We start from the raw sequence: 115343 nt of genomic DNA on the forward strand, positions 1-115343 counted from the left end.
CGACGACTCTTCCTACAGCAGGGAACACGACAAGGAGAGCAAGCACGACAAGCCGAACGGCGGGGTGCACACGGGTGGCGGAGCCCTTACCACCGTGCGCGGCGAGGACTCGAGCGGCAACGACTCGGGCTCCGACCAGGGCAAGAGCGACTCGTCGGACTCCGGACAGGGCAAGAAGGGCGACTCGTCCGACTCCGGACAGGGCAAGAAGGGCGACTCGTCCGACTCCGGACAGGGCAAGAAGGGCGGCGGCTCCGACCACGGCAAGGGCAACTCCGACTCCGACTCCGATTCTGACTCCGACTCCGACTCCGATTCTGGCTCCGGCTACGGCTCCGACTCCGGCTCCGACTCCGGCTCCGGCTCCAAGCACGGGCACGGCAGGCCCCACGGCGGCGTGCACACCGGCGGCGGCGCCCTCAGTGTCGTGCGCGGCGAGGACTCGAGCGGCAACGACTCGGGATCCGACCAGGGCAAGAAGGGCGACTCGTCGGACTCCGGACAGGGCAAGAAGGGCGGCGGCTCCGACCACGGCAAGGGCAACTCCGACTCCGATTCTGACTCCGGCTACGGCTCCGACTCCGGCTCCGACTCCGACTCCGACTCCGGCTCCAAGCACGGGCACGGCAGGCCCCACGGCGGCGTGCACACCGGCGGCGGCGCCCTCAGCGCCGTGCGCAGCGACGACTGGAACAAGGACGACGAGAAGTTCGACCCGGAGACCTACAAGGACAAGAACAAGGACGACTCGGGTTCCGACCGCGGCAGGGACGACTCGGACTCGGAGCGCGACAAGCCCCGCGGCGGTCTGCACACGGGTGGCGGTGCGCTCGCCACGCCGGGTACGAAGGCCGGTGGGCTGGCGGTCCTGGGCCTCGCCGGTGCGGGTGCCTACTTCCTGCTGCGCCGCAAGCGCGCGGCGGACGGCCTGTCCTGATCCATGCCTGACGACATAGCAGCCCGGGCCGCCTCCTGCGCACAGTGTGGCGGCCCGGCTGGTTGCCCCCGTGCCGCGCCGGCTCCGCCGCCGTAGTCCAGTGAGTTGTCCCGTACGTGTTCCAGTGAGGTGGTGCCCGATGGCATCCCGGTTGTCCTCCCCTGTCGAGCCCCAGTCCGTGACGCCGCTCCAGGGCGCCCGGCCCGGCATGCCGTTGTACGTGTGGTGCGCCGGAATCATGCTGCTGGCGCTGAGCCTGTTCGGCGGCCATGGCAAGCCCTCCGGCGCCTCCGACTTCTCGGCCAAGCCCCATGCCGAGGCGGGGCTCTCACCGTCGTCCTCGGCCGGCCCGCCGACGGGCAAGCATCTGCCGCGGTCCGAGCCGACGCGGCTGCTCATCCCGAAGATCGGCGTGGACGCCCCGTTCACCGAACTGGCCGTCGACGCCACGGGCAAGCTCCAGCCGCCGCCCGCCGACGACACGAACATGGTCGGCTGGTACGCCAAGGGCGTGTCCCCCGGTGAGCCGGGGGCCGCGATCGTCGCCGGTCACGTCGACACGACCACCTCCGCCGCCGTCTTCGCCGACCTCAGGGAGTTGGAGCCGGGCGACCAATTCACCGTGAACAGGGCCGACGGGCGCAACGCCACCTTCGTGGTCGACAGCGCCGACACCTTCGCGAAGGACGACTTCCCCGACAAGCGCGTGTACGCCGACACCCGCGACGCCGAGGTCCGGCTGATCACCTGCGCCGGCGACTACGACCACTCCGCGAGGGACTACACCGAGAACCTGGTGGTCTTCGCCCACCTCGTCTGAACCCCGTGCTCGCGCAGGGGACCGATCTGCCAGCCGTGTGCCTCGCACGTGTCGAGGACGCCGGGCAGGGCGGCGAGGGTGATGCGCCAGGAGTCGGGGGCCGAGGTGCAGTCGGAGTCGTGGAGCAGGATGGTGCCGCCGCCGGACAGGTCGCGGGTCACGGTGCGGTGGACGGAGTCCGGGGTGGCCCGTGCGCGCCAGTCCTCGCCCCAGGCCGTCCACAGCGTCGGGGTCAGCCCGAGGCGGCGGCAGGTGAGGTGGGCGGCGGTGTTCATCACTCCGTACGGCGGCCGGAACAGCGTGGGCGGGCGGCCGGTGACGTCGGCGACGGCGTCGCGGGCCCGGGCGAGGTCGTCATACGTGGCGCGCGGACCGCGCAGCAGCAGGGGGCGGTGGTGCCAGCCGTGGATGCCGATCTCGTGCCCGGCGGCGGCCATCTCCTTGGCCAGACCGGGCGAGCGGGCGAGCATCGAACCCAACAGGAAGAAGGTCGCCCGGATGCCCCGGGCGTCCAGCAGTCGCAGGAAGTGCGGGGTGGAGAGGTGGTCGGGCCCGTCGTCGAAGGTGAGCGCGACATGGTCGGGGCGGCCGCGGCCGGCGAGGCGGGGCATGGCCCGGTTGCGCAACGGGCCGAAGGTGGAGACCACCGGCGCGGCGTGCGCGGCGGCGAGCGCGGGCAGGACGATCGCCCCGGCCCGCCGAACGGTACGGGCCAACTGGCCCGGGCCTGACCTCATCGGTCGTCGTCCTCCAGGTAGTGGGTGAGCGCGCCGAAGTGGTGGCCGGGGGACTCCCCGTAGGCGTAGGCGAGCGGGGCGCCGATGCCGAGGGAGACGGTGGCCGCGATGGCGGCCATCATGAGGGCCGTTCGGCGCCGGGCCCGCCGTGATTCGGCGCCGGACCGCGCGGCACCCGGACGTCCCGGCATCACCGGCCGGTCGGCGTCGGCCCGGCGGCCCGGTGCCGTCTGCCGTGCGGCGACCCGGCGCCGCCGCTGTGCCGGGACGACGCCGGCCGTCGGCGACTCGACCGGCGTCACGGTGCTCGACGGGCGTGCGGCCGGCAGCGGACGGCGGACCATCGCCGTAACGGCCGGTACGGGCCCGGGAGCGGAGGCGTGCAGGGCCAGGCCCGCCTCGCGCTGCGCCCGGCCGCGCGGGCCGTGGAGGAGTTCGGTCAGGGTCGGCGCCAACTCGTCGGGCTCGCGGATCCAGGGGGCGAGGCCCGCCTCGTCGAGCGCGGCGGCGTTGGTCCGGCCGTGCCCGGGTATGCAGCGGTAGCTGACGACCGGGAGTCCGCCGGCGAGCGCCTCCAGCGAGGTGAGCCCGCCCGCGTTCTGGACGAGCGCGTCGCACGCGTGCATCAGGCCGGGCATGTCGTCCACCCAGCCGTGGACGTGGGCGACGCCGTCCGCGCGCAGCCGTTCGGCGAGCGCGTGATTGCGTCCGCAGACCACGACCGGCAGCGCGACCCCGGTGTCGAAGATCTCGGCGGCGGCCTCCCGGACGGGCCCGACTCCCCACGAACCCGCGACCAGCAGGACGAGCGGTGTGTCCTGGGGAAGGCCGAAGCGGGTGCGCGCGGCGCGCCGTTCGTCCTCGTCGGCGGGGGTGAAGCGGGGGTCGGTCATCGGACCGGTCACGGTGACGCCCGCCCCGCCCCGCTCGTGCGCCTGGGCCGCGGGTATCGCGTGAGCGGCGAGGTGGGCGTCGATGCCGGGCGCCACCCACAGGGAGTGGACGGAGAAGTCGGTGAGGTAGGTCAGCGCCGGTATCGCGAGCCGGCCACGCAGCCGCAGCGCGCCGAGGACCTGGCTGGCTCCGGGGTAGGTCGAGACGACCGCGCGGGTGTCGGGGGTGACGGTGGCGAGGGTGCGGCGTTCGGCGCCGCGCAGCAGGGCCCGTACGGCGGGGTTGGGGCGTCGTTCGTGCTCGGTGGCCGCGTAGATGCGCTGGTAGCCCGCGGGGGCCCAGGTCAGGAGCCGGAGGTAGGCGCCGGAGAGCAGCTTTCCGGCGCGGGCGGGCAGCAGGTCGAGGAAGTCGTGGCGGTCGACGAGAAAGCCGGCCGCCGTGAGATGGCGGGTGAGTTCGGTGGCGGCGCCGTCGTGCCCGGCCCCCATGCTCGCGGAGATGACGGTGACACGGGTGGGACTGTCGGGGTGGGGCACAGCGGATCAGCCTCCAGAGTGGTGAGGGCATGACGGGGGACGTCACCGACTCGCCGGAACAAAGGCGAAGGGCACAGACACGGGGGCCACCGAGGCCGCCGCCACCGGTGTCGGCGACGCCGACCGGCTCGGCGGTCGGCGTTGAGCGCTCCGGCGCGCAGGCGCGTGTCCCCCGGGGTACGGGGGCACGGCAACCCATGGCAGACTCGGACCACGGCAGCATTTACACCGCCGTAGAAGTTCAAGTTTTACACGACTGTAGAAGATGGACGGGTGAACGACAAACCCATGGGCCGCGATTCAGGCGATTCACAGGCTCGGGGCTCCAAGCGGGCCAACGGCGAGCGGGAGTCCGAGATCCTCGGCGTACTCCAGCGGGCCGAGGGCGCGCTGACGCCGGGTGAGGTCGCCGAACGGCTCGGGGGCGAGCTGACGTACAGCAGCGTGGTCACGATCCTCACCCGGATGCACACCAAGCAGCTGCTCACCCGCACCCGGCGCGGAAGGGCGTACGCCTACGCGCCCGTCACCGACGACCCCGGGTTCGCCGCCCGCCGGATGCGCACCGTCCTGGAGGAACGCCCCGACCGCGAGGCGGTGCTCGCACGCTTCGCCGACAGCCTGTCCGACACCGACGCGGACCTGCTGCGCCAGCTGCTGGGACCCGACACGGACCCCGACCGGTAGGACAAGGAGCCCGCCCGGATGCGTATCGCCGTCTATCTGCCGCTGCTGCTGTCCGTGATCGCGCCCCTCGGCGCCCGCCCGCTCTCCGAACGCTGCGAACCGCGTCTGGCCACCTGGCTGCTCACCGCCTCCGCGCTGATCCTGGGTGTCGCGACCACCATCTCGCTGGGACTACTGGCGATCACCGGCCTGATAGGCGTCCCGTTCCTCGCCGGCCTCGGCCACTGGTCGGCCCGCACCGCGCAGATCAACGACCCCGCCGAACCGCCGGTCGCGCTCCTCGCGGGCCTCCTGCTCGGCGCCGCACTGCTCACCGCGGCCAGGATGCTGTGGCGTCGGGCCCGTTCCCTCGCCTCCGCCATCTGGGACGCCGCGTGCATGCCCACGCGGGACGGGCTCGTCATCGTCGAGGACGAGGCGCCGGACGCGTACGCGCTGCCCGGGCTGCCCGGCCGGGTCGTCGTGTCCACCGGCATGCTGCGCACCCTGGACAAGGCCGAGCACGACATCCTGCTCGCCCACGAGCGCGCCCATCTCGCCGCCCACCACTACCTGTTCGTGGCCCTGGCAGGCCTGGGCGCCGCCGCCAACCCCCTCCTGCGGCCCTTCGCGACCGCCGTCACCTACACCGTGGAACGCTGGGCCGACGAACAGGCGGCCCGCGCCACCGGCGACCGCCGCCGAGTCGCCCACGCGGTCGGCAAGGCGGCCCTGGCCGCCCACGGCGCCCCCGCTCCTCGCCTCTCCACCCTCGGCTTCCGCGGCGTCCTCGGCCGACGCGGACCACTCGCCGGCGCGGGCCCGGTCCCCCGCCGGGTCGCCGCCCTCCTCGCCCCGCCGCTCACCCGCCATCCGGGGCTCGCCCTCGTCACGACGGCGTGCCTGGCCCTCACCATGGCGTCGACCGTCGCCGCCACCCACGACCTGCACGACCTCCTCGAGGTGGTCGGCATCGCCCACCACCACGGGCCGCATCACCTCGACCCGGACAGGTCGAACCACACCGCCTTGCCCTTCGGCTGAACCGGTCGTCGTCGGGTCTTCGCGCACGGACGATGGAGGCGACGAGGTCGCGGGCGAAGCGCCGAGGCGTAGCCTGAGGAAGAAAACGGGGGAAAGGGGCGGGCCATGACCAGTCGTTTGCTGATGCCGTGCCGACGTACGGGAGGCGACCCGGTCGCCCCGGAGGCCGAACCCGTACGCGGGTCCACGCACCCCACCCCGGGAGGCCGGGCCGCCCGGCCCGCGTAACGGCGGCCCACGCTTCTTGTGGCACCCCCGGGTCCTGGTCGCCGATCGGGGTTGGAGTTGAGCGACAGCGACTGACCGACCAAGCCCGGGAAACAGTGCGGGCGACGAACGGGTGAGGACGGCACACCTTGCCGCCCCACCCGTGGAGTGGTCCGGTCAGCGGACCGTTTCCGCCGCCTTCTCGATGACGCGGGTGACGGCGTCCGGCTGGGACACGGTCACAGCGTGGGAGGAACGGACCTCCTCGACGTGGGCGTTGGCGCGCTCGGCCATGTAGATCTGAAGCTCCCGGGGGATGTTCAGGTCGTCGGTGGCCACCACGGACCAGGACGGGATGGTCCTCCAGGCGGGTTCGGAAGCACCTTCGTTGAGAGCGGTGCCGGTCGCGGGGCGCTGGGTGACCGCCATGGTGTCAGCGATGCTCTCGGGGACATCGGCGGCGAACTGGTGGTGGAACACGGTCTGGTCGATGTAGAGGTCGACGTCCTGGGAGCCGTCGGGCCTGGTGATCGGAACCGGGCGCAGAGCCTGGCCGAGCGTGCTGCCCTCGAACTTGCTCGCCAGCTCATTGGCGTTCTCGCCCTTGTCGGGGAGGAAGGCGGCGGCGTACACGAGTGCCTTGACGTTGTCGCAGCCGTGGGCGGCGTTGCTGATCACCGCTCCGCCGTAGGAGTGCCCGACAAGGACCACCGGTCCGTCGATGCCGGCCAGGAGGTCCTTGACGTAGGCGGCGTCGCCGCTCAGCGAGCGCAGCGGATTCGCCACGGCCACCACCGGGTACCCGTCCTCCTTCAGCTTCTTGATGACGCCGTTCCAGCTGGAGGAGTCGGCGAACGCGCCGTGGACGAGTACGACGGTGGGCTTGCGGTCCTGCATGAGAGGGGTGCCTTTCGAGGTAGGGGTTCGAGGTGCTGCGGTTGAGCCGCGGAGAACTCTCAGTTGCCGTGCAGTGCGGTGCGCAGGGTGTGAATGGCCAGCTCCATCGCGACTGTCGTGGCCTGGGTGGGCCGCAGGGGGTTGAGCATCATGAAGTCGTGCAGGATGCCGTTGACGCGGATGCTGGTGGTGGGAACACCGGCCTGGGTCAGCTTGCGGGCGTAGGCCTCGCCCTCGTCCCGCAGCACGTCGTTCTCGTCGACGATGACGAGCGCGGGCGGCAGGCCCCGCAGCTCCTCCAGGCTCGCCCGCAGCGGCGAGGCGGTGATCTCCGCCCGTTGGGCGGGGTCGGTGGTGTAGCAGTCCCAGAACCAGGCCATGCCCTTGGCCGAGAGGAAGGGGCCGTCCGCGAACTCCCGGTAGCTGTCGGTGTCCTGGCCCGCGTCCGTGACGGGGTAGTACAGCGACTGGTGCACGAAGGTCACGTCTCCGCGCCGCTTGGCCATGAGGGTCAGTGCCGCGGTCATGTTGCCGCCGACGGAGTCACCGGCCACCGCCAGCCGGGAGGCGTCCAGGCCTTCCTCGGCCCCCTTCTCGGTGATCCACCGGGCCGTCGCGTACGCCTGCTCGATGGCGACCGGGTATCTGGCCTCCGGTGAACGGTCGTACTCGACGAACACCACGGCGACATTCGCCCCGACGGCCAGCTCACGCACCAGACGGTCATGGGTGCCGGCGTTGCCGAGGACCCAGCCCCCGCCGTGCACGTAGAGGACGGCAGGCAGCGTGTCCTGGCTGCCGACGGGCTTGACGACGCGTACCCGCACATCACCCACCTCGGCGGGCACCGTGATCCACTTCTCCTCCACGTCCAGCTTCGCCACCGGCGCCGCCTGCAGGTCGTCCAGGACCTTCCGGGCACCCTCCGGGCCGAGCTCGTACAGGAACGGCGGGTTGGCCGTCGCCTCCGCGAGCTCCTGCGCCGCGGGCTCAAGAACGGGCTTGGTCATGACTTCACTCCTTGGGTAAGCAGGCTTTTGTCCGCTTTTCCGCTTTCACCCTTATGACAAAATGACCCGTGAAGGTGTGACACGAACCGCAGGACAGGGGAGACAAAGGTTCAGCGTGGCGGCCCGCCGTCCGGGGCGGAGTGAGTGTCGGGCCCCCTCCTTGCCCCTTCCCCGGCTTACCCTCCGCCCGTGTTCAACGTCACGGGGATCCTCAAGCGGCTGGTGATCGGCCGGGCCATGCGCAGCGAAGAGCTGCACGAGACGCTGCTGCCCAAACGGCTCGCCCTGCCGATCTTCGCCTCGGACCCGCTGTCCTCGGTGGCGTACGCGACCCAGGAGATCCTGCTGGTCCTCACCCTGGGCGGCCTCGCCTACCTGCACTTCACCCCGTGGATCGCGGCCGCGGTCGTGGCGCTGATGACGGTCGTGGTGCTGTCGTACCGCCAGGTGGTGCACGCCTACCCGAGCGGCGGCGGCTCGTACGAGGTGGTGTCGACGAACCTCGGCCCGACCGCCGGACTGGTCGTCGCCGCCTCGCTCCTCGTCGACTACGTCATGACGGTGGCCGTCTCGGTCGCCTCCGGCGTCGACAACATCATCTCCGCCGTCCCACGCCTCGCCGACCACCGTGTCCTGATGGCGATCGGCTTCGTGGCGGTCCTGACGGCGATGAACCTGCGGGGCGTCCGGGAGTCGGGACGCGCCTTCGCCGCACCGACGTACCTCTTCATCAGCGGCGTGCTCATCATGGTGGTCACGGGCCTGATCCGGTACGCCCTGGGGGACGCGCCGGTCGCCGAGAGCGCCGGGTACGGCGTCACGCCGGACCCTTCCGACGCGAACCTGACGGGCCTCGCCCTGCTGATGCTGGTCCTGCGCGGGTTCTCCTCCGGCTGTACGGCGCTGACGGGGGTGGAGGCCATCTCCAACGGCGTACCGGCCTTCCGCAAGCCCAAGTCGAGGAACGCGGCCGAGACACTGACCGCGATGGGAGCCCTCGCGATCGTCATGTTCGTGGGCGTCACCGCGCTGGCGCTGATCACCAAGGTGCACATCACGGACGACGCGTGCCGGCTGACGGGGCTCACCGACAGCTGCGGCTCGTACACCCAGCGCACGGTCATCGCGCAGATCGCGGCGGCGGTCTTCGGCGGCGAGCACAGCGTCGGCTTCTACGTCATCCAGGCGGCGACCGCGCTGGTCCTGATCCTGGCGGCGAACACGGCCTTCAACGGCTTCCCGCTGCTCGCATCCATCCTCGCCCAACACCGTTATCTTCCGCACCAGTTGCACAACCGGGGCGACCGGCTCGCCTTCTCCAACGGCATCCTGGCGCTCGCGATCGTCGCGGCTTCGCTGCTGTGGGGCTTCAAGGCGAACGTCACCAGCCTCATCCACCTCTACATCCTGGGCGTGTTCACCGCCTTCACGCTCTCCCAGCTGGGCATGGTCCGGCACTGGAACGGACAGCTGCGCGTCGAACGCGACCCGCAACTGCGGCGCCGCCATCACACGGCCCGCGTGATCAACGCACTCGGCTCGGTCGTCACCGGCCTGGTGCTGGCGATCGTGCTGGCCACCAAGTTCACGGAGGGCGCGTGGCTCGCCGTGCTCGCGGCGATCGTGCTGTGGGTGATGATGCGCGGTGTCCGACGCCACTACGACGCCACGTCGGCGGAGCTGGCGGTGACCGACCCGAAGAGTGAACTCACCCGGCCCTCACGGGTGTTGGGAATCGTGCTGGTCTCCACCCTGCACAAGCCGACCCTCCGCGCCCTCGCCTACGCGCGCGCCTTCCGCCCCGACCTGCTGGAGGCCCTGACGGTCTCCGTCGACCGTGACGAGGCCGCGGCGCTGCTCAGGAGCTGGGAGGAGTACGGCATCGAGATCCCCCTGAAGATCATCGACTCGCCGTACCGCGAGGTGACCCGGCCGGTCGTGGAGTACGTCCGCTCGATCCGCCGCGAGAGCCCACGGGACATCGTCGCCGTCTTCATCCCCGAGTACGTCGTCGGACACTGGTGGGAGAACCTCCTGCACAACCAGTCGGCGCTGTGGCTGAAGAACCGGCTCCTGTTCACCCCCGGGGTCATGGTCACGAGCGTGCCATGGCAGCTGACGTCCTCGGCCCACGCCGACCGGCCCGCGGCCAGGGCGCCGGGGTCCTTCCGACGGGGGGAGCCACAGGGGCCCGGGCCCCGGGCAGGCACCCCCCAGCGGTAGCGCGCCCGCGGCCGACCCCGGCCCGGCAGGCCCCGGCTCAGCGGAACTCGGCGAGCCTCGGACGCAGCCCCAGCAGGATCAGCGCGGCCGCGCCGAGCAGCAGACCGCACGTCCACGGGAGCGGTCCGCTCGCCTCGAAGCGGCCCGCGCCGACCGCCGCCGTGAAGTGCCGCCGGTTGATGTCCGTCACCTTGTCCAGTGCCGTCATCCAGGCCCCGAAGTGGGCGTTGGACGTGCCCGGCTCCCAGCCCATGCAGAACGCGACGGCCTCGCGCTCCCTGCCCTGCGCGACCAGTGCCCGGATCCTCCGGTCGTCGCCCTGGTAGACGGCGTACGCGTCCACCGTCCGCTCCGCCGCGGTCCGTTCGCCGGGGAAGGTGAGGTTGGCGAGCTCGCGCGCGAACTCACCGCCGAAGTCGAGGGTGTGGTGATCCGCGCGGTACTCCTTCCAGGTCGCGCCGAGCCCGGAGTCGTACGAGTCGAGGGTCGCGCCCTTCATCCCGTACAACTGCTGCGACTTGGCGAGGAACGCCTGCGCGTACTGGTCGCGGCGCTCGGGGTCCAGCAGGTAGCGGCTCTCGTCGGCGTTCGCGTCGTAGGCGATGGCGCGGGCGCGGGAGAGCGCGACGACGGAGTCGAAGGCGTCGCGGCGGGCACCGTGCAGCCGGTCGGCGGAGGCGGAGAGCGCCTGGCTGCCCAGGAGCACGGCGAGCAGCGCGCAGACGGTGGCGGCCAGCACGCCGGGGTTGAGGATCCGGTGGAAGCGGCGGGCCAGGTACCACTGGAGGACGCCGAGGGCCGCGAGCAGCAACGCGCCGAGCGCGAGGACGGCGGTCAGCTGGGCCGCGAGGGCCGAACGGGCCTGGTCGTACTGCCGGTCGAAGGCACTGTCGTTGGAGTCCACCAGCCTCCTCGCGCTCGGCAGGAGGTGGGCCTGGAGGAGATCGGTGGCCTCGCGGTAGTCGACGAGCGCGGCCGGTCTGCCGCCGGCGCGGTCGTCGTTCTCGAGGGCCCGGCCGATCAGCTCCTGATACTCGGCGAAGTCGTCGGTGAGCGACTCGACGGTGCGTTCGTCGGTGCGGTCGCCCTGGGCCGCGACGGCGAGGGCGCGCAGGTCGTGGCCGATGGCGCGACGCGCGTCACCGTAGAAGCCGACCGCCTTCTCGTACGGTGTCGTCAGGCGCCCCTTGCCCCCGTCACCGCCGGCCAGCAGGAGGTTGGCGGCCTGCGCGTCCATGTCGTTGAGGGCGAGGTTCAGGTCGGCGGCGCTGGTGGTGCGGGGTGCGTCGCGCCCCGCGACGGTGTCCCAGGTGCCGGTGGCGGCGAGCCCGGCCAGCGCGAGCAGCAGGGCGAGGGCGACGGTCGGCAGGACGGTGGCGGTGCGCAGCAGCCGCAGCCGCGCGGGCAGGGTCGCCCAGAAGCGGCGGTGCAGGGCCGCGCCAACTCTTCGGTGTGCGAGGCGAAGGGGGCGCCGGGGACTTCGGGGCCGCCTGGGGCGTCGGGGTCGCCTCGGCCGCGTACCCGCACGCCGTGGCCGAGGTGCGCGGCCGGCCCCGGAGGGGGCGGTCGCCGCGCACGGTGGCGCTCCGGTGGTCCCGGCTCCCGCCGCGGGACTGAGCGTGGTCCCGGCTCGCGCCGCAGGACTGTGCGTGGTACCGGCCGTGACAGCCACGAGCCCCTCCATCGGCACGCCACGGACGCTCGTCCGTGTCCCCCGTGCCGCGCCCAGTCTGCGACCGCTTCACGTCACGCACACCGGCCCTTGATGGGCCCCTGATGTCGCCCCGGACGACTTTGACGCGTCCTTGATGCCGTCGGCCGACCACGTGTGCGAAAAGCACGGCATTCTCATCGACGGGGGCCGGACCGGGGGTTGCCACCCCTGTGACCACATCACCGTGCCTCCACCGTCCCCCGTTCGCCGCAATGTCCACCCGCCCTGCCGTTTCCTCCCCCATTGCCCACAATCGGATCACAATGGGCACCACGCCGGGCAGCACGTCAGGAGCACCCGATGGCCACCACCGACCACTCTCGTACCGGAGGTACGACGGGTACGAGCCGGCTGCGTGCGTGGATGCTCGAGGGACTGTCCGACATGGGCAAGACCCCGCAACGCCCGCACGCCCAGCCGGAGCCCGTGCACCAGGGGCAGCGGTGGTGGCGGGTGATGTGCCTGACCGGCGTCGACTACTTCTCGACCCTGGGCTACCAGCCCGGCATCGCGGCCCTGGCCGCCGGACTCCTGTCGCCCATCGCGACCATCGTGCTCGTCATCGTCACCCTGGCGGGCGCACTGCCCGTCTACCGGCGGGTGGCCGAGGAGAGCCCGCGCGGCGAGGGCTCGATCGCGATGCTGGAGCGACTGCTGTCGTTCTGGCAGGGCAAGCTGTTCGTCCTGACCCTGCTGGGCTTCGCCGCCACCGACTTCCTGATCACCATCACCCTGTCGGCGGCCGACGCCTCCACCCACCTGGTCGAGAACCCCCATCTCACCAGCACCCTGCACGACCAGCAGATGCTGATCACGCTCATCCTGGTGGCGCTGCTCGGCGCGGTGTTCCTCAAGGGATTCCTGGAGGCGATCGGCGTAGCCGTCGTCCTGGTGGGGATCTATCTCGCGCTCAACGTCGTGGTCGTGGTCGTGGGCCTGTGGCACGTGGCGACGGCCGAGCATGTGATCACCGACTGGACCAGCGCCCTGACCACCGAACACGGAAACGTTCTCGCGATGGTCGGGGTCGCCCTCCTGGTCTTCCCCAAACTGGCCCTCGGCCTCTCCGGCTTCGAGACCGGCGTGGCCGTCATGCCGCACGTCCAGGGCGACGCCACCGACACCGACGAGAAGCCGGCCGGCCGCATCCGGGACACCAAGAAGCTGCTGACCACCGCCGCCGTGATCATGAGCGTCTTCCTCATCTTCACCAGCTTCATCACCACGCTCCTCATCCCGGAGCAGGAGTTCAAGTCCGGCGGCCAGGCCAACGGCCGCGCCCTCGCCTATCTCGCCCACGAGTACCTCGGCGGCGCCTTCGGCACGGTCTACGACGTGTCGACCATCGCCATCCTGTGGTTCGCCGGCGCCTCCGCCATGGCCGGACTGCTCAACCTCATGCCCCGCTACCTCCCCCGCTACGGCATGGCCCCGCACTGGGCACGCGCCGTCCGTCCCATGGTGATCGTCTTCACCCTGGTGGCGTTCCTGGTCACCTGGATCTTCAACGCCGACGTCGACGCACAGGGCGGCGCCTACGCCACCGGTGTCCTCGTCCTCATCAGCTCCGCCGCGATCGCCGTGACCATCGCCGCGCGCAAGGCCGGCCAGCGCAACTGGACCATCGCCTTCGCCGTCATCTCCGCGGTCTTCCTCTACACGACCGTCGTGAACGTCATCGAACGCCCCGACGGCGTCAAGATCGGCGCCTGCTTCATCGCCGGCATCATCCTCGTCTCGCTCCTCTCCCGGCTGGCCCGCGCCTTCGAACTGCGGGTCACCAGCGTGAGCCTGGACGACATGGCGGACCGGTTCGTACGCGACATAGCCAGCCGCCGGATCCGGTTCATCGCCAACGAACCCGACAACCGCGACAAGGCCGAGTACCGCGACAAGATCGAGCAGATCCGCGCCGACAACGACCTCCCCGCCCAGGAGGACTTCGTCTTCGTCGAGGTCACCGTCCTGGACCCCTCGGAGTTCGAGTCGGGCCTGACCGTACGCGGCGAGGTGCTCCACGGCCGCTACCGCGTCCTGACCCTGGAGTCCTCCTCCATCCCCAACGCCCTGGCCGCCCTGCTCCTGTACGTCCGCGACCGCACCGGCTGCACCCCGCACATCTACTTCGAGTGGACCGAGGGCAACCCCTTCACCAACTTCCTGCGCTTCTTCCTCTTCGGCCAGGGCGAGGTCGCCCCCGTCACCCGAGAGGTCCTGCGCGAGGCCGAACCCGACCGCTCCCGCCGACCGCGCGTGCACGTCGGCTAGGGCCTGTCCGGCGGATCAAGTCGCAGGAAACAGGCGGCGCCTCATCGACGCTGGTGAGCGGGGCTTGGTGCGTGCAGCTGCAAGGCGGAGGAGGGCGTCGACGCGGAGCGTCGGCAACCGACGACAACGCCGCTGGGGGTACCCCCTCTGGGGGAGGGCGTGCCAAGCCCCGCGTCTGCGGCATGATCCGCCGGACAGGCCCTAGGGCCTGGTCAGTCCTCTTCCGCCGGGTAGTCCGCGCTCACCGTGAACCCGATGACCGTGCCTCCCCCGTCCCGCCGGAAGGCGAACGGCGCTCCGCCGTGGCCGGTGGCCACCTCGCGGACGATGGACAGGCCGAGCCCGGAACCGGGCAGGCTACGGGCGTCGGCGGCACGGTAGAAGCGGTCGAAGACCCGGACGAGATCGCCCTCGGCCACGCCCGGACCCCGGTCGAGGACCTCGATCCGGACGCTGCCCGGGAGGCCGCCGCCCGCCCCGACGCCGGGGCGTACCGGACCGGTGACCGCGATCTCGATCGGCGCCTTGCCCTCGCGGTCGAACTTGGCCGCGTTCTCCACCAGGTTGGACACCGCCCGCTGCAGTGCCGTGGGACGACCGTCGACCGTCGTGTCACCGCTCACCCGCACGATGATGTCCCGCCCGGTGCGGCGCCGCGAGGCGATCGCCACGTCCTCGGCGAGATCGGCCAGGTCGATCCGCTGCACGGGCTCGGTGTCGGACCGCCCGGCCGCGAGCGCCACCAGCTCGTTGACGAGGTCGGTCAGCTCACGGGACTCCTGCGCCAGGTCGGCGACCAGCTCCTCGCGGGCGTCGGGCGGCAGCTCGTCGATGCGACGCAGCATGGAGATGTTCGTACGCAACGAGGTCAGCGGCGTACGGAGTTCGTGACCCGCGTCCTGGACCAGCCGACGCTGGTCCTCCTCGGACTGGGCGAGCCGGCCGAGCATCCGGTCGAAGGAGCGGCCGAGGCGGGCCACCTCGTCGTATCCGGCCACCGGCACCTGGATGCCGAGCCGCCCGGTGCGCGCCACGTCCTCCGCGGCCCCGGCCAGCCGCACCAGCCGCCGGGTGATGCGCCGGGCCAGCCACCAGCCGAACAGCCCCGACGCGAGCACCACCGCCCCCACCAGCAGCACGGTCCGCTGCTGCAGCTCCTGCAGCAGATCCTCCGTGTCGCTGAACTGCTGGGCCACCTGCACCGCGCCCCGCCCGCCGCCGAGCGCGACGGTCGCCACCCGGTAGCGGTCGCCTGCGACGTCGACCTCCTTGTGCTCCACCCACTTGCCCGCGGTCGCGGTCGCGGCTGTCCGCCGGTCGGTGGCGGTGACGGGCAGCACGGGCCGCCCGCGGTCGGATATCACCCCGCCGCGCCCGAGCACCTGCACATCCGTACGGCTGGGCCGGATGATGTCGTCCAGCGGTCCGTCGTGGTCGGGATCGGACGACGAGAAGTCACCCGGGTCGAGCGGTGTCTCGCGCACCTGGCTGCGCAGGTCCTGCACGACCTCGGTGAAGACGGTCTGCTGGTCCACCCGCACCAGCCGGGCGGCGGCGTCGTAACTCAGGAACCCGACGAGCACGGTGACCGCGGCCGCCACGGCGGCGAAGGACAGGGTGAAGGTGGCCCGCAGGGAGGACACCCGCCGGGGCCGCAGCCCCGTGAGCCATCCGGGGGGCACTCAGTCCTCCCTCAGCACATACCCCACGCCCCGGACGGTGTGGATCAGCGCCGGTGCCCCCGGCTCGTCGAGCTTGCGCCGCAGATACCCCACGTACACGGCGAGGTTCTTGGAACCGGGACCGAAGTCGTAGCCCCAGATGCGGTCGTAGATCGTGGCGTGGTCGAGGACGATGCCCGTGTTGCGGACGAGCAGTTCGAGCAGCTCGAACTCGGTACGGGTGAGCTCCAGCTCGCGCTGCCCGCGCCAGGCGCGGCGCGCCTGGATGTCCATGCGCAGCCCGGCCGCGACGACCTGTCCCGACGCCTCCTTCGACGCGGACGCCGATGCCGACGGCACCGCCGGTACGTCGGCGGGCGTGCCGTTCACCGGACCGGTGCGGCGGAGCAGCGCCCGCAGCCGGGCGAAGACCTCCTCCACGTCGAACGGCTTGACCACGTAGTCGTCGGCCCCGGCGTCCAGGCCCGCGATGCGGTCGGCGGTCTCGACCAGCGCGGTGAGCATCAGGATCGGCGTACGATCCCCCTCCGCGCGCAGCACGCGGCACACCTGCAACCCGTCGATACCAGGCATCATCACGTCCAGGACGAGGACGTCCGGTGGAGTGCGGTGGGCCTGGGCCAGCGCCTCCACGCCGTCGGCGACGGCCGTCACCGCGTAGCCCTCCAGCGTCAGCGCCCTTTCCAGGGCATGGCGGATGGCACGGTCGTCCTCGGCGAGCAGCACATTTTGGGGCACCCCACCAGTCTGCCAAGCCCCTGGCCGGGTACCACCTGGTGAGCGGTGGTGAGGGTGGGCTTCTTACCCGCCTCTCACCCCTCCTCGCCCGCGCCCCTTACCTCGCCCGGTCAGTGTGTCCCGTATGTCAGGACGGGCCGCGAACCCCCAGGCAGGGGTCCGGCCGGTGCGGAGGGGGTGGGCCGGAAGCGCACGACGGTGGCGGCCCACCCCCTCTTCCGGCCTTCTCGCCCCACGGCCTCTTCCGGCCTCCTCGTCCCACGCCCTCTTCCGGCCTTGTCGCGCTACGGCCGCAGCGCGGCGAGCTGCTGCTCGAAGGGCACGACGGTGAACCTGTCGGCCGAGTTGACGACCCCGTCGACAAGGCGCGGCGCGATGGCGGCAGCGGTGTCGGTGTCCACGGCCGCCGACGCGTCCCGCGTCGCGTCCGCCGCGGCAGCCCTCCGCACGGACCCCATGCCTTCCATGAGCCTCCCCAGTTCTCCCGCCGCGCGGTCGATCCGCTCGGCCAGGCCTTCCGCGCCCCAGTCCTCCGAGGCCGCGTAGACCCCGGTCGGGACGACCACGGCACGCAGGTAGGCGAAGAGGGGACGCAGGGCGTGTTCGAGGACGAGGGAGTGGCGGGCGGAGCCGCCGGTCGCGGCGATCAGCACCGGCTTTCCGGTGAGCGCGTCCTGGTCCAGTACGTCGAAGAAGGACTTGAACAGGCCGCTGTAGGAGGCGGAGAACACCGGTGTGACCACAATCAGCCCGTCCGCGCCCGCCACCGCTTCCAGGGCCGCCGACAACGCCCGCCCGGGAAAGCCGCTGGTGAAGTTGTGGGCGATCTCGACGGCCAGGTCGCGCAGTTCGACGATCTGGACGTCGACGGGCGTGTGCCGGTCCGTGGCGGCGGCCAGCCGGTCGGCCAGCAGCCGCGTGGACGAGGGGACACTCAGCCCCGCCGAGACGACGACGAGCTTCATGCGACGCTCACCTCCTGAGCCTTGAGCAGGGACTGGTGGGTCGGCGCGTCCGGCACATCGGCCGGGCGGCCCTTGGCGAACTCCTCACGCAGGACGGGTACGACCTCCTCGCCCAGCATGTCGATCTGCTCCAGCACGGTCTTCAGCGGCAGCCCGGCGTGGTCCACCAGGAACAGCTGGCGCTGGTAGTCACCGGCGTACTCGCGGAAGGACAGGGTCTTCTCGATGACCTCCTGCGGGGAGCCGACGGTCAGCGGGGTCTGGTCGGTGAACTCCTCCAGGGACGGCCCGTGCCCGTAGACCGGCGCGTTGTCGAAGTACGGCCGGAACTCGCGCACCGCGTCCTGCGAGTTCTTCCGCATGAAGATCTGGCCGCCGAGCCCGACGATCGCCTGCTCGGGCGTGCCGTGCCCGTAGTGCGCGTACCGCTCCCGGTACAGCTCGACCATCTGCTTGGTGTGGTCGGCCGGCCAGAAGATGTTGTTGTGGAAGAACCCGTCACCGTAGTACGCGGCCTGCTCGGCTATCTCGGGCGACCGGATCGACCCGTGCCACACGAACGGCGGCACTCCGTCCAGCGGACGCGGCGTCGAGGTGAACGACTGCAGCGGTGTGCGGAACTTGCCCTCCCACGTCACCACGTCCTCACGCCACAGCCGGCGCAGCAGCGCGTAGTTCTCCACGGCCAGGTTGATGCCCTGGCGGATGTCCTGCCCGAACCACGGATAGACCGGCCCGGTGTTCCCGCGCCCCATCATCAGATCCACCCGTCCGTCCGCCAGGTGCTGCAGCATCGCGAAGTCCTCGGCGATCTTCACCGGGTCGTTCGTCGTGATCAGCGTGGTGGACGTGGACAGGATCAGCCGCTCGGTCCGCGCGGCGACATAACCGAGCATCGTGGTCGGCGACGACGGCACGAACGGCGGGTTGTGGTGCTCACCCGTCGCGAACACATCCAGCCCGACCTCCTCCGCCTTCTGCGCGATGGCGACCATCGCCTTGATCCGCTCGGCCTCGCTCGGCGTACGGCCGGTCGTCGGGTCCGGCGTCACATCGCCGACGCTGAAGATTCCGAACTGCATGGTCGCTCACCCTCCAGGTTGTTTACGATTCAACTATACCCGCAAACGAACCACCCCGCCCCGCTATTCCGCACCCCGTCCGCCCCCACTCCTTGCCCCCGACTCCTCACTCCCGGCTCCCGGCTCCCGGCTCCCGACGCCCGACGCCCGACGCCCGACGCCCGACTGTCAGTGCCCCGCCCTACGATCCCGTCATGGCCGCCCCACGCCGTGACACCCGAGGCATCGTCGACGCCGCGGAGCTCTTCGCGCGCGTGCGCTTCCGCCGCCGCGAACCCGCCGAGCCGCTCCGCCCCTACCTCGAGCACTACTGGCTGATCGACTGGGACCTGCCCGAGCCGTACGCCTCCCAGGTGGTCCCGCACCCGTCCGTGAACATCGTCTTCCAGAGGTACGCGGGTCAGGACCCCCTCGGCTTCGGCGAGGTGGCCGGCATCGGCCTCGACCTGTTCACGCAGAAACTGGAGGGCCGGGGACGGGTGTGCGGGATCCAGTTCCGCCCGGGGGGCTTCCGGCCCTTCGCGCCGGAACGCGCCCTGACGTCACTCACGGGCGAGCGGATCCCCCTCCACACCGTGTTCCCCACGGTGGACACCTCCACGATCCCCTCCGTCCTCGACCCCGCCGACGAGGACGCCCGCGTAGCCGCGCTCGACGCGTTCCTCCTGAGTCTCGGCCCGCGCCCGGATCCCCAGGCCGACCTCGCCATGGCCCTGGTGGACCGGATCCGGGGTGACCGCGCCATCCGCCACGTCGGCGACTTCGCCCGCGCCGAGGGAATGACCGTACGAGCGCTGCAACGGCTCTTCGCCGCGTACGTCGGCGTCGGCCCGAAGTGGATCATCCTGCGCTACCGGATGCACGAGGCCCTGTCCCGCGCGGAGGCCTCCGGCCCGGTCGACTGGGCGGCCCTCGCCGCCGACCTCGGCTACGCCGACCAGGCCCACCTGATCCGCGACTTCACCGCGACGGTAGGAGTACCCCCCACCACCTACGCGACCACCACCCACTGACCGACTCCCTCGCCCCGTCCCGCGCGGCCGAACAAGTCCTAGAACACATACGAGTCCCCGGTTTCCAGCGCCAGCACCCGCTGCCGGTCGTTGCCGTGATTGCGGTCGACCGCGCCGCCGCCCCACACCGTGTCGATCTCCAGCATCACCTCCGACGGCGCCCCCCGCAGCCGTACCTTCAGCCGGATCCGGTCCCCCAGCCCGTCCGCCGCCAGCGGCCCCGTCCGGCACACCACCACTTGTTCGCCCGAACGCGCGCAGTCGCCCGGCAGCCGCTGCGCGTCCGCGAGCGGGGCGGACCAGCGCAGCCGGACCGTCGCGTCCTCGACGGCGCTCGGGCCGTGGTTCTGCGGGGTCAGCCGCAGATCGACGAGCCCGGCCGCCACGGTCACCGAGCCGTGATAGGCGAGATCGGCCTCAGGAACGAGGGCACCGACAGCCGGCGCCCCACCCACCGTCAGAACCGCCCCCGCACCCACCACACCCACCACCCGGCCCCAGGCCCTCATCTCCCGCCGCATCCGCATCCGCATGACGTCGCTTCCTTCGCTCGGGGCCCGCACGCACTCACGCTCACGTGATCACCCGATGTATGCCACCCCTGACCGTCGACAGGCGCCGTCCAACAGGTGACGGAAGCGGCGGACGCGGCCCGTGCGAGAGTGACGGGATGCTGATCGTCCGTTCCGCCGCGCTCTTCCTCGTCGCCGCGCTCTTCGAGATCGGCGGCGCCTGGCTGGTCTGGCAGGGCGCGCGCGAGCATCGCGGCTGGCTCTGGATCGGCGCGGGCGTCATGGCGCTCGGCGTCTACGGCTTCGTGGCGACGCTCCAGCCGGACGCCGAGTTCGGCCGCATCCTCGCCGCGTACGGCGGGGTGTTCGTGGCCGGCTCCCTCGTCTGGGGCATGGTCGCGGACGGCTACCGCCCCGACCGCTGGGACGTGACCGGCGCCCTGATCTGCCTCGCCGGAATGGCCGTGATCATGTACGCGCCGCGCGGCGGCAACTGAGCCCGCGGCCCCGTCGGCGCCGGCCACCTGCCTATCCTGACGAGGACCGACCACACCACGTACGCCAGTCAGCCACGTCCTAGGAGCAGCCCATGACGTCCGCCGCGCCCTCCGCCCCCTCCCGCATCGCCGTCGTCACCGGCGCGAGCAGCGGCATCGGAGCGGCGACGGCCCGGCAGCTCGCCGCGGCCGGCTACCGCGTCGTACTGACCGCCCGCCGCAAGGACCGCATCGAGGCGCTGGCCGAGGAGATCAACGCGACGGGCCACCAGGCCACCGCGTACGCGCTGGACGTCACGGACCGCGCGGCGGTCGACGAGTTCGCCGGCGCCTTCAAGACGATCGGCGTCCTGGTCAACAACGCGGGCGGCGCGCTGGGCGCCGACCCGGTCGCGACCGGCGACCCCGCCGAGTGGCGTCAGATGTACGAGACGAACGTCATCGGCACACTGAACATCACCCAGGCCCTGCTCCCCGCCCTCACCGCGAGCGGCGACGGAACGGTCGTCGTCCTCTCCTCCACCGCGGGCCACGGCACGTACGAGGGCGGCGCCGGCTATGTCGCCGCCAAGCACGCCGAACACGTCCTCGCCGAGACCCTCCGCCTGGAGATCGTCGGGACGCCGGTCCGGGTCATCGAGGTCGCGCCGGGCATGGTCAAGACGGACGAGTTCGCGCTGACCCGCTTCGGCGGCGACACGGAGAAGGCGGCCAAGGTCTACGCGGGCGTGGCCGAGCCGCTGACCGCCGACGACGTCGCCGACACCATCACCTGGGCCGTCACCCGCCCCAGCCACGTCAACATCGACCTCCTCGTCGTACGCCCCCGCGCCCAGGCGTCGAACACCAAGGTCCACCGCGAACTGTGATGCCGAACGGGATGCCGGACGGGATGCCGGACGGGATGCCGAGCGAGACGTCGGACGAGGCGCTGATCGAGCCCTCCGCGGAGCGACGCCACCTGGCCGCGGAGAAGAAGAACCAGCGCTACGTCTGGTGGTACCTCGCCTACTTCCTCTTCGGCATCCACATCGTGGCCTTCGTCATGATCTACGCGGTGACTCACGCGAAGTGATCGCGGCAGCCGTACGTCCGCCGTACGCTGCCACGATGTGAACGGACACGACGCGAACAGATCCATACCCTTCGCCCGCCTGCACAATTTCCGCGACCTGGGCGGATACACCACCGCGGACGGCCGTACGGTCCGCCGGTCCCGCCTGTACCGCGCGGACTCGCTCGGCAAACTGGCCCCCGGGACGCAGGACTGGGATCTCTTCCTCACCCTCGGCATCCGCACGGTCGTGGACCTCCGCTACCCCTGGGAGATCGAGGCGAAGGGGCGAGTCCCCCAGCACCCCTCCCTCACGTACCACAACCAGAGCATCGAGCACCGCCCGTACGACCAGGCGGCACTGCCCCCTTCCGTCGCCCCCGGCCCCTACCTGGCGGCGCGCTACGCGGAGGTCGCCGAGGACGGCACGAAGGAAATCCGCGAGACGCTGAGCCTGATCGCGGAGGCGGCCGAGTCGGACACGCCTCTGGTCTTCCACTGCGCCTCGGGCAAGGACCGCACGGGCCTCGTGGCAGCCCTCGTCCTGTCCCTCCTGGGCGTCCCGGACCGGACGATCACCGAGGACTTCACCCTCACGGAACGGGCCACCCCCCGCCTGGTGGCGGACTGGCGCACCGACCACCCCGACCGCGAACTGGTGTGGCCGGCCTACGGCACGGCCCCCGCCGAGGTGATGACCGGATTCCTGTCGGACCTGAAGTCCCGCTACGGCTCGGTCGAGTCCTACGTGACCGAGACCCTGGGCCTGCCTCCCACCTTCGCGCAGGCCCTGCGCACACACCTCCTCGAACCCTCCTCCCCCCTCACCTTCCACCGGGCGACCGAGACGGACATCCCCACCCTGGTCCGTCTGCGCGACGATGCGGCCCGCTGGCAGATCGCCCACGGCATCGACCAGTGGAAGCCGGGCCAGCTCACCGAACCCCACTTCCGCGCCCGCCTCGCGGAGGGCGAGGTCTGGCTGGCCCTCCTGGACGACCAGGTGGCGGGCGCCTGGGAACTCTGGTGGGACGACCCGGCGGCCTGGGGCCCCCAACCGCCCACCGCCGCCTACATCCACCGCCTGATGACCGACCGCCGGGTGGCCCCGCCCGGCACCGGCCGACACCTGCTCGCGGAAGCGGAACGCCGCATCGCCGCCACGGGCCGCCTTCTCTCCCGCCTGGACTGCCTCTCCACCAACCCCCGCCTGCGGGAGTACTACCAGGCAGCGGGCTACACGGTCATGGGCGAACAGACCGCCAAGGACGGCGGCCTGGGCACCCCTTACGCGGTGACCCTCCTGGAGAAGCACCTCCGCTGACTCACAAGGGTGTCCATGGTCTGCGACCGAGTGTCACCCCTTGACGCAAACGACCTGCTTCAGCTTGGCAACCACCTGCACGAGGTCGCTCTGCTGCTCGATGACCTGCTCGATCGGCTTGTACGCGCCCGGGATCTCGTCGACGACGCCGGAGTCCTTGCGACATTCGACGCCCTGCGTCTGCTCCTCCAGATCCCGGGTCGAGAAGCGGCGCTTCGCCGCGTTGCGGCTCATGCGTCGGCCCGCGCCGTGCGACGCCGAGTTGAAGGACTTCTCGTTGCCGAGTCCCTTCACGATGTACGAACCCGTGCCCATCGAGCCCGGAATGATCCCGTACTCGCCGGAGCCCGCGCGGATCGCGCCCTTGCGGGTGACCAGCAGGTCCATTCCGTCGTACCGCTCTTCGGCTACGTAGTTGTGATGCGCGCTGATCTCCTGCTCGAATGTCGGCTTCGCCTTCTTGAATTCCTTTCGGATCACGTCCTTCAGGAGCGCCATCATCAGGGTTCGGTTGTACTTCGCGTACTCCTGTGCCCAGAAAAGGTCATTGCGGTAAGCGGCCATCTGCGGAGTGTCCGCCACGAAGACGGCGAGGTCGCGGTCGACCAGCCCCTGGTTGTGCGGGAGTTTCTGGGCCACGCCGATGTGGTATTCGGCCAGCTCCTTGCCAATGTTCCGCGAACCGGAGTGCAGCATCAGCCAGATGGAGCCGGTCGCATCTGTGCATACTTCGATAAAATGATTACCCGATCCAAGCGTCCCTATCTGCTTGGTTGCACGTTCCTGCCGGAACTTCACCGCATCAGCGATCCCGTCGAACCGCCCCCAGAAGTCGTCCCACCCCCCGGTGGCCAGCCCATGGAACCGCCCCGGCTCGACCGGAGAGTCATGCATCCCCCGCCCCACCGGAATCGCCTCCTCGATCTTCGATCGCAGCCGCGAAAGATCCCCCGGCAGGTCGTTGGCAGTGAGCGAGGTCTTGACCGCAGACATCCCGCAGCCAATATCGACCCCCACCGCCGCCGGACACACCGCACCCTGCATCGCGATGACCGACCCGACCGTCGCGCCCTTGCCGTAGTGGACGTCGGGCATGACGGCGAGCCCCTTGATCCACGGGAGCGTGGCCACGTTCTGGAGCTGGCGCAGGGCCACGTCCTCGACCGACGCCGGGTCCGTCCACATGCGGATGGGCACCTTCGCGCCCGGTATCTCTACGTACGACATAACATCCTCATTCCCCCGAAAGGCGACAAAAGTCATAGAGCGCAAAAACGGCGCCAAGGTCGACGTATGGGACAACGGACCGGCGTTCACGGCTGTGCGTGCGATACACATTGTCTCCAGGGGCCGCCCCCACGCGGCAACCGAATAACCAGGAACAATCACAGGACAGCACCACAGGGCATCCCGGCCGCAGGCCTCGGGAACCGTCGAGAGGAGCCTGACCGTGCAGCGGAAGGCATACGTCCCCGGCATCGCCGTGCTCCTCGCGGCGGGGCTGGCCGCCTGCACCGGAGGTTCGGGAAGCGACGGCACGGCGGCCGACCCCAAGCCGGGCGACCTCAGCGTGAGCACCCCGGCCGCCCAGCCGGGCAAGTACCGCACGCTCCCGGAGGCCTGCGCCGCCGTGAGCCACGACAGCCTCGACTCCCTGCTGCCCGGCATCAAGCAGATCACCGACCAGGACCAGCGCGACAAGGCGTACGAGGGCCAGGCCACCCTCACCTACGACACCGACCGCCGCGTCGGCTGCGGCTGGAAGGTGGATTCCACGGACGCCACCGACCACCTCCTCGTCGACTTCGAGCGCGTGGTCTCGTACGACAACGCGGTGAGCGACGACTCCCGCGCCCAGGACGTCTACGCGACCGAGGAGACCGCGGCGAACCTCCCCGCGCCCTCCGATTCGGCCACGCCGTCCGACACCGGCACCCCCACCGCCACCTCCTCGGCCACCCCCTCCACGTCCGCGTCCTCCTCGGCCTCGGCCTCCGCCGGCGCGAGCGAGACCCCCGCCGACCTCCAGCCCCGCAAGCTCAGCGACCTGGGCGACGAGGCGTTCCTCAACGACAAGCTCAACTCCGCCTCCTCGACGGCCCAGCAACGCACGGTGACTGTGGTCTTCCGCACGTCCAACGTGATCGTGAGGATCGAGTACGCCGAGCAGCCGACCGCTTCCAGCGGCACCCCGGACAGCAAAGAAATGCAGGACAGGGCCCGGAATCTGGCGCAGAAGCTCGTCGACCGGCTCAACGACTGACGGGGCCGCCGGGGCGCGGGGGCACCCCACGCGAACCCCTCGAACCGGAAACGCATCGCTGCCTCACCGCGTACCGTGGCCCCTCGGACCCGACCGGTCGCACCTGCCATGTGCGGTCGCACCACGAGCGCCACGAGTGAAGGAACCATGCACCGACCAGCACAGCGAGTAGGCCGAGCCCCCCGACTCACCCGCATCCTTGTCAGCGCAGCCGCCGTCCCGGTGGTGCTCGCCGCCGCCGGCTGTTCCTCGGACTCCGGCTCCGGCTCCGGATCGGGTTCGAGCGCCGACAACGCCGCTCAGAAAAGCTCCGCCGCGACCTCGTCCGCGTCCCCGGACACCTCCGCGGGCACCGTCAAGCCCGCCGCGTACACGACGCTGCCGACCCCCTGCTCGATGTTCTCGAAGAAGACACTGGGCGAACTCGTCCCGAAGGGCCTGAAGTCGGCCAAGTCGGGCAAGTCGGACGAGGCGAAGGACCGCAGCAGCTGCTCCTGGAACAGCCTCGACAACAAGGGCGTCAAGGGCTCCCAGTTCCGCTGGCTGAACGTCTCCCTGCTGCGGTTCGACTCGGACGCGACCCGCGGCGAGGGCAATCAGCTCGCGCAGACCTACTACGACAAGCAGGTCAAGGAGGCGCAGACGGTGGCCGGCGCGACGGGCGCCCGGTCGGAGCCGGTCTCCGGGATCGGCGACGCGTCGACGGCGGTGCGCTACGACCTGAAGAAGAAGGAAGGCTCCTTCAAGCAGCAGACGGTCGTGACACGCGTCGAGAACGTCGTCATCACGCTCGACTACAACGGCGCCGGTCTCGCGGGGGACAAGGCCCCGAGCGCGGACGATCTGACGAAGGCCGCGGAGAAGGCCTCCAAGGAGGCGGTGGCCGCGGTGGCTTCCGCGAACCAGGACGGCGGCCGCGCGACCACCGCCCCGTCGCAGTCGGCCTCCCCCTCCAAGTCCGCCTCCAAGTCCGCGAGCCCCTCCAAGTCGGCTTCCCCGTCGACGTCGGCCAGCTCCAAGCCCTCGGCTTCGGCGTCGGCCACCAAGAAGAACTGACATTCGAGAAGTACTGACATTCATCGGGCATCGGCGCGCAACTCGCCTGCCCAGCAGGGCATTTGACGGAGCCCGGTCGCCTCGCGGGCCGGGCTCCTGCCATACCGGCCGCCCGTGCGCCGTACACATGTGCCACCCTGTTGCGCGCAACAACACGCAAGAAGAGGGGAGTACGGGTGTCCGCGCCAATCCAGCTCACACGAATGCACCGGATTCTCATCGGTGTGGTCGTCGCCGGTGCGCTCGTCATCGCGGGAATCGGCTTCGCGGGTTCCTACGCGGCTGTACGCGAGCTGGCTCTCAAGAAGGGCTTCGGGAACTTCGCGTACGTCTTCCCGATCGGTATCGACGCGGGCATCTGTGTGCTGCTCGCCCTCGACCTGCTGCTGACGTGGATCCGCATCCCCTTCCCGCTGCTGCGCCAGACGGCGTGGCTGCTGACGGTCGCGACGATCGCGTTCAACGGCGCGGCGGCCTGGCCGGACCCGCTGGGCGTCGGCATGCACGCCGTCATCCCGATCCTGTTCGTGGTCTCCGTCGAGGCGGCCCGGCACGCGATCGGCCGGATCGCGGACATCACCGCCGACAAGCACATGGAAGGCGTCCGCCTCACCCGCTGGATGCTCTCCCCGCTCCCCACCTTCCTCCTGTGGCGCCGTATGAAGCTGTGGGAGCTGCGCTCCTACGAGCAGGTCATCAAGCTGGAGCAGGAACGTCTCGTCTACCAGGCCCGCCTGCGCTCCCGCTTCGGCCGCGCCTGGCGCCGCAAGGCCCCGGTGGAGTCGTTGATGCCGCTGCGCCTGGCCCGCTACGGCGTCCCGCTCGCCGAGACCGCCCCCTCCGGCCTGGCGGCGGCAGGCATCGAGCCGGCCCTCCTGCCCCCGGCGCCGGTACAGGTGGCGGCGCCCGCCCCGGTCCCGGCGGCCCCCGAGCACCGGGAGCTGGAGTCCTCCCCGGCTCCCGCGCGGCAGCCCCAGCCGCCGTACGTGCAGGAGGCACAGGCTCCGGAGCCGGACTCCAGCCCCTGGTTCGCCTCCCCCGCTCCGCAGGAGATCGTCTACGAGGGCGGCTACGACCCGGAGTACGTCCCCGAGGAGCAGTACCAGCAGTGGTACGAGGAGCAGCAGGCGCAGGCGTACGAGCCCGGCCCTGAGGAGACGGGCACCTTCCCGATCCCGGCGGGCCCCGGCCGCACGCGCCAGCTCGGTGAGGGCGTCGCCCAGGAGCAGCAGGAGTACCAGGAGCAGCTGCCCATCCCCGCCCCGCGGGAGGAGCAGTCGCCGCTCTCCGACGAGAAGGCCCGCGAGGAGAGCCTCTACCAGGTGTTCCGCCAGTCGATCATGCCCGGCCAGGGCCTGCCCACGAAGGGTGAGTTCGGCGGCAACGTCGAGGCCACGTACGGCGTCACACTCACCGACAGCGAGCTGAGGCGCTATATGAGCCGCTTCCAGAACCGTTTCAACACGGAACTGGAGGAGGACCACATCGCGTAGGCACAGACGCGCGTACGAGGAGGGGGCGCCCGGTGATCACCGGGCGCCCCCTCCTCGTACCGCCGAAGGCCCTACACGCCGAGCAGCTTGCGCACCCGGTCCTGTCCGACCGCGAGCAGCAGCGTGGGCAGGCGCGGACCGGTGTCACGCCCGACCAGCAGGTGGTACAGCAGCGCGAAGAACGTGCGCTGGGCGACCTTGATCTCCGGCGGGAGCTCCTTGGCGGTGGCGTCGGCGGGGAAGCCGGCCTGGACCTTGGGGACGCCGTAGACGAGGTGGGTGAGGCCGTCGAGGGACCAGTTGCGCTCCAGCCCGTCGAGGAGCAGTCGCAGCGACTCGCGGCCCTGGTCGTCGAGCGACTTGAGCAGCTCGACGTCGGGCTCGTCGCGCACGACGGTGCGCTCCTCGGCCGGCACCTGGGTGTTGATCCAGGTCTCGGCCTTGCCGAGGCGGGGCCGGACCTCGTCCAGGGAGGCGAGCGGGTTCTCGGGGTCGAGTTCGCTCAGGATCCGCAGGGTCTGGTCCTCGGCGCCGGCGGTGATGTCGGCGACGGAGGCGAGGGTGCGGTACGGCATCGGGCGGGGGGTCTTGGGCAGCTCCCCGGCGGCGGTGCCCACCGCGCGCGCGTACGCGGCGGCGTCGGCCGGGAGGACCGGGCCTTCGGCGACCTTGCCCGCGAGCTTGTCCCACTCGTCGTACAGCCGCTGGATCTCCTGGTCGAAGGCGATCTTGAAGGACTGGTTGGGGCGGCGGCGGGCGTACAGCCAGCGCAGCAGCTGGGGCTCCATGATCTGGAGCGCGTCGGCCGGGGTGGGCACCCCGCCCTTGCTGCTGGACATCTTGGCCATGCCGGAGATGCCGACGAACGCGTACATGGGCCCGATCGGCTGCTTGCCGCCGAAGATGCCCACGATCTGGCCGCCCACCTGGAAGGAGGACCCCGGAGAGGAGTGGTCGACCCCGCTCGGCTCGAAGACGACACCCTCGTAGGCCCAGCGCATGGGCCAGTCGACCTTCCAGACCAGCTTGCCGCGGTTGAACTCGCTCAGCCGGACGGTCTCGGAGAAGCCGCAGGCGGAGCAGGTGTACGCCAGCTCGGTGGTCTCGTCGTCGTACGAGGTGACGGTGGTGAGGTCCTTCTCGCACTGCCCGCAGTAGGGCTTGTACGGGTAGTACCCGGCGGCCGAGCTGCCGTCCTCCTCGGCCGCGGCCCCGGACCCCTCGGCGGCTTCGAGCTCGGCCTCGTCGACCGGCTTCTGGCCCTGCTGCTTCTTCGCGGGGCCCTTCTTGGTCCGGTACTGCTCGAGGATCGCGTCGATGTCACCGCGGTGCTTCATCGCGAACAGCACCTGGTCGCGGTAGACACCGGAGGTGTACTGCTCGGTCTGGCTGATCCCGTCGTACTCGACGCCGAGCTCGGCCAGCGCCTCGACCATCGCGGCCTTGAAGTGCTCGGCCCAGTTCGGGTACTCCGAGCCCTTGGGCGCCGGGACGGAGGTCAGCGGCTTGCCGATGTGCTCGGCCCAGGACCCGTCGATGCCGGGGATGCCGACCGGGACCTTGCGGTAGCGGTCGTAGTCGTCCCAGGAGAGCAGATGGCGCACCGTGTACCCGCGGCGGCGGATCTCGTCGGCGACCAGGTGCGGGGTCATGACCTCGCGGAGGTTGCCGAGGTGGATCGGACCCGAGGGGGAGAGCCCGGACGCGACGACCACAGGTTTGCCCGGGGCCCGACGCTCCGATTCCTCGATGACCTCATCCGCGAAACGGGAGACCCAGTCGGTGGTCTCGGTGCTCTGAGCCACGATCGGCACGTCCTTCTTTCTCATACGCCAGTACGGCTGACGGGACCATTCTCCCAGCTAGGACGTGAACCGCGAAAACGGCTTTTCAGTGCATGGGATACTGGGGTTTCGTAGCTGTCACAGCTGTCGAAACTCCGGAACCCGAGCAGAAACGGCACCCACTCCATGGCCTCGGTCACGTCCCTCACCGCCTCCGTCCACCAGCGCCTCGCGGACGCCCTCTCGGCAGCCCTGCCGGAGGCCGGTTCCGCGGACCCGCTGCTGCGACGAAGCGACCGGGCCGACTTCCAGGCCAACGGGATCCTGGCCCTCGCCAAGAAGGCGAAGGCGAACCCGAGAGAGCTGGCGACGCAGGTCGTGGCGCGGGTCGAGTCGGGTGACGTGATCAAGGACGTCGAGGTCTCCGGGCCCGGCTTCCTGAACATCACGATCACCGACAAGGCCATCACCGAGAACCTGGCGGCGCGCTACGAGGACGGCGAGCGCCTCGGCGTGCCGCTGGCGAAGAACCCGGGCACCACGGTCATCGACTACGCGCAGCCGAACGTGGCGAAGGAGATGCACGTCGGTCACCTGCGCTCGGCGGTCATCGGCGACGCGGTGGTCCAGATCCTGGAGTTCACCGGCGAGAGCGTGGTCCGGCGCCATCACATCGGCGACTGGGGCACCCAGTTCGGCATGCTCATCCAGTACCTGATCGAGCACCCGCACGAGCTGGACCACAAGGGCGCGGCGGAGGTCTCCGGCGAGGAGGCCATGTCGAACCTGAACCGGCTCTACAAGGCGGCGCGGACGCTCTTCGACTCCGACGAGGAGTTCAAGACGCGGGCGCGGCGCCGGGTGGTCGACCTCCAGGCGGGCGAGCCCGAGACCCTCGCCATGTGGCAGAAGTTCGTGGACGAGTCGAAGATCTACTTCTACTCGGTCTTCGACAAGCTGGACATGGAGATCCGGGACCCGGACGTGGTCGGCGAGTCGGGCTACAACGACATGCTGGACGAGACCTGCCGCCTCCTGGAGGAGTCGGGTGTGGCGGTCCGCTCCGACGGCGCGCTGTGTGTGTTCTTCGACGACGTGAAGGGCCCGGACGGCAACCCGGTCCCGCTGATCGTGAAGAAGTCGGACGGCGGCTACGGCTACGCGGCGACCGACCTCTCGGCGATCAGGGACCGCGTCTTCAACCTGAAGGCGAACAACCTCGTCTACGTGGTGGACGCCCGCCAGTCCCTGCACTTCAAGATGGTCTTCGAGACCGCGCGCAGGGCGGGCTGGCTGGGCGAGGACGTGCAGGCGCAGCAGCTGGCCTTCGGCACGGTGCTGGGCAAGGACGGCAAGCCGTTCAAGACGCGTGAGGGCGAGACGGTCCGGCTGGTCGACCTCCTGGACGAGGCGATCGACCGCGCCACCGCCGTCGTGCGGGAGAAGGCCGAGAAGGTGGGCCTGAGCGAGCAGGAGATCGTGGAGAACGGCCGGTACGTGGGTATCGGCGCCGTGAAGTACGCGGACCTCTCCACCTCCGCCGTCCGGGACTACAAGTTCGACCTGGACCAGATGGTGTCGCTGAACGGCGACACGTCCGTGTACCTCCAGTACGCGTACGCCCGTATCCGGTCGATCTTCGGCAAGGCCGGCGACCGTACGCCGCTGGCCCACCCGGAGCTCGAACTGGCCCCGTCTGAGCGGGCGTTGGGTCTGCACCTGGACCGGTTCGGGGAGACGCTGGACGAGGTCGCCGACGAGTACGCCCCGCACAAGCTGGCGGCGTACCTGTACCAGCTGGCGTCGCTCTACACGACGTTCTACGACCAGTGCCCGGTCATCAAGCCGGCGCCGGCGCAGGAGGTCGCGGAGAACCGCCTCTTCCTGTGCGACCTCACCGCCCGCACGCTGCACCAGGGCATGGCCCTGCTGGGCATCAGGACGCCCGAGCGTCTCTGATCTCCCGCAGGTCGCCGATCCCGTAGTACCCGCTCCGTACCCGTAGTACCTGCTCTTGGTACCCGTAGTACCTGATCCCGTGGGCCGCTGATGCCGCCTACGGGATCAGTCGTTTCCGCACCCGAACGCGCGTACACACGGCCACCCGAGCGGGTGCCCTTGCCCGCTCGGATCTGTTACTCACTTTCGGGTGACGGCGGGGGTCGCGGACGGGTGGCGCGGCATGGCGAACAAGCGCGGCAGACCAGCACTGATGGGGCCACACCCGCTGAAGGGGCGTCAACCCGACACACCTTCACAAACAGTGCACAGTACAGCCGACCATCACAACAATGTCGTTGATCGGCAACGCCATCCGATTCCCGGGCGTAGCGGAGCACTTCAGTCGGCAAGCTATGCGGTGTCCGGCCAGCAGGCCGGGTGCACGAACAGCGGGTCGACGGCACGATCCTGTCGCCGCGACCCGCCAGTACCCCAAGGGGGCACCCATGACCGCTTCGCAGACCTTCACGGCCCGTCGCCTGGCCGCCGCCGCTCTGTCCGCCGCCGCGCTGGTGGGGGCAGCCGCCCTGCCGGCGGCGGCCGACGGATCCGGGCCGCGCGATTCGCGGGTGGAGATCAGCAAGGTCCAGTACGACGCCCCGGGACACGGCTCCAGGTCCAACCGCTCGCTGAACGAGGAGTGGGTGCAGATCACCAACAGCGGGCGCGAGAGCGTGAACCTGGACGACTGGACGCTGTCCAACCGTCAGGGCCGCGTCTACACGTTCCGCCACCTGCGCCTGAACGGCCACTCCAGCGTCCGCGTCCACACCGGTATCGGGCGTGACACCTACCGCGACGTCTACCAGGACCGCCGCAACTTCGTCTGGGACGACCGCCAGGACACCGCCACGCTCCGCAACGACCACCGTCGCGTGGTCGACACCATCACGTGGGACGCCAGGCACCACGGTAACGACGGTCGCCGCAACGGTGACGACGGTCGCGGTCGCGGCAACGACGGTCGTGGCCACGGCGACGACCACGGCCGCGGTCCGGGCCACGGCCAGCGCTGACCCGGTGCGGGTCGAGGCCGGCGCACGGACCGCACCGCCCTCGACCCGCGGCTGATCCCCCCTCTTCGCGCGGCGTGCCACGAACCATCCGTGGCACGCCGCGTCTGTGTGCCCCGGCCCTCCAGGACCTCGTGGGCGGACCCCGGGACCCGTTGTCAGTGGCGGGCCCTAAAGTCACCGGCATGGCGACACTTCCGAACCCGCTGCCCTCGCTGGCGGCAGATCCGAGCGGGCGCGCGCTCGGCCTCCAACTCCCGCCCGGGAGACTGATCGACGCTGGGGGTACCTCCCACGCCCTTAAGGCAGTGGGGGAAGACGAGGGCCCCTGGCACGAGCCGCTGCTGTGGCACGCCGAGGCACCGGCGGCCCCCGGCGACTGGGCCACGCTGGGTGCCGCCCCTCGCACGGCCGGACTGCTCCCCCTCCTCATAGACGTCGGCGGCAGCCAGGGCGGCCCGGAGGAATGGGAGTTGATGCCCGAGGAGGTGTCGTATCCCGGGGATCACGACGCCGACGAGGTACTGGCGGGGTACTGGGAGGAGTACGCGGAGGACGAGCTCGAGCTCGACGCCGACGCGGACCACCCCGGCAACGAGACCATCGGCGAACTCCTCGGCGAGGCCGAGGAGTTCGCCGAGACGATCGCCCCGCACGGCGTGCAGTGGCCCGGCCTGGCACCGGCCACCCCGTCCGGGACGGACCCGGACGACCGGGCCACCGAGGTCGCCGACTCCCTCGCGGGCGGCGGCTCCTGGCTGAAGGACCCGCGCCTCGCGCTGGTCCCGGCGCGCCGCAGCGCCGACATCCCGGCGGCGATCGGCTGGTCCGGTCCGGTGAACTACGAGGGTGACGTGGCCCGCCTCTGCGCGGTCCTGCGCTCCTGGGAGGACCGCTTCGGGATACGGGTCGTGGCCCTCACCTTCGACCAGCTGGTGCTGTCGGTGGCGGCCCCGCCCACGACGGCGGCCGAGGCCGAGGCGGTGGCCGCCGAGCACTTCGCCTTCTGCCCGGACAACATCACGCAGGGCGAGGGGGAGACGCTGCGCGCGTACGCGGCGGACGAGGTGCTCGGCAAGCGGGTGTGGTCCTTCTGGTGGGACTGACCGCCGGCTGACCGACTCCCGTGTCGGGGGCGGAGCCCCCAGGTCGAGGAGGGGGCGGGTGGGGGGTGGCGGGGGCGGGAGTCAGGGCTTGACGCCCGTCACCCCGTACACATTGATGTCCGCGTCCGTCACGTCATTGATGTCGAGATAGCGGACCTTCTCGATGTCGTCGAGGGTGGCGAGGTACGCGGGATCCACCTGCTCGGGCAACGGCGCCGCACCGTCGGGCCGCCAGCGGTGCGCGGGCACGACACCCGGCTCGTCCAGTTCCAGCCCGTTCTCGGTGAAGAACCGCTCCACCTCGGCCCTGCTCCGCAGCACGAACGTGAACCCCCGCTCGGTGAAAGTCCGTTGCACGGCCCGAATGCTCTCCGCGTGGAGGTCCTCGGTCAGGTGACTGAGGACGAGCCGACTGCCGGAAGGCAACGCCTCCACCAGCTCACGCACGATCGGACGGGCCTCCTCGTCCTCGATGAAGTGCAGAACCGCCACCAGTACGAGCGCGACCGGCTGCTCGAAGTCGAGGGTTTTCGCGGCCTCTTCGAGGATCCGCGCGGGCTGCTTGAGGTCCGCGTCGATGTAGTCCGTCCGCCCCTCGGGCCCACTGGCGAGCAGCACACGTGCGTGATCGAGCACCACGGGGTCGTTGTCGACGTACACGACCCGCGAGTCCGGGGTGATCCGCTGCGCGATCTGGTGGACGTTCTCCTGCGTCGGCAGCCCCGTACCGATGTCCAGGAACTGCCGGATCCCCACTTCCCGGGTCAGCGTGGTGATCGCCCGCCGCAGGAAGTCCCGGTTGTGCCGGACATCGAGGTAACCCCGCGGATTGACCGCGAGCGCCGCGGCGGCCGCGGCCCGGTCGACCGGGTAGTTGTCCTTGCCCCCGAGGAGGACGTCGTAGACGCGCGCCGGGTGCGCCTTGGTGGTGTCGATCCCCCTTCCCGGCTCGGCGCGGTCCTGGCCAAGAGCATCACCGGGCATAAAGCCTCTCCCTGAAGAGTCGCGTTATTCAGCGGGCAACAACCCAACTCCCAGGGGCACTTGATAGTGCCCGTCCCTGACTGGCCCCTGTCCGGCGGGCAGGCCCTAACCCGTCGCGGCCGTCTGCCACTCGCTGCCGCCCAGCGGATAGTCGTACGCGGGCCGCCCCACATTCCCGCTCGTCCGGAACGGCTTCCCGTTGTCGTCGATACGCACCGTGCCACTGCGCGCCCCGCTGGACCAGTCGAGCTCCAGATACCAGCTCACGTCGTGCGCCCGCGCGTCCGCGAACACATAGAAGACCTCGGGGTCGGACTCGCTGACCTTGTACGGAAAGTCCCGCTGCCCGCCCTTGGTCGTGGTCACGGGCCGCCCCGCGTCGAGGTCCACGGCGAAGGACTTCGTCTCCACGCCGCCGCCGCAGCCGACGCCCATCGCGTAGTCGTTCCAGGCGAGCGGCGCGTCCTTCCCCACCACCCGCACATGCAGCCCGTCCAGGACCACGGTGGCCTTCCCGGTCCCCTGCACGGTCAGCGCGAGCATCTGCTCCTGACCGGCGACCCCGCCGAGCGCCCTGACCCACCCGCGCGCGTCCGACTCGTTCGGCGGCGGGGGCACCTGCGCGGCCTTCCGGTTCACCAGGTAGTGCTGGCTGCACGGCCCGTCCCACTTGTACGGGTTGGTGGCCACGACGGGCGCGGTGGCGCCGTCGGCGACCGCTTGGCCCGCACTCCCACCCGAGGCCGCCACCGAGACGGACGCCTCGGGCCCGCCACCGCGCGTGGCGGAGGCGGAGGCGGAGGTGCTGACCGAGGCGGAAGGCTTCCGGTGCTTGTCATCGGGCGACGCCGTCCCCCGCGCGTCCTCCCGGGGGCCGGCCGACGCGGCGGCCCCCACCTCCTCCCGCCCTCCGTTGCGCCCGCCGTTCCCGTCCGGCACGAACCGCACCGCGAGCGCGGCCGACGCCAGCACCGCGGCGACGGCGACCGAGGCGAACAGGACCGTACGCCGCCGCCGGCCCCCTGCCGAGGCCTCGCCCGAGGGACCGACCGAGGGACCGACCGAGGGCTCGCCCACAACCTCCGAAGCCAGACCCTCGGCGCCTGAAGCCACCTCCGGAGCCTCAGGAGCCGTGGGCGCCGCGGGTGGTGCCCCCTTCTGCCCCCGCAGCGCATCCGCCCGTATCCACCGCCGATGCAGCTCCACCAGTTCCTCGGGAGTCGCCCCGCACACCCGCGCGAGCCGCTCCACGGGCGCGTAGTCCGTCGGTATGGCGTCCCCGTTGACGTACCGATGCAGCGTGGACGTACTCATGTGCAGCCGCTTCGCGAGTACCCCGTAACTGAGTCCGGACCGCTCCTTCAGCTCCCGCAGCAGCCCCGCGAACTCGTCCCCGTCCACCGTTCCTCCATCCCCCGTGTCCCGGGCCGCGTTCCAGGGGGACGGTGTTCCCCCTGGTCAGACCCCATACGAACGTTCCGGCGTCCCGTATCCCCCGGCAACCGTGGCGGCCGGGACGGATCACCCGACAAGCTGTGGTCATCCAAGCACGCCGCTCCCCTCGACCGGTCGAGCGGCTGCCGACCCAGGCACACCCACAGGGGGATCACCCATGTCCGCACGCACCGCCCGCACCCGTCTCCTCGCCGCCACGACGGTCGCGCTCGCCGCGCTCGCCCTCTCGGCCTGCGACAACGGAAAGGGCGTACGTGACGAGGGCCCGTCCGCCGCGTCCGGTTCCTCCTCGCAGACGAGCGGATCCGCGGCCGCCGGCGGTACGACGGCGAAGCCGGCGGGCGGGACGGGGGGCTCGACCGCCGCCCCGAAGGGCAACAGCACGGGGGGTACCACCACGTCGGGCAGCGGCACGAGGGGCACCAGCGGCGGCTCCGGCTCCACCGGAAAGAACGGCGCGGGCACCACGACCACCCGGAACCCCGCCTGCAACGGCGCCAACGTCAAGACCACCGCGACCGAGGTGTCCCGCCCCCTCAACCACCTGCTCCTCACCGTCACCAACACCGGCGCGAAGAACTGCGACCTGACCGGCTACCCGATCGCCCGCTTCGGCGAGGCCCAGTCGGTCCCGCCAGTCGCCGAGTCGACCCACCCGCAGGCGGTCGTCACGCTGGCCCCGGGCGAGTCCGGCTACGCGGGCGTCCTGCTCTCGGCCGCCGACGGCAGCGGCGGCAACGGCTACACGGCCAAGACCCTCGTCGTCAGCTTCGCCAAGGGCGGCAGCGCGACCCCGGCACTGCCGTCCAAGGGCGTCTACGTGGACGACAAGCTCACGGTGACCTACTGGCAGCAGAGCCTGGACGACGCGCTGGCCTACTGAGCGGCTGTCAGGTCCTGGCACGTGTTCGTTGGACGGGCCCTAGCGCAGCTTCCGCGCGACCTCGGTGGCCCAGTAGGTGAGGATGTTCTGGGCGCCGGCCCGCTTGATGCCGGTCAGCGTCTCCAGAATCGCCTTGTCGCGGTCGATCCAGCCCTTCTCGGCCGCCGCCTCGATCATCGAGTACTCGCCGGAGATCTGGTACGCGGCGACGGGCACGTCGACGGAGTCCGCGACCCGCGCGAGGACGTCCAGATACGGTCCCGCCGGCTTCACCATCACCATGTCGGCCCCCTCCTCCAGATCGAGGGCCAACTCCCGCATGGACTCCCGCACATTGGCGGGGTCCTGCTGGTACGTCTTGCGGTCGCCCTTCAGCGAGGAACCGACGGCCTCCCGGAAGGGCCCGTAGAAGGCGGAGGAGTACTTCGCGGTGTAGGCGAGGATCGCGACGTCCTCGCGCCCGATCTGGTCCAGGGCGTCCCGGACGACCCCGATCTGCCCGTCCATCATCCCGCTGGGCCCCACCACATGGGCCCCGGCGTCGGCCTGGACCTGGGCCATCTCGGCGTACCGCTCCAGGGTCGCGTCGTTGTCGACGCGGCCTTCCGCGTCGAGCACCCCGCAGTGTCCGTGGTCGGTGGTCTCGTCGAGACACAGATCGGACATGACGAGCAGTTCGTCGCCGACCTCGGCGCGCACGTCGCGGAGTGCGACCTGCAGAATCCCGTCCGGATCGGTCCCGGGAGTTCCGACGGCGTCCTTCTTCGAGTCCTCCGGCACGCCGAAGAGCATGATCCCGGAGATCCCGGCCTCCACGGCCTCCAGAGCGGCCTTCTTCAGGCTGTCGCGCGTGTGCTGCACGACGCCGGGCATCGCCGCGATGGGGACCGGCTCGCTCACGCCCTCCCGCACGAACGCGGGGAGGATGAAGTCGGCGGGGTGCAGCCGGGTCTCGGCAACCATGCGCCGCATGACCGGCGTCGTACGCAGCCGCCGCGGCCGCGCACCGGGAAAGGATCCGTACTTCGTCATGTCCTCTACGCTACGCCCGCCCCTCGACCCCCCTTGCCGACACCGTGCCGGTACCCGCGGGGGCCTGGGGCGCAGCCCCGGCCCCCAGGGGGGCGGGGAACTGCGCGCCCCGCCCCCACCCACCCGCAGCCGAAAAGACAGCGGGGGTATGAGGGGCGAAGCCCCCATACCCCCGACGCACACCCATGTCGTACGACTACGTCGTACGACGCCTCCGCGCTCCCGGCCGCCGCTCACTCGGCCGAGTAACCGGATCCCCCGCCTCCGCGGCGGCAGCCCGGCGCCGGAGACCGAAGTCCGCCAACGCCTCAGCCAGCTTGTGCACGGACGGCTCCGGAGCCATGACGTCGACCCGCAGTCCGTGCTCCTCCGCCGTCTTGGCGGTGGCCGGACCGATACAGGCGATCACCGTCACGTTGTGCGGCTTGCCCGCGATGCCCACCAGATTCCGTACCGTCGAGGACGACGTGAAGAGCACGGCGTCGAAGCCGCCCCCCTTGATCGCCTCCCGCGTCTCCGCCGGCGGCGGCGAGGCGCGCACGGTCCGGTAGGCCGTGACGTCGTCGACCTCCCAGCCCAGCTCGATGAGCCCCGCGACCAGCGTCTCGGTGGCGATGTCGGCACGCGGCAGGAACACCCGGTCGATCGGGTCGAACACCGGGTCGTACGGCGGCCAGTCCTCCAGAAGCCCCGCGGCCGACTGCTCACCGCTCGGCACCAGATCCGGCTTCACGCCGAAGGCGACCAGCGCCTTCGCCGTCTCCGCCCCCACCGCGGCGACCTTGATCCCGGCGAAGGCCCGCGCATCGAGCCCGTACTCCTCGAACTTCTCCCGCACGGCCTTGACCGCGTTCACCGAAGTGAAGGCGATCCACTCGTAGCGGCCCGTGACCAGGCCCTTGACCGCGCGCTCCATCTGCTGCGGCGTCCGCGGCGGCTCGACGGCGATCGTCGGCACCTCGTGCGGCACAGCACCGTAGGAACGCAGTTGGTCGGAGAGCGAGACCGCCTGCTCCTTCGTCCGCGGCACGAGCACCTTCCAGCCGAACAGAGGCTTGGACTCGAACCACGAGAGCTGCTCGCGCTGAGCCGCGGCGGAACGCTCACCGACCACGGCTATCACCGGGCGCCCACCGTCCGGGGACGGCAGCACCTTCGCCTGCTTCAGGGTCTGGGCGATCGTCCCGAGCGTGGCCGACCAGGTCCGCTGACGCGTCGTCGTACCGGCGATCGTCACCGTCATCGGCGTGTCCGGCTTGCGGCCCGCCGCGACCAGCTCACCCGCGGCGGCGGCCACGGAGTCCAGCGTCGACGAGACGACGACCGTCCCGTCCGACGCGCCGACCTCGGTCCAGCACCGGTCGGAGGCCGTGCGCGCGTCGACGATCCGCACGTCGGCGCCCTGCGCGTCACGCAGCGGCACACCGGCGTACGCGGGCACGCCCACGGCCGCGGCGACACCCGGCACGACTTCGAACGGCACGCCGGCGGCGGCGCAGGCCAGCATCTCCTCGGCGGCGTACGTGTCGAGCCCGGGGTCACCGGAGACCGCACGCACGACCCGCTTGCCGCCCCGCGCGGCCTCCATGACAAGATTGGCAGCGTCCCTCAACGCGGGGTCACCAGCGGTCGTTGACACGACGTCAACAACCGCTAGTTGAGGCGTGCCTGTGCTCGGATACGTACTGGAAGACGTGCCCAAAGGCGTCCCCCCGTCCGTATCCGTACTCATTACGGCGACGCCTTGTCTGGCGTGGACGCGGACCATGTCGAGTACCTCGTACTCGGCGACGAGAACGTCCGCGTTCGCCAGCGCCTCGACGGCGCGCAGTGTCAGTAGTCCCGGATCTCCGGGTCCGGCACCGAGGAAGGTGACGTGCCCGTGTTCGGGACCGGCGGGAAGGTTGGTGGGGCTCAATGTGCTCGCTCCCCCATCAGACCGGCCGCGCCCTTGGCAAGCATCTCGGCGGCGAGTTCACGGCCGAGCGCCATTGCTTGGTCATGTGTCTCGGGCACGGGACCGGTGGTGGACAGCTGCACCAGCGTCGTGCCGTCGGTCGTACCGACGACGCCGCGCAGGCGCATCTCCTTGACAATCTGCCCGTCGGCCAAAAGGTCGGCGAGAGCACCCACGGGTGCGCTGCAGCCGGCCTCCAGGGCGGCGAGCAGGGACCGCTCGGCGGTCACGGCGGCCCGGGTGAACGGGTCGTCGAGTTCGCCGAGCATGGCGACGAGATCCGCGTTGTCCGCGGCACACTCGATCGCCAGGGCCCCCTGGCCGGGGGCGGGCAAAACGGTGTCGACGGACAGGAAGTCCGTCACGTCCTCTATCCGCCCCAGGCGGCCGAGGCCGGCGGCGGCGAGCACGACGGCGTCGAGTTCCCCGCTGCGCACGTATCCGATCCGCGTATCGACGTTCCCACGGATCGGGACCGTCTCGATCGTCATCCCGTGGTCGCGGGCGTACGCGTTCAGCTGGGCCATCCGGCGCGGCGAACCGGTGCCGACGCGCGCGCCGTCCGGAAGCTCCTCGAAGCGCAGCCCGTCGCGGGCGACGAGGACGTCACGCGGGTCCTCGCGCAGCGGCACGGCGGCCAGCACGAGCTCGTCGGGCTGCCCGGTCGGCAGGTCCTTGAGCGAGTGCACGGCGAAGTCGATCTCGCCGAGCAGCAGCGCCTCGCGCAGCGCGGTGACGAAGACGCCCGTGCCGCCGATCTGGGCGAGGTGCTCACGGGAGGTGTCACCGTACGTCGTGATCTCCACGAGCTCGACGGGCCTGCCGGTCACCTGGCTCACGGCCTTCGCCACCAGCCCGGACTGGGCCATGGCGAGCTTGCTGCGCCTGGTCCCCAGCCTCAGTGCCGCCTTCTCATCTGGTCGCCCCTGGGGCGCTCCAGCCTGCCCCTGCGGCGCACGTGGCTCACGTGGCTCACTCATGCTCGCCCTCGGTTCTTGGCGTTCTCGTTGTTGTTCTCGGCCCGCGAGACGGAGGCGACCGTCTCGGGGTCCAGGTCGAACAGGGTTCGCAGCGCGTCCGCGTACCCGGCGCCGCCGGGTTCGGCGGCCAGTTGCTTGACCCGTACGGTCGGCGCGTGCAGCAGCTTGTCGACGACGCGCCGCACGGTCTGTGTGATCTCGCCCCGCTGCTTGTCGTCGAGGTCCGGCAGCCGCCCGTCCAGCCGCGCGATCTCGCTCGCGACGAGGTCGGCGGCCATGGTGCGAAGCGCCACGACGGTGGGGGTGATGTGGGCCGCCCGCTGGGCGGCGCTGAACGCGGCCACCTCGTCGGAAACGATCCTTCGTACCTGGTCCACGTCCGCCGCCATCGGCGCGTCCGCGGACGCCTCGGCCAGCGACTCGATGTCGACGAGCCGCACGCCGAGCAGCCGGTGCACGGCCGCGTCGATGTCACGGGGCATGGCGAGGTCCAGCAGCGCGAGGACGGGCGCGGGCCGGGGGGCCTCGGCGACCGGTTCGGGCCTGCGGCGCTCGGGCACCCGGCCGACGGTGGCGACGGCCAGGACGAGTGCGGCGATGGCGTCGGCGTCGGCCTCCGGGTCGAGTACGGCCGCCCCGCGCGGGGCACGGGCCGCGACATCGCCCTTGTCCACCCAGGCCGCGTGCTGCTCCAGCTCGGCGGCGCCCATCCCGGCCACGGCGGCCTCGCCGAGCACAGAGAAGCCGGCCGTGCCCTGCACGGCGGACAGGTCGAGCGGGCAGTCGTCGTCGGTGCCGACGCTCGTGGGAGCGAGCTGCGCCGGGTCGGCCACGGCCGCGGACGACGCCGTACGGCCGAAGTCGGCACCCCGCGCGGCGGGCTTCGCCGTGCCCACGGGCTCTCCCGTACGTCCTTCCACGGCCGCCGCGACCGACTCGGCCGTCAGGACGAGGCCGGTGGCGCCGGTGCAGGAGACGGCGATGTCGGCACGTGTCAGCTCGACCGGCACCGACTCCATCGGTACCGCGCGGGCCAGCACGTCCGTGCCGCCGCCCTCGTTCTCGTTGAGGATCTGGGCGAGCCGCTCCGCACGGTCCGGCGTGCGGTTGGCGATGACGATCTCGGACACTCCGGCGCGCGCGAGTGTCGCCGCGGCCAGCGAGGACATCGAGCCCGCGCCGATGACGAGGGCCTTCTTGCCCTTGGCCCAGACGTCGACGGCGGCGCCGCCCGACAGCTGCTGGAGGCCGAAGGTGACGAGGGACTGCCCGGCCCGGTCGATGCCGGTCTCGGAGTGCGCACGCTTGCCGACCCGCAGCGACTTCTGGAACAGGTCGTTCAGCAGCCGGCCCGCGGTGTGCTGCTCCTGCGCGGTGGCGAGCGTGTCCTTGATCTGGCCGAGGATCTGGCCCTCGCCCACGACCATCGAGTCGAGGCCGCAGGCCACCGAGAAGAGGTGGTGGACGGCCCGGTCCTCGTAGTGCACGTAGAGGTGGGGGGTGAGCTCGTCGAGGCCGACCCCGCTGTGCTGGGCGAGCAGCGTGGACAGCTCGGCGACGCCCGCGTGGAACTTGTCCACGTCGGCGTACAGCTCGATGCGGTTGCAGGTGGCGAGCAGCGTGGCCTCGGCGGCCGGCTCGGCGGCGACCGTGTCCTGCAGCAGCTTGACCTGGGCGTCCGCATTCAGCGTGGCCCGCTCCAGGACGCTGACCGGGGCGCTGCGGTGGCTCAGCCCGACGACGAGGAGACTCATGCCGGCATCACGGCGGGGACGTCCCCGTCAGGCCCTTTGCCGTTGTTCTCCTGGGCGGCCTGGGCCACGGCGGCGGCACCGGCCTGGGCCTCGGCCTCCTCGCCGGCCTTGCGCTGCTCGTGGAAGGCGAGGATCTGCAGCTCGATGGAGAGATCGACCTTGCGTACGTCGACGCCGTCCGGGACGGACAGGACGGTCGGCGCGAAGTTGAGGATGGAGGTGACTCCGGCCGCGACCAGGCGGTCGCAGACCTGCTGGGCCACGCCCGGCGGGGTGGTGATGACGCCGATGGAGACGCCGTTCTCGTCGATGATCTTCTCGAGGCCGTCGCTGTGCTGCACGGCGATCCCGGCGACCTGCTTTCCGGCCATCTCGGGATCGGCGTCGATCAGCGCGGCGACCCGGAAACCACGGGAGGCGAACCCGCCGTAGTTGGCCAGTGCGGCGCCGAGGTTACCGATACCGACGATCACTACCGGCCAGTCCTGGGTCAGGCCCAGCTCACGGGAGATCTGGTACACGAGATACTCGACGTCGTATCCCACACCACGCGTCCCGTAGGAGCCGAGGTAGGAGAAGTCCTTGCGCAGCTTCGCGGAGTTGACCCCCGCCGCGGCCGCGAGCTCCTCGGAGGAGACCGTGGGTACCGAGCGCTCCGACAGTGCGGTGAGGGCTCGGAGGTACAACGGAAGACGGGCGACGGTGGCCTCGGGAATCCCTCGGCTGCGGGTCGCCGGTCGGTGAGTTCGGCCAGTTGCCACGGTGCTCCTGCGGGTAGCGCGGGGCTGCAGGCGGTCACACGTACCTAGACCGCCCCGTCGAATGCAGGCTATGTCTTTGTGAACGCGTGCACAAAGATGGTGTCCGATTTGCCCGGGCAACGTGACGGGGGTCACGCGCTCTCGGCGCGCCAGTGTGGAACCGGCGCGCGCACGACTTCGTTCCGCACCTGAAGGGGGCAAAACCGTACACTCTCCTCAACGAATCCCGCCCCCGAGACCAATCGCCGTCGATCCTAGGCGACTTTCCGGACCCGTTGGACTCACCGGTCAGGACGGGGTCCGGACCCGATCACGGCACAATCCGGGCGAAGCACCCGCACCTCGCCGCGCCGGGCGGCGCCGCTACGGAGCGAGGGCTTTGCGCAGTCGCGCCTCGTCCACACGCCAGAAGGTGTGCTGCGCCCCGTCCACCAGCACCACGGGGATCTGCTCCCAGTAGGCACGGTGCAGCTCTTCATCCTCGGTGATGTCCTTGTGCTCCCAGGGGACCCCGAGATCCCCACACACCTTCTCCACCACTTCTTGTGCGTCATCACACAGATGACAACCAGGCTTCCTGATGAGCGTGACCAGCCGCTCCGAGGGTGCCTTCTGCGTCGTACGGCGCTCACCGCGCCGGAACATGGAACTCATACGGGTCATTCTCCCGCCACCCGCGCGACGCCGACGTGCCGGTCGGACGACTTCTTTAACGGCTCGGTCGCGGAGAGTTCACAGCATCGAATCCTCTCGACTCCGGAAGCTCCGAACAAACTGGCTATGCTCACGACATGGCCGCTCTCGGATGGCTCACTCCCCGTAGGCGCTCCGCAACCGCGCGGAGCGTGTTGGCAGGCGAGGCCTCGGCGGAGGCAGCGCGCAAGTCCTCCCAGGAACTGGAGGAACTAGCCCACGTCGCCGCGCCCGGCGCCGACGCGCCCGACCGTGAACCGGAGTTCCCGGTCCTCGGCGACGAGAAGGCCGCGGCCTTCTTCGACCTCGACAACACCGTGATGCAAGGCGCCGCCCTCTTCCACTTCGGCCGGGGCCTGTACAAACGGAAGTTCTTCGAGACCCGTGACCTCGCCCGATTCGCCTGGCAACAGGCGTGGTTCAGGCTGGCCGGTATCGAGGACCCGGAACACATGCAGGACGCCCGTGACTCGGCGCTCTCGATCGTCAAAGGCCACCGTGTCGCGGAGCTGATGTCGATCGGCGAGGAGATCTACGACGAGTACATGGCCGAACGCATCTGGCCCGGTACCCGCGCCCTCGCCCAGGCCCACCTGGACGCGGGCCAGAAGGTTTGGCTGGTCACGGCGGCTCCCGTGGAGATCGCCACGGTGATCGCCCGTCGGCTGGGCCTGACCGGGGCGCTGGGCACGGTCGCGGAGTCGGTGGACGGCGTCTACACGGGCAAGCTGGTGGGCGAGCCGCTGCACGGCCCGGCGAAGGCGGAAGCCGTCCGCGCGCTGGCCGCCGCCGAGGGCCTGGACCTCTCGCGCTGCGCCGCCTACAGCGACTCCCACAACGACATCCCCATGCTGTCCCTGGTCGGCCACCCCTACGCGATCAACCCGGACGCGAAACTCCGCAAGCACGCCCGTACGTTCGAGTGGCGTCTGCGTGACTACCGCACGGCCCGCAAGGCCGCGAAGGTCGGCATCCCCGCCGCGGCCGGCGTCGGCGCGGTGGCCGGCGGCACGGCGGCCGCCATCGCCCTCCACCGCCGCCGCCGCTGACCATCCCCGGGGTCCGCACCCCGGCCGGCGGGGCTTCGCCCCCCATCCCCACCCACCCCGATCCGCCCGACTGACGGCCGGTGGGAGCTGATCGCACAGTTCCCCGCACCCCTGAAGCGGGGGCTTCGCCCCGCATCTCCCCGCGCCTCCTCAGAAGCGCTGGCGCGCGTCTTCAGCCCGTCCGGCGTTTGAGGACGAGGCCGTTCAGGCCGATGCGGGGGTCTGGGGGCGCAGCCCCCAGTGGGGTCGAAGGGGCGGAGCCCCTGGGGATGGGACGGGTAGGGGCGGCGGCGGCGAGGGACATGGCCCAGGGCACCGCCCCGGACGTCGGCCAATCCCCTGTCCTACCCCCCTGACCCCCCACCCAGTCACCTCACCCCCACACGGCCACAACACGCCCCGCACCCAGACGGAACCCGAACCCATCCGATCAACAACCGGTCACTGTCTGGCACTTGAACAGGCGTCAATCGGTTACAGAAGCGACGTAATCGACGATTTGAGCAACTCGGTGTAGCGCTGCCTGTACGAAGCGTTATTCTCCTCAGACGCAAACCGGTACCCCTCCGTCGCTACGACGGGTGAACGGTCCCGCACTGCACGTGATGGAAGCTCTGCCTCTGGGAGTCCCGTGTACTCACACGTCGGGGTTGACGCCTCGGGCCTGGCTACGCTGCGCGCAACGGTCCTGGACCGCTTGCGCGGCTTCGTCCCCACCGCGTACGCCGTCCCCGCCCTCGCCGCCGTCCCCGCGCCCCTCGGCCCTTGCTACGCCCTGGCCGAGGGCAGCGCGGCGGTCGGCAGACGAGGCCGCTCGGGCTCGGCCGCCACGCCCACCGCACGCCGCCCGGCCGCAGACAGCGACAGCGCCCGGATGATGGACCTCGTGGAGCGCGCCCAGGCCGGCGAGGCCGACGCCTTCGGCCGTCTCTACGACCAGTACAGCGACACCGTGTACCGCTACATCTACTACCGCGTCGGCGGCAAGGCGACCGCCGAGGACCTCACCAGCGAGACGTTCCTGCGCGCCCTGCGCCGCATCGGAACGTTCACCTGGCAGGGCCGAGACTTCGGCGCCTGGCTGGTCACCATCGCCCGCAACCTGGTCGCGGACCACTTCAAATCGAGCCGATTCCGACTCGAAGTGACCACCGGCGAAATGCTCGACGCGAACGAGGTCGAGCGCAGCCCCGAGGACTCCGTCCTGGAGTCACTGTCGAACGCGGCCCTGCTCGACGCCGTACGACGGCTCAATCCTCAGCAGCAGGAGTGCGTCACCCTGCGCTTCCTGCAAGGGCTCTCGGTCGCCGAGACCGCCCGGGTGATGGGCAAGAACGAGGGAGCGATCAAGACCCTCCAGTACCGAGCCGTCCGCACCCTGGCGCGACTCCTCCCGGACGACGCCCGCTGAGACCCGTACGAACGCCATAGCGATCCCGCACGCTCAGCGACGTCCAACTCACCTTCCGTAAAGGTGTGTTGACTTCGCGGCCCGATCATCCATCGTCCGTAACCCAAGTGCCGCGACGCTCGTTGTGCGGGATACAGGCTCCCTGTGGTCACGACCCGGCCATCGCCGATCACTCGATCGTGTGGATGCGCTCGGGGCGTGCAACCCTCAGGACCCCCTGGGGAGTCGACCGTCTTGACGAGAGGAGGTGCCGCCAGTGATCGCGAACGTATCGGCACACCGGCGGGCGAACGCCTTCGCCCAGGCCCTGGAGGAGCATTCCGACCAGGGCACGGCGGCCGAGCAGCCCGATGGATCGGCACCGTCCCAGGCTGCGTCGGAACAGACCGAGCAGGGCCTTCTGCTGGCCCTCGCCACCGGTCTCGGCGAGCTGCCCAAACCGGAGCTGGACCCCGAGGTCAAAATCGTGCAGCGAGCGCAGCTCGTGGCCGCGATGGAGGCCATGCTGCTGGAAGGCACCGCCGCGGGGGGCGAAGGCCCGGACCGTTCCGTGCCCGAGCAGCGCTCGCACCGGGCACGGGGCGCGCACCGGGCGACCGGACTGGGGAAGCTGCGACCGCGTTCGCGTTTGTCCAAGGGCCTGGCCGCGGGCGGGCTCACCGTGGGCGTGGCCGCGGGAGCCTTCGGCGGCGTGGCCGCCGCCAGCTCCGACGCCCTGCCCGGTGACTCGCTCTACGGGCTGAAGCGAGGCATGGAGGACATCAAGCTGGGCCTGGCCCACGGCGACAGCGACCGCGGCGAGCTCTACCTCGACCAGGCGTCCACACGCCTGAGCGAGGCACGCCGGCTGATGGAGCGCGGCCGCTCCGGCCACCTCGACCACGAGTCACTGGGCGAGATCCGCCGCGCGCTGTCGGGCATGCAGCACGACGCCTCCGAGGGCCACCGCCTGCTGTACGAGGCATACGAGCGGGACGGCTCGCTGGGCCCCCTCCAGACCCTGTCCGCCTTCGCACAGTCGCACCGCCAGGCCTGGGGCGCGCTGCGCGACCGGCTGCCCGTCCAGCTCGGCGACGTCAGTCAGCAGGTCTCGTCGGTGTTCGCCGCCATAGACGAGGAGGTCGACCCGCTGCTCCCGGGAACCCCGGCGAAGGAAGGCACGGGCCGTCACCGGGGTGCCAGTTCGGACGCCCCCGGCTCGTCGTCCGGCACGGACCGTCCGGCGCCCAGCGCCAGCAGCGGCTCCACCGCCGGCAGCCACAGCAGCACCGGCAACCCGAAGCCGTCCAGCTCGAGCAGCACCGGCGAGGGCCTGCTCGGCGGCACCACGGGCGGCCTCCTGGACCCGCCCAAGGACACCACCAGCTCATCCCCGTCGGCCGGCAAGTCCAGCCCGACAAGCGGCGCGCCGGACGTCACCCTGCCCCCGCTGCTGCCCGGTCTCCTGCCGGGCCTGGGCATCGACAGCGAGGACAACAGGTAACTCCGTTACGAGGCTGGGGGCGCCCTTCTCTGAAAGGGCGCCCCCAGCCTCGTACATCTGCCCGAAGGAAACGACCGCCGGGCGAACCCACCTGCCGGGCGGAACCCACCTGCCGGGCGGAACCCACCTGCCGGAAGCAGACCAGCCGTCAGAAGAAGACCGACCGGCGCTGCACCAGCAACTTGTACAGCGTGTGCTGGATCTGCTCCCTGACCTGGTCCGTCAGGTTGAACATCAGCATCGGGTCCTCGGCGGCCTCCGGCGGATAGCCGTCCGTGGGGATCGGCTCGCCGAACTGGATCGTCCACTTCGTGGGGAGCGGCACGGCACCCAGCGGACCCAGCCACGGGAAGGTCGGCGTGATCGGGAAGTACGGGAAGCCCAGCAGCCGCGCCAACGTCTTCGCGTTGCCGATCATCGGGTAGATCTCCTCCGCGCCGACGATCGAGCACGGAATGATCGGGACGCCCTGCCGCAGAGCCGTCGACACGAAACCGCCCCTGCCGAAACGTTGCAGCTTGTAGCGCTCGCTGAACGGCTTCCCGATGCCCTTGAAGCCCTCCGGCATCACGCCCACCAGTTCGCCGCGCTCCAGGAGCCGTTCGGCGTCCTCGGCGCAGGCGAGGGTGTGACCGGCCTTGCGGGCCAGCTCGTTGACCACCGGCAGCATGAAGACCAGGTCGGCCGCGAGGAGACGCAGATGGCGGCTCTCGGGGTGGTTGTCGTGGACGGCGACCTGCATCATCAGGCCGTCCAGCGGGAGGGTGCCGGAGTGGTTGGCGACGATCAGGGCGCCGCCGTCGGTCGGGATGTTCTCGATGCCCTTCACCTCGACCCGGAAGTACTTCTCGTACAGCGGGCGGATCAGGGACATCAGGACCTGCTCGGTGAGCTCCTGGTCGTACCCGAAGTCATCGATCTCGTAGTCCCCGGTGAGGCGCCGGCGCAGAAAGGCGAGGCCACCGGCGACGCGCCGTTCCAGTCCGCCGCCCTCCCGCGCCTGCGACGTCGACGGCGCGTTCTTCGGCGTCGACGGCTGAGGCGGCTGTTCCTCACACGTCACAGGAACATCATCCTGCGGGAAGGGCCGGCCGGGCAGGGGCTGGACCTCACGTACCACCACGGGATCGCCCTTGCGCCGGCTCCCCGCGGCCCGCCGCCGCGGCGGGCGCTGCACAGCACCCCCGCGCGACCGGTCGTCGTCGAACGGAATGACCTTGGCGTCCGCCATCGTCGATGCGCTCCTCAGTTGGCGCTCAGTGTCGGGGGGTGGCCGCCGCCCACATGACGCAGCGCGGCGATCCGGTCGACGGCCCCCGCGAGGGCCTCGGGGGGCAGGAGTCCGGGCCCCCGGCTGCGTGCGAAGTCCGCGAACGTCTCCGCGGTCGAGTATCTCGGTTTGTAGCCCAGCGTCTCGCGCATCTGGTTCGTCGACACGACCCTGCCGTGGGTGAGCAGCCGCAGCTGCTCGGGGGAGAAGTCCGTCACGCCCAGGGTACGCACCGCCGTGCCCGCCCAGCTGAGCGCCGGCAGCAGCAGGGGCACCGTGGGACGCCCCAGCCGTCGGGCGCACTGCGAGAGCAACAGGACGCCGTCTCCGGCGATGTTGAAGGTTCCGCTGTTGAGAGTGCCGCGCTCCGGATCGTCCGAGGCGATCCGCAGCACCTCGATCACGTCGTCCTCGTGCACGAACTGCAGCCGCGGGTCGTAGCCGAAGACGGTCGGCAGCACCGGCAGCGCGAAGTACGAGGCGAGCGGCGAGTCGGCGCTCGGCCCGAGGATGTTCGCGAACCGCAGCACACACACGGCGACGTCGGGCCGCCGCCGCGCGAAGCCACGCACATACCCCTCGACCTCCACCGTGTCCTTCGCGAAGCCGCCGCTGGGCAGCGACTTGGGCGGGGTGGTCTCGGTGAACACGGCCGGATCCCGCGGCGCGGACCCGTAGACGTTCGTACTGGACTTCACGACCAGCCGCTTGACCGACGGGGACTTCTGGCAGGCGCCCAGCAGCTGCATGGTGCCGATGACGTTGGTCTCCTTGACCGTCGTCCGGCTGCCACCGCCCAGCGCGATGCCCGTCACGTCCATGTGGACGACCGTGTCGACGGAGTGCTCGGCGAGCACGCGGGCGATCGTGGGCTGGCGGATGTCGGCCTGGACGAACTCGGCCCCGCCCAGATGGTGCTCGGGCAGCACCGCGTCCACGGCGATCACCCGGTCAACCTGGGGGTCACGCTGGATCCGTCGTACGAACCGGCCTCCCAGTTGACGGGCCACTCCGGTGACGAGCACGACCTTCCCCAAGATCAGCGCCTCTCTTCCCGTTCTGCGCGTAAGCGGACGTAGCTCTGCTCGTACCCTGCCGTGTTCCCCGTGTGCCGCCAACCTAGCGGGTTGATGTTGCGCTGTGATGACCGCCCGATGCACGAAGTGACGACAGCCACAGACATACGATCAGACCAAGCCACACGGCACATGGGCGTACGCACAGCATCGCCCTCTGGAGCCCTCGCGCAGGAGACGCGCGCCGCTCCCCGCGGAAAGTACCCGCTCTGGGCGAAAGCCGCCGCGACGGAGGAACCCAGTCCGGAGGAACCCGGTGCGGCGGGAGAGCGGGCCCCGCCCCAGGGCCCCGGTCGGGCCCGGGCCGGAAAACGGCTGTGGCCCCCCACCGGCTGGTGGGGGGCCACAGAGCGCGCCGTTCGCAGCGCTCGCACAAGCGCAAGGACGAGCCCCGGCGATGCGGGGCACGGCCCTACTTCTTGTTGCGACGCTGAACGCGAGTGCGCTTGAGCAGCTTGCGGTGCTTCTTCTTGGCCATCCGCTTGCGCCGCTTCTTGATAACAGAGCCCACGACTACCCTCGCTCACTTCTCTTTACTCGGTGCTGGGCTGCATGGGCCCACACGACCTATGAGGGGCCAGCCTACCCGTCCGAGCGCCGAGGTCGTAATCGAGGGGATCCGAGTGGATTCCCGAGGCGGCCACAAGGGCCTCTCGGGAACCCCTCGGAGCAACCGTCAGGCTGTCTCCACCCCCACATAGCTCTCGCGGAGGTACTCGTGAACCGCTTGCTCCGGCACCCGGAAGGACCTCCCCACCCGGATCGCCGGCAGATGACCGCTGTGCACCAAGCGGTACACGGTCATCTTCGACACTCGCATCACCGAGGCGACTTCCGCCACGGTAAGGAACTGAACCTCGTTCAGAGGCCTCTCGCCAGCTGCAGCCATGACACACCTGAACCTTCCGCACTCGACGGCCACCGGCTTCCCCTTCCGGTGACTCTTCGTCGTTGCGTGCTCACTCCCCAATGTAGGGGCGGGTGATGCGAGTGGGGAAGAGGGGATGCCATCGGCCGCCTACTGTGACAGACACGCTCGATTGAGTACATAGCGAGTAAGCGGTCGGTAGTAATCAGACCGCACAGCGTCATCAAGCGGAACGACGACGGACACCCGCCCCTCTGCCTCTCCGACGAAGAGCGCCGGATCGTCCGTATCGGCCAGCCCCATGGCCTCGAACCCCAGCTGACCTGCTCCGCAGACCCAACCGTGGTCCCCGATGACGAGCTCCGGGAGCGGTCCGCCGGCCTCCGCGGCGGCCGCCAGAACGGTCCGAACCGGGAGCGGTGAGTGGGTGTGTGCGCCGGTCGCACCACCGGGGGCTTGCGCGCCGGGTTCGCGTACCAACGCGACACCTTGTACGTAGTCAAGGTTGTACGTGCGTAGACCGAACCGGGTCGTTATGTCGACAGAGCTACCCTGCGCGGGGGTGAGGACGGTACATCCCGCCGCCGACAGGGCGTCCGCGAGGGAGGCGTAGAAACCGAGCAGACGGTGCGGATGACCGGTCCCGAGGAGCACCGCCTCACGCCTTCGGGCCGCCGTTCCGAGCCGCGCCGCGAAGGAATCGAGCGCGGCCAAAGTCCGCTCAGGGTCGATCACATCATGCCCGCTCGTGTGCGTCGGATCGGCCGAAACTCCACACTTGTCCGCCATCAACTCGATCAGGTCCCGGGGTCCCCATGTCCACTCGGGATCGAGCCCGATCAACACACGGGGGTCACGGGCCACGAAGAGCCGATAACTCCGCAGGCTCTCCTCACGCGAGGTGGCGACGGGCCCGGCCAACCGGGCCGCCAGCAGGTGCGCACGTAATGCTCCGGTGCTCAACACGACAGCGATGCTGACGCACCCGAGCCCTCTTCACCCGAATTTCCCGAAAACGCCCCACAGTTGGCGTAATGCACACTCTGCCCCGGCTGTCCCCGCCGGGAGCCGGGGCGCAGGTGGGGACGGGTGGGTGTCAGGGGAGGAGGCCCCGCAGGGGGAACGCCGCGCGGCGCGTCGCGACGATCGCCTGGTCGAGGCGGTCCGCCGGGTCGTACCCGGACTCCCACCCCTTCCAGGACACGGGCCACCGCCCGTCCGTCATCCGCATGGGCGCCAACTGCCGCGTACGAGCGAAGACTTCCTGCCGCCAGCTCTCGGGAATCACCGTCTCGGGGTCGATGGGCCGCCCCGCCGCGACGGCGACCAGATGCGTCCACGACCGCGGTACGACCTCCACGACCGCGTACCCGCCGCCGCCCAACGCGACCCACCGCCCGTCGGCGTACTCGTGCGCCAGGTCGTGACAGGCGACCTGCACGGCCCGCTGCGCGTCGAGCGAGACGGCGAGATGAGCGAGCGGATCCTCGAAGTGGGTGTCGGCACCGTGCTGGGTGACAAGCACCTGCGGCTGAAAGTCGGCGATGAGCTCGGGCACCACGGAGTGGAAGGCCCGCAGCCACCCCGCGTCCCCCGTCCCGGCCGGCAGCGCGACATTGACGGCGGCGCCCTCCGCCGAGGCGGCTCCCGTCTCCTCCGGCCACCCGGTCTGCGGGAACAGCGTCCGAGGGTGCTCGTGCAGCGAGATCGTCAGAACCCGGGGGTCCTCCCAGAACGCCGCCTGCACCCCGTCCCCGTGGTGCACATCGACATCCACGTACGCGACCCGTTCGGCCCCCAGTTCCAGCAGCCGGGCGATTGCGAGCGAGGCGTCGTTGTAGATACAGAACCCGGACGCCCCGCCCGGCATCGCATGGTGCAGCCCGCCCGCGAAGTTCACCGCGTGCAGCGCGTCCCCGCGCCACACCGCCTCCGCCGCCCCGACCGACTGCCCCGCGATCAGCGCGGAGACCTCGTGCATTCCCGCGAAGGCGGGATCGTCCATGGTCCCGAGCCCGTACGAGGCGTCCGCGGCCCCCGGATCCACCGACGCGGCCTTGACCGCCTCCACATAGTCCTCGCGATGCACGAGCCGCAACGTCGACTCCCCGGCCGGCTTCGCCGCGACGACGTCCATCTCCCGATCGAGCCCGAAGGCATCGACCAGTCGCCGGGTCAGCGCCAGCCGGACCGGATCCATCGGATGGTCCGGGCCGAAGTCATAGCCCGTTACTGCCTCGTCCCACATCAGCTGTGCGCGGCCGCTCATGTCCGTCACCGTATCGGTCCGGTTCGGGCGCGAACGAGCGGGCGTACCCCAAGGTCGCCAGGACCAACACCATCGGCACAAGCATGGCGCCCCGGTAGTTCCAGGCGTCGCCCAACGCCCCCACCAACGGCGAACCGATCAAGAACCCCACGTAATTGAAGATGTTCAGCCGCGCGATGGCCGTATCCGAAGCCCCGGGGAACAACCGCCCGGCCGCCGCGAACGTCTGCGGCACCAGCACGCACAGTCCGAGCCCCAGCAGGGTGAACCCGAGCATCCCGACCCACGCCCCGGGCGCCCCCGCGACCACCGCGAATCCCAGCGCCGCCACAACCGCTCCCAGCCGTACGACGGCCACCGCCCCGAACCGCCGCACCCCGAAGTCCCCGACGGCCCGCCCCACCAGCGTCATGACCATGTAGACGTTGTACGGAACGGTCGCCAACTGCTCCGAACTGCCCAGCACGTCCTGCAGATACTTCGCGCTCCAGTTGGAGACCGTCGAGTCCCCGATGTACGCGAACGTCATCACCAGACACAGCGGCAACAGCAGCCTGAAGACCAGGGCTCCGCTCTCCCCCTGCGCCTTCCCGGCCCCGGCAGCGGCATCGGTATCGGTATCGGGACCAGAAGCGGCGCCCCCGTCGACGTACCACCGACTCCCCACGAACGCCGCCGGCAGCAGCACGAGCACCACCGGCAGATAGGACACGAAGAGCGAGAGATGCCAGTGCGCCCCCGCCCACGCGAGCGAGGCGCCCAGGATCCCGCCCAGGCTGTACGTGGCGTGGAAACCGAGCATGATGCTGCGCCCGTACGTCCGCTGGAGGCTCACCCCGAGCATGTTCATGGAGGCGTCCAGCGCGCCGACCGCGAGCCCGAAGGCGCCCAGAGCGACCGCCAGTTCGACCAGCCGGTCCCCCGACCCGACCCCGAGCAGCGCCAGGAGCACAACGGGCTGGGACCAGCGCAGCAGCCGGCTGGGCCGTATTCGCTTCACCAGCTGCTCGGTCGTCACGCTCCCGACCCCGGCGAGGATCGGCACGGCGGCCAGGAACGCGGGCAACAGCCCGTCGGAGACGCCGTAGCGGTCCTGGATGGCCGGAATGCGCGTCACGAGCAGAGCGAAGGTGGCGCCCTGAGCGAAGAAGCTGAACGCCAAAGAGGCCCTACCGCGCCGCAGCACATCTGTCATGGCGGCGAGCGTAGGGCCCCGGCTTACCGGTGGGTAGATCCAACCGAAGATGAATTCTGCTCAACTCTTCGGCTGAGAGGTCCTGGCGCCCTCGTTCTCCAGCATCTTCTCCATCGGACCGACCGCCAGCCGCCCAGCGACCAGGATCGCCACCGCGATCGAGCTGATCATCACGACCGTGCCCAGCCAGACCATCGTGTCGACCGGCAGGGTGTACGCCCCCACGACCCGCGCGACGCACTCCCCGAGCAGCACCACGCCCCAGACCAGGGAGAAGGTCCGCTCGGCCTTCCGGAACCCCGGGGAGCCGGCCGCCAGCCGGTCCCATGCGGCGTTCCTGGCCGCGTCGCCCTTGATGAGGAACGGCTTCATGCCCGCCGTCATCATCGGCCGGCCGAGCTTCACGGACACCAGGATGCCGATGCCGATCGCGCTGCTGACCCCGCTGTCCTTGGCCAGCATCAGCCGCGGGTCACCGGCGACGAGGCTGAGGGCCAGCCCGACGACGTTGACGAACAGGATCAGCCCGGCCAGGGCGTTGGCCCTGCGCTCCTTCACCGCGCTCCAGACGGTCCGCACGGCCGGCACCACGCTGCTCCAGCCAAGGGCCGCCATGGTGCTCATGCCGAACCCGCTCTTGAGGAGGTAGTACGACCCGACGGGCACCGCCACGTCGAGGATCAGCGGCAGGAAGCTGGGCCGGGCGGCGAGGTCGGCGCTCGTGGCGTCCGATGCCTCGACGGTGGTCGCTCCGGTGCTGGTCTCGATGGCCGTGATGCTCATGATCGGGTCCCTCCGTCGTCGCTGTGTACGTCCCGTTCGATGTACTCAGCTTCGCGGTCGGACCCCACTCGCCAACAGAAACGATCGTCCGGAGCTCGGCGTGACAAATGTCAGTGCCGTGCCATGGGTGCCGTCATACGAGCAGGTCAGCCAACTCGCCCAGGTCGGAGAAGAGTTGAGTGGCACCGGTGAGCTTGGCGGCCGGTGTCATGGCGGTGAACCCGTACACGTCCATCCCGGCCGCGTTCGCCGCCCGCACCCCGAGCGGACTGTCCTCGACGACGACACACCGCTCCGGCGCCACGCCCATCCGTTCGGCCGCGTAGAGAAACAGATCGGGTGCCGGCTTGCCCCGCCCCACATCCTGCGAACTGAAGACACGCCCCTCGTCGAACCACCGGTCGAGCCCGGTCTTGCGATGCCCCACCCGGATCCGCTCATGGCTCCCGGAGGAGGCCACGCAGTACGGGACCTCGTCCGCGGCCAGCTTCTCCAGCAGCTCTACAGCACCCTGAACGGGTTGCAGCTCCCGCTCGAAGGCGGCGAACACGCGCCCGTGAAAGACGTCGTCGAACTCCTCCGGCAGCCGCCGCCCGCTCCGCTCCTGGATGAGCTCATGGATGCGGTGCATGGCGGACCCCATGTAGTCCCTGATGGACTCCTCGTACGAGGTCGGGTGCCCGAGTTCGGTCAGATAGGCGGCGAGGATCGTGTTGGAGATCGGCTCACTGTCCACGAGGACACCGTCATTGTCGAAGATCACCAAGTCATAGCGCATGACAAAACCCTAGACCCCCGAACGCAGAAAACCCCCGTACCGATATCCCGGTACGGGGGTTCCCCATAAAATTTGTTCGGCGGCGTCCTACTCTCCCACAGGGTCCCCCCTGCAGTACCATCGGCGCTGTGAGGCTTAGCTTCCGGGTTCGGAATGTAACCGGGCGTTTCCCTCACGCTATGACCACCGAAACACTATGAAACTGTAACTACCGCACCATTGCCGTGGCCCGACAACGGGGTTGTTCGTGGTTTCAGAACCAACACAGTGGACGCGAGCAACTGAGGACAAGCCCTCGGCCTATTAGTACCGGTCACCTCCAGCGGTTACCCGCCTTCCAGATCCGGCCTATCAACCCAGTCGTCTACTGGGAGCCTTAACCCCTCAAGGGGGTGGGAATACTCATCTCGAAGCAGGCTTCCCGCTTAGATGCTTTCAGCGGTTATCCCTCCCGAACGTAGCCAACCAGCCATGCCCTTGGCAGGACAACTGGCACACCAGAGGTTCGTCCGTCCCGGTCCTCTCGTACTAGGGACAGCCCTTCTCAATATTCCTACGCGCACAGCGGATAGGGACCGAACTGTCTCACGACGTTCTAAACCCAGCTCGCGTACCGCTTTAATGGGCGAACAGCCCAACCCTTGGGACCGACTCCAGCCCCAGGATGCGACGAGCCGACATCGAGGTGCCAAACCATCCCGTCGATATGGACTCTTGGGGAAGATCAGCCTGTTATCCCCGGGGTACCTTTTATCCGTTGAGCGACGGCGCTTCCACAAGCCACCGCCGGATCACTAGTCCCGACTTTCGTCCCTGCTCGACCCGTCGGTCTCACAGTCAAGCTCCCTTGTGCACTTACACTCAACACCTGATTACCAACCAGGCTGAGGGAACCTTTGGGCGCCTCCGTTACTCTTTAGGAGGCAACCGCCCCAGTTAAACTACCCATCAGACACTGTCCCTGATCCGGATCACGGACCCAGGTTAGACATCCAGCACGACCAGAGTGGTATTTCAACGACGACTCCACACGGGCTGGCGCCCGCACTTCACAGTCTCCCACCTATCCTACACAAGCCGAACCGAACACCAATATCAAACTGTAGTAAAGGTCCCGGGGTCTTTCCGTCCTGCTGCGCGAAACGAGCATCTTTACTCGTAGTGCAATTTCACCGGGCCTATGGTTGAGACAGTCGAGAAGTCGTTACGCCATTCGTGCAGGTCGGAACTTACCCGACAAGGAATTTCGCTACCTTAGGATGGTTATAGTTACCACCGCCGTTTACTGGCGCTTAAGTTCTCAGCTTCGCCACCCCGAAGAGTGACTAACCGGTCCCCTTAACGTTCCAGCACCGGGCAGGCGTCAGTCCGTATACATCGCCTTACGGCTTCGCACGGACCTGTGTTTTTAGTAAACAGTCGCTTCTCGCTGGTCTCTGCGGCCACCCCCAGCTCAGAGTGCAAGACTCATCACCGGTGATGGCCCCCCTTCTCCCGAAGTTACGGGGGCATTTTGCCGAGTTCCTTAACCATAGTTCACCCGAACGCCTCGGTATTCTCTACCTGACCACCTGAGTCGGTTTAGGGTACGGGCCGCCATGAAACTCGCTAGAGGCTTTTCTCGACAGCATAGGATCATCCACTTCACCACAATCGGCTCGGCATCAGGTCTCAGACTATGTGCCAGGCGGATTTACCTACCTGACGTCCTACACCCTTACCCCGGGACAACCACCGCCCGGGATGGACTACCTTCCTGCGTCACCCCATCACTCACCTACTACAGGTCTGGTCCGTCGGCTCCACCACTCCCCTTTGCCCGAAGGCTCCGGGGCGGCTTCACGGACTTAGCATCGCCTGGTTCGATGTTTGACGCTTCACAGCGGGTACCGGAATATCAACCGGTTATCCATCGACTACGCCTGTCGGCCTCGCCTTAGGTCCCGACTTACCCTGGGCAGATCAGCTTGACCCAGGAACCCTTAGTCAATCGGCGCACACGTTTCTCACGTGTGTATCGCTACTCATGCCTGCATTCTCACTCGTGAACCGTCCACCACTGCCTTCCGGCGCGGCTTCACCCGGCACACGACGCTCCCCTACCCATCACAGCCTCCGTTGGGAGTATTGCTGCAATGACACGACTTCGGCGGTACGCTTGAGCCCCGCTACATTGTCGGCGCGGAATCACTAGACCAGTGAGCTATTACGCACTCTTTCAAGGGTGGCTGCTTCTAAGCCAACCTCCTGGTTGTCTCTGCGACTCCACATCCTTTCCCACTTAGCGTACGCTTAGGGGCCTTAGTCGATGCTCTGGGCTGTTTCCCTCTCGACCATGGAGCTTATCCCCCACAGTCTCACTGCCGCGCTCTCACTTACCGGCATTCGGAGTTTGGCTAAGGTCAGTAACCCGGTAGGGCCCATCGCCTATCCAGTGCTCTACCTCCGGCAAGAAACACACGACGCTGCACCTAAATGCATTTCGGGGAGAACCAGCTATCACGGAGTTTGATTGGCCTTTCACCCCTAACCACAGGTCATCCCCCAGGTTTTCAACCCTGGTGGGTTCGGTCCTCCACGACCTCTTACAGCCGCTTCAACCTGCCCATGGCTAGATCACTCCGCTTCGGGTCTTGAGCGCGCTACTAAACCGCCCTATTCGGACTCGCTTTCGCTACGGCTTCCCCACACGGGTTAACCTCGCAACACACCGCAAACTCGCAGGCTCATTCTTCAAAAGGCACGCAGTCACGAGGCAAGCACAAGTGCTTGCCCGACGCTCCCACGGCTTGTAGGCACACGGTTTCAGGTACTATTTCACTCCGCTCCCGCGGTACTTTTCACCATTCCCTCACGGTACTATCCGCTATCGGTCACCAGGGAATATTTAGGCTTAGCGGGTGGTCCCGCCAGATTCACACGGGATTTCTCGGGCCCCGTGCTACTTGGGTGTTTCTCAAACGAGCCGTTGACGTTTCGACTACGGGGGTCTTACCCTCTACGCCGGACCTTTCGCATGTCCTTCGCCTACATCAACGGTTTCTGACTCGTCTCACGGCCGGCAGACCGTGAAAGAGAAATCCCACAACCCCACATACGCAACCCCTGCCGGGTCTCACACGCATATGGTTTGGCCTCATCCAGTTTCGCTCGCCACTACTCCCGGAATCACGGTTGTTTTCTCTTCCTGCGGGTACTGAGATGTTTCACTTCCCCGCGTTCCCTCCACTTGCCCTATGTGTTCAGGCAAGGGTGACAGCCCATGACGACTGCCGGGTTTCCCCATTCGGAAACCCCCGGATCAAAGCCTGGTTGACGACTCCCCGGGGACTATCGTGGCCTCCCACGTCCTTCATCGGTTCCTGGTGCCAAGGCATCCACCGTGCGCCCTTAAAAACTTGGCCACAGATGCTCGCGTCCACTGTGCAGTTCTCAAACAACGACCAACCACCCATCACCCCGAACCTTCCGGTTCGAGTGCACTGGGGCCGGCACTGAAGGCAGCCAACAATCGGCCGTACCTTCAGACACCCAACAGCGTGCCCGGCATCCCCGCCACCCATGATCAGCTTTCCACGCCCCGAAGAGCAGTACTCACAGCCTGAGATGACCGAAAATGCCGAATAATCAACGTTCCACCCATGAGCAACCACCGTCGAACATTTGCCGACGTAATGGCCCTGGACCACCGGGCAAGCCCGGCAGCCTAGATGCTCCTTAGAAAGGAGGTGATCCAGCCGCACCTTCCGGTACGGCTACCTTGTTACGACTTCGTCCCAATCGCCAGTCCCACCTTCGACAGCTCCCTCCCACAAGGGGTTGGGCCACCGGCTTCGGGTGTTACCGACTTTCGTGACGTGACGGGCGGTGTGTACAAGGCCCGGGAACGTATTCACCGCAGCAATGCTGATCTGCGATTACTAGCAACTCCGACTTCATGGGGTCGAGTTGCAGACCCCAATCCGAACTGAGACAGGCTTTTTGAGATTCGCTCCGCCTCACGGCTTCGCAGCTCATTGTACCTGCCATTGTAGCACGTGTGCAGCCCAAGACATAAGGGGCATGATGACTTGACGTCGTCCCCACCTTCCTCCGAGTTGACCCCGGCAGTCTCCTGTGAGTCCCCATCACCCCGAAGGGCATGCTGGCAACACAGAACAAGGGTTGCGCTCGTTGCGGGACTTAACCCAACATCTCACGACACGAGCTGACGACAGCCATGCACCACCTGTACACCGACCACAAGGGGGCGACCATCTCTGGCCGTTTCCGGTGTATGTCAAGCCTTGGTAAGGTTCTTCGCGTTGCGTCGAATTAAGCCACATGCTCCGCTGCTTGTGCGGGCCCCCGTCAATTCCTTTGAGTTTTAGCCTTGCGGCCGTACTCCCCAGGCGGGGAACTTAATGCGTTAGCTGCGGCACCGACGACGTGGAATGTCGCCAACACCTAGTTCCCACCGTTTACGGCGTGGACTACCAGGGTATCTAATCCTGTTCGCTCCCCACGCTTTCGCTCCTCAGCGTCAGTAATGGCCCAGAGATCCGCCTTCGCCACCGGTGTTCCTCCTGATATCTGCGCATTTCACCGCTACACCAGGAATTCCGATCTCCCCTACCACACTCTAGCTAGCCCGTATCGAATGCAGACCCGGGGTTAAGCCCCGGGCTTTCACACCCGACGTGACAAGCCGCCTACGAGCTCTTTACGCCCAATAATTCCGGACAACGCTTGCGCCCTACGTATTACCGCGGCTGCTGGCACGTAGTTAGCCGGCGCTTCTTCTGCAGGTACCGTCACTCTCGCTTCTTCCCTGCTGAAAGAGGTTTACAACCCGAAGGCCGTCATCCCTCACGCGGCGTCGCTGCATCAGGCTTTCGCCCATTGTGCAATATTCCCCACTGCTGCCTCCCGTAGGAGTCTGGGCCGTGTCTCAGTCCCAGTGTGGCCGGTCGCCCTCTCAGGCCGGCTACCCGTCGTCGCCTTGGTGAGCCACTACCTCACCAACAAGCTGATAGGCCGCGGGCTCATCCTTCACCGCCGGAGCTTTTAACCCACCCAGATGCCCAGGCAGGTGTTATCCGGTATTAGACCCCGTTTCCAGGGCTTGTCCCAGAGTGAAGGGCAGATTGCCCACGTGTTACTCACCCGTTCGCCACTAATCCACCCCGAAGGGCTTCATCGTTCGACTTGCATGTGTTAAGCACGCCGCCAGCGTTCGTCCTGAGCCAGGATCAAACTCTCCGTGAATGTTTTCCCGTAATCGGGACGACACCACGAGAGCGGAACCAGGAAGAGGAATAATCCTCCCGGTTCACAGCGTCCTCGCTGTGCGCCTACCAGGCAGTGCCCGGCAGGACTTTTTCAAAGGAACCTCGCCCCAGCCGATCGGCCGGAGACGGGGTATCAACATATCTGGCGTTGATTTTTGGCACGCTGTTGAGTTCTCAAGGAACGGACGCTTCCTTTGTACTCACCCTCTCGGGCTTTCCTCCGGGCGCTTCCCTTCGGTCTTGCGTTTCCGACTCTATCAGACCGTTTCCCGATCCGATTTCCTCGGTGCTTTCCAGGTTTCCGCTTCCGCGTTTCCCTTTCCGGCGGTTCCGACTCTATCAGATCCTTTCGGGCCTGATTCCCAGTCAGCGGGGCTTGTCTTCCCGGCCCTTCGGCCGTTCCGACGAGTGAGACTTTAGCGGATTCCTGACTCCCGAGCTAATCGGGGTGGCGCCCTTTCGAACGCGGATTCCTCATTTCGCAAACACGCAGGAAAACGAGCTGACGACGAGTCGTCGTTCGTTGAGTGCTTGTTGCGGAATGGCTGTCCGGGGACCGACCGGAGTCGGCGCTCACGTCGGACAACTCGGAGAACACTACGTACCGGGCAGGGGCGTGTCAACTCGGCCCCGGGACGCCCTCCGGAGGCGTACTGTCTGAGCCATGACTACACATACGTGCACCCAGCAGTGGTGGGCCGCCTGACGGCGGCCGTACTCACGTATGTACACAACGGCCGCCGCCTCGGCGGCCGTTTTTGTGTCTCCCTCCTGAGGAGCCGGCCGGCGGGTGCGGCGGCCTCGACCAGGAGGTGGAGAGATGACACGGGTCTTCAGTGGGGTCAAGCCGACCGGGCATCTGACGCTGGGGAACTATCTGGGAGCCATCCAACGGTGGGCCGATGTCGACCAGCACCGGGCCGACGCCCTGTTCTGCATCGTCGACCTGCACGCGCTGACCGTGGACCACGATCCGGCGCGGGTGCGCAGGCTCAGTAGGCAGGCGGCGACGTTGTTGCTGGCCTCGGGGCTCGATCCGGAGCTGTGCACCGTCTTCGTACAGAGTCATGTGGACGAACACGCCCGGCTGTCCTATCTGCTGGAGTGCGTCGCGACCGACGGGGAGATGCGGCGGATGATCCAGTACAAGGAGAAGGCCGTGCGGGAGCGGGAGCGGGGCGGGAGTGTGCGGCTGTCCCTGCTGACGTATCCCGTACTGATGGCGGCGGACATCCTGGCGTACGGGAGCGACGAGGTGCCGGTCGGGGACGACCAGACGCAGCATGTGGAGCTGACCCGGGATCTCGCGGTGCGGTTCAACCAGCGCTACGGCCACACCTTCGTGATGCCCCGGGCCACGCGGCCCCAGATCGCGGCGCGGGTCATGAATCTGCAGGAGCCGACATCGAAGATGGGCAAGAGCGATGACGTGGGGCCCGGCGTCGTCTACCTGCTCGACGAGCCGGACGCCGTACGGAAGAAGATCATGCGGGCCGTGACCGACAGCGGACAGGATGTCGTGTACGACCCCGAGGCGCGGCCGGGGGTCTCGAATCTGCTGGAGATTCTCGCCGCTTGTGAAGGTGGGGATCCGGAAACCCTGGGCGGCGCGTATGAGTCGTACGGCGCTTTGAAGAAGGACACCGCCGAGGCCGTGATCGAACTCCTCAGGCCCGTGCAGGAGAGGCACAAGCGGCTGTGCGCGGATCCCTCGTATGTGGAGGCGGTTCTGCGCGACGGTGCCGGGAAGGCCAGGGAGATGGCGCGTCCTCGGGTGGACGCGGCGTATCGGGCGATCGGGCTGCTGGCCGCCGGCTGAAGTCCCTGAGGGGAGAGCGGTTGTCGGCGGCGGGCCGGGGCGGTGGCCCCGGCCCCGCTGTCTCTAGTGCCGCGGCAGGCAACGTTTGCCCGTCAAGGAGCGGCGTCCAGTGCGTGCTCTCGGCGTGCCGGCCGGAAGGCCCCGTCGACGGACCGGACGTACTTGGGCTTTCGGCCGGTGCGGCGAGAGTGCGTGCCGGGCGTCGCGACGGGGCGAACGTTGCCTGCCGCGGCACTAGCTGTTGCCGGAGGCCAGTTCGCGGCTGCGGTCGCGGGCTGCCTCCAGTGCGGCGATGAGGGCGGCGCGGACGCCGTGGTTCTCGAGTTCGCGGATCGCGTTGATCGTGGTGCCCGCGGGAGAGGTGACGGCCTCGCGGAGTTTCACGGGGTGCTCCCCGCTGTCGCGGAGCATCACGGCGGCGCCGATCGCGGACTGGACGATCAGGTCGTGGGCCTTGTCGCGGGGCAGGCCGAGCAGGATGCCCGCGTCCGTCATGGCCTCGACCAGGTAGAAGAAGTACGCCGGTCCCGAGCCGGAGAGCGCGGTGCAGGCGTCCTGCTGGGACTCGGGGACGCGGAGCGTCTTGCCGACGGCGCCGAAGATCTCCTCGGTGTGGGCGAGATGCGCTTCGGTGGCGTGGCTCCCGGCGGAGATGACGGACATGGCCTCGTCGACGAGAGCGGGGGTGTTCGTCATGACCCGGACCACCGGGGTGCCCGCGGCCAGGCGCTCCTCGAAGAAGGAGGTGGGGATGCCGGCCGCGCCGCTGATGACCAGACGGTCGGCGGGTACGTGGGGGGCTAGTTCGTCGAGGAGGGTGCCCATGTCCTGCGGCTTGACCGTGAGGATCAGGGTGTCGGCGTTCTTGGCGGCCTCGGCGTTGGTGACGGCGGTGACGCCGTAGCGCTCCTGGAGTTCCCTGGCGCGCTCGGGGCGGCGGGCCGTGACCAGCAGGTCGGTGGGGGCCCAGCCGGATCGGATCACTCCGCTGAGCAGGGCTTCGCCGATCTTGCCGGTGCCGAGGACTGCGACTTTCTGGGTCATGGTGCGGGTGCCCTCCGGGGGTGCGTCGTCCTGGGGTCATCCTCGCACTTGGGGGGTTGGGCGGGGTGGGGTGTCCGTTGGGCGGACGTGGGGGCCCAGACCCCCGAGGGGGTTCCTTCGGCTGCGGGACGGTGGGGGCTTGGCGCGCAGTTCCCCGCGCCCCTGCCCTCCATCGGCGTGGATTCGTCATTCAGTGCGGCGCCTCAGGGTTGCCGCGCCCAGGGTCAGTACCAGGACGGCGCAGCCCGCCACGATGAACGCGTCGCGGACGAAGTTGGTCGTCATGTCGGTGTGCTTGAGGACTTCGTTCATGCCGTCGACGGCGTAGGACATGGGCAGGACGTCGGAGAGGGCTTCGAGGATCGGGTGCATGGAGGAGCGGGCCGTGAAGAGGCCGCAGAGGAGGAGTTGGGGGAAGATCACCGCCGGCATGAACTGGACCGCCTGGAATTCCGAGGCCGCGAAGGCCGAGACGAAGAGGCCGAGGGCCGTGCCGAGCAGGGCGTCGAGCAGGGCCACCAGCAGCAGGAGCCAGGGGGAGCCCGTGACGTCGAGGCCGAGGAACCAGACCGCGAGGCCCGTGGCCAGGGCCGACTGGACTACGGCGACGGCACCGAAGGCCAGGGCGTAGCCGGCGATCAGGTCGCCCTTGCCGAGGGGCATGGCGAGGAGGCGTTCCAGGGTGCCCGAGGTGCGTTCGCGCAGGGTGGCGATGGAGGTGACCAGGAACATCGTGATCAGCGGGAAGATCCCGAGGAGGGAGGCCCCGATGGAGTCGAAGGTGCGCGCGCTGCCGTCGAAGACGTAGCGGAGCAGGACGAGCATCAGGCACGGGATGAGGATCATCAGCGCGATGGTGCGCGGGTCGTGGCGGAGCTGGCGCAGCACGCGGGTCGCGGTGGCGGTCGTACGGGAGTAGCTGATCGCGCTCGGGCGGGCGGGGGCCGTCGTACCCGTGTGCGTGGGGGTGGTCGTGGTCATCGGACGGTCTCCTTGCGGGCGTCGCCGGTCGCGGCCGCCTCGTCGACGAGGTGGAGGAAGGCGGCCTCGACGGTGTCGCGGCCGGTGCGTTCGCGCAGGGCGTCGGGGGTGTCGTCGGCGAGGATCTCGCCCTCGCGCATCAGGAGCAGGCGGTGGCAGCGCTCGGCCTCGTCCATGACGTGGGAGGAGACCAGCAGCGTCGCCTTCCGTTCCGTGGCGATGGCGTGGAAGAGGTTCCACAGGTCGCGGCGCAGGACCGGGTCGAGGCCGACGGTGGGCTCGTCGAGGACCAGGAGTTCGGGGGTGCCGAGCAGGGCGACCGCGAGGGAGACGCGGTTGCGCTGGCCGCCGGAGAGGTTGCCGGCGAGGGAGTCGGCGTGGGTGGTGAGGTCGACATCGGCGATGGCCTGGGTGACATGGGCGTCACGGCGGTCGGCGGCGGCGCGGCCCGGGTCGAGGATCGCGGCGAAGTAGTCGAGGTTCTGGCGGATGGTCAGGTCGTCGTAGACCGAGGGGGCCTGGGTGACGTATCCGATGCGGGAGCGCAGTGCGGCGTCGCCGGCGGGGCGGCCGAGGACTTCGAGGGTGCCGGTGACTTTGGCCTGGGTGCCGACGACGGTGCGCATGAGGGTGGACTTGCCGCAGCCGGAGGGGCCGAGGAGGCCGGTGATCTGGCCACGGGGTACGGCGAAGTCGAGGCCGCGCAGGACGGTGCGGGGGCCGCGTACGACGGTGAGGCCGGTGGCGCGGATGGCGGTGGCCGTGGGGCGGTCGGGGGGCTGCGGCGCAATATTCATCACGTGATGAATATTGCGTGGGAGGGGTGGCTGCGTCAAGCCCGGTCGCATTCGACGGCGCAGGCGCGCGGCGGCGTGATCGGAAGGGTGCGTTCCGGCGCGCGGTGGGGTGGTGCGCTTCCGCCTTCACTCGGCGGCCACACGGAAGGGCTGCGCGATCAACTTCCGTTACCGACAATGGATTTCAGTGCGCGGTCATATGCCTACCGGCCTTGGTGCCGCGCCGTTGGATCCGCCGTGCCCTCCCCCGGCTCGGCACCCACGCATCTTCCGTTCTCAACCGGAGGTGCCGTTGCCATGCGCAAAGTCGATCTGCGTCGAGCCGATCTGTTCGCGTCCATCGTCGTTTTTCTCGTCGCGTTGCCGTTGTGTGTAGGGGTCGCCATCGCCTCGGGCGTGCCGGCCGAGTTGGGGCTGGTGACCGGAATCGTCGGCGGGCTGGTCGCCGGGGTGCTGCCCGGGAGCAGCCTGCAGGTGAGCGGGCCCGCGGCCGGGCTGACCGTGCTGGTGTACGAGGCGGTGCAGACGTACGGACTGCGGGCCCTGGGCGTGCTGGTGCTCGGCGCCGGGCTGGTGCAGCTCGCACTCGGGGCGTTGCGGCTCGGGCGGTGGTTCCGGGCCGTGTCCGTCGCGGTGGTGCAGGGGATGCTCGCCGGGATCGGGCTCGTGCTGATCGCGGGCCAGGTCTACGCGATGGGTGACGCGTCCGCGCCCGCGAGCGGGCTCGGGAAGATCGCCGGGGTGGTCTCGTTGCCCTGGGACGCGGACCCGGTGGCCCTCGCGGTCGGGGGCGCCACCGTGGTCGTACTGCTGCTGTGGCCGCGTTGGCGGCATGGGGCGCGGGTGGTGCCGGCGCCGCTGCTGGCGGTGGCGCTCGCCGCGGGTGTGACCGGGGTGTTCGATCTGCCCGTGCGGCGGGTCGAGGTGCGCGGGCTGCTCGATGCCGTACAGCCGCCGTCTTTGGCGGACCTGGGACGGCTCACGGAAGTGGGCATGCTCGGGACGGTGGTCGCCTTCGCGCTGATCGCCTCCGCCGAGTCGCTGTTCAGCGCCGCGGCGGTGGACCGCCTGCACCGGGGGCCGCGGACCGACTACGACCGTGAGCTCATCGCGCAGGGTGCGGGGAACACCGTGTGCGGGGTGCTCGGGGCGCTGCCGATGACCGCGGTGATCGTGCGGAGCGCGGCGAATGTGCAGGCCGGGGCCAAGACCAAGGTCTCGCGTGTATTGCACGGGGTATGGCTGCTGGTCTTCACGGTGGTGGTGCCCGGGGTCCTCGGGATCATTCCGGTGGCGGCGCTGGCGGGGCTGCTCGTGCACGCGGGCTGCAAGTTGGTGCCGGTGCGGGAGGTGCGGGTGTTGTGGCGCGGGCATCGCGGGGAGGTGGTCGTGCTGGGGGTGACCGCGGTGGCGATCGTGGTGGGGAACCTGTTCGAAGGGGTGCTGGTCGGGCTTGCGCTCGCCGTCGCCAAGACCGCGTGGGACATCAGCCATGTGCATGTGGAGACGGAGGACCGGGGGGCCGCGGGGATGGTCGTACGGGTGATCGGGAATGCCACGTTCCTGCGGCTGCCGAAACTGTTGGACGCCCTGGAGGCGTTGCCGCACGACCGTGACGTACGGCTGGAGTTGGGCGGCCTGCGACATGTGGACCACGCGTGTGCGGCGGCCCTGGAGCGGTGGGCCGCCGCGCGGGATCACGAGCGGGTCGCCACGATCACCAGTACGTCGTAGACCTCCTCGACCTGACCGTCCGGGAACGCCTCGAGGAGGCGGGCGCGCTCCTCGGCGAGGAAGGCCTCGGTGCCCTCCTTGCCGAGGACCAGGAAGATCGAGTGGCTGCCGATGTTCGCGAGGTGGGTGTCCACGGGGACGCGGCGGCTCCAGCGGACGGTGCGGTGGGTGTGGAACGGGGGCTCGGGAACGCCTTGGAAGGCGCGTTCGGTGCGGAGCTCCGCGGCTGACTGTTTGGTGGCGGCGCCTTGCTCGGTGGCGGCGCCTTGCTCGGTGGCGGCGCCTTGCTCGGTGGCGATGCCTTGTTTGGTGGCGATGCCTTGTTTGGTGAGGTGGGCGCCCTCGAAGTACCGCTCGATGCGTTGGGCCTGGGCGGCGATCCAGGGAATGTCCAGGGCGTCCGTGTTCCACCAGAGCGCGAGGGCGCCGCCGGGGCGCAGGACGCGGAAGGCCTCCGGGAGGGAGTGGGCCGGAGTCGTCCAGTGCCAGGACTGGGCGTAGGTGAGGAAGTCGGCGGAGGCGGTGGCGAGGGGGAGGGCGTCGCCGGTGCCCCGGACGAGGGGGATGTCGGGGAGGGTGCGGCGGAACTCCGCGGCCATGCCCTCGCCGGGTTCCACGGCGATGACGTCCGCGCCTCGGGCGTGCAGGAGGGTGGTGGCGATGCCCGTACCCGCGCCCACGTCGACGACCTTCGCGCCCTTGAGGGGGCGGTCGGCCAGGTCTTCGAGGGTGGTGAAGAGGGCGGGTGGGTAGGAGGGGCGGTTCGCGGCGTACTGGGCTGCGGCGGTGTTGAAGGAGTGGGCTCGGGTGGTGTGGGAGGAGGAGGGCGGAGGGGTCGTCATAAGGCCATGGTGATGGTGGGGGGTAGGGGTGGGGAACAGTTTTTTGGCTGCGGGCCGGTGGGGGCTGGGCGCGCAGTTCCCCGCGCCCCTGGGGCACGGGCTGCGCCCCAGTGCCGTTAAGGGCGGCGGCGCTTCTTTGAAGGGTTGCGGGAGCGGCGCTCGTACTGGCGGCGTGCCTCCTCGTACTCCTCGCGGGCGAGCTTCTCGCCCGGGGCCTCGGTGAGGGTGCGGAAGGCGTAGGCGAGGAGGGAGCCGATGAAGCCGATGGCCAGGAGGCCGCGGAGGGAGGCCTGGCGGTCGGGGTCCGGGCGCTTGGAGAAGGCGTCCCAGGTATGGCGGAACGCGAGCGCGCTACACACCGCGAACATCAGCACGACCAGGAGGGTCACGGGTTTGCCGACGTCCGCGATCGCCAGGCCCTGGTAGGCGAAGCGGAGCACGAAGCAGGCGGCGACCGCGGCGGCGAGAGAGCCTACGGCGACGGCGATGCGGCGGGCCGTGTAGCCGCCGTCCTGGGCCACCCAGGTCGTCCCGAAGAAGCGGAGGGGCTCGGGCTGGGGTCCCGCGGGGGTACCGGATCGGTTCTCGTCACTCACTCGACGATTATCGCTCCGGTCGGCCGCGGGGCCCCTGGGCCTCGTTCGGTCAGGAGCAGCGCGGCGCGACGTAGCCGTCACTGCCGGTCTTCACATAGGCGTCCGAGATGTACTCACCGTTGGCGATGTTGTCCCAGATGCTGGTGGTGCCGTAGGGGCCGCTCACGGATTCGCCCGGGCGCTGGCAGAGGATCGACACGCGTGAACCCTCAGGCAGGACCCGCACAATGCGGTAGCTGGTGCCGGGGCCGCTGCGGACGTTCACCGCGGAGCCGGGTGCGATGGGGTAGGTGACCGCTTGCACTGCGGTCACGCTCGCGGTCGCCGTCGTCGACGCCACCCCCTCGTCACCGCTCTCCATGTTTTGAATACGCTCAACAGCCATTGAGGCCTCCCCCGTTGAATCAGATGGAACAGATGGAACAGACGGAATCAGGCAATGTGCATGCGTACGCCTGTCGCACGCGGAGGCTAGCAAGCCGCCTCGGTCTCGTACGAGGAATCGACTAGGCTCCGTGCGTCGCGCGCGCGGACGAACAGCACGGGGGTGGGTCCATGGCGCCACAGCGGAACTCCGGAGCGGATCCGGAAGCGGAACTTCCCGAGTACGCGGGGCAGTACCGCCTTGACGAGCGCCTCGGGTCCGGTGGCATGGGCGTGGTCCATCTGGCCCGCAGCGGCTCGGGGCTGCGGCTCGCGGTGAAGGTCGTGCATGCCGCGTTCGCCATGGATCCCGAGTTCAGAGGGCGTTTCCGGCAGGAGATCGCTGCGGCGCGGCGGGTGAGCGGGGCGTTCACCGCGCCCGTGGTCGACGCCGACCCGGAGGCCGGGCGCCCCTGGATGGCGACCCTGTTCATACCGGGCCCGACCCTCGCCGAACAGGTGAAACAGAACGGTCCCATGCCCGCCTCCCAGCTGCGCCGGCTGATGGCCGGGCTGGCCGAGGCACTGCGCGACATCCATCGGGTGGGAGTCGTACACCGGGATCTCAAGCCCAGCAACGTCCTGCTCGCCGAGGACGGCCCCAAGGTCATCGACTTCGGTATCTCGCGGCCGTCGGACAGTGAACTGCGCACCGAAACGGGCAAGTTGATCGGGACGCCGCCCTTCATGGCACCTGAGCAGTTCCGCCGTCCGCGGGAGGTGGGACCGGCCGCCGACATCTTCGCCCTGGGCTCGGTGATGGTGCACGCGGCGACGGGCCGTGGCCCCTTCGACTCCGACAGCCCCTACGTCGTCGCCTACCAAGTCGTGCACGACGAACCGGACCTGACCGATGTGCCCGGGAATCTCGCACCGCTCATCACCCGTTGCCTCGCCAAAGAGCCCGAGGACCGGCCGACGCCCGACGAGCTGATGCGGGAGCTGCGCTCGGTGGCGGCCTCGTACGACACGCAGGCATTCATTCCGGCTCAGCGCACCGAGCAGGCCGATGCCCCGGCCGCTCCTGACGCCCCTGACGCCCTGGCCGCCCCTGAGGCCCCGGCCGCTCCCGCCGGCGCGGAGACTTCGCCGCCCGTGCGACGGCCCAAGGGCCAAGCGCTCAGGCGCGTCGCCGTCGCCGTCGGCGCTCTCGTCCTCGTCGCGGGCGGGGCACTGGCCGCGCCCCGGTTGCTCGGGCAGGACGACAGCGGCGCCGCTCCGCGGGACCATCGGCAGCGGTCCGCACCGGCCGCCTTCAGCGGGTGGGACACAAAGCCCGCGGCCCGAGCCGGCGGGGCGCCCCAATGCTCGTACGGCGGCCGGAAGTTGTTCTGTGCCCAGCCGGGACTGGTCTCCGCGCTCGACCCGGTCGACGGCAAGGTGCTGTGGCGTCACGCCTCGACCGAGCGGAGCCTCCCGGACGGGGCGCCCGCCATGTCGGGCGGCCTCGTGCATGCCGTGACTCACGCCGGCCGGCTCCTGGAGGCGCTCGATCCCGCCTCGGGCAAGGTGCGCTGGAAGATGGACCTCACGGCATACGGCCGGTGGCAGCACGTGGGGGGCATGGTGCTCCTCACCCGTGCCGACGGGACGGTCAGCGGGGTGGACGGCGCCACGGGTGAGAACCGGTGGAGCCGCCGGCTGCCGGGACAGACCGCGCCGAACTTCGCCGCGTTCGCCGGGGACGAACTCGGCTACGCCACGAGCACGGCGGACGACGGAAGCCATACGCAGGTGACCGCGGTGGATCCGGAGACCGGCGACGTGCGGTGGAACACCGGTCTGAAGGGGACGCTGTATCCGGTCGGCGCATGGCGGGGCACCGTGTTCTTCACGTCGGTCGACAAGTACACCCGGACCGTCGCCCTGGTCCAGTACGACCCGAAGAGCAAGACGTCGCACCGGGTGGGGCTCGAGGTGGCGCTGCCGCAGGCTCAGGCCACCGTCCGCGGGAGCACCGTCTACATGATGAGCACCCTCGGCGCGCTGGTGGCCGTCGACATGGACGCCCGGAAGCAGCGCTGGCGCCTCGAGACCGCCGTGAGCCAGGGCTCGGCACCGGCCACCGACGCCAAGCACGTGTACTTCACCGCCGCCGACGGGCGGCTGCTCGCCGTGGACGCCGTCCGGGGCAAGCTCGTCGGCCAGACCCGGACACGGCTCGCAACGGAGTCGGACCGGGTCCCGGCCGTACTGCAGACGCCGATGATCGCCGATGGCAACGTCTACTCGAGTGCGCCCGACGGGACCGTGTTCGGCGTGGCGGGGGACGATCCGGCGGCCTGGTGAGCCAAAAGGGCGGAGCAAAGGGGCCGCTTCCGAAGAAGCGGCCCCTTGAAGAGCACTCTTGAAGAGGTTCTGGGGTCGGATCAGCCCAGCTTCGAGACGTCTCGCACCGCGCCCTTGTCCGCGCTCGTCGCCATCGCGGCGTAGGCGCGGAGGGCGGCGGAGACCTTGCGCTCGCGGGCCGCGGGGGCGTAGACGCCGCCCAGGGCGTTGCGGCGGGCGGTGAGCTCCTCGTCGGAGACCAGGAGTTCGACGGAGCGGTTCGGGATGTCGATGCGGATGCGGTCGCCGTCCTGGACCAGGGCGATGGTGCCCCCGGACGCCGCCTCGGGGGAGGCGTGGCCGATGGACAGGCCCGAGGTGCCGCCGGAGAAGCGGCCGTCGGTGATCAACGCGCAGGTCTTGCCGAGGCCGCGGCCCTTGAGGAAGGACGTCGGGTAGAGCATCTCCTGCATACCGGGGCCGCCCTTGGGACCCTCGTAGCGGATGACGACGACGTCGCCGTGGGTGATCTCCTTGCGGAGGATCTTGTCGACGGCCTCGTCCTGCGACTCGCAGACGACCGCGGGGCCCTCGAAGGTCCAGATGGACTCGTCGACGCCCGCCGTCTTCACGACGCAGCCGTCGACCGCCAGGTTGCCCTTGAGGACCGCCAGGCCGCCGTCCTTGGAGTAGGCGTGCTCGGAGGAGCGGATGCAGCCGTTCTCGGCGTCCTCGTCGAGTGCCTCCCAGCGCTCGGACTGGGAGAACGCCTCGGAGGAGCGGACGCAGCCGGGGGCCGCGTGCCACAGTTCGATCGCCTCGGGGGACGGGGAGCCGGCGCGCACGTCCCACGTCTTCAGCCAGTCGGAGAGGGACGGGCTGTGGACCGAGTGGACGTCCTCGTTCAGGAGGCCCGCGCGGTGCAGTTCGCCCAGCAGGGCGGGGATGCCGCCTGCGCGGTGCACGTCCTCCATGTAGTACGTGCGGTCCTTCGCGACGTTCGGGGCGACCTTGGCGAGGCAGGGCACGCGGCGCGAGACCTCGTTGATCTCGTCCAGGCCGAAGGGGACGCCCGCTTCCTGGGCCGCGGCCAGCAGGTGCAGGATCGTGTTGGTGGAGCCGCCCATGGCGATGTCGAGGGCCATGGCGTTCTCGAACGCCGCGTGTGTGGCGATGTTGCGGGGCAGGACCGACTCGTCGTCCTGGTCGTAGTAGCGGCGCGTGATGTCGACCACCGTGCGCGCCGCGTCCTCGTACAGACCCTTGCGGGCCGTGTGGGTGGCGAGCACCGAGCCGTTGCCGGGGAGGGACAGGCCGATGGCCTCGGTCAGGCAGTTCATCGAGTTGGCCGTGAACATGCCCGAACAGGAGCCGCAGGTCGGACAGGCGTTCTCCTCGATACGGAGGATGTCCTCGTCCGAGATCTTGTCGTTCACGGCGTCGGAGATCGCGTCGACCAGGTCGAGCGTACGGACCGTGCCGTCGACCAGGGTGGCGCGGCCGGACTCCATGGGACCGCCGGAGACGAAGACCGTCGGGATGTTCAGGCGCAGGGCCGCCATCAGCATGCCGGGGGTGATCTTGTCGCAGTTCGAGATGCAGATCAGGGCGTCGGCGCAGTGGGCCTCGACCATGTACTCCACCGAGTCCGCGATCAGGTCGCGGGAGGGCAGGGAGTACAGCATGCCGCCGTGGCCCATCGCGATGCCGTCGTCGACGGCGATCGTGTTGAACTCGCGCGCGATGCCCCCGGCGGCCGTGATCGCCTCGCTGACGATGCGGCCGACCGGCTGGAGGTGGGTGTGGCCCGGCACGAACTCCGTGAAGGAGTTGGCGACCGCGATGATCGGCTTCCGTCCGATGTCCGCGCCCGGTACACCGGAGGCACGCATAAGGGCGCGTGCGCCCGCCATGTTGCGGCCGTGGGTGACTGTGCGGGACCTCAGTTCGGGCATCGTCGCTCGCTCCTTCGGAGAGTAATGACTGAGGTCGAGCCTACGCCCGTGCGCCACGATTCGGACGGGGTGTCCGGAATGCGGGACGGTTGTCTCGGTGGGCGGGTGCGGGGGGCTGTTCTCGGTGGGTGAAGTGCGGGTCCGATTTGGCTGAGCGCGCCCACGCGGCGGAGCCGCACCATGTCACCGCCCCGCGCCCCTCAGGGGGCGCTCAGCTCACGGGGCTGTCAGGTGGCCCTGTACCACCGGGGCCACTCGCTCGACGATGCGTTCCACGTCCGCCGAGGCCAGCGGCTCGATCTTGATGACGTAGCGGAGCATCGCCACGCCCACCAACTGGGCCGCCGCCAGTTCGGCGCGGAGTTCCGCGTCGGGGAGGTCGAGCCGGCCCGCGATACGGCGCAGCAGCTGGGCGGCGACCAGGCGGCGGAAGACGGCGGCCGCGGTCTCGTTGTTCACGGCGGAGCGGACGATCGCCAGCAGCGGGGCCCGGGTGGTGGGGTTCTCCCAGATGCCGAGGAGGAAGCGGGTCAGGCGCTCGCCGACACCGTCCAGGGGGCCGTCCTCGACCGCGGCCGGCGCGGCCAGCGCGGGGGCGAAGGCGACCTCGATGGCCGCCTCGAAGACCTGTTCCTTGGTGCCGAAGTAGTGGTGCACGAGGGCCGAGTCCACACCGGCGGCCTTGGCGATGCCGCGCACCGACGTCTTCTCGTAGCCACACTCGGAGAACTCCTCGCGGGCCGCCTCCAGGATGCGGTCGCGGGTGGCGGGGGCCGCCTCCGACTGCGTACGGGAGGGGCGTCCCCGGCCACGGCGGGGGGTGGCGGCGTCCGTCACCGGCGCGGCACCTTCACCGCGGAGGCCAGGTGCAGGCGGGTGAAGGCCAGGGCCTCCGCCAGGTCCGCCTCGCGCTCGGCGCTCGACATCGCGCGGCGGGTGTTGACCTCGATGACGACATGGCCGTCGAAGCCGGAGAGGGCGAGGCGCTCCAGCAGTTCGGCGCAGGGCTGGGTGCCGCGGCCCGGGACCAGGTGCTCGTCCTTGTTGGAGCCGTTGCCGTCGGCGAGGTGGACGTGGCCGAGGCGGTCGCCCATGCGGTCGACCATCTGCAGGGCGTCGCTGCGGGCCGTCGAGGTGTGGCTGAGGTCGATCGTGAAGTGCCGGTAGTCGTCCTTCGTCACGTCCCAGTCGGGGGCGTACGCGAGCATCTCGCGGTCGCGGTAGCGCCAGGGGTACATGTTTTCGACGGCGAACCGTACGTCCGTCTCGTTCGCCATACGCCAGATCCCCGTCACGAAGTCGCGCGCGTACTGGCGCTGCCAGCGGAACGGGGGGTGTACGACGACCGTCGACGCGCCCAGCTTCTCCGCCGCCGCCTGGGCGCGCTGCAGCTTGACCCAGGGGTCGGTGGACCAGACGCGCTGGGTGATCAGCAGGCAGGGGGCGTGAACGGCGAGAATCGGGATCTGGTGGTAGTCGCTGAGGCGGCGGAGGGCTTCGATGTCCTGGCTGACCGGATCCGTCCAGACCATGACCTCCACACCGTCGTAGCCCAGGCGCGCGGCGATCTCGAAGGCCGTCGCCGTCGGCTCCGGATACACGGACGCCGTGGACAGCGCGACCTTCGCATCCGGGATGCGCACGACTGGTTCTGCCACGAGGGACAGCGTAAGCCTCCGGCGGTTGGGCGGGGGGTGGTGGGGGTTGGGAGGGGGGTCGGCGTGGGATGGGGGTCAGGTGGGGGTGGGGTGGGGTGCCTTGTCGCCGTTGTGGGGGTTGTCGTGGGCGGGTGCGGGTGGTGTGAGGCTGGGCGCGCAGTTCCTCGCGCCCCTGGTGGGGCGGGCGCCGGTGGGTGGGTGCGGGTCGTGGGGGGGCTGGGCGCGCAGTTCCTCGCGCCTCTGGTGGGGGCGGGTTGTTTGGGGCTGGGCGTGCGGTTCCCCGCGCCCCTGGTGGGGGCGGGGGACGTGACTTCGGTTACTCGGTCACTCTGATGCCATCTGGTCCAGGCGGCGGAGGATGACGCCCTCTCGTAGGGCCCAGGGGCAGATTTCCAGGGTCTCCACGGCGAAGAGGTCCATGGCGCCCTCGGCGACCATGGCGCCGGCGAGGAGTTGGCTGGAGCGGCCGGGGGAGACGCCGGGGAGTTCGGCGCGTTCGTCCGCGGTCATGGAGGCCAGGCGGGGGACCCAGTCCTCCAGGGTGCGGCGCTTGAGTTCGCGCTGGACGTAGAGGCCGTCGGTGGAGCGGGCGGCGCCGGCCAGGCGGGCGAGCTGCTTGAAGGTCTTGGAGGTGGCGACCACGTGGTCGGGGGCGCCGAAGCGGCTGAATTCGCCGACGGTACGGGCGATCTCGGCCCGGACGTGGCGGCGCAGGGCCCTGACGTCCGCCGGGTCGGCGGGGTCGGTGGGCAGCCAGCCCGCGGTCAGGCGTCCGGCGCCGAGCGGCAGCGACGCCGCCGCGTCCGGCTGCTCGTCCATGCCGTACGCGATCTCCAGCGAGCCGCCGCCGATGTCGAGGACCAGCAGCTTCCCCGCCGACCAGCCGAACCAGCGGCGGGCCGCCAGGAAGGTCAGCCGGGCTTCTTCCGCCCCGCTCAGGACCTGGAGCTCGACACCGGTCTCGGCCTGCACCCGCGCCAGTACGTCGTCGGCGTTGCTGGCCTCGCGCACGGCGGAGGTCGCGAACGGCAGCAGGGCCTCGACGCCCTTGTCCTCGGCGGCCACCAGCGCGTCCTGGACCGTCGCGATCAGTTTTTCGACGCCGTCGAGGCCGATCGCCCCGCTCTCGTCGAGCAGTTGGGCGAGCCGCAATTCGGCCTTGTGCGAGTGCGCGGGCAGCGGGCGCGCGCCGGGGTGTGCATCCACCACCAGCAGGTGCACCGTGTTCGAACCCACGTCGAGGACACCGAGTCTCATATACGGAACGCTACTGCGCGTACGGCGGTCGACCGTCCCCGGAGCGGGCTGAAGCGACTTACCCTGGACGGGTGCCAAAGACGAAAAAGGCGAAGCCCGACAAATCGACCAAGGGTTCTTCGCAGGCGAAGACCTCCGCGTCCAAGAAGTCCCCGACGAAGTCCCCGAAGAAGGCCACCGTGTCCGACGAGAAGGGGCTCGACTTCGCTCGGGCATGGGTGGAGTTTCCGGATCCCGCCGACGACGAGCAGGTCTTCCGGTGCGATCTGACATGGCTGACCTCTCGCTGGAACTGCATCTTCGGAAGCGGCTGTCAGGGCATCCAGGCCGGTCGCGCCGACGACGGCTGCTGCACGCTCGGAGCCCACTTCTCCGACGAGGACGACGAGAAGCGGGTGGCCTCGCACGTGGCACGGCTCACGCCGGACATCTGGCAGCACCATGACGTGGGGGTGAAGACCGGCTGGGTCTCCGAGGACGAGGACGGCGACCGCCAGACCCGCCCGTACCAGGGCTCGTGCATCTTCCAGAACCGGCCCGGCTTCGCCGGAGGCGCGGGCTGCTCGCTGCACATCCTGGCGATCAAGGAGGGGCGCGAGCCCCTGGAGACCAAGCCGGACGTCTGCTGGCAGCTGCCCGTGCGCCGGACGTACGAGTGGATCGACCGGCCCGACGACACCCGCGTGCTCCAGGTCTCCATCGGCGAGTACGACCGCCGGGGCTGGGGTCCGGGCGGCCACGACCTGCACTGGTGGTGCACGTCGGCGACCTCGGCACACGGCGCGGGCGACCCGGTGTACGTCTCGTACCGCCCGGAGCTGATCGAGCTGATGGGCAAGGCGGGCTACGGCCGGCTGGTCGAGCTCTGCGAGGAGCGGCTGGCCTCGCAGCTGCCGTTGCTGGCTCCGCATCCCGCGGACCCGGTCGTCTGAGACCCCTCGGTCCAGCGTGCCCCGCTCCATCGTCTTCCGGCCCCGCGGGCGTTACGAGGACGGGTTCGGGGCGTCGCTGTCGCCTGGCGGCGGCGTCGAACCGCCCGGGTCCGACGGTGACGGCGAAGACGGTGAGGGCGACGGGTCCGTGGGAGTCGGCTGGGGATCGCTGGGCGTCGGTGACGGGTCCGAGGGGGGCGTGGTCGGGCCGGGCCCGGACGGGGTGGGACGGCCGGGCGTGGGGTCGGGGCCGGAGCTGCCCGGGGCGGACGGACCCGCTGTTCCGTACCCCCCGATCGTGACCACCGCTCCCGCCGGTGCGATCGACACCCGCGCGCCCCAGGGGCCCACCGGCTCGCGAAGATGATCGACGTACACCTTGATCGTGAACGTTTCTCCGGGGGTCAGCGTTCCCGACGACTGGCTGAAGTAGAGCCAGGACGCTCCCGTTTCGGCGGACCAGTGGACCGGTGAGCTCCCGGAGGCGGTGAGCGTGACGAGGGTCGTGTCGCCGCTGCCCGAGGCCCGGACCGCGAGGTGTCCGGCGCCGTTTCCCGCGCTGGGGGCGCTGATGACCTCCACGGAGACGTCGGGCGAGTGGCTCCCCTTGGCGAAACGGGTGTCGGGTCTGGCGCTGGCGTTGCCGGCGTTCTCGTAGCCGCCCGCCTGCTCGCCGGTGATGCCGTCGGGCCCGTGCGCCTCGCTCGCGGTGATCGAGCGGCCGTCGGCGCCCTCGCCGGTCAGGGGCGCGCCGCGGTAGGCCGCCCAGAGGGCGAGGACGGGTGCGGCGACGACGGTGGCGACGACGGTCGTCGTGACGGCACGCGCGCGAAGGCGGTCCCTGCGGGCGGCGTGGTCCTTGGGGTCCACGGGGAAACCGCGCCGGTCGAAGCGTGGAGCGGCACCCCGCGCGCGTGGGACGTGGGCCATCGCGATGTGCAGGGCCGCGCGCGGGGCCTGCAGGACGGGGAGCGCGGCGGGCGTGACGGTGGTGCCGGGCCAGGCACCGGGTGCGGCGCGCTCCGCGGTACGGCGGCAGCGCGGACAGTCGTCGACGTGCCGGACCAGCTCCCGGCGCAGGGTGGCGCTCAGGACGAGCTGGTTGTCGCCGGTGAGGCGGGCGACGCTCGGGCAGGTGCCGGTCTCCACGACGGCGAGGGCGGCGCGGGTGCGTTCGACCTCGCAGGCGGCGGTGGCGAGCAGTTCGCGCGCCTTGGCGAGGTCCAGACCGAGAACGGCGGCGACCTCGGCGGCGGCGAGCTGGTGGCGCACGGCGAGTTCGAGCGCCTCGCGCTGCTCGGGGGTGGTGCCGGCGGCCTCCGGCCAGGCCAGCAGGGCCAGTTCGAGCCGCCGCCGGTCCTGCGCCTCCTCGGAGACGGGGGCGCTCAGCGCCTCGGCCGCACATCGGCCGGCGGCTTCCTTGTGGCCCTTGAAGAGGGCCTTGTGGCCCTTGGCGGGCGTAGGCCGACCCGAGGCGTGGGCCGCCTGGCGCCTGCGCCGGGCCTCGGTGAGTTTGCGCAGACAGGACCAGCGGGCGAGGGCGTACAGCCAGGCCCTGCGGTCCTCCGGCGCCGCCGGGCCGCGCTGGCCGCGGCGCTCGGCCAGCGCGAGCGCGTCCCCGAGGGCGGCGGTGGCTTCGTCGTGGTCGCACAGCACGGACAGGCAGTAGGTGAACAGGCCGTCCAAGTAGGGCTCGTAGCGCGCGGGAGGGCGCTGAGCCAGGGTGCGGGTGTGCGCGCCACGGGGCGCGGTCACCCGCTTGCGCGCGTCTCCGTGCGCCCGGTGTGTGCCGGTGGTGTGCGTGGAGGTCTCCGGACTGCTGCTCATCACCCGTGCGACCGTAGGTGCCCGAGGGTGGCCCCTTCTTCCCCCTTGAGCACATTTAATCCATACGGGTGAAACGATCCCTCAAAGGGGGACAGGAGCCTCCGATTCCGTGGCCCACACCGTCACAGGCGGCAACGGCAGGCCATGGCAGATGCCCCGCCGGGCGGGCCCGCCCGTGCTGTCAGTCCTCTCGGTTACGGTTCCGTCATGGCTGCCCGTACGAAAACCGCGAAGGACCGGCCGTCCTACCGCTGCACCGAGTGCGGCTGGCAGACGGCCAAGTGGCTCGGCCGCTGCCCCGAGTGCCAGGCGTGGGGCACGGTCGAGGAGTACGGCGCACCCGCGGTCCGTACGACGACACCGGGCCGTGTCACCACCTCCGCGGTGCCGATCGGGCAGGTCGACGGCCGTCAGGCCACGGCCCGCTCCACCGGTGTACCCGAGCTGGACCGCGTCCTGGGCGGCGGTCTCGTGCCCGGCGCGGTCGTCCTGATCGCCGGCGAGCCCGGTGTGGGCAAGTCCACGCTCCTCCTGGACGTGGCGGCGAAGGCGGCGAGCGACGAGCACCGCACGCTGTACGTGACGGGTGAGGAGTCGGCCAGCCAGGTCCGTCTGCGCGCCGACCGCATCAAGGCGATCCACGACCACCTGTACCTGGCGGCGGAGACCGACCTGGCCGCCGTGCTCGGCCACTTGGACGCGGTGAAGCCTTCGCTCCTCATCCTGGACTCGGTCCAGACCGTCGCCTCCCCGGAGATCGACGGGGCGCCCGGCGGTATGGCCCAGGTGCGGGAGGTCGCCGGGGCGCTCATCCGTGCCTCCAAGGAGCGCGGCATGTCCACGCTCCTTGTGGGTCATGTCACCAAGGACGGCGCGATCGCGGGCCCCCGCCTGCTCGAACACCTCGTGGACGTCGTCCTGAGCTTCGAGGGCGACCGCCATGCGCGCCTGCGTCTGGTCCGAGGGGTCAAGAACCGGTACGGGACGACGGACGAGGTCGGCTGCTTCGAGCTGCACGACGAGGGCATCACGGGCCTCGCGGACCCCTCCGGCCTCTTCCTCACCCGTCGCGCCGAGCCCGTCCCCGGCACCTGCCTGACCGTCACCCTGGAGGGCCGCCGCCCGCTGGTGGCCGAGGTGCAGGCCCTCACCGTCGACTCCCAGATCCCCTCCCCCCGTCGCACGACGTCCGGCCTGGAGACCTCCCGGGTCTCGATGATGCTGGCGGTCCTGGAGCAGCGGGGCCGCATCAGCGCCCTCGGCAAGCGGGACATCTACTCGGCGACGGTGGGCGGCGTGAAGCTCTCCGAGCCCGCCGCGGACCTCGCGATCGCCCTCGCGCTCGCGTCCGCGGCCAGTGACACCCCGCTCCCCAAGAACCTCGTGGCGATCGGCGAAGTGGGTCTCGCGGGCGAGGTCAGACGGGTCACGGGGGTACAGCGGCGGCTCGCCGAAGCCCACCGCCTGGGCTTCACGCACGCCCTCGTTCCGAGCGATCCGGGCAAGATCCCTGCCGGTATGAAGGTCCTGGAAGTCGCCGACATGGGCGACGCCCTGCGAGTCCTCCCGCGCTCCCGTCGCAGAGAGGCCCCACGGGACGAGGAGCAGCGCCGGTAGACTTTGCCCTGGTCTCGCCCGTCCGTACGAACCCTGGACGAACCTTGGGCGACCGGAAACCCGCGACCGGAGGAGTGCAGTGGCAGCCAACGACCGGGCAGCAGCTCCCGGAAAGTCCGGTGGGAGCTCCGGTGCCGATGGCCTGATGCGCGCCTCATTGAGCGCCGTGGCACCTGGCACGGCCCTGCGCGACGGGCTCGAGAGAATTCTCCGCGGCAACACGGGCGGACTCATCGTGCTCGGCTGGGACAAGACCGTCGAGTCGATGTGCACGGGCGGCTTCGTCCTGGACGTCGACTTCACGGCGACCCGGTTGCGCGAGCTGTGCAAGCTCGACGGCGGCATCGTCGTCGACAAGGACATCACCAAGATCCTTCGGGCCGGCGTCCAGCTGGTGCCCGACCCGACGATCCCGACGGAGGAGACCGGCACCCGGCACCGCACGGCGGACCGGGTGAGCAAGCAGGTCGGCTTCCCCGTCGTCTCGGTCTCCCAGTCGATGCGTCTGATCGCGCTGTACGTCGACGGTCAGCGCCGCGTCCTGGAGGACTCCGCAGCGATCCTCTCCCGTGCCAACCAGGCCCTCGCGACCCTGGAGCGCTACAAGCTCCGCCTCGACGAGGTCGCGGGCACGCTCTCCGCGCTGGAGATCGAGGACCTGGTCACCGTCCGCGACGTGTCGGCGGTGGCGCAGCGCCTGGAGATGGTGCGGCGCATCGCCACGGAGATCGCCGAGTACGTGGTGGAGTTGGGCACGGACGGGCGTCTGCTCGCCCTCCAGCTGGACGAGTTGATCGCCGGCGTGGAGCCCGAGCGGGAGCTGGTGGTCCGGGACTACGTGCCGGGGCCGACCGCGAAGCGTTCCCGCACGGTCGACGAGGCTCTCTCCGACCTGAACGCCCTGGCCCACTCCGAGCTGCTCGAACTGCCCACGGTGGCGAGAGCCTTGGGCTACACCGGCTCCCCCGAGGCACTCGACTCCGCGGTCTCCCCGCGCGGCTTCCGCCTCCTCGCCAAGGTTCCGCGTCTGCCCGGCACGATCATCGACCGTCTCGTGGAGCACTTCGGCAGTCTGCAGAAGCTCCTCGCCGCGAGCGTCGACGACCTCCAGGCGGTCGACGGGGTGGGCGAGGCGCGGGCGCGCAGCGTCCGTGAGGGCCTGTCGCGGCTGGCGGAGTCGTCGATCCTGGAGCGCTACGTCTGACGAGGCCCGGCGCGCTCGGGGGCGCGCGGCAGGCCTCGGGGCCTGCGCACTCAGGGACTGTGTGCCCCGCCGGGGACTCGCGCCCCCGCCCCGTCCCGTCCTCAGTCCTGGGACAGCACGAACGACGTCGTCGCCTTCGTGAGGCCCTGGGCCTTCGCCTCCACCAGGTAGGTGCCCGGGGTCGCCGAACCCGCCGGGGGTGTCGCGCACTGGGCGGCGCTGGCCGTGCGGTCCCAGTCGACCGTGTAGGTCACCTGGTCGCCGGCCGGGACGCGGAAGTAGAGACTGGCGACGTCCTTGGGGCAGTCGCTGGAGGACCAGAAGCTCTTGTCACTGCCGGCCTGAGTGATCGTCAGGACGGCGCTCTTCGGGCCGAGATCGACCTTGCAGTCGTCGGCGGAGGAGTTCTTCGCGATCAGCTCGATCGAGGGCTTGTCGCCGGGGGCGTACGTGTTGTGCACGCTGCGCAGGGTCAACTTGACCGCCCCCGCAGTGCAGTTGGGGAGGGTGGAGCCGGCCGGGACCTGATCCGCGGAGCCGGTGCCGCCGCCGCTGGAACCACTGCCCGAACCGCCGCTGCCCGCGCCACCCGTACCGCCGGACCCGTCGCCACTGCCGCTGCCGCCGCTGCCGCCGCTTCCCGTGCCGGCACTCGCGCTGGCGCTGGACTCGTCGCGGCCGCCCGGGTGTTGGCTGATCGCGGGTCCGGAACCGGAAGGGCCCGGGGTGATCGTCTGCACGGGGTTCTTCCCGTTGGACCCGTCGGTGTTCTTCTTGCCGCCTCCGCCGCCGCTGCTGACGACCCAGACGATCAGCAGCGCCAACAGCGCCACCAGGGACAGCAGAACGGCCCTCCGACGCCAGTAGATGGTGGAGGGAAGTGGCCCGACCGGATTGCGCATAGATCCCACGGCTCAAACTGTACGAGAGATCCACGCCGGTGCTCGCCCCACCCGCCGCCCCGAGCCCCAACTTTTCCGGATCATCATCCCGGCACACCATCCGAGTTACCGTTCCTTTGGACTGAGCGGGAGTGAGCCCGATCAGCCGCACGCCCCGAACGGTCTTGGGCGCACTGGTCCCCGGCGTACTCAACCCCGGGGCGGCGACACGCATCCTGTGCGTGGTCCGGTCCCGGGAGGTCAGTTCCCTGCGCGACCTGGCCATGTGGATACGGCCAGAGGCGACGGGGAGGCCCTGAACCATCACTCCGGTGGAGCAGGGGCCCCGCACGCTGGCACCGCACCGGTGTCCCAGATCGCATGATCACGCTACTCCAGCCGCCCCAAGGCACCGCAAGCCCGCGAGCCGACCATCACACGATCGAGCTAAAACGACCGCACGCACGCTCCCCAACGAGCAACTGCCAACCCCCACACCGGCCATTCCCGTCCCCCGAGGGCTGCCGGACCCGGGCCTCCGGACGATCAGCGCGCCCCTTCAGGAGCGCGGGAAACGGGGGCAGGGGCGAAAAGCCACTCCTCCGCGCCTTGGAGGAAACCGCGTAGTCCCGCCCCCGCATGGCAGGATCGGAACCGCCATGACTGCACCCACCATGCCCACACCCAGCCCCCAGCCCGACGCCACCGGCAAGACCCTGCACGAACCGGTGATCACCTGGTTCGACGAGCACGCCCGTGACCTCCCCTGGCGCAGCCCCGACGCCGGCCCCTGGGGCGTGATGGTCAGTGAGTTCATGTTGCAGCAGACCCCGGTGAGCCGCGTCCTGCCCGTGTACGAGCAGTGGATCGCCCGCTGGCCCCGCCCCGCCGACCTGGCCAAGGAGGCTCCGGGCGAAGCCGTCCGCGCCTGGGGACGGCTCGGCTACCCCCGCCGCGCGCTCCGGCTGCACGGCGCCGCGGTCGCCATAACGGAACGGCACGGCGGCGACGTACCCAAGGAGCACGCTCAGCTGCTCGCGCTGCCCGGGATCGGGGAGTACACCGCCGCCGCCGTCGCCTCGTTCGCGTACGGGCAGCGGCATGCCGTGCTCGACACCAATGTCAGAAGAGTGTTCGCACGGGCCGTCAGTGGCGTGCAGTACCCGCCGAACGCCACCACCGCCGCCGAACGCAAGCTCGCGCGCGCCCTCCTCCCCGAGAGCGAGGGCACCGCCTCCCGCTGGGCCGCCGCCTCCATGGAGCTCGGCGCGCTGATCTGCACGGCGAAGAACGAGACCTGCCACCGCTGCCCGATCGCCGCGCAGTGCGCCTGGCGGCTGGCCGGCAAGCCGGCGCACGACGGCCCGCCCCGGCGCGGCCAGACGTACGCGGGCACGGACCGCCAGGTGCGCGGCAAGCTCCTCGCCGTACTCAGGGAGGCCGTCGCGGGCCCGGTCCCGCAGTCCGTACTCGATCGGGTGTGGGACGAGCCCGTACAGCGGGCCCGCGCCCTCGACGGACTCGTCGCCGACGGACTCGTGGAGCCGCTCCCGGGTGGTCTGTATCGGCTGCCCCTGACCTAGGGCCTGTCCCCGCGACGCCCCTCACGCCCTCAAAACCACCCCAACCGGGACTTGTAACCACACCGCCTTACCCACCTCATACATCCGTTACACAACCGACGTACAGCCGAGGGCTCACCGCAGGCTGCCTCGGACAACCCCGTGACAACGCCTCCGTAGCTTCATTTCCGTACCGCACGCACAGCAGAACGACAGCGGGACACAGGAAACGGACAACCGGCAGCAGGCGCGAGCCAGGCAGGTCGGAAAACGGGGATGGAGGCGGTTGATCATGGCGCACGGCGAGGTGCTCGAATTCGAGGAGTACGTCCGCACTCGGCAGGACGCGCTGCTGCGCAGTGCCCGTCGCCTGGTCCCCGACCCCGTCGACGCCCAGGACCTGCTGCAGACCGCGCTCGTACGGACGTACGGCCGCTGGGACGGCATCGCGGACAAGCGGCTCGCGGACGCTTACCTGCGCCGCGTGATGATCAATACGCGTACCGAGTGGTGGCGGGCGCGGAAACTCGAAGAGGTGCCCACCGAGCAGCTCCCGGACGCCTGCGTCGACGACTCGACCGAGCAGCACGCGGACCGGGCGCTCCTTATGGACATCATGAAGGTTCTGGCTCCCAAGCAACGCAGCGTCGTGGTGCTGCGACACTGGGAGCAGATGTCCACGGAGGAGACGGCCGCCGCCCTCGGCATGTCGGCCGGAACGGTCAAGAGCACGCTGCACCGGGCGCTCGCCCGGCTCCGCGAGGAGCTGGAGAGCCGCGACCTGGACGCACGCGCGCTCGAACGTGAGGAGCGGGAGCGTTGCGCGGCCTAGGAACTCGGGCCAGGCAGGTCCTGAAGGCGGGGAGTGCGGCGACGGCCGCGCTCACCGCCCTCGGCCTTTTCCTGACCGCCTGCGCCACGGGTGGCACGGGCGCCCGCGACGAGGGTCCGGCGAGCAGGGAGGCGGTGGCGAAGGAGGCCCCGAGCGCCGAGGCCGCCGCCTCCCCGTCCAAGACACCCAAGCGCGTAGACGCGGTCAAGCTCGTCAAGGACGACCCGGAGGTCAGCGAATCGGTCAAGAGCACCCTGACCAAACCGTGCGTCGCCGACGAGTACCCGGTCGACGTGTCGTACGGGGAACTGACCGGAGGGACCACCGACGACATCGTGGTCAACGTCATGACCTGCGGGGATGCTGTGGGAATCGGCTCGTACGTCTACCGCGAGGAAAGCGGCAGATACGAGAATGTCTTCAAGGCCGAGGAGCCGCCGGTCTACGCGGAGATCGACCGGGGCGACCTGGTGGTCACCCAGCAGTTGTACAAGAAGGGCGACCCGGTGGAGTACCCCTCCAGCGAGGAAGTGATCACCTACGGGTGGACCGCGACCCGCTTCACCGAGGAGTCCCGGACGCACAACGACTACAGCAACGCGGTGGGCGGCGTCGACACGCCCGCTCCCGCGAACTGAGCGCAGACGGAGCAGCCGGATGGCAGAGCAGACCCACGTCCTGTTCGTCGAGGACGACGACGTCATCCGCGAGGCCACGCAGCTCGCTCTCGAGCGCGACGGCTTCGCGGTGACGGCCATGCCCGACGGGCTGTCGGGCCTGGAGGCCTTCCGCGCCGACCGTCCCGACATCGCCCTGCTGGACGTGATGGTCCCCGGACTCGACGGCGTCTCGCTGTGCCGCCGCATCCGTGACGAGTCCACCGTCCCCGTGATCATGCTGTCCGCGCGCGCCGACTCGATCGACGTCGTGCTCGGCCTGGAGGCGGGCGCCGACGACTACGTGACCAAGCCCTTCGACGGGGCCGTGCTGGTCGCCCGGATCCGCGCGGTGCTGCGCCGTTTCGGACACGCGAGCGGGCCGAACGGAGCCCCCGAAGAGGCCTCGCCCGTCGACGGCGGGGTGCTCTCCTTCGGCGACCTGGAGATCGACACCGAGGGCATGGAGGTGCTCAAGGGCGGTGCGCCGGTGGCCCTGACGCCCACCGAGATGCGGCTGCTGCTGGAGTTCTCCTCCGCGCCGGGCACGGTGCTGAGCCGCGACAAGCTGCTCGAACGCGTGTGGGACTACGGCTGGGGCGGGGACACCCGCGTCGTCGACGTCCACGTACAGCGGCTGCGGACGAAGATCGGCCAGGACCGGATCGAGACGGTCCGCGGCTTCGGCTACAAGTTGAAGGCCTGAGCAGGGTATGCGGGGGATATTTCAGCGCCGGACTCCGGCGGGCGGCGGCCCGACCGGCCGGAACGGACTGGCCGACGGACGCTACGAACGCGACGAGCGCAGGGCGGCCAATGGGTACGGCCCCATCAACGGGAACGGGTCGGTCAACGGGAGCGGGTCCGCCGGGTGGAACTCACCTGCCGGCCGGGGCACACCCGTCGGCCGGCGCGCATCCGTCGACCGCGGCACACCTGTGAGCATGCGCATGGCGGCCGCCGCCGGGAACTCCGGCATCCGCACGGGCATCCGGTGGAAGCTCAGCGCGGCGATCGCCATGGTCGGCGCGCTGGTCGCGGTCGCGCTCAGCCTCGTCGTGCACAACTCGGCGCGCGTCTCGATGCTCGACAACTCGCGCGACCTGGCGGACGAGCGCATCACAGTCGCCGAGCGCATGTACGAGTCCGGGCGGACCCAGGCCTTCGGGGTCAAGGTCGACGACCCGACCATCCCGAAGGACCTGCTGGCGAAGGTCATGGAGGGCCGGCGCGCCACCTACGTGGCCGACCGTCCGAACGGGGTTCCGGACATCTGGGCGGCCCTCCCCCTCAAGGACGGCCGCGTCCTCTCCCTCCACACCGGTTTCACGGACCGCAACACCGACGTCATGAAGGACCTCGACCAGGCGCTGATCATCGGCTCGATCGCGGTCGTCTTCGGCGGCAGCGCGCTCGGCGTGCTGATCGGCGGCCAGCTCTCACGGCGGCTGCGCAAGGCCGCCGCGGCGGCGAACCAGGTCGCCAAGGGCGAGACCGACGTTCGGGTACGGGAGGCGATCGGCGGGGTCGTGCGCGACGAGACCGACGACCTCGCGCGCGCGGTGGACGCCATGGCGGACGCGCTCCAGCAACGCATCGAGGCCGAGCGCCGGGTGACCGCCGACATCGCCCACGAACTGCGCACGCCGGTGACCGGGTTGCTGACGGCGGCGGAGCTCCTTCCTCCCGGCCGCCCCACGGAACTCGTCCGCGACCGCGCCCAGGCCATGCGGACCCTCGTCGAGGACGTCCTCGAAGTCGCGCGACTGGACGGCGCCTCCGAGCGGGCCGAACTGCAGGACATCCTGCTCGGCGAGTTCGTGTCGCGGCGCGTGGCCGCCAAGGACTCCGACGTCGACGTACGCGTGATCCACGAGTCGGAGGTCACGACGGATCCGCGCCGCCTGGAGCGCGTGTTGTTCAACCTGCTGGCCAATGCGGCACGGCACGGCAAGCCGCCGATCGAGGTCTCGGTCGAGGGCCGGGTCATCCGGGTCCGCGACCACGGTCCCGGCTTCCCCGAGGAACTTCTCGCCGAGGGCCCCAGCCGCTTCCGCACCGGCAGCAGCGACCGCTCGGGCCACGGTCACGGCCTCGGCCTCACCATCGCGGCCGGCCAGGCCCGGGTGCTCGGCGCGCGGCTGACCTTCCGTAACGTCCGGCCCGCGGGAGCCCCGGAGGGCGTGCCCGCGGAGGGGGCGGTCGCGGTGCTGTGGCTGCCGGAGCACGCGCCGACGAACACCGGCAGCTACCCGATACTGCCGACCTGATCGGCCGGGCTCAGCCCTGCCCCCGTGCGGCCCTGCCCCCTGCGGGGCTGCGCCCCCGGCCCGTACAGGAGAAGACCCCCGGGGCGGACACTCCGGGGGTCTTCGGATCAGGCAGGGGTGGATCGGGCGAGGTCGGTGATGTCAGACGGTCTCGGCGACCGTCGGCTTCGGCGTCGAGTCGTTCACCGCACCCTCGGCCTCGTCCGCCGCCGGCGCCCCCGCTCCCCGCAGCGGGACCTCCTTCACGAACACCGCGGCCACCAGCGCGCCCAGCGACACCACCGCGCCCAGCAGGAACGCGGAGTGCGTACCGGAGGACACCGCGTACTGGTAGGCCTCCCGCGCCGCGGCCGGCAGCTTGGCCAGGCTGGCCGCGTCCAGCTGCGCCGACTGCTCGGTGACCTTGGACCCCAGCACCCCGGCCCGCTCGGCCATCACGTCCTGGACCCGGTGGTTGAACAGCGCACCCATGATCGCGACACCGAAGGACGATCCGAGCGTACGGAAGAGGGTGGTGGACGAGGACGCGACGCCCATGTCCTTCATCTCGACGCTGTTCTGCGCGACCAGCATGGTGATCTGCATCAGGCAGCCCATACCGAGGCCGAGCACCGCCATGTACAGCCCGGAGGTGAACCGGGTCGTGCCGGTGTCCATCTGGGAGAGCAGGAACAGACCGACCGCCATGAGAACGCCGCCGACGATCGGGAAGGCCTTGTAGCGCCCGGTGCCGGTGGTGACCCGGCCGGCGACCATCGAGGTCACCAGCATCGCGCCGAGCATCGGCAGCAGGAGCAGCCCGGAGTTGGTCGCGGACGCGCCCTGCACGGACTGCTGGTAGAGCGGCAGGAAGAGAGTGGCGCCGAACATCACGAAACCGGTGATGAAGCCGATGATCGACATCAGCGTGAAGTTGCGGCTGCGGAAGATGTGCAGCGGCATGATCGGCGCGGCGGCCTTGGTCTGCACGAAGACGAAGCCGACCAGCGCGGCGACGCCGATGCCGATGAGCTCCATGATCCTGGCCGAGCCCCAGGCGTACTCGCTGCCGCCCCAGGTGGTGACCAGCACGATGGACGAGATGCCGAGGGCCAGCAGTCCGGCACCGAGGTAGTCGATCTTCGCCTTGAGGCGCTTCTTCGGCAGGTGCAGTACGGCGCTGATGGCGAGGAGCGCGACGATGCCCAGCGGCAGGTTGATGTAGAAGGACCAGCGCCAGCCCCAGTGGTCGGTGATGGTGCCGCCGATGAGCGGTCCGCCGATCATGGCGAGGGCCATGATGCCGGCCATCATGCCCTGGTACTTGCCGCGCTCCCGCGGCGGAATCAGGTCACCGATGATCGCCATGACGCCGACCATCAGACCGCCGGCGCCCAGACCCTGAACGGCACGGAAGCCGATCAGCTGACCCATGTCCTGGGCCATACCGCTGAGCGCGGAGCCGACCAGGAAGATCACGATCGAGGTCATGAAGGCGCCCTTGCGCCCGTACATGTCGCCGAGCTTGCCCCAGATGGGGGTGGAGGCGGCGGTCGCGAGGGTGTACGCGGTCACGACCCATGACAGGTGCTCGAGGCCGCCCAGCTCGCCCACGATCGTCGGCATCGCCGTGCCCACGATCATGTTGTCGAGCATCGCCAGCATCATCGTGATCATGAGCGCGAGCAGCACGACGCGTACGCTGCGCGGCTGTTTCTCGGTCTCTATGACCGCTTCCTTGTTGTCCGCCACGGTTCCACTCCCCTGGGTACTTACTTGCCGCCCGGCAAGTTGACTACACTGAGGGAAGTTAGACCGGTAACTAGCCGGGCGTCAAGTAAGTTTTCCTGGATTTGCCAGTCGGACGACACGTAACGTTTCGAGGAGTGCGAGGAGTACAGAGATGGGCGGCGACACCATGGACGGCACCAAGCGACAGCGGCGCGGGGACACCCGCCAGCGCATCCAGGACGTCGCCCTCGAACTCTTCTCCGAGCACGGCTACGAGAAGACCTCGCTGCGCGAGATCGCCGAGCACCTCGACGTCACGAAGGCGGCGCTCTACTACCACTTCAAGACCAAGGAAGACATCCTCATCAGTCTCTTCCAGGACCTGTCCCGGCCCATGGACGAGCTGATCGAGTGGGCGCGGCAGCAGCCTCGCACGCTGGAGACGAAGCAGGAGATCCTGCGCCGCTACAGCAACGCGCTCGCCGAGGCGGCCCCGCTCTTCCGCTTCATGCAGGAGAACCAGGCGGCCGTCCGCGAGCTGCGCACGGGCGAGGACTTCAAGGACCGCATGATCCGGATGGTCGGCCTGCTCAAGGAGCCGGACGCCGATCTGACGGACCAGGTGCGCTGCGTCAGCGCGCTGTTCTCGATGCACGCCGGGATGTTCCTGCTCAAGGACGTCGAAGGCGACCCCGAGGAGAAGCGCAAGGCCGTCCTGGAGGTCGCGATCGACTTGGTGACACAGGCGCACGGCGGCGCGACCGTCACCCCTGAGGCGTCTTAGACGGTCACACCCTGGGCGCGCAGGAAGACGACCGGGTTGACCGCGGAACCGTAGTTCGGGGTCGTACGGATCTCGAAGTGCAGGTGCGGGCCGGTGGAGTTGCCGGTGCTGCCGGAGAGCGCGATGTGCTGGCCGGTCCCGACGACCTGCCCGATCCGCACGTCTATCCGGGACAGGTGGGCGTACTGCGAGTAGGTCCCGTTGCCGTGCTTGATGACGATGGCGTTGCCGTACGCGGGACCGTCACCGGCGCCGTTGCCGCCGGCCTTGACGACGGTGCCGCCGTGAGCGGCGACGACCTCGGTACCGGTGGGCACGGCGAAGTCCTGCCCGGAGTGGTTGTGCTGCCACAGGTTGCCGGCCTGGTTGAAGCCCGCGGAAAGCGTGTACTTCTTCACCGGGTCGACCCAGGAGGCGGCCGTCTTGGCGGCGGCCGTCTTCACGGCGGCCTGCGGGGCCGCCTCGGTGGCGGCGGCCGCGACCCCGGCACCCAGTACGGCCGTGGCACCCACGCCGACGGCCAGGACGGCCGCCCTGGAGCGGAGCAGGGACATACGGGAGTGGCGGGACGTGACGCGCTTCGACATCGGGAACCTCATGGGGACGGGGACGGGAGTCAGGTCCACCCGTGGACTGGTCGTCGCCGGGTGGGCCATCCCTTGGTAACCCGACTCCTGGCAGACCTACAAAATGCCCATCTACGACGCCAGGTCGTAGTTCACCCTAAAATTTCCCCCTTCTTGACAGACGCCCCACCCCGTATCGAATACGCCCGATTTTTCGTAGTAGAGACGTTTAACTCCACTTACAGGCGTTGCGTTCCGGTGAAGTACGGCCCTCGCGGCACCCCCCTCCCCACCCCCGCACACCCCATGGGGGTTCCGCACCATTAAGTCCGTTTTGCCCCCTCGGCGTCTTCCACTACCCGACCTAGTAACGGACAAATCGCCTGTGCGTCATGTCACCGCACGGGGGTGTCCCAAGGCTTCGTTCGGCCTCCGGCGCGACCCCTTCGTCGCTTCCCTCCGACGTGATCCACCGGACAGGCCCTAGGCTGACCGGAGCAGCGTCACCGTGCCGTCCGGGGGAGCGACATGGAACCAGCAGCCATAGGTGCCAAGTTGGCCTCGAGCGTGGTCACGCCGCTCGTCAAGAAGCTGTTCGTGGCGGACGGGCCGGGCGCCGGGCTGGTCGAGAAGCCGGTGCGGATCTCCGGATTCGTCTCCTTCAGGGGTGAGAAACGGACCGTCGGGGAGAAGGAGCTGACCAAGCTCGCCGCCGAGCTGGTCGCGCGGGCCCTGCGCACCGGGGAACGCCCGCTGGCCGCCGACGAGGAGCAGGCCGTCGTCCACGCCCTCGCCGACACGCTGCACGCCCTCGGGGACCTCGCCATGACCGACGTACAGGCCGTGGAACTCGGTCACGAGGCGCTCGCCCTGCGGCTGCGCGCCGCGAGCGGCAACCCCGAGCGCGATCTCTCCTTCGACGCCACCCTGTTCTACGAGCGGATCCTGAGCGCGGCCTGTCTGCACATCCTGCACTTCTTCACCCAGCGCTCGGCCTTCGTGGCCCGCACGCTGGTCGAGCAGAGCCGGAAGCAGAGTGAACTCATCGCCAAGGTGGACGCTCTGATCGCGCGGACACCGCCGGCCGGCGGCACGGATCCCGCGTTCGAACAGCGGTACCTCGCGTACCTCGCGACCAAGCACAGCCGGCTCACCATCTACGGCATCGACCTCGTCAACTCCCCCGAGCGCTGGCCCCTCGACGCCGCCTACCTCAGCCTGCGGGCCGTGCGGGCCGCCGAGGACGCGGAGGCGACCGGCCCGGGCGGGACACACATCGCGGCCGCCGGCAGCACCCTCCCCGCCGAACAGGTCCTCTCCGAACAGGACCTGGTGCTGCTGCGCGGAGTGGCGGGGTCCGGCAAGACCACCCTCGTGCAGTGGCTGGCCGTGACCGCGGCCCGGGGCGAGCGCGGCGACCGGATCCCGTTCGTCCTGCCCCTGCGCACCCTCGTCCGCCGCCCCGACGGACTCCCGGCACCGGACGGTTTCCTCGCCGCCGCACGCGTGCCCTTCCACGCCACCCAGCCGGACGGCTGGAGCGACCGCGTCCTCGGCGCCGGGCGCGGGCTGCTCCTCGTCGACGGCATCGACGAGATCCCCGAACGCGACCGCGAGCGGACCCGCCGCTGGCTGCGCGAGCTGCTCGACGTCTACCCCGGCAACCAGTGGCTGGTGACCTCCCGCCCCTCGGCCGTCCGCGAGGACTGGCTCACCCCGGACGGCTTCACCGAGCTCGCACTCACCCCGATGAGCCGCGACGACGTCACCGCCTTCATCCGCCGCTGGCACACGGCGGCCCGGCTGGACGCCCCGGACACCGACCGCCTCGACGGCTACGAACACTCCCTCCTCACCGCCGTGGGGACCAAGCCCGACCTCGGCCGGCTCGCCACCAACCCGCTGATGTGCGGGCTGATCTGCGCGCTGCACCGCGACCGCCGGGGCTATCTGCCGCACGGCCGCCAGGAGCTGTACGACGCCGCCCTGTCCATGCTGCTGTCGCGCCGCGACGAGGAGCGGGACATGTTCGCGCCCGACCGTCCGGGCGGCATCCACCTCACGGAACTCCCGCAGATCCAGCTCCTCCAGCGCCTCGCCTACTGGCTCATCCGCAACAACCAGTCCGAGATGGACCGCGACCGCGCCGAACGCATCGTCGCCGACGTCCTGCCCTCCCTCCCGTCCGCCGCCGCGCAGGGCGACGCCCAGGCGATCCTGCGCCACCTCCTCGTGCGCAGCGGCCTGCTCCGCGAACCCACCCTCGGCACCGTCGAGTTCGTGCACCGCACCTTCCAGGACTACCTGGGCGCGCGGGCGGCGGTGGAGGACGGTGACTTCGGGCTGCTGGTGCGAGGCGCCTTCGACTCCCAGTGGTCGGACGTGATCCGGATGGCGGTCGCCCACGCCCGCCCCCGCGAACGGGCCACCCTGCTAGCCGACTTGACCAGGTCCGCCGAGGAGACGTCCGGAACGGCGGGCACGCGTGTACGACTTCTCGCCCTGGCCGCGCTGGAACACGCCACGGAACTCGACCCCCACGTCCGCGCGTCCGTGGAGCGCAACGCCGCCTCGCTCATCCCGCCCCGTACGACCGAGGAGGCCCGCACCCTCGCCGACGCGGGCCCGCTCGTCCTGGAGCTGCTGCCCGGGCCTGGAGGGCTCACCGACGGCGAGGCCAGGGCCGTGGTCATCACCGCGTCACTCATCGGCACGGACGCGGCGCTCCCGGTCCTGTCCCGCTTCCGGTCGCATCCGTCGCTGCTCGTACGGGCCCAACTCGCCTGGACCGCCCACCGGTTCGACACCCGGCGCTACACGGCCGACGTCATCGCCCATCTGCCACCGGACGACCTGTACTTCTGCGCGCACTCCGTCGACCGGCTGCGCGCCCTGCGCGACCTCGGCGGCCGCCCCATGCTCCAGGTCGTCGGGGACATCGACGCGGACGACATACGCGAGGGGCTGCTGCCGGACCAGCTGTCCAAACTCGTCGTACGCGACAACCGCGTCCTGCGTGATCTGAGCTTCCTGTCGGATCAGGCACGGCTCGTACATCTGGACGTCAGCGGCGGCAGCCCGTACGTCGACGACCTCACTCCGCTCGCCGAGCTACCCCTGAAATGGTTTTCGCTCGCCGGCCTGCCCGGACTCGAGAAACCGGACGCGTTGGCACCGCTTTCGGCTTCCCGCACTCTCCGTCTGCTCGACATCGGCATCACGTTGCAGGGGGACTCCCTCGACGAGGTACTCCCCCGGAATCTGCCGGTGACGTATCTGCGGTTCACCAGGAACGCTCTGCGGCACACGGGATTGCGCGGCCTGAGTCATATGCACTCGCTGAAGCAGCTGAGTCTGGCCACACTCCCCGAAAACCTCACCCCCGAGGACTTCGAGGAGATCACCCGGCTTCCCGCTCTACAAGAACTTCGGGTGAACTGGAATGCCGTCGGGTGGAGCGCGGGTCCGGTACTGCCGAACGTGACGAGACTGCGGCTCAACAAGTTCACAGGAAACGAAGACCTCTCAAATGTCCCGGCCCTCTTTCCCGGCTTGCGCAGGCTCACGTTCCATCTCGCCCCGGACGTGACCGACGTACCGGAACATCTCCTGGCATCGCTCCCGGACACCGCGGCCGTCACCTTCGAGAAAACGGACAGCGTGGTGTGAAAAAAAGGGGCTGCCCCGGGACCGAGGTCCCGGGGCAGCCCCTTCGTTCAGGCGAGCGCCGAGCGCTACGCCTCCTTGCTCAGGTTGGGTCCTGCCCCACCCGCGGCCTGCTCGATCGGCGGAACGTCGGGCAGTGCCGACTTCTCCTCACCGCGGAAGGTGAAGGTCTTGGTGTCGCCCTCGCCCTCCGTGTCGACGACCACGATGTGACCGGGGCGCAGCTCGCCGAAGAGGATCTTCTCCGAGAGCGTGTCCTCGATCTCGCGCTGGATCGTGCGACGCAGCGGCCGCGCGCCCAGGACGGGGTCGTAACCCTTCTTGGACAGCAGTTCCTTGGCGGACTGGGAGAGCTCGATGCCCATGTCCCGGTCCTTGAGGCGCTCGTCCACCTTGCCGACCATCAGGTCGACGATCTTGAGGATGTCCTCCTGCGTCAGCTGCGGGAAGACGACCACGTCGTCGACGCGGTTGAGGAACTCGGGGCGGAAGTGCTGCTTGAGCTCGTCCGAGACCTTGTTCTTCATGCGCTCGTAGTTCGACTTCGTGTCACCCGTGGCCGCGAAGCCCAGGTTGAAGCCCTTCGAGATGTCCCGCGTGCCGAGGTTGGTCGTCATGATGATGACCGTGTTCTTGAAGTCCACGACCCGGCCCTGGGAGTCGGTCAGACGACCGTCCTCCAGGATCTGCAGCAGCGAGTTGAAGATGTCCGGGTGGGCCTTCTCGACCTCGTCGAAGAGGACGACGGAGAACGGCTTGCGGCGGACCTTCTCGGTCAGCTGACCGCCCTCTTCGTAGCCCACGTATCCGGGCGGGGAACCGAAGAGACGCGAGACCGTGTGCTTCTCGCTGAACTCCGACATGTCGAGGGAGATCAGCGCGTCCTCGTCACCGAAGAGGAACTCGGCGAGGGCCTTGGACAGCTCGGTCTTACCGACACCGGACGGGCCCGCGAAGATGAACGAACCACCCGGACGCTTCGGGTCCTTCAGACCGGCCCGCGTACGACGGATCGCCTTCGAGAGCGCCTTGACGGCGTCCTTCTGGCCGATGACCCGCTTGTGGAGCTCGTCCTCCATGCGCAGCAGACGCGAGGACTCCTCCTCGGTCAGCTTGAAGACGGGGATGCCGGTCGCGGTCGCGAGGACCTCGGCGATCAGCTCGCCGTCGACCTCGGCGACGACGTCCATGTCGCCGGCCTTCCACTCCTTCTCGCGCTTGGCCTTCGCCGCCAGCAGCTGCTTCTCCTTGTCACGGAGAGAGGCCGCCTTCTCGAAGTCCTGGGAGTCGATGGCCGACTCCTTGTCGCGGCGGACGCCCGCGATCTTCTCGTCGAACTCACGGAGGTCCGGCGGCGCGGTCATCCGGCGGATACGCATCCGGGAACCGGCCTCGTCGATCAGGTCGATCGCCTTGTCCGGCAGGAAGCGGTCCGAGATGTACCGGTCGGCCAGGGTCGCGGCCTGGACCAGTGCCTCGTCCGTGATGGAGACGCGGTGGTGTGCCTCGTAACGGTCGCGCAGGCCCTTGAGGATCTCGATCGTGTGGGGGAGGGAAGGCTCCGCCACCTGGATCGGCTGGAAGCGGCGCTCGAGGGCCGCGTCCTTCTCGAGGTGCTTGCGGTACTCGTCCAGAGTCGTCGCACCGATGGTCTGGAGCTCACCGCGGGCCAGCATCGGCTTCAGGATCGACGCCGCGTCGATGGCGCCCTCGGCGGCACCCGCACCCACGAGCGTGTGCAGCTCGTCGATGAACAGGATGATGTCGCCGCGGGTGCGGATCTCCTTGAGGACCTTCTTCAGACGCTCCTCGAAGTCACCGCGGTAGCGGGAACCGGCGACCAGCGCGCCCAGGTCGAGGGTGTAGAGGTGCTTGTCCTTGAGGGTCTCGGGCACCTCGCCCTTGACGATGGCTTGCGCCAGGCCCTCGACGACGGCGGTCTTGCCGACGCCGGGCTCGCCGATGAGGACCGGGTTGTTCTTGGTCCGGCGGGACAGCACCTGCATGACCCGCTCGATCTCCTTCTCGCGCCCGATGACCGGGTCGAGCTTGGACTCACGAGCGGCCTGGGTGAGGTTCCGGCCGAACTGATCGAGGACCAGGGACGTGGAGGGGGTGCCCTCGGCAGGACCGCCTGCGGTGGCGGTCTCCTTGCCCTGGTAGCCGGAGAGCAGCTGGATGACCTGCTGCCGCACCCGGTTGAGGTCTGCGCCCAGCTTGACCAGGACCTGGGCGGCGACGCCCTCGCCCTCTCGGATCAGGCCGAGCAGGATGTGCTCCGTGCCGATGTAGTTGTGGCCCAGCTGAAGGGCCTCGCGGAGCGACAGCTCCAGGACCTTCTTGGCACGGGGGGTGAAGGGGATGTGCCCGGACGGGGCCTGCTGCCCCTGCCCGATGATCTCCTCCACCTGCTGGCGGACCGCCTCGAGCGAAATCCCGAGGCTCTCCAGGGCCTTAGCGGCGACACCCTCACCCTCGTGGATCAGGCCCAGGAGGATGTGCTCGGTGCCGATGTAGTTGTGGTTGAGCATCCGGGCTTCTTCCTGAGCCAGGACGACAACCCGCCGCGCGCGGTCGGTGAACCTCTCGAACATCGTTAATCGCTCCTCAGAGCGGTCAGGCAGTAAGGGGACGCTCCCCTCCCTGTCCTTCCGCAGCTTAGTCCCGCAAGCGGGGACCGCTCATTCCAACTGCCGACACCGTCCTTGGCCTCCTGACCCCGAACGCCGACATCCTGTCCAACCTGATGGTGCGAGACGATGTTCCCGCAGGCCAGGCAGATACCCTCACCAGCTGTACGCCGATGGCGAACGTGAGATGCCTGAGCCATGCGTGTCGACCCTCCCACTAGGGATGTCTTACCCGTACGCACTGACACTCCATGCCGCGCGCACCGGTTCCCTCCGCTATGGGCGAACACCCTTGCGCCACCGATCGCCCTCACGAGCCCCTTGTTCCGATACTCTGCGCACATAATGAAACACCCAGCGTAACTCTGGAGCCCTTCCGACGGTTGCTCCTGACATGCTTCCCACTGTCCCCCTCCCTCGCCGCCCGCTCCACCCGAGCGACTCGGTGCGGCAGTGGTATGAGAACGAACTCGGCTGGGCGACAGTGCCCGGTTCACCGTTACGACTGGCCTCCGGCCTGCGCTTCGACGTCCTGGACATCCCCGCGGAGGCGGGCGTCAAGGCCCTGCGACACCTGGGTCCGGCCTCTCCGGTGGCACTGCACAGGAGCCGATCGGCACCGCGTGAGGTTCCGGCGGCTCGGCGGGAGGATCCAGCGGCTCGGCGTGAGGTTCCGGCGGCTCGGCGGGAAAAGTGGCCGGCTCGGTACGGGGCGCGGATGTGGCTGCTGGTGGCCGCGGGAAGCGCGGAGGAACTGCCGGGGCTGCTCGACTGGCTGGAGTGGGGCGCTCTCGCGCTCGATCTCACGGCGATCGGCGCGGGCGGGAGCATCGAGGCTCCGCTGCCGCCGGGGGTGCCCGAGGGGCCACTCACCGCGGACGGCGCCGGGGCCGGGACGGATGGGCCCGGCGGGGCCGGTCCACAGGGGGCCGCCGTCTGGTTGCGGCCCCCCGAGCCGGGGTGCGAGGTGGAACCCTCGTTGCCGACTCTGTCGGCCGTGGGGGGCGATGGGGGCGCCCCCGATCTCGTACGCCTCGTGGACACGGTGGCGACGCAGTGCCACCGGGTCCGGCTGCGACGCGCGTGCGCCCAGCCGCCGGCCTACTCGTAGACCTCGGCTGGGCCATGGGCCTCGACTCAGCCGTTGGCCTTCTCGTAGGCCTCGCGAATGGAAGCCGGAACGCGGCCACGGTCGTTGACCTCGTAACCGTTCTCCTTCGCCCACGCGCGGATCTGTGCGGTGTCCTGGCTGCCGCCGGAAGCGACACGCGCCTTTCCACGCCCCCCCGAAGCGCGGCCTCCGGTACGACGACCACCCTTCACGTAGGCCTCGAGAAGGCCACGGAGCTTGTCCGCATTGGCGGTCGTGAGATCGATTTCGTACGTCTTGCCGTCCAGCGCGAACGTCACGGTCTCGTCCGCCTCGCCACCGTCGAGGTCGTCGACAAGAAGGACCTGAACCTTCTGTGCCACCGGATTTCCTTTCATCGATAACTTGAGGGTCGAGGGCCTGCGGCGTCTGCCGCTGTTTCACGTCCCCTGTTATATGCAGTACTGCAGTACGTCGGAAAGCAAACCGCTTTTGCTGGAAAAACACAAACCCCTGGGTGAGACTCGGGGTCCGCTGGCAGACCGGAAACGTGCGCGTTTCGGACATAGGGAACGCGGGCAAGGCGGTCGGGCGGAATAGTCGCCGGCGATCACAGATGCAGAAGCATCCGGCTGTTGCCCAAGGTGTTCGGTTTCACTCGTTCGAGACCGAGGAACTCTGCCACGCCCTCGTCATAGGAACGCAGCAGCTCGGCGTAGACATCCCTGTCGACAGGCGTCTCGCCGATCTCCACGAAGCCGTGCTTCGCGAAGAAGTCGACTTCGAAGGTCAGACAGAAAACCCGGCGAACGCCGAGCCAGCGGGCGGTCTGCAGCAACTTCTCCAGCAACTGATGACCGACGCCGACGCCCTTGACCGAGGGGTTCACCGCGAGAGTGCGCACTTCCGCGAGGTCTTCCCACATGACGTGCAGCGCACCGCAGCCGACCACCTCGGCGTTGTCGTCGCGTTCCGCGACCCAGAACTCCTGGATGTCCTCGTAAAGCGTCACCGTCGCTTTGTCGAGCAGGATGCCACGGCGGACGTTCGCGTCGAGGAGGCGGCGCACGGCCGGGACATCACCGGTCCTGGCCCGCCGGACGGTGACGGCTTTCGCGGTGCCTTCGGGACGCGGTGCTGGATGCTCTGCTGGCATGTCCGGACGCTATCGCCCGGTGCCGCCCGGGTCCGAGTCGGGGTTCTCGCCCGACTCCTTACCCGGCGTCTCACCCGACGCCGCATCAGGCTTCTCATCAGGCTTCTCGACGGACTTCTCGACACGCTTCTCGTCGGCGACGTCCGGGGTTACACGTGTTTCGCCGCCACCCGCGCCTTGTTCGGGGCCTTCTTCAGGCCCTTGCACGATCCGTACGGCATCCCGCAGCGCGCGCCGCTGTTCCTCGCTCATCATGCCGAAGAAGGCGACGAGAGCGGCGGCGGGGTTGTCGCTCTGGGACCACGCGTCGTTCATCAGTGCGGCCGAGTAGGCGGCACGCGTGGAGACCGCCTCATATCGATAGGCCCGGCCTTCCGCCTCCCGGCGCACCCAGCCCTTCTGATGGAGATTGTCCAAAACGGTCATCACCGTGGTGTACGCGATGGACCGTTCCTGTTGAAGGTCTTCCAGGACTTCTCGAACGGTCACCGGGCGGTTCCACTTCCACACCCGCGTCATGACCGCGTCTTCGAGTTCTCCCAATGGGCGAGGCACAGTTCAGAACAATAGTGGGAGATCAGTGACAAAAAGGGCGTACGACTCGAAAAACGTATGAGAACGCATGAGTCGTACGCCGATGAGCACCCCCGACCGGGACGCGGGCCGCGTCGGTCGGGGAGGTCAGGCCTTGATGTCGGGGGAGGCCTGGCGGGCGCTCTCCGCGCGCGCGAGCGCGGCGTCGACGACCGCGTCCTCCTTCGACTTGTTGGCCCCGCCCTGGGTCTTCACGATCGTCACGATCAACCCGATGAAGAACACGGCCATCACTACAGGGGGCACCAGCGCGGAGACGTAGTCCATGCCCCCAGAGTAGCTAGCCCGCGGCGAGCTGCTGCGGCGGGTTCGCCGGTGGCGGCGCCGGCTTTCGCTTCGGCGGGAAGACCTCGCCCGGGGTCGGGATCGGACGGTCCGGACGCGGGCTCCTGGCCGGGGACTGCGGCCGCGGCTCGGTGGCGGGACTGCCCGCGGGCTTCTTCGCGGGTTCCTCCGCGGCCGAGGTCGCGGCCAGGCCGCCGGGGAGAGCCGTCAGGCGGGTACGGGACGCCGGGACCGTGGGCGTGGGGCCGTGGCCCGCGAGGCGGGTACGGACGTCCTGCTCGGCGTGGGGGCGGCAGCGGTCCAGGAGGGCGGCGGCAGTGGGGTTGCCGCGCAGCGCCCGGAGCGCGGCGAGGTCGTCGGGGTCGGGACGGTAGCCCGAGCCGAGGGCCTCCTCCAGGAGGACGAGGTAGCCGGCGGCGGTACCGGGCAGGGCGGTCCGGTACCGGGCGAGGTCGGCCAGCAGGAAGGCCCTGAGCCTGGCTCCCTCGCGGGTCGCCTCGTCGACGGACTCGGCGAGGCGGAGGCAGTCCTGGACGTCTTCGGCCGAGGCGGGGGCGGGGTGGAGGGCGAGGGCGAGAGCGCGACGGAGCACACGCAGCTCCTGCGCTCCGAACGCCATGCCGCCGCGGGATCCGTAGGGCGTGGGCATGCGGCGACGATACGCGCTAATCAGACAAAATCCGCATAGCGCCTGCGCGTGTCCCTCCGGGGGTCGGCGGGGGGGTCGACCGCGGGCCGGTGGACCCGACGGCGCCCCCGACGGGGCTCCGCCCCGAACCCCGATCCACCCGATCCACCCGATCCCTTCGCCTGCGGGGCGGTGGGGTTGCTCGCGCAGTTCCCCGCGCCCCTGACGGCTGGGGTCAGGTGCGGGACACGTTGCGTTCGTAGACCAGGCGCAGCCCGATCAGCGTGAGCCACGGCTCGTGTTCGTCGATGACGGAGGACTCGCCGAGAACCATCGGAGCCAGGCCACCCGTGGCGATGACGGTGACGTCGTCGGGATCCTCGGTGAGCTCGCGGACCATCCGGTTGACGACCCCGTCCACCTGGCCCGCGAACCCGTAGATGATGCCGGACTGCATCGCCTCGACGGTGTTCTTGCCGATGACCGCCCGCGGCCGGGCCAGCTCGATCTTGCGCAGCTGCGCCCCCCGCACCCCGAGCGCCTCGACGGAGATCTCGATGCCGGGCGCGATGACACCGCCCGTGTACTCCCCGCGCGCGGAGACCGCGTCGAAGGTGGTCGCCGTACCGAAGTCGACGACGATGGCCGGTCCCCCGTAGAGCTCGACGGCCGCCACCGCGTTGATGATGCGGTCGGCGCCCACCTCCTTGGGGTTGTCCATCAGGATCGGTACGCCGGTCTTGATGCCGGGTTCCACCAGCACAGCGGGGACATCGCCGTAGTAGCGGCGGGTCACCTCGCGCAGCTCGTGCAGTACGGACGGGACTGTCGAGCAGATCGCGATGCCGTCGATGCCGTCGCCCAGTTCCTCGCCGAGCAGTGGATGCATGCCCATCAGGCCCTGGAGGAGCACGGCGAGCTCGTCGGCCGTGCGGCGGGCGTCCGTGGAGATGCGCCAGTGCTCGACGATCTCCTCGCCGTCGAAGAGACCGAGGACGGTGTGCGTGTTGCCGACATCGATGGTGAGCAGCATGAGTCCTACTCCGCCTCGTCCGTCGAGGCCTGGTCCGTCGATGCCTCGCGCAGGTCCAGGCCGATGTCCAGGATCGGCGAGGAGTGGGTCAGCGCGCCCACTGCCAGGAAGTCGACGCCGGTCTTCGCGTACACCCCGGCGCCCGCGAGGGTGAGCCGCCCCGAGGCCTCGAGAAGGGCCCGGCCCTCCACGATGGCCACCGCCTCCTCGCACTCGACGGGCGTGAAGTTGTCGAGAAGGATCAGGTCGGCCCCCGCGTCCACGACCTCGCGCAGCTGGTGCAGCGTGTCGACCTCGACCTCGATCGGCACCTCCGGGAAGGCCTCGCGGACGGCCTCGAAGGCCTGGGCGACGCCTCCGGCGGCGACCACGTGGTTGTCCTTGACCAGTGCCGCGTCCGACAACGACATGCGGTGGTTGACGCCGCCGCCCATGCGCACGGCGAACTTCTCCAGGGCGCGCAAGCCCGGCGTCGTCTTGCGGGTGTCGCGCACGCGGGTGCTGGTGCCCTCCAGGGCGTCCGCCCACGCGCGCGTGGTGGTCGCGATGCCGGACAGCCGGCACAGCAGGTTCAGCGCGCTGCGCTCGGCGGTGAGGAGGTCGCGGGTGCGGGTGGTGACGCTGAGGAGCTTCTGGCCCGCCTCGACCCGGTCGCCGTCCTCGACGTGCCGCTCCACCTCGAACTCGTCGGTGCAGACCACGGAGATGACCGCCTCGGCCACCCGCAGGCCCGCGACGACGCCCGCGTCACGGGCGACGAAGTCGGCGGTGGAGACGGCGTCCTCGGGGATGGTCGCGACGGTCGTCACGTCCACGCCGTGGTCGAGGTCCTCCTGGATGGCGACGTTCGCGATGTCCTCGACCTCCAGGGGGTCGAGCCCGGCGTCGGCGAGGAGCTGGGCGAGCGCGGGGTCGAGGCCGCACTCCATGTAGGTGTCGTCGTCCGCTTCGGCGCCGCAGCCGCAGCCGTCGCCGCAGCCGCCGCTCTGGGCGAGGGGAAGGTCGGGGGTGCTCACTGCTGTCACTGCTCCTGAAGGCGCTGGGGCACGGGGGTCCCCCCGGGTCGGGGGGAGCCGGGGGTTTCCGGGAGGGTCGGGGGGAAGTCTGCGGTGTCCGTGGTGTGTACGGTCAACGTGCGGTCCGGATTCAGCCGTACGACGATGTGGCGGCGCCAGTCGGCGTCGTCGCGGTCGGCGTGGTCCTCGCGCCAGTGGCAGCCACGAGTCTCCTCGCGCAGGCGCGCGGCCGCGACCAGGACCCGGGCCACGCACAGGAGGTTGGTGGCCTCCCAGGTGTCGACTCCGGGCTCGGAGGTCTTGCCGTTCTCGTCGAGGGCGTCACGGGCGTCGGCGTGGAGCTGCTGGAGCCGGCCGGTGGCGGTCTCGAGGGACTCGGCGGAGCGCAGCACACCGGCTCCCTCCGTCATGATCCGCTGGATCGCGAACCGGGCCTCGGGGGCGAGCAGGGGGTGCGCGGGCTTCTCGGGGTGCGGGACCGGGACGGGCACACGCGCGTGGAGGCCGTCTTCCGAGCGGCTGAGCGTGATGTCGGCGGCGATGCGCTCGGCGTAGACGAGGCCTTCCAGGAGCGAGTTGGAGGCGAGTCGGTTGGCGCCGTGGACGCCGGTGCAGGCGACTTCGCCGCATGCGTAGAGGCCGGGCACCGTGGTGCGGCCGCGGGCGTCCGTACGGACGCCTCCGGAGGCGTAGTGGGCGGCCGGGGCGACCGGGACGGGCTCGGTGACCGGGTCGATGCCGTGGGCGCGGCAGGCGGCGAGGATGGTCGGGAAGCGGTGCGCCCACATGTCGGCGCCGAAGTGCAGGGCGTCGAGGTACATGTGCTCGGCGTCCTGCTCCTGCATGCGCCGCATGATGCCCTTGGCGACAATGTCCCGGGGCGCGAGTTCGGCCAGCTCGTGCTGGCCGACCATGAAGCGCACGCCGTCCGCGTCGACCAGGTGGGCGCCCTCGCCGCGTACCGCCTCCGACACCAGCGGCTGCTGGCCCTCGGCGTCCGGGCCGAGGAACAGCACGGTCGGGTGGAACTGGACGAATTCGAGGTCGCTGACCTCGGCGCCGGCGCGCAGGGCGAGTGCCACCCCGTCGCCCGTGGAGACCGACGGGTTGGTGGTCGCGGAGAAGACCTGGCCCATGCCGCCGGTGGCGAGGACCACGGCGGGGGCGTGGACGGCCCCCACGCCGTCGTGCTGGCCCTCTCCCATGACGTGGAGGGTCACACCCGCGGTGCGGCCGTCGGAGTCCGTGAGGAGGTCCAGGACGAGCGCGTTCTCGACCGTGCGCAGGCCACGCGCGCGTACCGCCTCGACGAGCGCCCGGGAGATCTCGGCGCCGGTCGCGTCGCCGCCGGCGTGCGCGATGCGGCGGCGGTGGTGACCGCCCTCGCGGGTGAGTGCCAGCTCGCCTTCGGTGGACTCGTCGAAGTGGGCGCCGGTCTCGATCAGGCGGCGTACGGCGTCGGGGCCCTCGGTGACGAGGATGCGTACGGCGTCCTCGTCACACAGGCCCGCGCCAGCCACCAGGGTGTCGTCGAGGTGCTGCTCGGGGGTGTCGCCGTCGCCGAGGGCCGCGGCGATGCCGCCCTGTGCCCAGCGCGTGGAGCCGTCGTCGAGGCGGGCCTTGGTGACGACGACGGTCTTCAGGCCCGCCGCCTCGCAGCGCAGCGCCGCGGTGAGGCCCGCGACGCCGGAGCCGACGACCACCACGTCCGCGGTGAGGGCCCAGCCGGGGGCGGGCGCGTGCAGTCGTATCCCAGTGTCCGTGGGTGTACCTGTACCTGTGCCTGTGCCGGTCACGAGGCGGCTCCGAAGGTGAGGGGGAGGTTGTCGATCAGGCGGGTCGTCCCGACCCGGGCGGCGACGGCGAGGACCGCCTCGCCGGTGAAGTCGTCCTCGATCTCGGTGAAGTCGGACGGGTCGACCAGCGCCAGATAGTCCAGGGCCAGTGGCGGCTGGAGGCGGGCGGCCTCGTCCAGGACGAGGCGGGCGGCGGCGCGGACGGCGAAGGGGCCGCCGGGTACGGCCTTGGCGACGGCGTGCGCGTCGGCGGCGGCGCGGGATTCGCCGATCGCGCTGAGCGCCTCGGCACGCGCGCGCGTGGCGGGCACTTCGCGGGCCCGGGCGCGCAGGGCCTCCTGGGCGGCGTGCCGGTCGCGGCCCGCGAAGAGGGCCTGGGAGAGGGCGAGCGCGGTGCGCCGCTCCTCGGGCGAGAGGTAGCGGTTGCGGCTGGAGAGGGCGAGCCCGTCCTCCTCGCGCACGGTGGGCACGCCGACGATCTCCACGCCGAAGTTCAGGTCGCGCACCATCCGGCGGATCAGGGCGAGCTGCTGGGCGTCCTTCTGCCCGAAGAGCGCCGCGTCGGGCCGGGTGAGGTGCAGCAGCTTGGCGACGACGGTGAGCATGCCGTCGAAGTGGCCGGGGCGCACGGCGCCCTCCAGGCGCGCACCCATGGGGCCCGCGGAGAGGCGGACCTGGGGCTCGCCGCCGGGGTAGACCTCGTCCACGGAGGGGGCGAACACCGCGTCCGCACCCGCCTCCTCGGCGATCTTGAGGTCGGCGTCGAGGGTGCGCGGGTAGCGGTCGAGGTCCTCGCCCTCGCCGAACTGGAGCGGGTTCACGAAGACCGTGACGACGACTTCGCCCTCGGGTCCGGCGATCTCGCGGGCGGCGCGGATCAGCGTGGCGTGCCCCTCGTGCAGGGCGCCCATGGTCATCACGACGGCCCGGCGGCCGCGGCGTACACGCGCGTGCAGCTCGTCGGCGGTACGCAGCAGGGTGGTGGTCATCGGTCGCTCCCGTCGTCGGGCAGGGTCGCGCCGTCGGCGAGTACCCCGAGGAGGTCCTCGGCGAGTTCCGGCTTCAGCAGTCCGTGGGCCAGCGCCCGGTCGGCGGTCGCGCGGGCCATCGCGAGATAGCCGGCGACGGTTCCCGGGGCGTGCTTGCGCAGTTCGGCCACGTGCGCGGCGACCGTGCCCGCGTCCCCGCGCGCGACGGGCCCGGTGAGGGCGGCGTCGCCCGACCTGAGGGCGTTGTCGAGGGCGGCGCCGAGCAGCGGGCCGAGCATCCGGTCGGGGGCCTCCACGCCGGCGGTGCGCAGCAGTTCCATGGACTCGGCGACCAGGGTCACCAGGTGGTTGGCGCCGAGCGCGAGAGCCGCGTGGTAGAGCGGGCGGGACTCCTCGGCGATCCACTCGGGCTCGCCGCCCATCTCGATGACCAGGGCCTCGGCGGCCAGGCGCAGCTGTTCGGGCGCGGTGACCCCGAAGGAGCATCCGGCGAGCCGCTGCACGTCCACCGGGGTGCCGGTGAACGTCATGGCGGGGTGCAGCGCGAGCGGGAGGGCGCCCGCCCTGAGCGCCGGGTCGAGCACTCGCGCGCCGTACCGCCCGGAGGTGTGCACCAGCAGTTGTCCGGGCCGGATGGCGCCCGTCTCGGCGAGCCCCTCGACGAGCCCGGGCAGGGCGTCGTCCGGGACGGTCAGCAGGACCAGGTCGGAGCGCTCCATGACCTGCGCCGGGGAGAGCAGCGGCACGTCGGGCAGGAGCAGCGCGGCGCGCCGCCTGGAGGCGTCGGAGACCCCGGAGACGGCCACCGGACGGTGCCCGGCGAGCTGGAGGGCCGCGGCGAGGGCGGGGCCGACACGGCCCGCGCCGACAACGCCGACGGTGAGCCGCGCGGGGCGGTCCTTGGGGTCTGGCTGGGGGAATGTACTCACTCGACGGCGGCCTTCCGTTCCAGTCCGCTCGGGGTACCGGACGATTTCTCGTCATGTTAACGCGATTGGTTCGAGCGCCGTTTTCGTTGTCCACAGGCTGTGGGTTTCCGCAGGTCGCGGGGGGTGGGGAAAACGAGGGTGCCGAGGCGGGGCGGCGCGCGGCATCATCCGGGGATGAGCGATACGGCGGAAGCGACGGCGGGACAGGACCCGGAGAGTGCGGGCCAGGACCCGCACGAGGCGGCCGAGCGGCTGCGGGAGCGGCGGGGTGCCGCGCTGCGGGCGGCCCGGCGCCAGCTGTGGCGGCCCAGCCACCTGGACACGGTGCGGACACGGCTGGCCTGGCTGAACGACGGCGCCGAAGGCGCGTACGACCTCGACCGCCCCGTCGACCTGTACGGCGGCCAGATCGTCGAGACCCTGGAGGAGCGGGTCGCGGGCCTGCTCGGCAAGGAGGCGGCCGCCTTCTTCCCCACCGGCACCATGGCCCAGCAGGTCGCCCTGCGCTGCTGGGCGGGCCGCACCGGGAATTCGACCGTCGCGCTTCATGCGCTCGGCCACCCCGAGGTCCATGAACGGCATGCGTTCAGCCAGGTCAGCGGCCTGCGCCCGGTGCGGGTGACCGACGAGCCCCGGCTTCCCACCGCCGAGGAGGTACGGGATTTCGAGGAGCCTTTCGGGGCGCTGCTGCTCGAACTGCCTCTCAGGGACGCCGGTTTTGTACTGCCCTCCTGGGAGGAGCTGTCCGGGGTCGTGGAGGCCGCCCGGGACCGTGACGCGGTGGTCCACTTCGACGGCGCCCGCCTGTGGGAGTGCACGACGCACTTCGGCCGCCCCCTGGACGAGATCGCGGGCCTCGCGGACAGCGTGTACGTGTCGTTCTACAAGTCGCTCGAAGGCTTCGGCGGGGCGGCGATCGCGGGCCCGAAGACGCTGATCGACGAGGCGAAGACCTGGCGGCACCGGTACGGCGGCATGATCCTCCAGCAGTTCCCCACCGTCCTCGCCGCGCTCATCGGCCTGGAGCGGGAGCTGCCCCGGTTGCCGGAGTACGTGGCCCACGCGCGCGTGGTCGCCGCCGCTCTGCGCGAGGGGTTCACGGAGGCCAAGGTCCCCTGGGCGCGCGTCCACCCTGTGGAGCCGCACACCCATCAGTTCCAGGTCTGGCTGCCGTACGACCCCGATGTCCTCACGGACGCGGCGCTGCGGCAGACCGAGGAGACGAAGACCTCGCTCTTCTCCCAGAGCTGGATGCGGGGCGGTCCGGGGCTCGCGCTCACCGAGGTCACGGTGGCGGCGCCCGGCCTGGAGTGGACGGCGCAGGACGTACGGGCCGCCGTCCGGGAGTTCGTCGAGCGACTGCCCGGCTGACGCCGCGCGAAGACCGGGTTCGGGCTGTGACCCCGGATCGCGACCGCCTTCCGCGGCTGTCGCCCCGCTTGGCCGCCGCCCCGATTGACGGTCTCCGTCAATCGGGGCGGCGTTGTCGGTGGCGGAGTGCACCATGAGGTCATGAGCGTGCGCATCGACGTCACCGGGCTGCGGCAGGAGCGGATCTCCGTCGTGCCGTCGCCCCTGGCCGAGCTCTGCATGGCGCTGCACGCGCTGTCCGAGCCGGGTCACCACCCCGGGCTGCAGGGCTGGGCGACCGGCGTGACAGCCCGGCTCGACTCGCATCTCGCGGACCGGATGTGCGAGGCCGACTTCCTGTGGCGGACGACGTTCTCGGACCTGTTCCTGCCGTACGCGGGGATTCCCGGCGGGACCACGCTCCCGGGCGCCACGCTCGCCGAGGAGCTGGACCTGCTGGACAAGCTGACCGACGAGCAGTTCGTGGACGCCGCCCTGGAGTTCACCTGCGCGCTTCCGTACGCGGCGCCGGGCCGGGACACGCTCTCCGACCCCGAGTTGCAGCGGCGCGCGCTGGAGCTGGCCGCCGCGCGCGGACCCCAGCAGGTGCGGTTCAGCAAGCGGCTGCTGGACGATCCGCCGCAGATCCGGGCATGGCTGCGGCAGTTCCTGGAGGACTGCGACGAGGCCTTCTTCGCCGAGACCTGGTCCCGGCTGCGCCACCAGCTCGCGGCGGACGCCCGCCACAAGACGGACCTGCTGCGGCACAAGGGCCTGGCCGAGGCCGTGGCCTCGGTGTCCCCGGCGGTGACGCTGGACGAGACCGGCCGGACGATCACGGTCGACAAGCTGGGCGAGGGCCAGACGGCCACCGGGGAGGGCGGGCTCCTCCTCGTGCCGACCAGTCTCGGCTGGCCGCACCTGATGGTGCTGCACCGCTACGGCTGGCAGCCGGTGCTGCACTACCCGGTCGGTTCCCCGGAGCTCGCGGCACCGTTCTCGCTGGAGCAGCTGACCCTGCGGATGACCGCCCTGTCCCATCCGGTCCGGATGCGGATCTGCCGCAGCCTGGCCCGCAGCGCGTTCACCACGGGCGAGCTGGCGCAGCTGAACGGGATGACGGCCCCGGAGATATCCCGGCACCTGGGCGTGCTCAAGAAGGCGGGCCTGATCACCACGAGGCGCCGCGGGCGGTACGTGCTGCACCAGCTGGACGTCAGTGTCGTGGCCCGGCTGGGCAGCGACTTCCTGGAGGGCATCCTGCGCTGAGCCCGGCAGCACCACGCCGAACTCGCAGTTCAGGTGGCAGCATGCGGCGCAGACCGAAACCGGCGTGTTCCGGGTCGCAGACGACGCTGCCGGGCAGCCGTCGCCGGATCTCGTGTGCGGGCGGCTTCTTGATGGATCGCCGCCCCCGAAAGGGACGTTGATCCACAGGAGCGTGCGCAGACCCTAGTGGGCCCCGGTCACGCCCCGGTCACGCCACCGGCCATCAGCGTTGCCCGCCCGCCCGTACGAGCCCCGTCTCGTAGGCGAGGACGACCACCTGCACCCGGTCCCGCAGCCCCAGCTTGGTCAGGATGCGCCCCACGTGCGTCTTCACAGTGGCCTCGGACAGCACGAGCCGGGCCGCGATCTCGCCGTTCGACAGGCCCTGCGCGACCAGCATCATCACCTCGCGCTCACGGTCGGTGAGCCGCTCCAGCTCCTTGTGCTGAGGCTCCTTGCCGGCGTTGGGCAGCATCGGCGCGAAGCGGTCGAGCAGGCGCCGGGTGGTGGAGGGCGCGACCACCGCGTCACCGCTGTGCACGGAGCGGATGGCGGCGAGCAGCTCGCCGGGCGGCACGTCCTTGAGCATGAAGCCGGAGGCGCCCGCCTTCAGCCCGGAGAAGGCGTACTCGTCGAGGTCGAAGGTGGTGAGGATCAGCACCTTCGGAGGGTTGGGATCCGAGCAGATGCGTCGGGTGGTCTCCACACCGTCCAGCTTCGGCATGCGGACGTCCATCAGCACCACGTCGACCGCCGTCGACCGCAGGACCTGGAGGGCCTCGACGCCGTCGCCCGCCTCGGCCACGACCTCCATGTCCGGCTGGGCATCGAGCACCATCCGGAAGCCGGTGCGCAGCAGCACCTGGTCGTCGACGAGCATCACGCGGATCGCCATCGGGGTCTCTTCCCTCTCCATCAACGGTCAAAAGGCTTTAGAACAACGGTCAAAAGGCTTTGGAAATGGCCAAAAGGTGTCGTTACAGGTGTCAGTGAGCCGACTTGAGCGGCAGCAGGGCGCTGATGCGGAAGCCTCCACCCGGGCGCGGCCCCGCGTCCAGGGTGCCGCCGACCATACCGACACGCTCGCGCATCCCGATCAGGCCGTGCCCCTGGCCGTCGGCGCCGCCCTCCTCGTACAGCTCGTGGGGCGCGCCCTTGCCGTCGTCCTCGACGAGCAGCCCGAGCCCGTCGTCGAAGTAGACCAGGCGCACGCTCGCGCCCGCGTTCGGGCCGCCGTGCTTGCGCGTGTTGGTGAGCGCCTCCTGGACGATGCGGTACGCCGTGAGCTCCACCCCGCTGGGCAGCGGGCGCGGGGTGCCCTCGACCTTGAAGTCGACGGGCAGGCCCGAGGTGCGGCACTGCTCGATGAGGTCGTCGAGCTGTTCGACGTCGGGCTGCGGCACGTACTCACCGCTCTCCTGGTGCTCGCCGGTGCGCAGCACGCCGAGCAGGCGGCGCATCTCGGCGAGGGCCTGGCGACCGGTCCCGGAGATGGTCTCGAGGGCCTTCCTGGCCTGCTCGGGGGCGGTGTCCATGACGTACGCGGCACCGTCGGCCTGCACCACCATCACCGAGACGTTGTGCGCGACCACGTCGTGCAGCTCACGGGCGATCCGGGCGCGCTCGGCGGCGACGGCCACCTTGGCCTGCGCCTCGCGCTCCTTCTCCAGACGGGCGGCGCGCTCCTCCAACTGAGCGAGGTAGGCGCGGCGGGTGCGGATGGAGTCGCCGAGGACCCAGGCGAGCGCGAAGGGAACCGTCTGGAAGATCACTATCAGGACGGCGCCCAGCGGGCCCTGATCCTTCAGGGGCCAGCGGAGCTGCCCGACGGTCGCCGCGCACAGGCCGCCGATCAGCCCGAGGCGCGAAGCCCAGCGGGCACCGTCCGCGGCGACGGTATAGATGATCACCAGCATCGCGAAGTCCGCGGGCGCCGGCGGGACGTCCAGGATCACCTGTGCGACACCTGCCACCGCGGCCAGCACCAGCATCTTCTCGGGCATGAGGCGGCGCAGCGCGACGACCGCGCTCAGTACGACGGCGATCGGGAGCGCCGCGGCGAGCGACCCGCGCTGATCGGCGGCGCCGTTGACATTGCTCAGGCTCACGCCGGAGATCCCGAGCAGGACGACGGCCCAGAAGCTGTCGACCCATGTCGGGTGCCTGCGGAGGAAGTCATAAAGGCGCTGCACGTAACCCAGAGTAGGGAAGCACGCGGTGTGCAGGGGTCAACCGGAGGGTCGATCCGCGACGGGCGCTCGTACTCCCCAAGGTGGATGCTCCCCCGTCCGAGACGGATAGTGCCCGTCTTTCGGCAGGGCCTAGCCTGGCCCGGTGAGGCATGTGGGGACAGGTGAGTGGCGAGGTTGGCGCGAGGCGACGGAGGAGGCCCTGTACGGGCCCTGCGGCTTCTATCGCGGGCCCGAGGGGCCGGCCGGCCACTTCCGTACGTCGGTGCACGCGTCCCCGCTGTTCGCCGCGGCCGTGGCCCGGCTGCTGTGCCGGGTCGACGAGGCCCTCGGCCGCCCCGCCGAGCTCGCCTTCGTGGACATGGCGGCCGGCCGCGGTGAGCTGGTGGCCGCCGTCCTCGCCGCGCTCCCTGCCGAAGTGGCCTCCCGCGCGCGCGGGTACGCCGTCGAACGTGCCGACCGCCCCGCCGGTCTCGATCACCGGGTCGAGTGGCTCACCCGGCCCCCGGAGGGGATCACCGGGCTGCTGTTCGCCAACGAGTGGCTGGACAACGTGCCGGTGGAGGTGGCGGAGGTGGACGCGACGGGCGTACCCCGGCTGGTTCTCGTACGGGATGACGACGGGGCCGAGCGCCTGGGCGACCCCGTGGCCGGGGCGGAGGCGGAGTGGCTGCGGAGGTGGTGGCCCCTGACCCCCGAAGAGGCGCCTTCCCCAGGGACGCCCTCCGAAGAGGCGCCCTTCGAGGGGGCCCGCGCCGAGATCGGCCTCCCCAGGGACACCGCCTGGGCCAGTGCGGTCGCCTCCCTGGACCGGGGTCTCGCCGTCGCCGTCGACTACGCGCACTTCGCCGCGGCGCGCCCGCCCTACGGGACGCTCACCGGCTTCCGCGAGGGCAGGGAGACGGTGCCCGTCCCGGACGGTTCGTGCGACATCACGGCGCATGTGGCGCTGGATGCCTGCGCGCTGCCCGGAGGGCGCGTGGTGACCCAGCGGGCGGCACTGCGCGCGCTCGGCGTGAGCGGCGCCAGGCCGGCGCTCACGCTCGCCACCACGGACCCCGCCGCCTACGTACGCGCTCTGGCGGGCGCGGGGGAAGCCGCCGAACTCACCGCGACCGGCGGCCTGGGCGACTTCGGCTGGCTGCTCCAGCCGGTTGGAATTCCCAACCCACTGATCGACGGCCTCCTTGCCGACGATCCACCGGCCGACGGCCTACTTGTCGATGTCCCCGACCACGAAGAACAGTGACCCCAGGATCGCCACCATGTCCGAGACCAGCGTCCCGGGCAGTAGCTCCACCAGCGCCTGGATGTTGTTGAACGAGGCCGAGCGCAGCTTCAGCCGGTACGGGGTCTTCTCGCCCTTGCTGACCAGGTAGTAGCCGTTGATCCCGAGGGGGTTCTCGGTCCAGGCGTAGGTGTGTCCCTCGGGCGCCTTCAGGACCTTCGGGAGGCGCTGGTTGATCGGCCCGGCCGGAAGGTCCGCGAGCCGGTCGAGGCAGGCGTCGGCCAGATCGAGCGCGTTGTGCGTCTGCTCCAGGAGGCACTCGAAGCGCGCCAGACAGTCACCCTCCTGGCGGGTGACGACCTTCAGGGTGTCCTGGAGTTCCCCGTAGGCGAGGTACGGCTCGTCCCGGCGCAGGTCGAAGTCGACGCCCGAGGCGCGCGCGATCGGCCCGCTCACTCCGTAGGCGTGCACGGCCTCCGGGGCGAGGGTGCCCACGCCCCGCGTACGCCCCCGGAAGATCTCGTTGCCGAGCACCAGGTCGTCGTACACGCCCATCCGCGAGCGCAGGGCCGTGACGGCGCCACGCGCGCGGGTGGTCCATCCGGCGGGGAGGTCCTCCTTGAGACCGCCGACGCGGTTGAACATGTAGTGCATGCGCCCGCCGGAGATCTCCTCCATGACGTGCTGGAGTTCCTCGCGCTCCGTGAAGGCGTAGAAGATGGGGGTGATCCCGCCCAGCTCCAGGGGGTACGAGCCCAGGAACATCAAGTGGTTCAGGACCCGGTTGAGCTCCGCGAGCAGGGTGCGCATCCACACCGCGCGCTCGGGGACCTCCATGCCGAGCATCCGCTCCACGGCGAGGACCACGCCCAGCTCGTTCGAGAAGGCGGAGAGCCAGTCGTGACGGTTGGCGAGCATGACGATCTGGCGGTAGTCACGGGCCTCGAAGAGCTTCTCCGCGCCACGGTGCATATAACCGATCACCGGTTCCGCGTGCTGGATCCGCTCACCGTCCAGGACCAGCTTCAGCCGCAGCACGCCGTGCGTGGACGGGTGCTGGGGTCCGATGTTGAGCACCATGTCGGTACTCTCCGCGGCGCCGCCGATACCGACCATGGTCTCCGTCGTAGGAGTCATGGGGACAGTCTGTCGTACGTACCCTTGCGGCATGGATACGGGGAGCGCGGAGACCGCGGGAAACACGGCGGCGGAGCCGGTCTGGACCGGACTGCCACCGGGACTGCTGCGGATGCGCCGGCTGCTGCTGGTGGTGTGGCTGGGACTGCTGACGATCGCCCTGGGGCTGCTTCTCGGGGTGTTCGCGGGCGCCGCGTGGGCGGCCTTCGCGCTGCTGCCGCTCGCCCTGATGGTGTGGGGCTGGCCGATGCTGGGGCGCAACTGGCGCTCCTGGCGGTACGCCGAGCGCGCGGACGACCTGCTGATCAGCCGGGGTGTGCTGTTCCGCGAGGAGACCGTGGTGCCGTACGGGCGGATGCAGCTGGTCGAGGTGACCTCCGGGCCCGTGGAGCGGCACTTCGGGCTCGCGAGTGTGCAGCTGCACACGGCGGCCGCCGCGACGGACGCGTGCATCCCGGGTCTGGACCCGGCCGAGGCCGAGCGGCTGCGCGACCGGCTGACCGAGCTGGGCGAGGCCCGATCGGCGGGGCTGTGAGCACGCCGGCGCCGGGCGCGGAGGACGCCATACGGGAGGAGAAGCCGCTGGTGGAGCGGCGGCTGCACCCCGTGACACCGTTCCGGCGCGCCTGGGCGCCGGTCGCCGTGGTCGCCGGGTG

At 70.1% G+C, this 115343-nt stretch carries 98 protein-coding genes, 3 rRNA genes and 1 pseudogene (2 of these 102 only partly in view); 41 read left to right on the forward strand and 61 right to left on the reverse strand.

Translation table 11 applies throughout. From position 1 onward, the window contains the following. Together OG568_RS22940 and OG568_RS22945 are read left to right on the forward strand one after the other, a co-directional pair. Positions 1 to 937: the 3' portion of a hypothetical protein gene (locus tag OG568_RS22940; RefSeq protein WP_329532925.1), read on the forward strand. The gene continues 101 nt to the left of window position 1, outside the view; 937 of the gene's 1038 nt are visible here — the last part of the coding sequence; the start codon falls outside the window, past its left edge; it ends in the stop codon at positions 935 to 937. Between the two features lie 139 nt (positions 938 to 1076). Next, positions 1077 to 1757: a class F sortase gene (locus OG568_RS22945; protein WP_329532927.1), complete on the forward strand. Its 681-nt coding sequence runs from the start codon at positions 1077 to 1079 to the stop codon at positions 1755 to 1757. On the opposite strand, the gene OG568_RS22950 is transcribed toward OG568_RS22945, so the two are convergent. Beyond that, positions 1718 to 2494, reverse strand: coding sequence for a polysaccharide deacetylase family protein (locus OG568_RS22950; protein ID WP_329532929.1), 777 nt, complete (start codon positions 2492 to 2494; stop codon positions 1718 to 1720). The two genes, OG568_RS22945 and OG568_RS22950, sit on opposite strands and share 40 nt — an antisense overlap. Then, positions 2491 to 3924, reverse strand: coding sequence for an MGDG synthase family glycosyltransferase (locus tag OG568_RS22955; protein ID WP_329532930.1), 1434 nt, complete (start codon positions 3922 to 3924; stop codon positions 2491 to 2493). The genes OG568_RS22950 and OG568_RS22955 overlap by 4 nt, the downstream gene beginning before the upstream one ends. A 273-nt stretch (positions 3925 to 4197) precedes the next feature. On the opposite strand from OG568_RS22955, the gene OG568_RS22960 reads away from it, so the two are divergent. The 3 genes from OG568_RS22960 (at position 4198) to OG568_RS22970 (ending at position 5862) form a co-directional block, all read left to right on the forward strand. Continuing rightward, positions 4198 to 4611: a BlaI/MecI/CopY family transcriptional regulator gene (locus tag OG568_RS22960; protein ID WP_266437632.1), complete on the forward strand. Its 414-nt coding sequence runs from the start codon at positions 4198 to 4200 to the stop codon at positions 4609 to 4611. Positions 4612 to 4629: 18 nt separating this feature from the next. Then, entirely contained in the window at positions 4630 to 5634 is a 1005-nt protein-coding gene (locus tag OG568_RS22965) for a M56 family metallopeptidase (RefSeq protein WP_329532931.1), read from the forward strand. Positions 5635 to 5739: 105 nt separating this feature from the next. Beyond that, positions 5740 to 5862 (forward strand): hypothetical protein, encoded by a 123-nt coding sequence (locus OG568_RS22970; RefSeq protein ID WP_329532932.1) that lies wholly within the window; start codon positions 5740 to 5742, stop codon positions 5860 to 5862. Between the two features lie 156 nt (positions 5863 to 6018). On the opposite strand, the gene OG568_RS22975 is transcribed toward OG568_RS22970, so the two are convergent. After that, entirely contained in the window at positions 6019 to 6738 is a 720-nt protein-coding gene (locus tag OG568_RS22975) for an alpha/beta fold hydrolase (protein ID WP_329532933.1), read from the reverse strand. 59 nt (positions 6739 to 6797) lie between these two features. Then, complete coding sequence (locus OG568_RS22980) at positions 6798 to 7748, reverse strand: alpha/beta hydrolase (protein ID WP_329532934.1); 951 nt, start codon at positions 7746 to 7748, stop codon at positions 6798 to 6800. A 237-nt stretch (positions 7749 to 7985) separates the two neighbouring features. Between OG568_RS22980 and OG568_RS22985 the strand changes: the two genes are divergently transcribed. Then, positions 7986 to 9971, forward strand: a complete 1986-nt coding sequence (locus OG568_RS22985; RefSeq protein WP_443077879.1) for an APC family permease — start codon at positions 7986 to 7988, stop codon at positions 9969 to 9971. Between the two features lie 37 nt (positions 9972 to 10008). Here OG568_RS22985 and OG568_RS22990 read toward each other — a convergent pair whose 3' ends face one another. Continuing rightward, positions 10009 to 11643: a hypothetical protein gene (locus OG568_RS22990; RefSeq protein ID WP_329532936.1), complete on the reverse strand. Its 1635-nt coding sequence runs from the start codon at positions 11641 to 11643 to the stop codon at positions 10009 to 10011. Between the two features lie 342 nt (positions 11644 to 11985). On the opposite strand from OG568_RS22990, the gene OG568_RS22995 reads away from it, so the two are divergent. Next, a complete protein-coding gene (locus OG568_RS22995) occupies positions 11986 to 13953 on the forward strand; it encodes an amino acid transporter (RefSeq protein ID WP_329532937.1) in 1968 nt (655 codons plus the stop codon). 212 nt (positions 13954 to 14165) lie between these two features. On the opposite strand, the gene OG568_RS23000 is transcribed toward OG568_RS22995, so the two are convergent. From OG568_RS23000 to OG568_RS23015, 4 genes are all read right to left on the reverse strand, one after another. Continuing rightward, on the reverse strand, positions 14166 to 15635 hold the full coding sequence (locus OG568_RS23000; RefSeq protein ID WP_329532938.1) for a HAMP domain-containing sensor histidine kinase: 1470 nt from the start codon (positions 15633 to 15635) through the stop codon (positions 14166 to 14168). Beyond that, positions 15636 to 16373, reverse strand: a complete 738-nt coding sequence (locus OG568_RS23005; protein ID WP_329532939.1) for a response regulator transcription factor — start codon at positions 16371 to 16373, stop codon at positions 15636 to 15638. It lies immediately after the preceding gene. Between the two features lie 284 nt (positions 16374 to 16657). Then, a complete protein-coding gene (locus OG568_RS23010; protein ID WP_329532940.1) occupies positions 16658 to 17338 on the reverse strand; it encodes an FMN reductase in 681 nt (226 codons plus the stop codon). Then, positions 17335 to 18420, reverse strand: coding sequence for an LLM class flavin-dependent oxidoreductase (locus OG568_RS23015; RefSeq protein WP_329532941.1), 1086 nt, complete (start codon positions 18418 to 18420; stop codon positions 17335 to 17337). Before OG568_RS23015 ends, OG568_RS23010 begins: the two co-directional genes overlap by 4 nt. A 194-nt stretch (positions 18421 to 18614) precedes the next feature. On the opposite strand from OG568_RS23015, the gene OG568_RS23020 reads away from it, so the two are divergent. After that, positions 18615 to 19433, forward strand: a complete 819-nt coding sequence (locus OG568_RS23020) for a helix-turn-helix domain-containing protein (RefSeq protein ID WP_329532942.1) — start codon at positions 18615 to 18617, stop codon at positions 19431 to 19433. Positions 19434 to 19471: 38 nt separating this feature from the next. Here the strand turns inward: OG568_RS23020 and OG568_RS23025 are convergent, their stop codons facing one another. Beyond that, positions 19472 to 19960: a hypothetical protein gene (locus OG568_RS23025; RefSeq protein WP_329536419.1), complete on the reverse strand. Its 489-nt coding sequence runs from the start codon at positions 19958 to 19960 to the stop codon at positions 19472 to 19474. A gap of 143 nt (positions 19961 to 20103) precedes the next feature. On the opposite strand from OG568_RS23025, the gene OG568_RS23030 reads away from it, so the two are divergent. The 4 genes from OG568_RS23030 (at position 20104) to OG568_RS23045 (ending at position 22820) form a co-directional block, all read left to right on the forward strand. Beyond that, the gene (locus tag OG568_RS23030) at positions 20104 to 20442 is read left to right on the forward strand and encodes a YnfA family protein (RefSeq protein ID WP_329532943.1); all 339 of its coding nucleotides are present in this window, start codon (positions 20104 to 20106) and stop codon (positions 20440 to 20442) included. Positions 20443 to 20534: 92 nt separating this feature from the next. Further along, entirely contained in the window at positions 20535 to 21311 is a 777-nt protein-coding gene (locus tag OG568_RS23035) for an SDR family NAD(P)-dependent oxidoreductase (RefSeq protein ID WP_266437665.1), read from the forward strand. Then, positions 21311 to 21517, forward strand: a complete 207-nt coding sequence (locus OG568_RS23040; protein WP_443077916.1) for a hypothetical protein — start codon at positions 21311 to 21313, stop codon at positions 21515 to 21517. Before OG568_RS23035 ends, OG568_RS23040 begins: the two co-directional genes overlap by 1 nt. A gap of 37 nt (positions 21518 to 21554) precedes the next feature. Then, a complete protein-coding gene (locus OG568_RS23045; protein ID WP_329532944.1) occupies positions 21555 to 22820 on the forward strand; it encodes a GNAT family N-acetyltransferase in 1266 nt (421 codons plus the stop codon). Positions 22821 to 22853: 33 nt separating this feature from the next. On the opposite strand, the gene OG568_RS23050 is transcribed toward OG568_RS23045, so the two are convergent. Then, positions 22854 to 24047 (reverse strand): RtcB family protein, encoded by a 1194-nt coding sequence (locus OG568_RS23050; protein ID WP_329532945.1) that lies wholly within the window; start codon positions 24045 to 24047, stop codon positions 22854 to 22856. Positions 24048 to 24270: 223 nt separating this feature from the next. Between OG568_RS23050 and OG568_RS23055 the strand changes: the two genes are divergently transcribed. The 3 genes from OG568_RS23055 (at position 24271) to OG568_RS23065 (ending at position 27632) form a co-directional block, all read left to right on the forward strand. Then, positions 24271 to 25083 (forward strand): DUF3558 domain-containing protein, encoded by an 813-nt coding sequence (locus OG568_RS23055; protein ID WP_329532946.1) that lies wholly within the window; start codon positions 24271 to 24273, stop codon positions 25081 to 25083. 147 nt (positions 25084 to 25230) lie between these two features. Continuing rightward, on the forward strand, positions 25231 to 26139 hold the full coding sequence (locus tag OG568_RS23060) for a DUF3558 domain-containing protein (RefSeq protein WP_329365635.1): 909 nt from the start codon (positions 25231 to 25233) through the stop codon (positions 26137 to 26139). A 176-nt stretch (positions 26140 to 26315) separates the two neighbouring features. After that, complete coding sequence (locus OG568_RS23065) at positions 26316 to 27632, forward strand: DUF2637 domain-containing protein (protein WP_329532947.1); 1317 nt, start codon at positions 26316 to 26318, stop codon at positions 27630 to 27632. A 71-nt stretch (positions 27633 to 27703) separates the two neighbouring features. On the opposite strand, the gene lysS is transcribed toward OG568_RS23065, so the two are convergent. After that, complete coding sequence (gene lysS, locus OG568_RS23070) at positions 27704 to 29446, reverse strand: lysine--tRNA ligase (RefSeq protein WP_329536421.1); 1743 nt, start codon at positions 29444 to 29446, stop codon at positions 27704 to 27706. A gap of 156 nt (positions 29447 to 29602) precedes the next feature. Here lysS and argS point away from each other — a divergent pair, with 156 nt between their 5' ends. The 3 genes from argS (at position 29603) to OG568_RS23085 (ending at position 33536) form a co-directional block, all read left to right on the forward strand. Beyond that, entirely contained in the window at positions 29603 to 31375 is a 1773-nt protein-coding gene (argS, locus tag OG568_RS23075) for an arginine--tRNA ligase (protein ID WP_329532948.1), read from the forward strand. A 488-nt stretch (positions 31376 to 31863) separates the two neighbouring features. Beyond that, a complete protein-coding gene (locus OG568_RS23080) occupies positions 31864 to 32433 on the forward strand; it encodes a lamin tail domain-containing protein (RefSeq protein ID WP_329532949.1) in 570 nt (189 codons plus the stop codon). Between the two features lie 182 nt (positions 32434 to 32615). Beyond that, positions 32616 to 33536, forward strand: coding sequence for a DUF4253 domain-containing protein (locus OG568_RS23085; protein WP_329532950.1), 921 nt, complete (start codon positions 32616 to 32618; stop codon positions 33534 to 33536). Positions 33537 to 33617: 81 nt separating this feature from the next. Here the strand turns inward: OG568_RS23085 and OG568_RS23090 are convergent, their stop codons facing one another. Then, a complete protein-coding gene (locus OG568_RS23090) occupies positions 33618 to 34520 on the reverse strand; it encodes an SAM-dependent methyltransferase (protein WP_329532951.1) in 903 nt (300 codons plus the stop codon). Positions 34521 to 34625: 105 nt separating this feature from the next. Next, positions 34626 to 35921: a helix-turn-helix domain-containing protein gene (locus OG568_RS23095; RefSeq protein WP_329532952.1), complete on the reverse strand. Its 1296-nt coding sequence runs from the start codon at positions 35919 to 35921 to the stop codon at positions 34626 to 34628. Between the two features lie 211 nt (positions 35922 to 36132). Between OG568_RS23095 and OG568_RS23100 the strand changes: the two genes are divergently transcribed. After that, a complete protein-coding gene (locus OG568_RS23100; RefSeq protein WP_329532953.1) occupies positions 36133 to 36858 on the forward strand; it encodes a DUF4232 domain-containing protein in 726 nt (241 codons plus the stop codon). 39 nt (positions 36859 to 36897) lie between these two features. Here the strand turns inward: OG568_RS23100 and hemB are convergent, their stop codons facing one another. The 6 genes from hemB to OG568_RS23130 all read right to left on the reverse strand — a co-directional run bounded on the left by hemB (position 36898) and on the right by OG568_RS23130 (position 44005). Next, on the reverse strand, positions 36898 to 37890 hold the full coding sequence (gene hemB, locus OG568_RS23105; protein WP_329532954.1) for a porphobilinogen synthase: 993 nt from the start codon (positions 37888 to 37890) through the stop codon (positions 36898 to 36900). A 196-nt stretch (positions 37891 to 38086) separates the two neighbouring features. Then, entirely contained in the window at positions 38087 to 39808 is a 1722-nt protein-coding gene (locus tag OG568_RS23110; RefSeq protein WP_329532955.1) for a uroporphyrinogen-III synthase, read from the reverse strand. Beyond that, complete coding sequence (hemC, locus tag OG568_RS23115; RefSeq protein ID WP_329532956.1) at positions 39805 to 40827, reverse strand: hydroxymethylbilane synthase; 1023 nt, start codon at positions 40825 to 40827, stop codon at positions 39805 to 39807. Before hemC ends, OG568_RS23110 begins: the two co-directional genes overlap by 4 nt. Further along, the gene (locus OG568_RS23120) at positions 40824 to 42581 is read right to left on the reverse strand and encodes a glutamyl-tRNA reductase (RefSeq protein ID WP_329532957.1); all 1758 of its coding nucleotides are present in this window, start codon (positions 42579 to 42581) and stop codon (positions 40824 to 40826) included. The genes hemC and OG568_RS23120 overlap by 4 nt, the downstream gene beginning before the upstream one ends. Further along, complete coding sequence (locus OG568_RS23125; RefSeq protein ID WP_266584608.1) at positions 42578 to 43342, reverse strand: redox-sensing transcriptional repressor Rex; 765 nt, start codon at positions 43340 to 43342, stop codon at positions 42578 to 42580. The genes OG568_RS23120 and OG568_RS23125 overlap by 4 nt, the downstream gene beginning before the upstream one ends. A gap of 363 nt (positions 43343 to 43705) precedes the next feature. After that, positions 43706 to 44005: a glutaredoxin family protein gene (locus OG568_RS23130; RefSeq protein WP_266437715.1), complete on the reverse strand. Its 300-nt coding sequence runs from the start codon at positions 44003 to 44005 to the stop codon at positions 43706 to 43708. A gap of 128 nt (positions 44006 to 44133) precedes the next feature. Here OG568_RS23130 and OG568_RS23135 point away from each other — a divergent pair, with 128 nt between their 5' ends. The 3 genes from OG568_RS23135 (at position 44134) to OG568_RS23145 (ending at position 47978) form a co-directional block, all read left to right on the forward strand. After that, entirely contained in the window at positions 44134 to 45084 is a 951-nt protein-coding gene (locus OG568_RS23135) for an HAD family hydrolase (RefSeq protein ID WP_329532958.1), read from the forward strand. 631 nt (positions 45085 to 45715) lie between these two features. Further along, complete coding sequence (locus OG568_RS23140; protein ID WP_054230018.1) at positions 45716 to 46495, forward strand: ECF subfamily RNA polymerase sigma factor, BldN family; 780 nt, start codon at positions 45716 to 45718, stop codon at positions 46493 to 46495. A gap of 256 nt (positions 46496 to 46751) precedes the next feature. Next, on the forward strand, positions 46752 to 47978 hold the full coding sequence (locus OG568_RS23145) for a DUF5667 domain-containing protein (protein WP_329532959.1): 1227 nt from the start codon (positions 46752 to 46754) through the stop codon (positions 47976 to 47978). A 148-nt stretch (positions 47979 to 48126) separates the two neighbouring features. Here OG568_RS23145 and OG568_RS23150 read toward each other — a convergent pair whose 3' ends face one another. From OG568_RS23150 to OG568_RS23205, 12 genes are all read right to left on the reverse strand, one after another. Continuing rightward, positions 48127 to 49209, reverse strand: coding sequence for a lysophospholipid acyltransferase family protein (locus OG568_RS23150; protein ID WP_329532960.1), 1083 nt, complete (start codon positions 49207 to 49209; stop codon positions 48127 to 48129). 14 nt (positions 49210 to 49223) lie between these two features. Then, positions 49224 to 50285: an NAD-dependent epimerase/dehydratase family protein gene (locus tag OG568_RS23155; protein ID WP_266437727.1), complete on the reverse strand. Its 1062-nt coding sequence runs from the start codon at positions 50283 to 50285 to the stop codon at positions 49224 to 49226. A 451-nt stretch (positions 50286 to 50736) separates the two neighbouring features. Then, positions 50737 to 50835 carry a 30S ribosomal protein bS22 gene (locus OG568_RS23160; protein WP_003948845.1) on the reverse strand — a complete coding sequence of 33 codons (99 nt, stop codon included), beginning with the start codon at positions 50833 to 50835 and terminating at the stop codon, positions 50737 to 50739. A 165-nt stretch (positions 50836 to 51000) separates the two neighbouring features. Beyond that, on the reverse strand, positions 51001 to 51213 hold the full coding sequence (locus tag OG568_RS23165) for a helix-turn-helix domain-containing protein (RefSeq protein WP_004984898.1): 213 nt from the start codon (positions 51211 to 51213) through the stop codon (positions 51001 to 51003). Between the two features lie 129 nt (positions 51214 to 51342). Then, on the reverse strand, positions 51343 to 52158 hold the full coding sequence (locus OG568_RS23170; RefSeq protein WP_329532961.1) for a phosphatase: 816 nt from the start codon (positions 52156 to 52158) through the stop codon (positions 51343 to 51345). A 130-nt stretch (positions 52159 to 52288) separates the two neighbouring features. Then, positions 52289 to 53461 carry an acetoin utilization protein AcuC gene (locus OG568_RS23175; RefSeq protein WP_266627283.1) on the reverse strand — a complete coding sequence of 391 codons (1173 nt, stop codon included), beginning with the start codon at positions 53459 to 53461 and terminating at the stop codon, positions 52289 to 52291. Then, positions 53412 to 54656, reverse strand: a complete 1245-nt coding sequence (locus OG568_RS23180; protein WP_329532962.1) for an MFS transporter — start codon at positions 54654 to 54656, stop codon at positions 53412 to 53414. Before OG568_RS23180 ends, OG568_RS23175 begins: the two co-directional genes overlap by 50 nt. Positions 54657 to 54716: 60 nt before the next feature. Then, positions 54717 to 55439, reverse strand: a complete 723-nt coding sequence (locus tag OG568_RS23185) for a VC0807 family protein (protein WP_329532963.1) — start codon at positions 55437 to 55439, stop codon at positions 54717 to 54719. Positions 55440 to 55572: 133 nt separating this feature from the next. Beyond that, a complete protein-coding gene (locus tag OG568_RS23190) occupies positions 55573 to 56217 on the reverse strand; it encodes an HAD family hydrolase (RefSeq protein ID WP_329532964.1) in 645 nt (214 codons plus the stop codon). A gap of 74 nt (positions 56218 to 56291) precedes the next feature. Continuing rightward, positions 56292 to 56408, reverse strand: a 5S ribosomal RNA gene (rrf, locus tag OG568_RS23195). A gap of 92 nt (positions 56409 to 56500) precedes the next feature. After that, a 23S ribosomal RNA gene (locus OG568_RS23200) occupies positions 56501 to 59621 on the reverse strand. Positions 59622 to 59938: 317 nt separating this feature from the next. After that, positions 59939 to 61464 (reverse strand): 16S ribosomal RNA (locus tag OG568_RS23205). The 16S, 23S and 5S rRNA genes sit together here, the layout of an rRNA operon. Before the next feature lie 843 nt (positions 61465 to 62307). Between OG568_RS23205 and trpS the strand changes: the two genes are divergently transcribed. After that, positions 62308 to 63306 (forward strand): tryptophan--tRNA ligase, encoded by a 999-nt coding sequence (gene trpS / locus OG568_RS23210; protein WP_329532965.1) that lies wholly within the window; start codon positions 62308 to 62310, stop codon positions 63304 to 63306. Positions 63307 to 63540: 234 nt separating this feature from the next. Here the strand turns inward: trpS and proC are convergent, their stop codons facing one another. The 3 genes from proC to OG568_RS23225 all read right to left on the reverse strand — a co-directional run bounded on the left by proC (position 63541) and on the right by OG568_RS23225 (position 66128). Further along, positions 63541 to 64350, reverse strand: coding sequence for a pyrroline-5-carboxylate reductase (gene proC, locus OG568_RS23215; RefSeq protein WP_329365672.1), 810 nt, complete (start codon positions 64348 to 64350; stop codon positions 63541 to 63543). 186 nt (positions 64351 to 64536) lie between these two features. Then, entirely contained in the window at positions 64537 to 65331 is a 795-nt protein-coding gene (locus OG568_RS23220) for an ABC transporter permease (RefSeq protein WP_266437749.1), read from the reverse strand. Next, a complete protein-coding gene (locus tag OG568_RS23225) occupies positions 65328 to 66128 on the reverse strand; it encodes an ABC transporter ATP-binding protein (protein ID WP_266437753.1) in 801 nt (266 codons plus the stop codon). The genes OG568_RS23220 and OG568_RS23225 overlap by 4 nt, the downstream gene beginning before the upstream one ends. A gap of 297 nt (positions 66129 to 66425) precedes the next feature. On the opposite strand from OG568_RS23225, the gene OG568_RS23230 reads away from it, so the two are divergent. Then, positions 66426 to 67862 carry a SulP family inorganic anion transporter gene (locus OG568_RS23230; protein WP_329532966.1) on the forward strand — a complete coding sequence of 479 codons (1437 nt, stop codon included), beginning with the start codon at positions 66426 to 66428 and terminating at the stop codon, positions 67860 to 67862. On the opposite strand, the gene OG568_RS23235 is transcribed toward OG568_RS23230, so the two are convergent. The 3 genes from OG568_RS23235 to OG568_RS23245 form a co-directional block, all read right to left on the reverse strand. Then, a complete protein-coding gene (locus OG568_RS23235; RefSeq protein WP_329532967.1) occupies positions 67826 to 68704 on the reverse strand; it encodes a class I SAM-dependent methyltransferase in 879 nt (292 codons plus the stop codon). The genes OG568_RS23230 and OG568_RS23235 overlap by 37 nt on opposite strands. 116 nt (positions 68705 to 68820) lie before the next feature. Further along, on the reverse strand, positions 68821 to 69300 hold the full coding sequence (locus OG568_RS23240) for an EamA/RhaT family transporter (protein ID WP_266584591.1): 480 nt from the start codon (positions 69298 to 69300) through the stop codon (positions 68821 to 68823). A 49-nt stretch (positions 69301 to 69349) separates the two neighbouring features. Beyond that, positions 69350 to 69685, reverse strand: coding sequence for an SH3 domain-containing protein (locus OG568_RS23245; RefSeq protein WP_329532968.1), 336 nt, complete (start codon positions 69683 to 69685; stop codon positions 69350 to 69352). 170 nt (positions 69686 to 69855) lie between these two features. On the opposite strand from OG568_RS23245, the gene OG568_RS23250 reads away from it, so the two are divergent. Then, positions 69856 to 72012 (forward strand): serine/threonine-protein kinase, encoded by a 2157-nt coding sequence (locus OG568_RS23250; protein WP_329532969.1) that lies wholly within the window; start codon positions 69856 to 69858, stop codon positions 72010 to 72012. Positions 72013 to 72092: 80 nt separating this feature from the next. Here the strand turns inward: OG568_RS23250 and ilvD are convergent, their stop codons facing one another. The 4 genes from ilvD to OG568_RS23270 all read right to left on the reverse strand — a co-directional run bounded on the left by ilvD (position 72093) and on the right by OG568_RS23270 (position 76861). After that, complete coding sequence (gene ilvD / locus OG568_RS23255; RefSeq protein WP_329532970.1) at positions 72093 to 73946, reverse strand: dihydroxy-acid dehydratase; 1854 nt, start codon at positions 73944 to 73946, stop codon at positions 72093 to 72095. Between the two features lie 216 nt (positions 73947 to 74162). Beyond that, positions 74163 to 74783, reverse strand: coding sequence for a TetR/AcrR family transcriptional regulator (locus OG568_RS23260; protein WP_329532971.1), 621 nt, complete (start codon positions 74781 to 74783; stop codon positions 74163 to 74165). Beyond that, positions 74780 to 75604, reverse strand: a complete 825-nt coding sequence (locus OG568_RS23265) for a sugar phosphate isomerase/epimerase family protein (protein WP_266584582.1) — start codon at positions 75602 to 75604, stop codon at positions 74780 to 74782. Before OG568_RS23265 ends, OG568_RS23260 begins: the two co-directional genes overlap by 4 nt. A gap of 324 nt (positions 75605 to 75928) precedes the next feature. After that, entirely contained in the window at positions 75929 to 76861 is a 933-nt protein-coding gene (locus OG568_RS23270; protein ID WP_329532972.1) for a Ppx/GppA phosphatase family protein, read from the reverse strand. A 71-nt stretch (positions 76862 to 76932) separates the two neighbouring features. Between OG568_RS23270 and OG568_RS23275 the strand changes: the two genes are divergently transcribed. Continuing rightward, positions 76933 to 77793 carry a hypothetical protein gene (locus OG568_RS23275; RefSeq protein ID WP_329532973.1) on the forward strand — a complete coding sequence of 287 codons (861 nt, stop codon included), beginning with the start codon at positions 76933 to 76935 and terminating at the stop codon, positions 77791 to 77793. Between the two features lie 51 nt (positions 77794 to 77844). Here OG568_RS23275 and OG568_RS23280 read toward each other — a convergent pair whose 3' ends face one another. Then, positions 77845 to 79623 (reverse strand): BACON domain-containing protein, encoded by a 1779-nt coding sequence (locus OG568_RS23280; protein ID WP_329532974.1) that lies wholly within the window; start codon positions 79621 to 79623, stop codon positions 77845 to 77847. A gap of 204 nt (positions 79624 to 79827) precedes the next feature. Here OG568_RS23280 and radA point away from each other — a divergent pair, with 204 nt between their 5' ends. Further along, positions 79828 to 81237 carry a DNA repair protein RadA gene (gene radA / locus OG568_RS23285; protein ID WP_266437784.1) on the forward strand — a complete coding sequence of 470 codons (1410 nt, stop codon included), beginning with the start codon at positions 79828 to 79830 and terminating at the stop codon, positions 81235 to 81237. 79 nt (positions 81238 to 81316) lie between these two features. Then, positions 81317 to 82441 (forward strand): DNA integrity scanning diadenylate cyclase DisA, encoded by a 1125-nt coding sequence (gene disA, locus OG568_RS23290; protein WP_266584576.1) that lies wholly within the window; start codon positions 81317 to 81319, stop codon positions 82439 to 82441. Between the two features lie 101 nt (positions 82442 to 82542). On the opposite strand, the gene OG568_RS23295 is transcribed toward disA, so the two are convergent. Then, positions 82543 to 83352, reverse strand: a complete 810-nt coding sequence (locus OG568_RS23295; protein WP_329532975.1) for a hypothetical protein — start codon at positions 83350 to 83352, stop codon at positions 82543 to 82545. 629 nt (positions 83353 to 83981) lie between these two features. Here OG568_RS23295 and OG568_RS23300 point away from each other — a divergent pair. From OG568_RS23300 to cseC, 5 genes are all read left to right on the forward strand, one after another. Continuing rightward, complete coding sequence (locus tag OG568_RS23300) at positions 83982 to 84905, forward strand: A/G-specific adenine glycosylase (RefSeq protein ID WP_329532976.1); 924 nt, start codon at positions 83982 to 83984, stop codon at positions 84903 to 84905. 271 nt (positions 84906 to 85176) lie between these two features. Then, positions 85177 to 85716, forward strand: coding sequence for a SigE family RNA polymerase sigma factor (locus OG568_RS23305; protein ID WP_060898668.1), 540 nt, complete (start codon positions 85177 to 85179; stop codon positions 85714 to 85716). Then, a complete protein-coding gene (locus OG568_RS23310; protein WP_443077731.1) occupies positions 85704 to 86354 on the forward strand; it encodes a hypothetical protein in 651 nt (216 codons plus the stop codon). Before OG568_RS23305 ends, OG568_RS23310 begins: the two co-directional genes overlap by 13 nt. Positions 86355 to 86373: 19 nt before the next feature. Beyond that, complete coding sequence (gene cseB / locus OG568_RS23315; protein ID WP_266627242.1) at positions 86374 to 87078, forward strand: two-component system response regulator CseB; 705 nt, start codon at positions 86374 to 86376, stop codon at positions 87076 to 87078. A gap of 238 nt (positions 87079 to 87316) precedes the next feature. Continuing rightward, a complete protein-coding gene (cseC, locus tag OG568_RS23320) occupies positions 87317 to 88642 on the forward strand; it encodes a two-component system sensor histidine kinase CseC (RefSeq protein ID WP_329532977.1) in 1326 nt (441 codons plus the stop codon). Between the two features lie 141 nt (positions 88643 to 88783). Here cseC and OG568_RS23325 read toward each other — a convergent pair whose 3' ends face one another. Continuing rightward, a complete protein-coding gene (locus OG568_RS23325; RefSeq protein ID WP_266584570.1) occupies positions 88784 to 90373 on the reverse strand; it encodes an MDR family MFS transporter in 1590 nt (529 codons plus the stop codon). A 151-nt stretch (positions 90374 to 90524) separates the two neighbouring features. Between OG568_RS23325 and OG568_RS23330 the strand changes: the two genes are divergently transcribed. Then, entirely contained in the window at positions 90525 to 91136 is a 612-nt protein-coding gene (locus OG568_RS23330) for a TetR/AcrR family transcriptional regulator (RefSeq protein ID WP_329532978.1), read from the forward strand. On the opposite strand, the gene OG568_RS23335 is transcribed toward OG568_RS23330, so the two are convergent. Further along, a complete protein-coding gene (locus OG568_RS23335; protein WP_266437806.1) occupies positions 91133 to 91723 on the reverse strand; it encodes a M23 family metallopeptidase in 591 nt (196 codons plus the stop codon). The two genes, OG568_RS23330 and OG568_RS23335, sit on opposite strands and share 4 nt — an antisense overlap. Before the next feature lie 507 nt (positions 91724 to 92230). Between OG568_RS23335 and OG568_RS23340 the strand changes: the two genes are divergently transcribed. Continuing rightward, the gene (locus OG568_RS23340) at positions 92231 to 95371 is read left to right on the forward strand and encodes an NACHT domain-containing protein (RefSeq protein WP_329532979.1); all 3141 of its coding nucleotides are present in this window, start codon (positions 92231 to 92233) and stop codon (positions 95369 to 95371) included. Between the two features lie 65 nt (positions 95372 to 95436). Here the strand turns inward: OG568_RS23340 and OG568_RS23345 are convergent, their stop codons facing one another. Continuing rightward, positions 95437 to 97962, reverse strand: coding sequence for an ATP-dependent Clp protease ATP-binding subunit (locus OG568_RS23345; RefSeq protein ID WP_054237510.1), 2526 nt, complete (start codon positions 97960 to 97962; stop codon positions 95437 to 95439). 430 nt (positions 97963 to 98392) lie between these two features. Here OG568_RS23345 and OG568_RS23350 point away from each other — a divergent pair, with 430 nt between their 5' ends. Beyond that, positions 98393 to 99109 (forward strand): SCO3374 family protein, encoded by a 717-nt coding sequence (locus OG568_RS23350; protein WP_329532980.1) that lies wholly within the window; start codon positions 98393 to 98395, stop codon positions 99107 to 99109. Positions 99110 to 99135: 26 nt separating this feature from the next. On the opposite strand, the gene OG568_RS23355 is transcribed toward OG568_RS23350, so the two are convergent. The 10 genes from OG568_RS23355 to OG568_RS23400 all read right to left on the reverse strand — a co-directional run bounded on the left by OG568_RS23355 (position 99136) and on the right by OG568_RS23400 (position 107514). Then, the gene (locus tag OG568_RS23355) at positions 99136 to 99471 is read right to left on the reverse strand and encodes a histone-like nucleoid-structuring protein Lsr2 (RefSeq protein ID WP_266584564.1); all 336 of its coding nucleotides are present in this window, start codon (positions 99469 to 99471) and stop codon (positions 99136 to 99138) included. A 227-nt stretch (positions 99472 to 99698) separates the two neighbouring features. Continuing rightward, positions 99699 to 100244 carry an amino-acid N-acetyltransferase gene (locus tag OG568_RS23360; protein ID WP_329532981.1) on the reverse strand — a complete coding sequence of 182 codons (546 nt, stop codon included), beginning with the start codon at positions 100242 to 100244 and terminating at the stop codon, positions 99699 to 99701. Between the two features lie 9 nt (positions 100245 to 100253). Further along, a complete protein-coding gene (locus OG568_RS23365; RefSeq protein WP_329532982.1) occupies positions 100254 to 100799 on the reverse strand; it encodes a BlaI/MecI/CopY family transcriptional regulator in 546 nt (181 codons plus the stop codon). A 126-nt stretch (positions 100800 to 100925) separates the two neighbouring features. Beyond that, entirely contained in the window at positions 100926 to 101105 is a 180-nt protein-coding gene (locus tag OG568_RS23370; RefSeq protein ID WP_095853288.1) for a hypothetical protein, read from the reverse strand. 13 nt (positions 101106 to 101118) lie between these two features. Further along, positions 101119 to 101742, reverse strand: coding sequence for a hypothetical protein (locus OG568_RS23375; RefSeq protein WP_329536423.1), 624 nt, complete (start codon positions 101740 to 101742; stop codon positions 101119 to 101121). Between the two features lie 244 nt (positions 101743 to 101986). Beyond that, complete coding sequence (locus OG568_RS23380) at positions 101987 to 102784, reverse strand: type III pantothenate kinase (RefSeq protein ID WP_266437827.1); 798 nt, start codon at positions 102782 to 102784, stop codon at positions 101987 to 101989. A gap of 5 nt (positions 102785 to 102789) precedes the next feature. Beyond that, positions 102790 to 103800, reverse strand: a complete 1011-nt coding sequence (nadC, locus tag OG568_RS23385) for a carboxylating nicotinate-nucleotide diphosphorylase (protein ID WP_329532983.1) — start codon at positions 103798 to 103800, stop codon at positions 102790 to 102792. Positions 103801 to 103805: 5 nt separating this feature from the next. Then, entirely contained in the window at positions 103806 to 105596 is a 1791-nt protein-coding gene (locus OG568_RS23390) for an L-aspartate oxidase (protein ID WP_329532984.1), read from the reverse strand. Beyond that, positions 105593 to 106585, reverse strand: coding sequence for a pantoate--beta-alanine ligase (gene panC / locus OG568_RS23395; protein ID WP_329532985.1), 993 nt, complete (start codon positions 106583 to 106585; stop codon positions 105593 to 105595). Before panC ends, OG568_RS23390 begins: the two co-directional genes overlap by 4 nt. Then, positions 106582 to 107514 (reverse strand): Rossmann-like and DUF2520 domain-containing protein, encoded by a 933-nt coding sequence (locus OG568_RS23400; RefSeq protein WP_266627215.1) that lies wholly within the window; start codon positions 107512 to 107514, stop codon positions 106582 to 106584. Before OG568_RS23400 ends, panC begins: the two co-directional genes overlap by 4 nt. A gap of 174 nt (positions 107515 to 107688) precedes the next feature. On the opposite strand from OG568_RS23400, the gene OG568_RS23405 reads away from it, so the two are divergent. After that, positions 107689 to 108885: a threonine aldolase family protein gene (locus OG568_RS23405; RefSeq protein ID WP_329532986.1), complete on the forward strand. Its 1197-nt coding sequence runs from the start codon at positions 107689 to 107691 to the stop codon at positions 108883 to 108885. 141 nt (positions 108886 to 109026) lie between these two features. Beyond that, positions 109027 to 110133, forward strand: a complete 1107-nt coding sequence (locus OG568_RS23410) for a DUF5937 family protein (protein ID WP_329532987.1) — start codon at positions 109027 to 109029, stop codon at positions 110131 to 110133. 22 nt (positions 110134 to 110155) lie between these two features. Here the strand turns inward: OG568_RS23410 and OG568_RS23415 are convergent. From OG568_RS23415 to OG568_RS23425, 3 genes and pseudogenes are all read right to left on the reverse strand, one after another. Next, a pseudogene (locus tag OG568_RS23415) lies at positions 110156 to 110313 on the reverse strand (ATP-binding protein); the annotation flags it as partial. Positions 110314 to 110356: 43 nt separating this feature from the next. Next, positions 110357 to 111028: a response regulator transcription factor gene (locus OG568_RS23420; protein ID WP_266437847.1), complete on the reverse strand. Its 672-nt coding sequence runs from the start codon at positions 111026 to 111028 to the stop codon at positions 110357 to 110359. 91 nt (positions 111029 to 111119) lie between these two features. Next, positions 111120 to 112325, reverse strand: a complete 1206-nt coding sequence (locus OG568_RS23425) for a sensor histidine kinase (RefSeq protein ID WP_266437850.1) — start codon at positions 112323 to 112325, stop codon at positions 111120 to 111122. Between the two features lie 142 nt (positions 112326 to 112467). Between OG568_RS23425 and OG568_RS23430 the strand changes: the two genes are divergently transcribed. Further along, the gene (locus tag OG568_RS23430; protein WP_329532988.1) at positions 112468 to 113571 is read left to right on the forward strand and encodes an SAM-dependent methyltransferase; all 1104 of its coding nucleotides are present in this window, start codon (positions 112468 to 112470) and stop codon (positions 113569 to 113571) included. Here the strand turns inward: OG568_RS23430 and OG568_RS23435 are convergent. Further along, positions 113536 to 114687, reverse strand: a complete 1152-nt coding sequence (locus OG568_RS23435) for an NADH-quinone oxidoreductase subunit D (protein WP_329365727.1) — start codon at positions 114685 to 114687, stop codon at positions 113536 to 113538. The genes OG568_RS23430 and OG568_RS23435 overlap by 36 nt on opposite strands. Before the next feature lie 31 nt (positions 114688 to 114718). Between OG568_RS23435 and OG568_RS23440 the strand changes: the two genes are divergently transcribed. Together OG568_RS23440 and OG568_RS23445 are read left to right on the forward strand one after the other, a co-directional pair. Next, positions 114719 to 115222 (forward strand): PH domain-containing protein, encoded by a 504-nt coding sequence (locus tag OG568_RS23440; RefSeq protein ID WP_329532989.1) that lies wholly within the window; start codon positions 114719 to 114721, stop codon positions 115220 to 115222. Further along, positions 115219 to 115343, forward strand: partial view of a PH domain-containing protein gene (locus OG568_RS23445; RefSeq protein ID WP_329365729.1) — the 5' portion only. Its footprint extends 1210 nt past the window's final position; the window shows 125 of its 1335 coding nt (coding positions 1–125); its start codon is at positions 115219 to 115221; its stop codon lies beyond the right edge, outside the window. Before OG568_RS23440 ends, OG568_RS23445 begins: the two co-directional genes overlap by 4 nt.

The organism is Streptomyces sp. NBC_01450 (genome assembly GCF_036227505.1).
Taxonomy (GTDB): Bacteria; Actinomycetota; Actinomycetes; order Streptomycetales; family Streptomycetaceae; genus Streptomyces.

Coding starts and splice junctions, on each gene's coding strand:
- OG568_RS23020 (WP_329532942.1), top strand. CDS start 18,615: ATGGCCGCCCCACGCCGTGACACCCGAGGCATCGTCGACGCCGCGGAG.
- OG568_RS23010 (WP_329532940.1), bottom strand. CDS start 17,338: ATGAAGCTCGTCGTCGTCTCGGCGGGGCTGAGTGTCCCCTCGTCCACG.
- OG568_RS23015 (WP_329532941.1), bottom strand. CDS start 18,420: ATGCAGTTCGGAATCTTCAGCGTCGGCGATGTGACGCCGGACCCGACG.
- argS (WP_329532948.1), top strand. CDS start 29,603: ATGGCCTCGGTCACGTCCCTCACCGCCTCCGTCCACCAGCGCCTCGCG.
- OG568_RS23120 (WP_329532957.1), bottom strand. CDS start 42,581: ATGAGTCTCCTCGTCGTCGGGCTGAGCCACCGCAGCGCCCCGGTCAGC.
- OG568_RS22945 (WP_329532927.1), top strand. CDS start 1,077: ATGGCATCCCGGTTGTCCTCCCCTGTCGAGCCCCAGTCCGTGACGCCG.
- OG568_RS23330 (WP_329532978.1), top strand. CDS start 90,525: ATGGGCGGCGACACCATGGACGGCACCAAGCGACAGCGGCGCGGGGAC.
- OG568_RS23345 (WP_054237510.1), bottom strand. CDS start 97,962: ATGTTCGAGAGGTTCACCGACCGCGCGCGGCGGGTTGTCGTCCTGGCT.
- OG568_RS23350 (WP_329532980.1), top strand. CDS start 98,393: ATGCTTCCCACTGTCCCCCTCCCTCGCCGCCCGCTCCACCCGAGCGAC.
- OG568_RS23225 (WP_266437753.1), bottom strand. CDS start 66,128: ATGAATATTGCGCCGCAGCCCCCCGACCGCCCCACGGCCACCGCCATC.
- OG568_RS22995 (WP_329532937.1), top strand. CDS start 11,986: ATGGCCACCACCGACCACTCTCGTACCGGAGGTACGACGGGTACGAGC.
- OG568_RS23300 (WP_329532976.1), top strand. CDS start 83,982: ATGACTGCACCCACCATGCCCACACCCAGCCCCCAGCCCGACGCCACC.
- OG568_RS23245 (WP_329532968.1), bottom strand. CDS start 69,685: ATGGCTGTTGAGCGTATTCAAAACATGGAGAGCGGTGACGAGGGGGTG.
- OG568_RS23085 (WP_329532950.1), top strand. CDS start 32,616: ATGGCGACACTTCCGAACCCGCTGCCCTCGCTGGCGGCAGATCCGAGC.
- OG568_RS22980 (WP_329532934.1), bottom strand. CDS start 7,748: ATGACCAAGCCCGTTCTTGAGCCCGCGGCGCAGGAGCTCGCGGAGGCG.
- OG568_RS22975 (WP_329532933.1), bottom strand. CDS start 6,738: ATGCAGGACCGCAAGCCCACCGTCGTACTCGTCCACGGCGCGTTCGCC.
- OG568_RS23360 (WP_329532981.1), bottom strand. CDS start 100,244: ATGCCAGCAGAGCATCCAGCACCGCGTCCCGAAGGCACCGCGAAAGCC.
- OG568_RS23050 (WP_329532945.1), bottom strand. CDS start 24,047: ATGTCGTACGTAGAGATACCGGGCGCGAAGGTGCCCATCCGCATGTGG.
- OG568_RS23100 (WP_329532953.1), top strand. CDS start 36,133: ATGTCCGCACGCACCGCCCGCACCCGTCTCCTCGCCGCCACGACGGTC.
- OG568_RS23235 (WP_329532967.1), bottom strand. CDS start 68,704: ATGACGACCCCTCCGCCCTCCTCCTCCCACACCACCCGAGCCCACTCC.
- OG568_RS22985 (WP_443077879.1), top strand. CDS start 7,986: ATGCGCAGCGAAGAGCTGCACGAGACGCTGCTGCCCAAACGGCTCGCC.
- OG568_RS23340 (WP_329532979.1), top strand. CDS start 92,231: ATGGAACCAGCAGCCATAGGTGCCAAGTTGGCCTCGAGCGTGGTCACG.
- OG568_RS23165 (WP_004984898.1), bottom strand. CDS start 51,213: ATGGCTGCAGCTGGCGAGAGGCCTCTGAACGAGGTTCAGTTCCTTACC.
- OG568_RS23230 (WP_329532966.1), top strand. CDS start 66,426: ATGCGCAAAGTCGATCTGCGTCGAGCCGATCTGTTCGCGTCCATCGTC.
- OG568_RS23370 (WP_095853288.1), bottom strand. CDS start 101,105: ATGGACTACGTCTCCGCGCTGGTGCCCCCTGTAGTGATGGCCGTGTTC.
- OG568_RS23180 (WP_329532962.1), bottom strand. CDS start 54,656: ATGACAGATGTGCTGCGGCGCGGTAGGGCCTCTTTGGCGTTCAGCTTC.
- OG568_RS23305 (WP_060898668.1), top strand. CDS start 85,177: ATGGCGCACGGCGAGGTGCTCGAATTCGAGGAGTACGTCCGCACTCGG.
- OG568_RS22965 (WP_329532931.1), top strand. CDS start 4,630: ATGCGTATCGCCGTCTATCTGCCGCTGCTGCTGTCCGTGATCGCGCCC.
- OG568_RS23150 (WP_329532960.1), bottom strand. CDS start 49,209: ATGGCGGACGCCAAGGTCATTCCGTTCGACGACGACCGGTCGCGCGGG.
- OG568_RS23405 (WP_329532986.1), top strand. CDS start 107,689: ATGAGCGATACGGCGGAAGCGACGGCGGGACAGGACCCGGAGAGTGCG.
- OG568_RS23060 (WP_329365635.1), top strand. CDS start 25,231: ATGCACCGACCAGCACAGCGAGTAGGCCGAGCCCCCCGACTCACCCGC.
- OG568_RS23130 (WP_266437715.1), bottom strand. CDS start 44,005: ATGACCCGTATGAGTTCCATGTTCCGGCGCGGTGAGCGCCGTACGACG.
- OG568_RS23035 (WP_266437665.1), top strand. CDS start 20,535: ATGACGTCCGCCGCGCCCTCCGCCCCCTCCCGCATCGCCGTCGTCACC.
- OG568_RS23335 (WP_266437806.1), bottom strand. CDS start 91,723: ATGTCGAAGCGCGTCACGTCCCGCCACTCCCGTATGTCCCTGCTCCGC.
- OG568_RS23220 (WP_266437749.1), bottom strand. CDS start 65,331: ATGACCACGACCACCCCCACGCACACGGGTACGACGGCCCCCGCCCGC.
- OG568_RS23375 (WP_329536423.1), bottom strand. CDS start 101,742: ATGGCGTTCGGAGCGCAGGAGCTGCGTGTGCTCCGTCGCGCTCTCGCC.
- OG568_RS23175 (WP_266627283.1), bottom strand. CDS start 53,461: ATGAGCGGCCGCGCACAGCTGATGTGGGACGAGGCAGTAACGGGCTAT.
- OG568_RS23420 (WP_266437847.1), bottom strand. CDS start 111,028: ATGGCGATCCGCGTGATGCTCGTCGACGACCAGGTGCTGCTGCGCACC.
- OG568_RS23185 (WP_329532963.1), bottom strand. CDS start 55,439: ATGAGCATCACGGCCATCGAGACCAGCACCGGAGCGACCACCGTCGAG.
- OG568_RS23270 (WP_329532972.1), bottom strand. CDS start 76,861: ATGAGACTCGGTGTCCTCGACGTGGGTTCGAACACGGTGCACCTGCTG.
- OG568_RS22950 (WP_329532929.1), bottom strand. CDS start 2,494: ATGAGGTCAGGCCCGGGCCAGTTGGCCCGTACCGTTCGGCGGGCCGGG.
- ilvD (WP_329532970.1), bottom strand. CDS start 73,946: ATGCCCGAACTGAGGTCCCGCACAGTCACCCACGGCCGCAACATGGCG.
- OG568_RS23440 (WP_329532989.1), top strand. CDS start 114,719: ATGGATACGGGGAGCGCGGAGACCGCGGGAAACACGGCGGCGGAGCCG.
- OG568_RS23380 (WP_266437827.1), bottom strand. CDS start 102,784: ATGCTGCTCACCATCGATGTCGGCAACACGCACACCGTCCTCGGTCTC.
- hemB (WP_329532954.1), bottom strand. CDS start 37,890: ATGACGAAGTACGGATCCTTTCCCGGTGCGCGGCCGCGGCGGCTGCGT.
- OG568_RS23410 (WP_329532987.1), top strand. CDS start 109,027: ATGAGCGTGCGCATCGACGTCACCGGGCTGCGGCAGGAGCGGATCTCC.
- panC (WP_329532985.1), bottom strand. CDS start 106,585: ATGACCACCACCCTGCTGCGTACCGCCGACGAGCTGCACGCGCGTGTA.
- OG568_RS23090 (WP_329532951.1), bottom strand. CDS start 34,520: ATGCCCGGTGATGCTCTTGGCCAGGACCGCGCCGAGCCGGGAAGGGGG.
- OG568_RS23435 (WP_329365727.1), bottom strand. CDS start 114,687: ATGACTCCTACGACGGAGACCATGGTCGGTATCGGCGGCGCCGCGGAG.
- cseC (WP_329532977.1), top strand. CDS start 87,317: ATGCGCATGGCGGCCGCCGCCGGGAACTCCGGCATCCGCACGGGCATC.
- cseB (WP_266627242.1), top strand. CDS start 86,374: ATGGCAGAGCAGACCCACGTCCTGTTCGTCGAGGACGACGACGTCATC.
- OG568_RS23250 (WP_329532969.1), top strand. CDS start 69,856: ATGGCGCCACAGCGGAACTCCGGAGCGGATCCGGAAGCGGAACTTCCC.
- hemC (WP_329532956.1), bottom strand. CDS start 40,827: ATGAGTGAGCCACGTGAGCCACGTGCGCCGCAGGGGCAGGCTGGAGCG.
- OG568_RS23025 (WP_329536419.1), bottom strand. CDS start 19,960: ATGCGGATGCGGCGGGAGATGAGGGCCTGGGGCCGGGTGGTGGGTGTG.
- OG568_RS23135 (WP_329532958.1), top strand. CDS start 44,134: ATGGCCGCTCTCGGATGGCTCACTCCCCGTAGGCGCTCCGCAACCGCG.
- OG568_RS23040 (WP_443077916.1), top strand. CDS start 21,311: ATGCCGAACGGGATGCCGGACGGGATGCCGGACGGGATGCCGAGCGAG.
- OG568_RS22970 (WP_329532932.1), top strand. CDS start 5,740: ATGACCAGTCGTTTGCTGATGCCGTGCCGACGTACGGGAGGCGACCCG.
- trpS (WP_329532965.1), top strand. CDS start 62,308: ATGACACGGGTCTTCAGTGGGGTCAAGCCGACCGGGCATCTGACGCTG.
- OG568_RS23190 (WP_329532964.1), bottom strand. CDS start 56,217: ATGCGCTATGACTTGGTGATCTTCGACAATGACGGTGTCCTCGTGGAC.
- OG568_RS23030 (WP_329532943.1), top strand. CDS start 20,104: ATGCTGATCGTCCGTTCCGCCGCGCTCTTCCTCGTCGCCGCGCTCTTC.
- radA (WP_266437784.1), top strand. CDS start 79,828: ATGGCTGCCCGTACGAAAACCGCGAAGGACCGGCCGTCCTACCGCTGC.
- proC (WP_329365672.1), bottom strand. CDS start 64,350: ATGACCCAGAAAGTCGCAGTCCTCGGCACCGGCAAGATCGGCGAAGCC.
- OG568_RS23080 (WP_329532949.1), top strand. CDS start 31,864: ATGACCGCTTCGCAGACCTTCACGGCCCGTCGCCTGGCCGCCGCCGCT.